Raw genomic sequence first — 114,444 nt, 5'->3', positions numbered from 1 at the left:
CATGACGAACATGGGGCGCTGATCCCGCAACGGGATTCCTGTTGCTGTATTGAGATGGTAAATGTGGCGGTTTAAGGGGGTCTTAAGCCTGGCGGGTCGGGCCGCGCCTTTTCAGATCCCTGGACTTCGTGGCTGGAATGCGCCGTCCGCCCGTGTTGCGCGGGTGTTTCCGGGCTCCGGTTGCGGGCGGGCTTCATTGCCTGGGCGCTTCCGGCGGGCGGGAGAGGGCGCTCAGGGCGGAAGTGCTTCCGCATCGCTTATTGCTGAACAGGTTCTGACCCGCGCGGATGATCCGGAATGCTTCACGTAACTGACAGGATCATCATTGACGCCGACGAACTGGGCGAGCGGTTCATCCTCGCGGGCGGCGCCGGCGGCCAGAACGTCAACAAGGTGGCGACGGCGGTGGAGCTGCGCTTCGACGCGCGCAACTCCCCGGCGTTGCGGCCCGCCGTGGTGGAGCGGCTGTTGCAGATCGCCAGTCATCTGGCCACCCGGGATGGGGTGATCGTCATCAAGGCGAACCGTTTTCGCACCCAGGAGCGCAACCGCGCCGACGCCCGCGAACGGCTGGCGACCATGATCCGCGCCGCCGCCGAGCCGCCGCCGCCGCCACGCCGGCCAACCCGTCCCACGCGCGCCTCGCAGCATCGGCGGCTCGACGCCAAAACCCGCCGCGCCGGGGTCAAAAGCGGTCGCGCCCGGCCCTCGCATGATGACTGAAGCCTCACGCGCAATGCCTGTCCCCGCGCCGTTCGCGCATGCGGATCGCTCATGACCGCGGATTTCGCCATGCAACCAGCGGTGGCCGGGGTGATTCATCATGCCGTTGATGGACTACCAGGGGCGCGTGTCTGTCCGTAGTTTTGAGGTCCGGTTTTCCTCAGGGGGCTGTTTCGCCCGGCGAAAAATTCCGGGCGGATCGGGCAGGGCGGCTGCCTTGCATGTACGGAAACCAGGGGCGAAGCCGGCCCATCCGGCCGGGCCGCTGCAGAGCAACAAGAAACGACGGGAAACTGACAGCCGATGGACCTCCAGCAGCACGAACCGCTCCTGACCTTCCCCTTTTTGCAGCCTCCGGCGCCGGGGCAGACGGTGGAGGTCGCGCCTGGCCTGCTCTGGGCGCGGTTCGAGCTGCCGTTCAGTCTGAATCACGTCAATGTCTATTTTATCGCGGATGGCGATGGCTGGGCCGCATTCGACTGCGGCATCGCCAGTGACAGCACCCGCGAGCAATGGCAGGCGTTGCTGGACGGGCCGCTGGCCGGCCAGCGGCTGACCCGGCTGATCATCTCGCATCACCATCCCGATCACATCGGCCTCGCCGGCTGGCTGTGCGAGCGCTACAACCTGAAGCTGCTGATGAGCCAGGCGGAATATCTGGAGGGGCACTACATTGCGCTCAATCCGGACCAGATGGCCGAGGGGCCGTTCCGCCAGTTCTACGTCGATCATGGCCTGAGCCCCGAGGCCGTCGAGATCGTGCTGCGTCAGGGCCATGGCTACCTGCGCATGGTCACGCCGCTGCCCCACACCTTCCGCCGGCTGGTGCATGGCGAGCGTCTGCGCATCGGCGAGCGGGAGTTCGAGATTTACACCGGCGGCGGCCATTCGTCCGAGCAGGTGATGCTGTATTGCCGCGCCGAGAACCTGTTCGTTGGCGCCGATCAGGTGCTGGCCAAGATTTCGCCGAACGTCAGCGTCTGGGCGATGGAGCCGGAAGGCGATCCGCTCGGTCTCTACCGTCGTTCGCTGCGCGAACTGCAGACCCAGATCGATGCCGACGCTCTTGTGCTGCCCGGACACAATCTGCCGTTCCGTGGTCTGCACCTGCGCCTGCAAGCGCTGGAGGAGCATCACGCCCACCGTTGCGCCCAGCTTGTCGACGCCTGCCGGGCGCGGCCTCATTCGGCGTCGGATCTGGTGCCGGTGATGTTCCCGCGTGAGCTTGATCCGCATCAGCTCAGCTTCGCCTTCAGCGAGGTGCTGGCGCACGTGAACTATCTGGTGGACCGCGACCAGTTGCGCTGGACGCCGGCCAGCGAGGGCGGCCGCCGCCTGGTCGCCGCCTGATCTGCGGGCGCGGGCGGACCTGGCGTCCGCCGGCGCCGCGGCGTTGCTCCGCGTCACAAGCGCGCCGGGCTGGCAAGCGCGCCGGCTTGGCAGGCATGTCGGGCTGGCGGGCATGTATGAAGGCAAAACCCGGTCTGGCGACCGGGTTTTGCCTTCTGGCGTTTTTGGGGGGCTGCAGGCGCCAGCCGCGCGGGGACTTCGTGGTTTGCCCCGGCGTCGGGCCGGATTCCGAGGGGCATTTTCGGGCGCGTTGAGCCGCCGCTCGCCGGGCGATCGTTCTGAACCAGGGGGAAGGGCGTTCCGGCGAGCCACGGTTTACCGGACATGCGCCGGCATGCTGGCGCGGCGACCTGCTGGCGATGGTTTCAGGTGACCGGGATCATCAGCACGCGCTCGCTCTCGCTGATGCGCTCGTAGCGGGCCCCGATGTCGCGGGCCATCTTGTGCACGATGGTTGTGGCCATGGTGCTGAGATAATGGGTCCGGTTGTCGCGAACCAGCATGCCGTCGGTGATCTGCAGCCGGATGGCGGCGTCCTCGCCGGCGTTCTGGACGACGATGCGGATGGCGCCGCCGTCGGGAATGGACAGCGCCAGCTCCCACAACAGCTCCGCCACCATGATGTAGGCGTGCACCTGGTGCTCGTGCAGCGGCCTGAAGGCCCATGGCGAAACCATGTCAAGGCTGATGCGGCCTGAGCTGGCGTCGGCGAGGGTCATCCGGCTGACGCGCTCCAGCAGGTCCGGGGCGCGCTCCTCGTCGAACGGCAGCCGGCCGATGATGGAGTGGATGCTGCGCATGGCCGTCCGGCGCTCCTCAATGCCAGGCGCCGCGAGAATATGGGCGGGGGCCGCGCCGCGCCGGTAAAGACGCAGCGAGCGGCCGGTCGCCGACACGTTCTTCTGGATCCAGGAATTGAGCGCGTGCAGGGCGATGGTGACGGTCGGCCGGGACTGGCCCGTCTGGTAGTCGCTGACCGCTGCGCCAGGCGTGGAAAAGTGCATGCCGTTCTGATCGGGCGCTGGGTCGCCGCGATCTTCATACAACAGCAGGATCGCGCCGACGCCGACGATGAACAGGCCCAGCATGAAATAGCCCTGCACCGTGTGGCCGAGGGTGAAATTCCACGGGGGCGTGAAAATCAGCGAGGCGCAGACCAGCGAGCCGACGATGGCGACGAACACGCCGGACCAGCGGCCGGCCAGATGGCGCGCCAGGGCCGTCGCCGGAAAATAGGCCATGACGGGCGCGCCGATCAGTGACGTCGCCAGGTAAAGCTGCGGGAGCGTCGGGATAATGGCCAGCGCCGCCGCGACCAGAAACTGTCCGACCGGCGAGGTTACCCGGTTACGATATCGGGCCACCGGATTCATGAATGCAGGCTCGCCGCCGGAGTTGCGACCCATCCCGGCGCCGCAACCGCTATCCGCCGGCGCGCTGATGCCCCAGCGGCGACGGTTCGCGATGTCCATGCAGGCAAGAGAAAGGGTCGCATTCGTGCTCCACCGTGGCGACGCCGCCATGGACTCAACCTGAACCGCATATTCCTGGCGTCGTCGGGCCGTCGCCGCAGGGCGGCCGCCGGCTGGTCCCGTCTTCGCTTCAACCTCAGGGCGGGCCATGCCAACTGGCCGGCCGCCTGCAAAAGATCCTCAGCCATTGCCGCACGCTGACGGCGCCGGCCTCCACGATGCGCCGCCGATCCGGCGGACGCGCCACATTCGTCTGCTCTCCCCCAATTGTGTGACCACAGCGTCAAATTGGACGCGCGGCGACCCGTTTGGGGTGAATTCCCGATTTTACTGTTACGCTTGCGACCCTATTGGGCAACTTGGCAAGCCCCTCGCGGGGCTGTGAAGGCGCCCGAAGGTCAATTCATTGTGAACAGCGCGAACTTGACCTTAAGCGTACCCGGATCGGCTGGCCAGGCTATTTTTTTTCCCGCCGGGACGCGACGGTCTGCATCCCGTCCACGTGCACCCTGGTCGCCTGCAGCATCGACATGCCCAGGGTGGTGCGCACATGGATGCGCCACGGAGCGTAGATGCCCGTATCGCCGACCGGAATCAGCGTAACGCCCATGTCGGTGTTTTCCACCATGAACTTCGTCATCGAGCGCAGGGGGCGATGTCCGGAGACCGGCGCGTAGCGGGCGGTGCAGGTGACGGCGGGGCCAGAATAGCCGCCCTGGTTCACCGTTGTGGTCCCCTTGTAACGCAACACCACGTCGAAGCGCGTCGCCCCGTCGAAAACCGGAATGGTGCGGTTGCAGGCATCGGCGAGGCTTTTGCCCGCCGCCGGCATCAGCAGGGCGCTGAGGGGATCGGTGACCGACTGGCGATGGCTTGCCGTGACGGGAATGCGGTCGGGCCGCTCCCAGTCTTCCAGCGGCGGCCTGATTTCGATGGCGTTGACGGCGCCGCCGGCAAACGACATGCGCAGGGTGCGCTTGTCGCTGGCGGTGGACGCCACTACGGCGAGCGAGGCGGGAATGGCGCGGTCGCCGCTGATCACGCCCGTGGCCCGGGCGCCGCCCTTGCCGCTGACCAGAACGCCGGCAAGGCCGGTCAGTTTGGCGTGCATGTCCAGGGCGTAGGCGCCGCTGTTGTCCACTTTCGCCGTCAGATTTGCCGCGCCAATACTGACGCCAGCCAAAGTGATGGCGTAGCTGGCGGCGAAGGCGCCGCCGCGTTGCGCCGGCTGTGCGACAGCGGGGGCGCTTTGCCACAGGCCGCCGGTGACGCTGCAGCCTGCCAGGCCGGCCACAAGAGCACCGCGCATGGCGGAGGAAAATTGTTTGCGCATCAGGGTCAAGCCATCGGTTGGGCGTCCGTGCGTCCAGACGTTGCTGACGACAGTTACGGGAAGCCGTTCCAGGATCGGCCCTTATGGTGAACAAAGCGTATCTTTTTGTGGCTCCGCCAGCAGGCGATCCATCCTGGGGTGGCCGTTTGGCGCCTGCGCCGGTTCGATCCCCCGGTCCTGCCGGGCTTGCCGGCCCTGCGCACATTCGCGTGACCGCCTGCCCTGGATGGTTTCACGGCGCCAGGAATGCAGCGCGCGCAGTTCAGCCATGCAAAATCCCGGCGCGCCGCGCAATTGATTGAAAACATGCGCGGTATCTGCGCATCCCTTTCAATCCGCTGAACCCGGACGAGATGAAGGCAGGAGCCGATCGTGAGCGTGACCACCGACAATGCCGGCCAGGCCGCCGAGCGCACCACTTTTCAGGTGCTCGGCGCCATCAGCCTGTCGCATCTGCTCAACGATCTGATCCAGTCGGTTCTTCCGGCCATCTATCCGGTGCTCAAAAAGGAATTTCATCTCGATTTCGCACAGATCGGGATGATCACCCTGTGCTTCTACGCCGTTTCATCGCTGATCCAGCCGCTGGTCGGCATTTACACGGACAAGAAGCCCAGCCCGTTTTCGCTGGCCATCGGCATGGGCTCCAGCCTGATTGGCCTGCTGCTGCTGTCGGTGGCGTGGAGCTATCTGGTGCTGCTGCTGGCGGCCATGCTGGTTGGCCTCGGCTCGGCGGTGTTTCATCCGGAAGCCTCGCGGGTTGCGCGCATGGCGTCCGGCGGCCGGCATGGCCTGGCCCAGTCGATGTTCCAGGTGGGCGGCAACGCCGGCACCGCCATGGGGCCGCTGCTGGCGGCGGCCATCGTCGTGCCGCAGGGGCAGCACAGCGTCGCCTGGTTCTCGCTGGTGGCCCTGCTGGCGATCATGGTGCTGTACATGGTGGGGCGCTGGTATCGCGATCACGTCGCCCGCACCCGCGCCAGCGGCGTGCAGCCATCCCGCCAGAGCCCGGTGTCGCGCCAGCAACTCACCACCGCGCTGGTGGTGCTCGGCGTGCTGATCTTCTCGAAGTTCTTCTACACCGCCTCGATCAGCACCTATTACACCTTCTTCCTGATCGACCGGTTCCACCTGTCGGTGCAGCAGGCGCAGCTTTACCTGTTCCTGTATCTGGCGGCGGTGGCGGCGGGCACCATTGCGGGCGGTCCGCTGGGCGACCGCTTCGGCCGCAAGCCGGTGATCTGGTTCTCGATCCTCGGCGCCGCGCCGTTCACCCTGATGCTGCCGTGGGCGAGCCTGGCCTGGACGCCGGTGTTGACCATGATCATCGGCTTCATCATCGCCTCGGCGTTCCCGGCGATCGTCGTTTATGCGCAGGAGCTGATGCCTGGCCGCGTCGGCATGATCTCGGGCATGTTCTTCGGCTTTGCCTTCGGCATGGGCGGCCTGGGCGCGGCGCTGCTCGGCGTTGTCGCCGACCACACCAGCATCGGCACGGTCTACCAGATCTGCGCCTTCCTCCCCCTGGCCGGCCTGCTGGTCTGGTTTCTGCCGAAAACCGGCGGCAAAAAGCCAGCCCTGGCCCACTGAGGCGCGCCGCCAGCTGCCGCGGCCTCATGCCCAATGCGTCATGCCCGCAACGCGTCGCGGGCCTCCACATCTTCCAGCGTGAAACCGGACAGTGTGGTTTGCAGGGAGGTGGTTTGGAGAAGGCGCCACTGCGTGGACTGCCGGCACACATCCGGCCATGACGCGTGGAAGGTGAAGGCGCCCGCGCGTCGCCCGCGAAAGCGCCTCAGCGCCCGGCGGAAAAGCTGAAGCCGGCTGGCGCGAGCGGATTGTCGATGAGGGCGGTCCGGTCCGGCGCGTCCACCGCCGGCCTGTCGGTGAAGGCGCCCCACATCCGCTGCAGGAAGTCGGCGCTCATGCCGCGCACGATGAAGACGATGCGGGTGCGATGGTCGGCGTCTGGCCATGCCGGCAGGGTCTGCGGCGGGTGGAAGACATGCTGCACGCCATGGATGACCACGGGCTGGTCAGGGTGCTCGGCCAGTTTCACCAGCCCTTTCACCCGCAGCAGGTCCGGGCCATGGGCCGAGCGCAGCAGATCGGTGAACATCTCGAACGTGGCCCGCGGAATCGCCCGCTCCTCCACCAGCGCCACGGTGCGGATGTCGGCGCCATGGCGGCTGACGTCGTGGGCATGGCGCGAATGGCCGTGATCGCCATGTTCATGCCCATGCCCATGCTCATGCCCATGATCGTGGCCGCAGCCCGCATGGCAGGGGCCGTCGTGGTCATGGCGATGCGCGTGTCCATCGTCGCTGGCGTCCAGCCACGCCCGGACGTCGGCGATCTTGCCGTCGACGCCGAAGGGGCCGAGCCCGGCAATCAGGGCGCCGTCGACGCCCTCCGTCTGTACGTCGATCACCCGCGCCGTCGGGTTGAGCGCCTCCAGCTCCCGGCGCAGGGCGGCGATGGTTGGGGCGTCGGCGATGTCGGTCTTGGTCAGCAGCAGCCGGTCGGCAACCGCCGCCTGCTTCACCGCTTCCGCATGGGCGTCCAGCGTCGCCGCGCCGTTCACGGCGTCAACCAGCGTCACCACGCCGGCGAGGGCGTAGCGCATTTGCAGATAGGGATGGCGCAGCACCGCCTGCAAAACCGGCGCCGGGTCGGCGAGGCCGGTGGTTTCGATCACCACCCGGCGGAACGGCGCGATGTGGCCGTTGTCGCGCTTGCGCAGCAGGTCTTCCAGCGTCGCCACCAGGTCGCCGCGCACCGTGCAGCACAGGCAGCCCGCAGACAGCGTTACCAGACCTTCGTCGGCGGCTTCCACGAACAGGTGATCGAGGCCCACGTCGCCGAATTCATTGATGATGACGACGGTGTCGGCCAGCGCCGGGTCCTGCAACAGCCGGTTGAGCAGGGTGGTCTTGCCGGCCCCGAGGAAGCCGGTGATGACAATGAGCGGCAGGGGCGTTGGCGGGCCTGCCGGCCTTGCGGCGTCAGCTGTCATTGTCGGACGCCTTCTTTGTTTTTCCGGCGGACGTTTTGCTGGAAGTCTTCTTGTCCTGTTGCTTCCTGTCCTGAGCTTTTTTTCCGGCTTCAGCCTTGCCCGGCTTCTGCTTCGCTCCCGCCTGCTGTTTGCCGGCGTTTTTGTGAGCGACCGGTCGTTTCACCTTCTGCAGGGCTTTCGCGCCGGGGGAGGTTTCCTCCTCGGCCGCATAGGCGCTGGCCGTTTCGCCCTTCTGCGCCGGGCCCCTGCGCGCGGCAACGGCGGTGGCGGGGGCGCCTGGATATCGGCCGACATAAACTGGAATGGCGGCCAGCGCGGCGCGCGGCGGCAGGGTGCGGCCGGCGACCGGCGTCTCCCAATCGCTCGCGCCGCCCTTGAAGAGCGCAAGCAGCGGGCTGCCGCTCTGCGGCGCGTTCTCGGCTTCTTCCTCGCCACGGGCGCCGCGACCGGCGCCGCAGATGGAATCGCGCATGTCAGGCGGTGAAGCGCTGGTGGGCAGGGGCAGGGTGTCGAGGGTGCCGGGGCCGCCCCAGCCGCTGTCGGCGAAGCCCCTGTCGAACAGCGATGCCGCGATCAGCGTGCGTTCGGCGCCCGAGTGAGCTCCCAGCACGACAACAAGGAGGCGGCGGCTGCCGCGCTGCGCCGTGGCCACGACGTTGAAGCCGGAGGCGCAAATGAAGCCGGTCTTCATGCCGGTGACGCCCGGATAGCGGCCGACCAGGCCGTTGGTGTTCTTGTAAATCCGCTTGCCCAGTTGCAGGGCCTCAATGTTGAAGTATTGGGCGTATTCGGGAAACTGGCGCAGCATCGTGCGGGCCAGCACGGCCAGATCGCGGGCGCTGGTCCGGTTGCCGGGATCAGGCAGGCCATGGGGATTGACGAAGTGGCTCTGGCCCATGCCCAGCTCTTCGGCGGCCTGGTTCATCATCCCGGCGAAATTCTCCACCGAGCCGCCGATGCCCTCGGCCAGCACCACCGCCATGTCGTTGGCGGACTTGACCAGCATCATCTTCAGGGCGTTGTCGACGGTGACCTCGACGCCGGGCCTGAAGCCCATCTTCGAGGGAACCACGGCGGCGGCGCGCGCGCTCACGGTGAGCGGCGCATCCGGCCGCAACTGGCCGGAGCGCAGGGCGTGGAGCGTCAGGTAAGCCGTCATCAGCTTGGTGACGGAAGCCGGATACCACGGGTCGGTCGCATGCTTGGCGTAAAGCACCCGGCCGCTGTCAATGTCGGTGACGATCACCGGGCCGGCGACCGCCGGCGCCAGCGCGGCGCCAGCCAGGGCAGCCAGCGCCAGGGCCAGAACCACAAAACCACGCCGCAGCCGGGACTGGATGGCCTGGCGCGCGGATGCCAGCAGGGCGGTGCGGAAAAGCTGGGCCATCTTCTGTCCGTCCCTGGGGGCGGTTGCGCGGGCCTGGCTGGCCGGTCGGGTCTGATATGGGCTCATGTCCAGGCGCCTGCTCGTTTGAATCTGTCCTGCCGGAATGGTCCCGTGGGCCCTCTGGCGGCCGCGTGAGGCTCATGATCCGGACGTCTCGCGGGACGATGCAACATCATGCGCATCATTGCAGAACATGACGTTAATGTCCCGCAGCCCTTGCTGTTTTCCGTTGCCGCGTCTCGCGAGGCCAGCCGCATCACGCCCACGGCATGCCTGTTTCGCATGGCCGCGTCGCCCGTAAAACCCTTGCAACCAAGCTTGCCAGGAATCTGGCAACAAACCTGGCAACAAACCTGGCAAGAACGCCGGCAGCAAAAACCGGCAAGACAACCGGCAAGACAACCGGCTAGCCGGAAGGACCGGCTGGTACCGGGTGAATACGGCGAGGGCAGGGCGCAGGCGGCCGCTTTTCCAGGCTGCTTTTTCTGAGGCTGGCCGCGTCGCACGGGTCGCAGGGCGGAAAAAACGCTGTGGACGTGGACGGCGCGCGATATCGGGCGTAACGCCATGCCGGCCGATCGCCCAACCCTGACAGGACAGGACCCATGCTGAGTGGAAGCGCCCTCTGGATCGCCGCGACGATCGCCGCCACCGGCGCCCAGACAGCGCGCAACGCCATGCAGGGCGCGCTGGTGGGGGCGATTGGCGCGGCCGGCGCCACGCAGGTGCGCTTTATCTACGGCTTCCCGTTTGCCTGCCTGTTCCTTGGCCTGGTGATGCTGGTCACGGGCGACGCGCCGCCGGCGCCGAACCTGACATTCCTGCTTTATGCGCTGGGCGGCGCCGTCGCGCAGATATTTGGCACGGCCATGATGCTGTGGGCGATCAGCCAGCGCTCGTTCGCCACGGGCATCGCCTACACCAAAACCGAGCCGGTGCTGGTCGCCCTGTTCAGCGTCATCGTGCTTGGCGACCATCTCGGCCTGATGTCATGGGCCGGCGTGCTCGTCGCCAGCGCCGGCGTGCTGATCATGTCATTGAAGCCGCAGCGCGGAACGGCGGCGCGTGTGCTTGCCGGAGAGGGAGCGGCGGCGGAAACGACGGCGGAGGCGACGCCTGTTTCAGGCTGGCGGGCGACTTTTGCAGGCTGGCAGGCGCCGCTGGCCGGCGTCGCCTCCGCCGCTCTGTTTGCCCTGTCGTCGGTGTGGTTTCGCGGCGCGATTCTGGCCCTTGGCGATGGCGGCTTCGTCATCCGCTCATCCACGGCCCTTGTGACCAGTCTCGGGCTGCAATGCCTGCTTCTTGGCCTCTGGCTCGGCCTGTTCGACCGGCAGGCGTTCCTGGGCAGCGTGCGGGTCTGGCGCGCCTCGCTCGCCGCCGGCCTGATGGGGGCGCTGGCCTCCCAATGCTGGTTCATCGGCTTCTCGCTGACCAGCGCCGCCAATGTCCGCACGCTGGCATTGCTGGAGGTGGTGTTCGCCCAGATCGTCTCGCGCCGGGTGTTCCACGAAACCCTGACCCTGCGGGAGATCGCCGGCGCGGCGATGATCGTCGCCGGCGTCGCCGCGCTGCTGACGACCTGGGGGTGAGGATTGGGGGAGAGAACCAAACAGCCAGGGCATCGGCTTCAGCGGCCTGCCGGCTTTTCGCGTGAATCCGGCGGTTTTTGCCGCGTCAGGCGCCGCCGCGGCGGCTGGGGCTGTTGTCCCGCGTTTCCATTGTCCCGATAACGCACTATTGTGCGGTTGAAACGCCATGCGTGCAGATACACATCAATGGTCGGGACCAGGGATTGTGGACCGGCGCGCCCGGCATGATGCAAGGAACAGACGATGACTGCTGCGATCGTGGGTTGGGCGCATACGCCCTTTGGCAAGTTCGACACCGAGACGGTTGAGAGCCTGGTGGTGCGCGTGGCCCGCGAGGCAATGGAGCACGCTGGCGTCGGCCCGAAGGACATTGACGAAATCTATCTCGGCCACTTCAACGCCGGCTTCTCCGAGCAGGACTTCACGGCCTCCCTGGTGCTCCAGGCTGACGACAGCCTGCGCTTCAAGCCGACCGTGCGCGTCGAGAACGCCTGCGGCACCGGCTCCGCCGCCGTGCACCAGGCGGTGAAGGCCATCAACGCGAAGGCCGGCAAGATCGTGCTGGTCGTTGGCGTCGAGCAGATGACCACCACGCCGGGTCCCCAGGTCGGCAAGAACCTGCTGCGCGCTTCCTACCTGAAGGAAGACGGCGAGACCCAGGCTGGCTTCGCCGGCGTGTTCGGCAAGATCGCCCACGCCTATTTCGAGCGCCATGGCGAGCAGTTCGATGCTTTGGCCCAGATCGCCGCCAAGAACCACAAGAACGGCGTCGACAATCCCTACGCCCAGATGCGCAAGGATTTCGGCTTCGACTTCTGCCGTAACGAGAGCGAGAAGAACCCCTACGTCGCCGGCCCGCTGAAGCGCACCGACTGTTCGCTGGTGTCCGATGGCGCCGCCGCCGTGGTCATCGCCGACGGCGAGACCGCGAAGGGCATGAAGCGCGCCGTTGGCTTCCGCGGCATGGCGCATGTGCAGGACTTCCTGCCGATGTCCAAGCGCGACATCCTGAAGTTCGAGGGCTGCACCGAGGCGTGGGGCCGCGCGCTGGCCCAGGCCAACATGAAGATCGACGAGCTGTCGCTGGTGGAGACGCATGACTGCTTCACCATCGCCGAGCTGATCGAATACGAAGCGATGGGCCTGACGCCGGAAGGCCAGGGCAAGCGGGCGCTTGAAGAAGGCTGGGTCTACAAGGACGGCAAGCTGCCGGTGAACCCCTCGGGCGGCCTGAAGGCCAAGGGCCATCCGGTCGGCGCCACCGGCGTCTCCATGCACGCGCTGTGCGCCATGCAGCTCACCGGCGAGGCCGGCGGCATCCAGATTCCGGGCGCCACCACGGCCGGCATCTTCAACATGGGCGGCGCCGCCGTCGCCAATTATGTGAGCGTGCTCGAGCGCCTGCGCTGAGGCTGTCCGGGTTTTGCTGGGCGCCAACGCGCCCGGCTGTTCATGCGAGTGACTGAACGACCAACGCCCCGGAACCCCACCGGGGCGTTGCCTGTTTCCAGTATGGGCGGAAACGCTCCCGGTTGGCGAAACCGCCGGCGCGTGCGAAGAGCGGTCCGCAGATCAGCCGGATTGCTCCCTGCAAAATGCTCTCTGCAAATTGCTCTCTGGCGGACCGGAACAGAATCCGTTCATGCGGATCGGGATTTTATACCAGCTATTTGATTCGGCGCATTTTGATTCGGCGCATTTTCCTGGCCCAGGGCGACGCCTGCCTGCTGGAAAATGCTCCATCTCTCCAATCTGACGCATTTTCCTCACGAAAAGTGGGCTCCACTTCTCTCGAAAATGCTCTGGCGACAGGACGGACGCATGAACGCGAATGACGGACAGACGGCAAATCAGGCGCCCGGGAAGCCGCCGATGGCGCCGTGGAAAATCTACGTCATCGCCATTGCGCCGGTGCTGCTGACCCTGGTGCTCGGCCAGGTGGCGACGTTCCCCAATCTGGACCCTTGGTACGCTGGTCTGCGCAAGCCGCATTTCAATCCGCCGAATGCGGTGTTCGGGCCGGTGTGGACCTTGCTGTACGCCCTGATGGCCTTCGCCATCTGGCGCGTGCTGAACCTGCCGAAAGAGACGGTGGGCAAAGGGCTCGGCGTGACGCTGTTTTATCTCCAGCTGGCGCTCAACGCCGCCTGGTCGTGGCTGTTCTTCGGCGCGCACAGCCCGCGGCTCGGCCTGGTGAACATCGTGCTCCAGCTGTTCTTTATCGTGCTGACGGTCTCGGTGTTCCGGCGCCTCGACAAGATCGCCGCGCTTTGCCTGGTTCCGCTGCTTGGCTGGGTGGCGTTCGCGACGCTGCTGAATTTTTCGATCTGGAAGCTCAACGGCTGAGCTGGCCGTTGGCCCGGAATGGCAAATGCCCGCGATATCGCGGGCATGGGACATGGGACATGGGGCCTGGCGCCTGGAGCTGGCGCGCTGGCGCGGAGCGGGCAGGTTGCTCCGGTCAGTTCTCGATAACGCCGACGTAGGGCAATTCGCGGCAGCTGTGCGCCACGTCCATGCCATAGCCAACGACGAATACGTCCGGGCAGTGAAACCCCACCAGATCGGGCGTGACGTTCACGGCGCGTTTTGTCGGCTTCTCCAGCAGCACGCAGCAGCGCACGCTGCGGGCGCCGCGCGCCACCAGCAGGTCCTTGGCGTAAGCGAGGGTGCGGCCCGATTCGAGGATGTCGTCGACCAGCAGCACGTCGCGCCCCTTCACGCTGCTTTCCAGATCACGCAGCATGGTCACCTGGCCGGATGAGCTGACGCCGGCGCCGTAGCTCGACAGTTGCAGGAATTCCACCTGTGGCGTCAGGCCGACCGCGTGCATCTCGCGCAGCAGGTCGGCGGCGAACATGAACGAGCCCTTGAGGATTGGGGCCACCAGCAGGTTGACCGGCTCCGACGCGGCGACCTCCACGGCGATCTCCCGGTTGCGGGCCGCGATGGCCGCGGCGTCGAACAGCACGCGGATGCGGGTTTCCGCAGGAATAACCATTCACGTCTCCTTCTGGACGACGCCAGACTGGCGCCTCGAACAGGGCGGCGCAGCCGGCGAAATCAACAATCTGGCCTGGCTCCATGCGCCGCGCGCTGGTCAGGGCGTTTGCAATGTGCGGCCGGCGCGCCGGCGGGGAAAATCCTTCAAAACCTGACGCTGGGGCGACATTTGCCCAAGGCTGGCCAAAACCGGACAAAACCGGCCTGGGCCAGCCAGGAGGCCGACTAGGACCGGCCGGGGTCGCTCCAGACGCGCAAACCGGGATCGCCATCCAGCCATCGGACCGCATTGCCTGAGGAGGCGGTGATTCGCCGTTGCGACACACGAACGCCTATCTTTGTGTGGCGCGCGCGACAGGGCAATGGCGCCAGGGGCTGCAACCGCATGTGGAATGTGGGGGTGGGTGCGTGAGCGCTGGACATTTCCCAAATCTGAACACAATCCTGCTCCCACTGCTTGCCGCATGATCGCCTGTCGCGCGCATGGCGTCTCCCCCGGCCATTTCCAGGAAGACGAAGCCTTGCGCGCATGCCGGCCAAACGTCAGAATCGCGCCGCGCCCAGGCTGGCGCTCCGCCCGCCCTGCCAGTCCCTCAAGCCGGAATCGACATGAAAAGCCAGAACGCAGGGCATGACGACGCAAGGCGCGAGGGCCGCGCAAAGACGCCGGCCGCGTCGTCCGGCGGCGCGCCTGAAGCCTCCCGTTCAGGCGCGGCCCGCCAGGCGGCGGTTGTGCACTTCGAGAACGTGGGCCTGCGTTACGGCATGGGGCCGGAGGTGCTGCGCGACCTGACTTTCTCCATCGAGCCGGGCTCCTTCCAGTTTCTCACCGGCCCATCCGGCGCCGGCAAGACCACCCTGATGCGCCTCATCCTGCTGGCGCTGAAGCCGACGCGCGGTTTCATCAGCGTGTTCGGCGAGGACGTGTCGCACATTTCTGGCGATGCGCTCACCGGGTTGCGCCGGCGCATGGGCGTGGTGTTCCAGGATTTCCGCCTGCTTGATCACCTGACCACCTATGAGAATGTCGCCCTGCCGCTGCGGGTGCAGGGGCGGGAAGAGGCGACCTATCGCTCCGAGGTGGTGGAGCTGTTGCGCTGGGTCGGCCTTGGCGAGCGCATGCATGTGCTGCCGCCGGTGCTGTCCGGCGGTGAAAAGCAGCGCGCCGCCATTGCCCGGGCGCTGATTGTCCGGCCGGAGATGCTGCTGGCCGACGAGCCGACCGGCAATGTCGATCCTGGTCTCGGCCGGCGGCTGCTGCGGCTGTTCATCGAGCTGAACCGTCTCGGCACCTCGGTGCTGATCGCCACCCACGACCTGCAACTGATGGATCAGGTAGACGCGCGCCGGCTGGTGCTCGGGGAAGGGCGGCTGCACATCTATGACTGACCTTGGACTTTTCCATTGCATGCGGGCCGTGACTGGCCGTTCTGGCGCCGGGTGCGCCAGCTATCGGGCGGAGCGGACCTGACATGGACGACAAACGTTCGACGACCCTGCGCAATCCGCCGCCCGCACCGCCGCCCGCGCCGCCGCGCGACGCCGCGCCGGTGGCGCTCAGCCGCGGTCAGGCGCTGGTTCCGGCCGGCTCGATCGCGGGCCGCGCCCTGGTGACGGTCATCGCCATCCTCACCTTCCTCGCCGCCCTCACGGCCTGCGCCGCCGTGCTGCTGGCCCGCGCCTCGTCCGACTGGCGCGCCGACGTGGCGCGCGAGATGACCATTCAGGTGCGCCCGCTGGCGCAGCGCAATATCGAGGCCGACGTGGACAGGGCGGCGGCGATCGCCCGCGCGGCGGGCGGCGTCGCCAGCGTGCGGGTGTTCTCGCGTCGCGAGGCCGAGCGGCTGCTGGAGCCGTGGCTGGGCGGCTCGCTTGGTTTCGCCGAGCTGCCGGTGCCGCGTCTCATCGTGCTGCGCCTCGCCGGTGACGCGAAGCCGGATATTCCGGCGCTGCGCAAGGCGTTGCAGGAGGTTCCGACCGCCAGCCTCGATGATCACCAGGCCTGGATCTCACGTCTGGCGGCGATGGCGGGCACCGTGGTGATTATCGGCGTGGTGCTGGTGTTGCTGGTGCTGGTGGCGGCGGCGCTCGCGGTGGCCTTCGCCACGCGCGGCGCCATGGACGGCAATCGCGAGATTGTCGAGGTGCTGCACTTCGTCGGGGCCAATGACGGCTACATCGCCCGCCAGTTTCAGTCACGCTTCCTGTGGCTTGGCCTGAAGGGCGGGCTGGTCGGCGGCGTCGCCGCCCTGGCCCTGGTGGCGGCGCTTGGCGTTGCAGCCGGCGTCTGGCGCGCCGGCGCGGGCGGCGATCAGCTCGAAGCGCTGTTCGGCGCCTTTGAAGTTGGCTGGCAAGGTTATGCAGCAGTCCTTGCGATTGCAGGCATTGTTGCAGCAGTGACAGCGATCATGTCGCGCATCACAGTCACCCGGCATCTGCGTGAACTTGAGTGACGTTGCCCGCAATATGACAAGCGCTTGATTTAAAAATACCATTATTAACAATTAATTAACCAATCTGCCTTCACCTTGCCGTATTCTCGGTCATACTGGTTCGTGTGATGATGCTCATGCGATGGACAGTTGGGCCGGCGTATGCCGGGGGGTGGCCAGTCCGCACTTCGGGATTACGGTCGGCTATGGCGACACGGCGGCTACGCCAGGTGCTTGGCGTCGCGGTGAAGGCGGCGGCCGGCCTGTTCGCTGTCGGCGTTGTTGCCGTCATCTCCGGATTTTTCCTGTTTCTCTCAGCTGTTCCGCGCTCGGGCGCGCCGCTGCTGGCGCCGGCGGACGGGATCGTGGTGCTCACCGGCGGCTCGCAGCGGGTGGATGGCGCCCTGGGGCTGCTGGCGGGTGGACACGCCCGGCGGCTGCTGGTTTCCGGCGTTTACGCGCGGACGACGCGCGCCCAGCTGGCAAACCAGAACCCTGACGCGGCGCGGCTCTTCAACTGCTGCATCGATCTCGATTACCGGGCCCGCAATACGATCGGCAACGCCATCGAAACCAGGCGCTGGGCCAGGGAGCACGATTTCCGCACGCTGATCGTCGTCACCAGCAACTACCACATGCCGCGCGCGCTCGTGGAAATGCGCAGCATCCTCGCCGATTACGACCTGAAGCCCTACGCCGTCGTCACCGGCTCGGTCGATCCCGATACGTGGTGGCGCAGCCCGTCGTCCGCCCGCCTGCTGATGGCGGAGTATGGCAAATATCTCGTGGCCCTGGTGCGCACCCGTCTCGAAAGCGATCCGGAATACGCGCCGATGTCACTGATGGCCGGCGGCCGCAAACCGCTATTCTCCGGTAACTGGTTGGCCGACCGCCGGGCAGGCGGTTGACTGCCGCCCGCCGGCATGGAAAGCCGGCGACAGCACCCCCACGCGACGCCGCGCGCTTCAGGTCCCGCCTGATCTGAACCGGCTGTCCGCGCGACCCGGAAAGCCGCCGCCCATGCAGACGTTCCGCGCCGTTCTGTTCCTTGTCCTGTTCTACATCAACACAGCCATCTGGACGGTGGCAGTGATGCCGTTCGCGCTGATGGGGCGGGACGTGTTCATGAAGGTCATTCGCGGCTGGGTGCGCTGCACGCTGCTGCTGCTGCGCCTGACGGCGGGCGTGAAGGTGGAGTTCCGCAACACGCATCTGGCCCCGCGCGGCGCGCTGCTGGTGGCCGCCAAGCACCAGTCGGCGCTGGAAACCATGGCCCTGATGCTGGTGTTCGAGCGGCCGGTGTTCATCCTGAAGAAGTCGCTGGCGCGGATCCCGATCTTCGGCTGGTACATTACCCGCATGGGCCACATCTGCGTCGACCGCGCGGCCGGCGCCTCCGCCTTGCGCGCCATGATGCACGCGGCGAAGGATGCCATCGCCGACGGCTCGCAGATCATTATCTTCCCTGAGGGAACCCGCCGCGCGCCCGGCGCTGAACCTGACTACAAGCCTGGCGTCATCCAGATGTACCGGCAGCTTGGCGCCACCTGCCTGCCGGTGGCGCTCAATACCGGCCTGTTCTGGCCGCGCCGCAGCCTGGCCTTCCAGCCAGGCGTGGCGGTGATCGAGCTGTTGCCGCCCCTGCCGGCCGATCTGGCCCGTTCGGATATCATTCCCGCCCTGATTGCCGCCATCGAGCCGGCAAGCGACCGGCTCCTGGTCGAGGGACGGACCGCCTGAGCTGCGTCTGTCTCACGCGGCGCCTGTCCCGCGCCGCCCCTGGGTGATTCGCGGCCGGGATCCGGGCGCCGGCGGCGGGCGGCGGCGTTCCGCCCTGGCGCCGTTCACGCTGGCGGAACGCCATCAGGCTGATCTGAAACAATAATTCCCTTCACGATGCGCGGCCCAACGGGATGCTTGACGCAGACAGAGATTTGTTCTCTTTTTGTTCAAGTTAACCATGTTTTGGGGAGGGCGCGTCATGGCCTCCGTCATCCGTTTTCCAACTGCGCGCAGACGTATGCCGTTGCCCCTGCCGGGGGAGCGCCGGGCGGAGTTCGGGTCCGAAGCATGGCCGGCGCTTTCGGGCTGCGGCCCGGCCCGGGCTGGCGCCGCGCGGCCGCGCGACGGGATCGCCCCGGCGCCCAGCGCGCCGCGTGAGGGCGTCCTGGCTTTTGGCTTCGATGGGCAAGGAAGCGACGGGCAGCAGGGCGAGCGGCTTGGCGACCATTTCCGGGCATGGTTTGGCCGCTCGGGCCAGCGCTACATCGTCTCGGTGCATGCGCTCGACGGCGCCGATCCGGCCTGCGAATACGACGGCGCCCTGCTGTTCGCCGTGAGACGCGACGCGGGCGGGAGCTCCGTGCTGCTGGATGGGCGCGACAGCGGCGCAGCTGGCGCCGCCGGCCGCAACGCAGGCTGGATCGCGGCCATGCGCCAGCGCGGCGCAACCGAACTGCACGTCCACCTGCTGGCGCGCGATCCCGCCGCCCGCCAGCGCGCGCTGTTCGACCTGACCGCCTGACAGGGATGCCCGCCAGCACTTGTTGGGCGTTCGCCCATGGTTTTTGGGTCAGACAAGGTCTTGAGCGGTGCGGGTGCAGCTGCCGTCGCCGGCCGCGATCCCGCCTCAGGCGTCCTGATCGAGCCGGGCGACAACGTGGGTGAGCCACGGGTCGTGCACGCCCATTTCAACCAGATGGCTCTGGGTGTTGCGCACGTAGTCCGGATTGTAACCGGAGACGCCGCGGCCGCGCCGCACGATGGCGACGACTTCGTCCACGTCGAGCCGGCCGGCGTATTGCTCGTGCCGGCGGTCAACCACATAGACCAGCGCCGGCACGGTCTGGCCGTTGTCCAGGGTCGTGGCGGCGTTGCGCTCCAGATAGACGCCGGTCACCTGCTCGCGTTCGCGCAGATAGGCGATGGTGTCGGCCCGGCTTTCAGCCGCGACGCGGAACGCCGCGCCCCGGCACGAACCGCCCCGGTCCAGTCCCATCACCAGCCCCGGCTCCTGCGGCGTGCCGCGATGGTGAAACGAATAGACGCAGAGCGAGCGGTGATAGCCGCGCACCAGCCCGGCGCGCCGCTCCAGATAGGCGAAGCCGGGACGCCACATTAGCGAGCCATAGCCGAAGACCCACAAATCGTCAGAAGCCTCTGTCATGATGTCCCGCCCCGTCGGGAAAACACAGAATAACGATGCTTCGGCGCCCAGGCGCCAGTGCAAAATCCGTTTATATGGAAACGGTGCTCTTTGCTTCATGAAAGTCCGCCCCAGCCCCGCGCGGGCGGCGCGGCTGGTCCGCCATGGCGTCGCGCCGGCGATGGGGTTAATGATGTGGCGCGCCGTGGGCCGATGCGCGGCCAGCTGGCAGCGCGGCCGCCTCGCCGGGGGAAACTGGCAGGGTGGCAAAGCGGCAAACCGGGCGAAAATCTGGCTCCGTCGGCCCGGATTTTGCCCCCGCCGCAGGCCAGGATCCGTCCCGCCAGGGGGCGTCCTGTCCTGTTGATGTCATGCGCCTTTTGCCCGCCGGCTCGCCCCGGCCCAAAGGCGTCTCAGGGAGAACCGCGTGAGCGAACAATCCGGACAACCGCCCGCCGGGCCGCGCAAGGCCGCCCGCTGGGCCCTCTATCTGCCCTATGTGCTGTTGCTGCTGGTTGTGGTCGGCGTATCAGCGTTCTGGTTCATTGCCCGCGGCCGCGTCAATGACGCGGTTGACGCCTGGCTGACGACCGAGGCCGGGCAGGGGCGCCAGTGGACCTGCCCGGAGCGCACGTTGTCGGGCTTCCCGCTGCGGTTTGAGATTTCCTGCACGCGCCCGACGTTTGACGGACAGCTTGGCGATGGCCGACGCGTTCAGGGCGAGATGGGCGGCTTCACCGCGGTGGCCCAGATTTACGATCCCAACCTTGTGGTGCTTGATTTCCGGGGGCCGGTGACCGTGCGTGAGCAGGGCCGTCCCGATGGGTTGCGGCTGGGGTGGGAGGGCTTCTCCCTCAGCGTTCGGCGCACGGCCAAGGCTTTCTCCCGCCTGTCCGTTTACATGAAGAAGCCGGTGCTGGCCGCGATCGACGGCCAGGGCGGCGAGGCGGTGATCGGCCGGGCCGGGGCCTGGGAGGCGCATGTGCGTCCCGACCCCGCAGCCCCCAACGGCGACGATATGTGGGATGTGGCCTCACAACTGGTGAAGGCGGCGATTCCGGCGACGGATGCGTGGCTGGGCAACCAGACCCCGACAACCGTCGAACTGCAGGCGGGCCTCAATCGCGCCGGGCTGTTCGCCAAGGGCGCCGGCCCCGAGCAGATCGACGCCTGGCGCGCAGCCGGCGGCCGGCTGAAGGTGGCGCTGCTGAAGCTGACCCGGGGCGACCAGATCGTTGAAGCGCGCGGCGAGCTGGGCGTCGATGACCTGCGCCGGCTCTCCGGTCAGCTGGATGTCAGGGCAGCGGGCGTTTCCGAATTGCTGGCGCGGTTCACGGGCCAGCGCGGCGCCGTGGGCGGCCTGCTGGCGGGCGGGCTCGCCATGCTTGGCGGCGGTCAGGGCGCGGGGCAGCAGGGGAATGCGGCGGATGGCCAGCCATCAGGGCCGGCGCTGACGCAGATGCCGCCGCTGGTCTTCGCCAATGGCCGGCTGATGGTCGGGCCGTTCCCGGTGATGCGCCTGCAGCCGCTGTACTGACGGCTGGCGAACAGACAAAAGGCCCGGCGCGAAATCCGCCGGGCCTTTGTTGCTGCGCGTTTTAGAGCAGTTTTCGACCAATCTGGATCGCAAACTGCTCCAATTTTCCTTGTTTTGAGCGAATTCTGGTCGATCAGCTGATTCCAGCTGACCGGAAAGCGCTCTCGCCGCCTGGCGTCGGCAGGCGACCAGAAAATGCATGTCCGGGAAGCACAACAGGTCCGGGAAGCACAGGTCCAGGAAACGCGCGCTCAGGTCGTGGCGTCATCATCATGGCGGCGGCCGAAGTCGGCCTCGGCGGTCTCCTGGCCGCTGTCGATGATGCCGCGCCGGATGGCGCGCGTGCGGGTGAACAGCTCGAACAGCGCCTCGCCATCGCCCCAGCGGATGGCGCGCGCCAGCGCGGCCAGATCCTCGTTGAAGCGCCCGATCATTTCCAGCACCGCATCCTTGTTGTTCAGGAAGATGTCGCGCCACATGGTCGGGTCGGAGGCGGCGATGCGGGTGAAGTCGCGAAAGCCGCCGGCGGAAAACTTGATGACCTCCGAACGCGTCACCTGCTCCAGATCGGCCGCGGTGCCGACGATGTTGTAGGCGATCAGGTGCGGCAGATGGCTGGTGACGGCCAGCACCAGATCATGCCGTTCGGGGCTCATGGTTTCCACATTGGCGCCCATGCCGGCCCAGAAGGCCCGCAACGTCTCCACCGCCGCCGGATCAGCGCCCTCTGGCGGCGTGATGATGCACCAGCGGTTGTGGAACAGGCTGGCGAAACCAGCGCCGGGGCCGGAGTTTTCGGTGCCGGCCACCGGATGCGCCGGGACCAGATGCACGCCCTCAGGCAGATGCGGGGCAAGCTGCGCCACGACGCTGCCCTTGACCGATCCCACGTCGGAGACGATCGCGCCGGGCTTCAGCGCTCCGGCGATGGCGGCGCCGACCTGGCCCATGGCGCCAACCGGCACGCACAGGATCACCAGATCCGCGCCGGCCGCCGCGACGGCGGCGTCGGTTCCACAGCTGTCGCCAAGGCCAAGCCGGCTGGCTTCGGCAACGGCCGTCGGGCTGGCGTCGGCAATGGCGATGGAGCCGGCGAGGCCGTGCTGGCGCGCCGCCCGGGCGATCGACGAGCCGATGAGGCCGATGCCGATGATCGCCAGCCGGCCGACCATGGGCGCCCTGGCGGCTGCTGTTGCGGTTGCGTCCACGCGGTGGCTGCCCATGTCGCTCATGTCACGGCTTCAGAAAGTCGCGCAGGGCGTCGATGACAAGACGGTTGGCTTCCTCCGAGCCGATGGTCATGCGCAGGGCGTTGGGCAGGCCATAAGACGCCACGGCGCGCAGCACCAGGCCGCGCTTCAGCAGGAATTCATCTGCGTCCCGCGCTGTCTTGCCGGGCGCGTCGGGGAAATGGATCAGCACGAAATTGCCGACGCTGGGCGTCACTTCAAGGCCAAGCGCCCGCACCTGCTCCGTCACCCAGGCCAGCCACGTCAGGTTGTGCTCGGCGGCGAGCGCCTCATGCGCCGGGTCTTCCATGGCGGCGACGCCGGCGGCAATCGCCGGGGCGCTGACATTGAAGGGGCCGCGCACCCGGTTCAGGGCGTCAATCACCTCCGGCGGGCCGAAAGCCCAGCCGATGCGCAGCCCGGCCAGGCCGTGGATCTTCGAGAACGTGCGCGTCATCAGCACGTTGGGCAGGCTGGCGGCCATCTCAAGGCCCGAGCTGTAGTCGTTGGCCCGGACATATTCGGTGTAGGCGGCGTCAATCACCAGCAGCACATGCGGCGGCAGGCCGGCGCGCAACCGGGCCATTTCGTCGTGCGGGATGTAGGTGCCGGTGGGATTGTTCGGATTGGCGACGAACACCACTTTCGTCCGCTCGGTCACGGCGGCGAGCAGGGCGTCGACGTCGGTGGTGTAATTCCGCTCCGGCGCCACGACTGGGGTTCCGCCGGCGGCGGTGATGGCGATCTTGTAGACGAGGAAGCCGTGTTCGCTGAACAGGCCTTCATCGCCCGGGCCGACATAGGTGTGGGCGATCAGGTTCAGCAGCTCGTCCGAGCCGGCGCCGCAGATGATGCGGCTGGCGTCGAGGCCGTAGCGGGCGCCGATGGCGGCGCGCAGGCGCGTCGAGGCGCCGTCAGGATAGGCCTCCAGATGGTCGGCGGCGCCCCGGTAGGCGGCGATGGCGTGCGGGCTCGGGCCCAGCGGCGTCTCGTTGGACGAGAGCTTGTAAACCCTGGCGACGCCCGGGGCTTCGCTACGGCCCGGAACATAGGGAGCGATCGACATCACGCCAGCGCGCGGAACAGGACGGGCCTCGGAATTGGCCATCAGCTTGAACTCCAGATTGTACGCGGCAGCTATAGAGGAGATCGGCGCAAAGTGGGACCCACTTTTCTGCGCCGCTACCATGGGACGCGCCATGCTGGTCGCCGTTCCCGCACTGGCGGCGTGGGCGACGCGCGCGACATGCGAACCAGGGCGTCGCCCTGGCCCCGGCTCACGCCATGCGGAACCTGTCGGCGTGGCTGCCAACCTCGGTCAGCGCGGCCCGGCCGGCTGAGGCGGGCAGGGCAGCGGCCAGATCATCCGGGGCCAGCGCCCCTGGCGCGGCGATCAGCAGCGACAGGCCGCCCGGCGCGCCAGCGCTGCCGATGACCTCCGCGCCCACGCTGGCGACAGCCGCAGCGGCGTTTTCCGGCCAGCGCTCCACCCGGGCGGCGTAGAGGATGGTTTCGCGCACCGCCGCATCGGCCAGCGGCCTGGACACCACGAACACCGGCGTGCCGGCGGGATGATCCGGGCGCTCAATGAATGGCAGGCGGGCGATGATCTTCGGCGCGGCGGCGTCGGTCAGCGCGTCCCACCACGCCAGCGAGCTGACGCCGCTGTCGGCGCGGAAAATCCCCACGTCTCCGGCCGAGCGGCCGACCGCGGCGATGACATCCGCGGCGCTGCCATGCGGCAGGTAAGGCACGGTGAAGCCGAAATGAAAGCGGGCGCTGTCGCGCATCGGGCCATCGCCGGAGCTGATGTCCGCATGCACGTTGAACGGGGCCTGCATCCAGGTGAACGTGGCGATGATCACCCGCCAGATGCCTTCTGCGGTGTCCAGCGGCAGTGAGCCGGTATGACGGCGGGCGATGGCCTGCATCATCGAGGCTTCGCGGCCAGGGCGGAAGGCTGAACCCGAGGCCTGGGTGCTTTTAACCGTGATCAGTTCGTCAATGATCTGGCTGCGGGCGATCAGCAGGCCGTGCATGTCCGCGTCGATGCGGTCGATTTCGCCGCGAAGGGCGGCAAGGCGGGCGGCGGCTTCCGCGCTGATCGGCTGTGACATGGAGGTTTTCCTGCTGGTGGTACGTCAGCAAAAGCCGATGCTGCTTTTGCCAGGCAAGTTTCGTAAAATCAGACCGTTATGGCATTCCCTGGCGAGACGGGCGGCGCTTCGCGGAGGAAAATGCGACAGAACGGGAGGCATGGCCCATTCGCGGTTGCAGGGCAATGCGAAAGCGTCATTGTGCGGCACAACTAGTTCAAATCCCGGGGCGCGGCGTCAAGCCCGCCGCCGCGCGGGCGCGGGATATTTTGCGCGGGGCCGCAATTTTTCGCGCCAGCTTTTGACCCTGCGCCGCCCCTTCCTTAATGACGGCGTGGCGGGCGTCGCCCGCTGTTCTGGATAATGGAGAGGAGACATGACGTCGTCACACACGCGTGACGCGGACGATGGCGCAGCAACCTTGCGTGAACTCGATCTGCGCGGACTGAAATGCCCGCTTCCGGTGCTTTACGCCCGGCGGACGCTGGCTGGCATGGCGCCTGGCGCGCGCCTGCGCGTGCGCTGCACCGACCCCATGGCGGCGATCGACATTCCCCATATGGTGCATGAAGCCGGGCACCGGCTCGCGGGCTCCGTTCACAGCGGGCCATTGCTGACCTTTGATATTGTCCGGGGCGATGACGCTCCGCCCCTGGGATAAGCCAGCGGTCCGGCCCCGCCATGCGCCGTCCGGAGCGGCGAAGCGACTGCCGGCGCAAGAGGGGCTGCCGGCAATCTGTTGATGCTCCGGAAATGTCAAATTCGCGCTGCCGGCGCGCGACGGGAGGCTGGCGGCGAGGGTGGCCGCGCCTGGCCCCGCATCAGCATCTGCGGCGGTCCTTCGGGCCTGTTCCTGCCGTTACGGCTGCTGGCCGCTGCGGCCCGTACGGCGCCCCCCCCCGCCATGTGTTCACTTCCGTTGACCGCGCGCGTTGCCGTCGGCGGCATGAAGTTGCATGTTATCAAATATATTTTGTTTGATCCTGCGCGTGACGAAACTGCGTTGAAAACGGATCATGGCGGTTGGCTCCGGGCCTCCGCATCCGTATGCTTTGGTCATCCGGAGCAACACCATGCGCGTTACCTTGTCGCCAGTCGTGCGGAACTTTGGCGCCAATGACCGCGACGCCTTATGGGGGGCCAGCCCGCAGCCGGGTATGGCCCCAGACGTTCGGGAGCCGGCTTTTTCCCCGCCGCCGGCCGGCGCGCCTTGCCCAACGCTCCCCGACCTCCCCGATCTGCCCGATGATCTGGCCGCCGCCGCCCTGACGTTGCAGCAGGTTGACGGCGAAACGCTGGATCCGGCTCTCCAGGCCTGGCTACAGCCGCTTGGCGGCGCGCAATCATGTGACCAGGGCGCCGGCGTCGTGGCGCCGCTGGACCCCTTTTGTGCCCTCGCGCCGGCGGCTCCTGCCAGCGCGACGGGTTTTGCCGGCGCGGCAGATCCCGCCAGCGGGTCTGGCCTGTTTGCGGACCGCGACGCGCTCGCCGACCTGGCGCGGGCCTGCCTGTCCGCGACGCCGCCAGCGTCTCCTGTCCGGTCTGGCGGGTTGCACATGGCGATTGAGGCGGTGAGCGCCAGCGTCTCGGCCCCCGGCGCCGATGGCCGGGCGCAACTGCACTTCGATCCGAAGTTCGACAATTGTGACCCGGTCGTTATCAGTCTTGGCCGCGAACAGGCCCTGGCTTTGGCCCACGCCCTGGCGGGCCGCCTCGCCGAATGGGGCGACGACAGTGCGGCGGGAGCGTTTGATGCGGCTGTCTGATCCGCGCGCCCAGGCGGCCATGGTCATCGCCTGCGCCGTGATTCCGCTGCTGTTTTCGCTCTGGCTGCGGGCGGCGATCGTCGGCTTGCCGCTGGTGCTGTTTTTCGCTGGCATCGCCATCGCCACCACATTTGCCGGCCATGTCGCCGGGTTTTTCGTCCTGGCCACGTCGGTTGTCGCCGCTGTCGTCGCCATGCGGTCGCCGCCGTGGAGCTTCACGCTCGGGCTGTCGCCGAACGGTTTCGTCTTCATCGGCGGCTATGCCGTTGCAGGGCTGGTCGTCTATCTGCTGGCGGCGCAGCAGGCGGCGCGGGCGGCCAGGGAGGCCCGGCAGACGCGGCAGGTGCTGGTGTTGTCCGGAGCCCTGAGCCGCTGGCTGGGGCGCAACGCCCGGGTTGCGGCGGGCCTGATGCGCGCCATGGATCATATGGACCCTGGCCTGCTGACCGACGTGGCGCGCGAGCGCATGCTGATGACGGCCCAGGTCGAGCGGTTGATGCGGGGCCATATGACGCCGGAGGGCGGGGACCCGTCCAGCGTCATGACCGATCTGTGCGAGGACATCATCCGCGCCGGGCGCCACGCGGATCTGCGTGGGGAAATCGCCATCGCGCCCATGGAGCTCGACCACGAGGATTTCGTCCGGTTGTGCCTGGTGCTGGCGGACCTGCTGTTTCTCGCCTTGCGGGAGAAGCCATCATCCGCGGAGCCATTGCGGGTCAGCCTCACCCTGGAGGGCGGCGAGGCGGTGCTGGCGCTGACCTGGTTGCGGGCCGAGGCGCCGTCACCGGCGGCGGCCGCGCATAACCTCATGACGGAACGGGTCGCCGGCCGCGTGGCGCGAAGCCTTGGCGGCGCCCTGCACTGGGGCGCCCGGCATCCGGGGCAGGCGTCCTCGGCGCTGCGCTTTCCCGTTCACAGCCGGCGCGCTGGCTGAACGCCAACCTGCGACGTCATCCGGCGCCTGGGGGCGGTTGCCTGATGTCAGGCCCGCCATTGCATCCTGGTCTGGGGCGTCTGCGCGCCGATGCGCGCCACACGCCTTCCACTTTCCGCTTTTTGCGCCCACGCGCGCGGCTGACACCAGGTTGGCTCCAGGTTGACGCCAGGTTGGCGCCAGGCTGATGCGGGACAGGCGCGGGGCAGGCGTGCGCGTGGGGGCGCCAGGGCTGGCGCGGTTACAGGGCCGGGCTTGAGGCCATGAGGCCAGGGTTTCCCAGGTTCCCCGTTTTTTTTGTCCAGGCCGGATTTTTTTGCGCGTCGCGCCTTGCGCGCGTCATTTTGAATTGCCCATCTCCGGCATGGCCGTGTCAAAAAATCTCACGGCGCAATGCGGCAGGTTGACCACCCGTGGCGGAATTCCCGCCGGCGAGGCCATATCTGTTCAGAAGCCGGTTCGCCGAGGCGCCGGCAGCGGGAATTGGGAGAGGCGTCATGAACAGGCTGTTGCTGGGGTCGCCGGCGCAACGGCTGCGGCTGACCTCGGGCCTTGTCCTGTTCGCTTTCGCGGGAACACATTTCCTCAACGTCGCGCTGGGGCTGGTCAGCCTTGACATCATGGAGGCGGCGCGGCTTGCGCGGACGGCCGTGACCCGCTCGCTCCCTGGCTCGATCATCCTGGGACTGGCCCTGGCCACGCATGTGGTCCTGGCGCTGGCGCGGGTGGGTGGAAAACGCACGCTCCAGTTGCGCGGGTGGGAGTGGGCGCAGTTGCTGTCCGGTTTCGCCATCCCGTTTTTGCTCATCCCGCATATCGTCAATACCCGCGTTGCCTTTTCGGCGCTCGGCGTCAATGACAACTATGCCTACGAACTGGCGCGGCTTTGGCCAGGCGCCGGGGTGTCCCAGTCGTTGTTGCTGTTGCTGGTCTGGGCCCATGGTTGCCTCGGCCTGCACATGTGGCTGCGCGAAGCGCACTGGTACGCCCGCTGGGCGCCGTGGCTGCTGTCCGGCGCGGTGCTGGTTCCGGCCCTCGCGCTCGCCGGGTTCGTTGCCGAGGGGCGGCGTCTTGATGTGGATCTGGCGGACCCCGCAGCCATGGAGGCGCTGAAGCAGACCGTCCGCTGGCCATCGGAGGCCGGCGAAGCGGCGCTGGCTGGCTGGCGCGATCTGGGGCAGCGCTGTTTCTACGGTGGGGCGGCGCTGGCCCTGGCCTTTGCCGTCGGGCGGCTGGCGGCGTCGCGCCTTGCCCGTCGCACCGTCAGCATCCAGTATCTCGACGGGCCGCGCGTGCACGGCGCGCGCGGGGCGACCATTCTCGAAATCGGCCGCGCCAATGGGGTTCCGCATCTGGCGGTTTGCGGTGGGCGGGCCCGTTGCTCCACCTGCCGGGTGCGCGTGCTGCGGGGACTGGACGAGATGTCGCCCGTGGGCGAAGCCGAGCGGATGACGCTGCGGTCCATCGGCGCCGAAGCTGACGTGCGGCTCGCCTGCCAGGCGCAGCCGCGCGGCGCGGTGGTGGTGCAGCCGCTGCTGTCGCCGGCGCGCGGCAAGGCGCGCCAGGCGCAGGCGAGCCTCAAGGCGGTCGCCAGCCTGGAGGCTGGCGGCGTTGAGCGGCGCTTCACCGTGCTGTTCGCCGACATTCGCGGCTTCACCCGGCTGAGCGAGACCAAGCTGCCTTACGACACCGTGTTCATTCTCAACCGCGTGTTCCAGCTGATGGGCGTGGCGATCGAGCAGGCCGGCGGCCGCATCGAGAAATACATGGGCGATGGCCTGCTCGCCCTGTTTCCCGAAGGCGGCGACGCGGTTGCCGGGGCAACGCGGGCGCTGCTGGCGGCGCGGGACATCGACCTGACGCTGGACCAGCTGAACCGCGAACTGGCGGCGGAGCTGGATGATCCCCTGCGGGTGGCGATGGGCGTTCACACCGGGCCGCTGGTCGTGGGCCGCATTGGCTGGGGCGACAGCGCCGCCATCACGGTGATTGGTCCAACGGTCAATGTCGCCAGCCGTATTGAATCGATCGCCAAGCAGGAGAACGTGCAACTGGCGTTTTCCGCCGCCACCGCCCAGGCCGCCGGCATCGATGCGACCGCATCGCAGCATCAGTTCCGTGGTTTCCCGGTCAAGGGCGTGGCGACTCCGGTCGCCGTGGCGCTGGCCCGCCGCGCCCGGGATGTGCGCGTTACGGCGACCCTTCCAGCGCCGGAAGCGCCGGCCGCCGCCGCCGCCGCCGGCCAGCGCAACTGGCGCGACCGGCTGCTCGGGCGCGGCGGCCACTGACAGCACGGCTGTGGACTGGACGGGCGACGGATTTGGCGCAATGAAACTGGCATGACCGAGCATCATTCTCCCGCCGGACCAGAGACCCCCCATGGATCAGGCGCGCCGTCTGGCGACGCGGTCGCGCGCCTGCTGGCCCGCGTTCGCCAGCGCCATGGACCTGTTCCTGGTTCTGGTTCTGGCCCTTCCCCAGGCGCGGATGCGGCGTGGCGGAGCGACCGGCTGCCGCTGCTGATGGGCGTGCTCAACGTCACGCCGGACTCGTTTTCCGACGGCGGCCAGTTCAACGCGCCTGACGTCGCGGCGGTCCATGCCCGCGCCATGGCGGCGGACGGGGCGGACATTATCGACGTGGGCGGCGAATCAACCCGGCCCGGCCATGCGCCAACGCCGGCGCACGAAGAAATCGCCCGGGTGACGCCGGCGATTCAGGCCGCTCGCGCCGCGCTGGCGCAGGCCGGGCTGCCGGCGGTGATCTCCATCGATACCTGGAAGGCTCCGGTCGCCAGCGCCGCGCTGGCGGCGGGAGCGGCGATCGTCAACGATATCTGGGGCTTGCAGCGCGACCCCGACATCGCCCGGGTCGCGGCGGAGCACGGCGCCGGCGTCGTCATCATGCACAACGCCGAAGCGCTGCAGCCAGACGCTGATGTGATGGACCTGTTCCGGCGCTTCTTCGACCGCTCGCTGGCCATCGCCGCCAGGGCGGGGGTGCGCGACGATGGCATGGCGCTGGATATCGGCTTCGGCTTCGGCGCGACGCGCGCCCAGCACCTGGACGCCATACGCCGGCTCCCTGAGCTGCGCGCCTGCTACGGTCTGCCCGTGCTGGTCGGCGTCTCGCGCAAATCGACCATTGGACTGCTCACCGGCCGTCCCGTCGAACAGCGGCTTGCCGGCTCGCTCGCCGGTCACGTCCTGGCTTTGGCCTTTGGCGCGGACATGATCCGCGTCCATGACGTCGCCGCGCATCGCGACGCCCTGCGCATTGTCCAGGGGGTGATGGCGCCGGAGCCGGCGCTGGCGTCCGCTGCGGAGCGTGAGGCATGAGCGGGGGGAAACGGCGGGGAGAAGGTGAGAGGGTGTCCGCGGACGCCGCCCTGACGCGGGCTGTTCCGGCCGAGGCTCTTCCGGCACAAGCTCTTCCGGCACAAGCTTTTCTGACACAAGCTTTTCTTGGGCTTGGCGGTAACCTCGGCGACGTGGCGGCGCGTTTCGACGCCGCCATCGCCTTGCTGGCCGGGACAGAAGGGGTGGAGGTGCGCCGGCGTTCGGCGCTGTGGCGCACGCCGCCCTGGGGCGACCCTGACCAGCCGCCGTTTCTCAATGCCTGCGTGGAGATTGGGGCAAGCCTGACGCCACTGGCGTTGCTGCGCCTGTGCCTCGACATTGAGCGGCGGCTGGGCCGCGACCGCCAGGCGCCGCAGGCCCGGCGCTGGGGGCCGCGCCCCATCGACATCGACCTGCTCGACATGGCTGGCGTGGCGCTTGATGAGCCGGAGCTGACCCTGCCGCACCCACGGCTCGGCGAGCGCGCCTTTGCCCTGGCGCCGCTGGTGGAGCTGGCGCCAGACCTGCCGGTGCGGGTGCGCGACGGGGACCGCATCCTCCAGATGCCGGCGCGGCAGGCGCTGGCGCGCCTGTCGATGCAGGGGCTGGAGCGACTGGGAGGCTGAGGGGCTACGGCCAGCGCACCGTCGGCGGCATCGACGACAGGATCGAGGCGATGTTGCCGCCCGTCTTCAGCCCGAACACCGTGCCGCGATCGTAGAGCAGGTTGAACTCGACGTAGCGGCCGCGCCGCACCTGCTGCTCCAGCCGCTCCTCCTCACGCCATGGCTTGCCCATGTTGGCGCGGACGATGGCCGGATAGATGTCGAGGAAAGCCTCGCCGACGCTGCGGGTAAAGGCCATGTCCGCGTCGAAATCGTCGTTCCAGACATAGTCGTAGAAAATGCCGCCGATGCCGCGCATCTCGTTGCGGTGCTTCAGGAAAAAGTACTCGTCGCACCATTCCCGGTAGCGCGGATAGTCCGCGTGCGGATGGCCGGCGCAGGCGGCGGCCATGGCGGCGTGGAACGCCTGGGCGTCGGGGTCGTCCTGGCCGCGCCGGGCGTCGAGCATGGGCGTCAGGTCGGCGCCGCCGCCGAACCACGGCTTCGAGGTGACCACGAAGCGCGTGTTCATGTGCACGGTCGGAAGCTGGGGATGCCAGGGGTGGGCAATGAGCGAAATGCCGGCGGCCCAGAAGCCAGGATGGGTGTCCGTGCCGGGGATCTGGCCGCGAAACTCCGGCGCGAACTCGCCATGCACTGTGGAAACATGCACGCCGGCTTTCTCGAACACCCGGCCGTGCAGCAGGCCCATGGTCCCCCCGCCGCCAGGGGCGCCGGTGTGATCGGTGCGGGTCCACGGCGTGCGCACGAAGCGGCCAGGCCTGTCGCGAAGCGCCTGCGGCATGTCCGCAGCCCAGGCGGCGGCGGGCATGCCGGCGGCTTCATCCTCAAGCTTCTCGAAAGCCGCGAAAATTCGCTCCTGAAGTGCGGCGAACCACGCGGCGGCGCGCTCCTTGTAACCATCGAGGGTTGCCTCGGGGGGCAACTGGGCCGGCTTGCCTGCGGGATTGGTCACGTCGCTTCTCCATCTCTGGCGTATCCGTAACGCCAGCCTGTATCTGACGCCATAGGCGCCGTTGCGCCATGGGCGAAATTGACCAGGGGGCGCCCGCAGCCCTACGCGCCCGCAACAGCGCGCGGCCAGCCCCCGGTCTGGCGCAGCGCTTCGGCGGCGAATATCGCGGCCGCCATGGCGACGTTGAGCGAGCGCATGCCATGCGCCAGCGGGATATGCACCGCCGCGTCAGCCGCCGCATGGACATAGTCCGGCGCGCCGGCGCTTTCCCGCCCCAGCAGGAGCGTGTCATCTGCCGCGAAGCTGAAGTCCGGCAAGGCGACGGAGCCCATGGTGGTGGCCAGCACCAGCCGGCCGCCGCGCGCCGCGTGCGCCTCCTGAAAGGCGCGCCAGGAGGCGTGACGGGCGATGCGCACATTGTCCAGATAGTCCATGCCCGCGCGGCGAAAATGCCGGTCCGTCACCGGAAAGCCGGCGGGCTCGATGATATCAACCGCCACGTCGAGGCAGGCGCCCAGGCGCAGGATCGCGCCCGTGTTTTGTGGAATGTCCGGTTGAAACAGCGCAAGGCGCATGGGGGCCGTCCTGAACATGGCGCGCGCATGCGGCGCGCCGCAACAGCCGCCGTCATGCAGCGTCGCGATCGGTGATACTGCCGGCTGCCGCCGCCGGGCGCCCGCGCCGGGGCGGGCGGGGCCAGCTTCGCGGCGCATCATGTATCGCCGGGCTGGCGAAAGCGATCCCCGTCTTTGCCATGGCCGGCGCTGGCCGCGCGGCGCCCACCCCGCCGTTCTGGCCGGCCGCGACCGCCATCGCCCAGGCGGGCCACGGGCATGATCTGATTCACTTTATGAAGAAAAATCACGTCGGAGAGGGGCGGCCAGGGGCGTTTTTCCGGGGGGGGGGGCGGGCGCTGGGGCGCAATTGTGTCGCCGTCAGGTGGCGCGGAATGCCGCATGTGGTTTTTTGTTGACGACAGCGCCGAGTGTGGCGGAAACACGGCGTTATCAAGGAAGTGGTTGCGTGCAATCCTTTTGCATCCGCCTGTGAGCAACGGACGGCGCGCGGCCAGCTTGCGCGCCAGCGCTTGGCAGCGACGGGCTGCCTGTGCTGGTATGGACACCACTTTTGAAGCATGCCAAAGAGCCGCATGGCGACTCCCATCGTCGCGCGCAGTTTCTGGCGTGGGTGTTTCGCGTGATATCGGCGCTGTCCGGTCCGGCGCTCCGCGCCCGGTTTGCAGCGGGACGGGCCGATGTCGCCGGGCGCCGTCCACTTTTGTAGGAGCCGATTGTGGCCGAGACCGTACCATCCGCCGAGCCGACCCGGCGTGACTTCCTCCTGATCGCCACCGGGGCCGTCGGCGCTGTCGGCGCCGCCGCTGTTGCATGGCCTTTCATCGCGCAGATGCAGCCGGACGCCGCCACCATCGCGGCTGGCGCGCCGGTCGAGGTCGACCTGACGCCGGTCGCGGAAGGCCAGATCCTCAAGCTGTTCTGGCGCGGCAGGCTGATTTTCGTCCGTCATCGCACCAAGGCCGAGATCGCGTCCGCCGCCAATGTGGACGTCGCCTCCCTTCGTGACCCGCAGCCCGACTCGGCGCGCGTCAAGGAAGGTCACGCCCAGTGGCTGGTGGTGTACGGCAACTGCACCCATCTCGGCTGCGTGCCGCTCGGACATCAGGGCCAGTACGAAGGCTGGTTCTGCCCGTGCCACGGCTCGGTGTTCGACACGTCTGGCCGCATCCGCCAGGGGCCGGCGCCGACCAATCTGCCGATTCCGCCCTACACATTCGTCTCCGATTCGAAGATCACGATCGGCTGAGGCGCAACGACCATATTCTGGAGCAGGCGACCATTATGGAAGGCCATTCTGTTTACGTCCCCAAGAGCGGCTTCACAAAGTGGCTCGAGGCCCGGCTGCCGATTATCAGCCTCACGCACTCGTCGGCGGTCGCCTATCCGGTTCCGCGCAACCTGAACTATTTCTGGACCTTCGGCGCCATCCTCACGATGATGCTGGTGGTGCAGATCGTTACAGGCGTCGTGCTGGCCATGCACTATGTGCCTAACGCCAAGCTGGCGTTCGCATCGGTCGAATCGATCATGCGCGACGTCAACTTCGGCTGGCTGCTGCGCTACATGCACGCCAACGGCGCGTCGATGTTTTTCATCGCCGTTTACATCCACATCTTCCGCGGCATGTACTACGGCTCCTACAAGGCGCCGCGCGAGGTGCTGTGGATCCTTGGCGTGATCATCTTCCTGCTGATGATGGCCACCGCCTTCATGGGCTACGTGCTGCCGTGGGGCCAGATGTCGTTCTGGGGCGCCACCGTCATCACCAACCTGTTCTCGGCCTTTGACGAGATCATCCCGGGCGTTGGCACCTGGATCGTCACCCTGCTGTGGGGTGGTTTCGCGGTCGACAATCCGACCCTGAACCGCTTCTTCGCGCTGCACTACCTGCTGCCGTTCATGCTGGCGGGCGTCGTCGGCCTGCACATCTGGGCGCTGCACCACGTGGGCCAGAACAATCCGACCGGCGTGGAAGTGAAGAACATCCGCAAGGACACGGTGCCGTTCACCCCCTACGCGACCGTCAAGGACGCGGTGGGCGTGGTCTTCTTCCTGATCCTGTTCGCCTGGTTCCTGTTCTACATCCCGAACTTCATGGGTCACGCCGACAACTACATCGAGGCCAACCCCTCGGTGACGCCGGCCCACATCGTTCCGGAATGGTACTTCCTGCCGTTCTACGCGATCCTGCGCGCCATCCCCTCCAAGCTTGGCGGCGTGCTGGCGATGTTCTCGGCAGTGCTGATCCTGGCGTTCCTGCCCTGGCTGGACACGTCGAAGGTGCGCTCGGGCAGCTACCGCCCGGTGTTCCGGGTGTTCTTCTGGCTGTTCGTCGCCACCTGCGTTGTGCTGGGCTGGCTCGGCGCCAAGCCGGCCGAAGGCGGCTACACCCTGGCGGCGCAGGTTCTGACCGTGTTCTACTTCGCCTACTTCCTCATCGTCCTGCCGCTGCTTGGCCTGTTTGAGACGCCGCGTCAGTTGCCCGGCTCGATCGCCGAGGCCGTGCTCGCCAAAAAGGCGAAGAGCGCGGCGCCGGCTGATGCGTCGGTCAATGGCTGAGCCGTGAAGGGGAATCGTCAAATGAAGCTTACGAAACTCCTGACCGCCGGCGTGTTCGCGGTGGTTCTGGGCGCCCTGTCGGCGCCGGCGCAGGCCTCCGAGGCTGGCCCGACGCCGCCGCAGGTTAACTGGTCGTTCTCCGGCCCGTTCGGCAAGTTCGATCCGCAGCAGCTGCAGCGCGGCTTCAAGGTGTATCGCGAAGTTTGCGCCGCCTGCCATTCGCTGAAGTACGTTGCGTTCCGCAATCTGTCGGAGCCGGGCGGACCGCTGTTCACGCAAGGTCAGGTCAAGGCGCTGGCCGCCGAGTACAAGGTGCAGGACGGTCCCAACGACGCCGGCGAAATGTTCGAGCGTCCAGGCCGCCCGGCTGACCACTGGCCAAGCCCGTTCCCGAACGATAACGCCGCCGCCGCCGCCAATGGCGGCAAGGCGCCGCCGGACCTGTCGCTGATGGCCAAGGCCCGCACCTATGAGCGCGGCTTCCCCACCTTCGTGTTCGACATGTTCACCCAGTTCGCCGAGCAGGGGCCGGATTACATCCACGCCCTGCTGACGGGCTATGTGGAGAAGCCGAAGGACTTCAACCTTCCGGCTGGCGGAACTTACAACAAGTATTTCCCCGGCCATGTCATCGCCATGCCGAACCCGATCAACGACGGCCAGGTGGACTACAAGGGGCCGGATGGCAAGCCGCAGGCTCCGGAAACCATCGACCAGTATGCCAAGGACGTCTCGGCTTTCCTGATGTGGACCGCCGAGCCGAAGATGGAAGCGCGCAAGGCGCTCGGCTTCCGGGCGATCATCTTCCTGGTGCTGCTGGCCGGCCTGACCTATTTCGCCAAGAAGCGCATCTGGAAGAAGCTGCCTGATCCGGCCTGATCCAGAACAGCGCAACCGGCAGGGGCGCAATGCGCCCGAACCTGCCGGAACACTGAATGACGGCGACGCCGGAAGACGGAAGTCTTCCGGCGTTTGCTTTTGGCGGCTCCGATGTCATCCGCCGCCGCCAGGTTCAGGCTCCGCGCCAGCCGCGCCGGGCGGATGATGCGCTGGCCGCGTCCGCGACATGGCCGCCTTTCCGGCGCTGGTGGTTGCGCCAGCGGGCGGGAGTGGGGATAAACAGGGGCGGAGCCAGCGGTCCGTCGACGAGACCGCGGCCTGACGCAGGGAGAGAAACGGATGGCATGGACCGAAATCCTCTATGACGTGAAGGATGGCGTCGCCACGGTGACGCTGAACCGGCCGGACAGGCTGAACGCATGGACCCGGAACATGGAAGGCGAGTTGCGCCAGGCCATGGAGCAGGCCGCCGCCGATGACGCGGTGCGCGCCATCGTCATCACCGGGGCCGGTCGCGGCTTCTGCGCCGGCGCCGACATGAATCTGCTCAGCGGCCTGAGCTCGGGCGAGGAGCAGCGCGGCGGCGCCGCCGAGGATGCAGCGCGCGCCAGCAACGGCGGCGAGGGCATCGACGCCAATTACAACCGGCGCTTTTCCTGGATGCTGCGCCTGCCCAAGCCGGTGTTCGCCGCCATCAATGGCCCCATCGCCGGCATGGGCGTGTGCTTCGCGTCGTTCTGCGATTTCCGTTATGTCGCCGAGGGCGCCAAGATGACCACGGCGTTCGCCCGCCGCGGCCTGATCGCCGAGCATGGCGTCTCATGGATGCTGCCGCGCATCGTCGGCCTGACCAACGCCCTGGATCTGCTGATGTCGGCCCGCGCCGTTGAGGCAACGGAACTGGAGCGCCTTGGTTTCGGCCGTCTGCTGCCGCAGGAGGGCTTCCTGGACGCCGTGCGCGGCATCGCCCGCGATCTCACAACCAACGCCTCGCCCCGCTCCATCGGCGTCATGAAGCGCCAGGTCTATGACGCGATGTTCCAGAACCTCGACGAAGCTTGGGATGTGGCCGACCGCGAGATGGTCGCATCGTTCAGCAGCGCCGACTTCAAGGAGGGCGTGGCCCACTTCGTCGAAAAGCGCGCGCCGGCCTTTACCGGCCGCTGAAGCAGGCGTGACGTCCCTGCGGGAGCCGGTTCACCCGGGCCGGCTTCCGTTGCGCGCGGCCTGCGCGCGGGCAATTTGCCCCTGGAAGGCCAGCGCCCGCTCCAGCATCAATTGCTGCCCCTGTCCGGTCGCCGCGCCGCGCAGGGCCAGGGCATAGCCATAGCCGACGGCTGGCTGCAGGGTTTCCAGGCCAATCTCGCCATTGATCCAGTGCAGCATGACGGAACGGAAGGTGAAGTCGAGGTTGAGCAGCAGCGTGGTGGTGTCGATTTCCGGCAGCAACCAGCCGTCGCTGGCGGCGGCGTCCAGCAGGCCGATCCAGAAAGCCTCGCGTTTGGGGTTGAAGATCATGCTGCGCTCTTCCGCGCCGGTGGTCCTGAGCATGCTGCCCCACAGCGCCCGGTAGAAATCCGGGTCCTGCTCGTAATAACTCACCGCGAGCGCCGCGGCTTTCAGCACGCGCTCGAGCGGGGAGCAGGCGTCGTAGCCAGCGAAGCGGTGGCCGAAGCCCTTGATGTCCTCAAGCACCGCCAGCAGGATGGCGCCTTTTGAGCCAAACAGGTTGTAGGGGGTCGCAAGGCTGACGCCGGCGCGCGCCGCCAGCGCCCGCATCGACAGGCCAGCGTCGCCGGTTTCCCGGATGAGTTCGCGCGCGGCGTGGATGATGCGGCGGCGACGCTCGGCCTTCGCTTCCTCGCGGCGTCCCTGTGCGGCCGGCGCTGGCTGCCCCATGCATCTGCCTTTCGTGGTTTCACATTGATGTGCGATGAAGCTGACTTGCCGGGCGCTGGTCAACCCCTCCGGTCGCCCAGGCTGGAATGGCTGGCGCGTTGCCTCTCCCGGGGCGGGCTGGCGCAGTCGCCGGACCCGAGGCTGCAATGCGCCGCGCGTCGATTGACGGCGATCAATTTTTATATCACGTTTCAAAAAAATGATCGCCGGCGCTCACGCGATACCGTGGAGGCAGCCGGCTTGCGCGACGCCCACGGGTTAACCGCGGCGCGCGGCCGGGAGGAAACGATGAACGTGAACATGCCGTGGGCGCATGAAGTACCTGGCGCGCGTGAAGAAGCCGGCGCGCATGAAGAACATGGCGCCAGCCGCCCGGCCGGCCCCTGGCGTCTGGCGTTTGGCGGCCGTCGCGTCCTGCTTGGGCTGGCGCTGGCCGCCGGGTTCGCCTGGGCGCCGCCGCTCGCCGTCCCGGCGCGGGCGCAGGACAAGCCGCCGATCCGCATTGGCAATCTCGCGCCCTACAGCGGCCCGGCTTCCGCATACAGCGCCTTCGCCAAGACCGAGGCGGCCTATTTCCGCATGGTGAACGCCAAAGGCGGGATTAATGGCCGCCAGGTCGAGTTCATTTCCTATGACGACGCCTACAGCCCGCCCAAGGCGGTGGAGCAGGCGCGCAAGCTGGTCGAGCAGGATGGGGTGCTCGCCATCGTCCAGGCCGTCGGAACGCCGCCCAATGCGGCGATCATGAAATACATGAACGCCAAAAAAGTACCGCAGCTGTTCGCGGCCACCGGCGCCACCAAATTTGGCGATTACCGCAACTACCCCTGGACCATGGGCCTGTCGACGTCGGTGTATCACGTCGAGGCGGCCATGTACGCCGGGTACATTCGCGAGAAATTCCCTAACGGGAAGGTCGCGGTGATCTATCCCAACGACGACTATGGTCGCGACATTTTCGAGGGCTTCCGCAAGGCGCTGGGCAAGGACTACGACAGATATGTCGTCGCCACCGCCACCTACGACAATTCCGAGCCGACCATTGATTCGCAGATGTCGAAGCTGAAGGCCTCCGGCGCCAACATCTTCGTCAATTTCTCCACGCCGCGCTTCGCCGCCCAGGCCATCCGCAAGGCGGCGGAGCTGGGCTGGAAGCCGGACCTGCAGATCGTCAACACCACCGGCGCGTCGATTCCCATGGTGTTCAGGCCCGCCGGCCTCGACAACGCCAAAGGCGTCATCACCTCCACCTCGCTGAAGGAGGCGAGCGATCCGCGCTACCGGGATGATCCAGGCGTGCAGGAATATCTGGCCTTCATGAAGCAGTGGTATCCCGAGGGCGACCCGACGAACAACCAGAACGCCTACGGCTACATGTGCATCAAGCTGGTGCACAAGGTGCTGGAAATGGCCGGCGACGATCTCTCCCGCGAGAACATCATGAAGCAGGCGGCCAGCCTGAAGGACGTGAAGCTCGGCCTGCTGCTGGACGGCGTGCTGGTCAACACCAGCCCCACCAATTACTTTCCCATTACCCAGATGCAGCTCATGCGCTTCAATGGCGAGGGGTTCGATCCCATCGGCGCGGTTCAGAAGCATGATGTGAAGCTGTACGATTGAATGCAATCGGGCGCGCCGGCGCCGCTGCGCCCGACGAACATGTGTAACTGAAAAAGACAGGGCGACATCCGGCCCGGCGGGCCGGATGTCGCCCTGAAAAACAACCAGAAACATAACAGTCCGGGAAGAAACGCCATGACCAGCGCGCCCATCGCGCCAGATGCGTTCGCGCATCTTCTGTACGAGGTGAAGGACCATGTCGCGGTCATCACCCTCAACCGGCCCGAACGCCACAACGCCCTGAACCGCCGCGCCTATGACGAGGTGCGCGCCGCCTTCCTGGCGGCGTCCGCCGACAATGACGTGCGCTGTGTCGTGGTCACCGGCGCCGACCCGGCGTTCTGCTCCGGCGAGGACGTCAAGGAGATGATGACCGGCGAGAAGCCGGCGGCTCCACCGTTGAACGTGCAGGCCCGCCGGCCGCCGACGCCCGCCGCCATGGCGGCGCTGGAGTGCAGCGTGCCGGTAATTGCCGCCGTCAACGGCGCCGCCGTCGGCTGGGGCATGGAGCTGGCGCTCTACGCCGACATCCGCATCGCTTCGGAGAAGGCGAAGTTCGCCGAACTGTTCATCCGCCGCGGGCTGATCTGCGACGTGGGCGGCCTGCTGCGCCTGCCGGCGATCGTCGGCCCGGAGATGGCGGCGCGCCTGCTGTACACCGGCGATGTCATCACGGCGGAGGAGGCGGCGCGCATCCGCCTCGTCAGCGAGCTGGCCCCGCACGCGGAGCTGATGCCGCGCGCCATGGCGCTGGCCGGGCGCATCGCCGCCAATCCGCCGCTGGCCCTGCGCTACATGAAGGAGGGCCTGCGCCGCGCCCATGGCGGTGATCCGGCCGATATCGGCGGCTGGGCCATCGATGTGATCTATCGTCTGTTCGCCACCGAAGATCACCGGGAAGGCGTGCGCAGTTTTCTGGAGAAACGTGAGCCGGCGTTTACCGGTCGCTGAAAACGCCTGCAAACGCCGCCGCGGCGTTTGCCAACACTCGTCGTCAAACCAGAACAACAGGACGCGTTCGCGGGTCAAATCAGGCCGGACGCGCGCCAGCGGACACTCCGGGAGCCAGAGCAATGAGCACACAGCAGGCCGCAATCACGCCCGCCACGGCCGCGAACGCAGTTCCGGATGCATGGGTGCGGATTGGCGAAGAGGTGCGCGCCTCGGCGGACATGATCCTCGCCGCGCGGCGCGCGGCGCGCGGTTACAGGGAACTGGGCGTCGGGCGCGGCGATGTCGTCGCCGTCTACATGCGCAACTGTTTCACCCTCATCGAGGCAACCGTGGGGGCGGGGCTGGTCGGCGCTTATGTGACGCCGGTGAACTGGCACAACACGCCGGAAGAGGCGCGGCATGTGCTGGTTGATTCCGGCGCCCGCGCGCTGGTGATCCACGCCGACCTGTACCGCGCGGTTCAGCATGTCGTGCCGGAGGGCGTCACGGTCATCGTTGCGGAAACGCCGGATAATCTGCGCGTCGCATACCGCATCAGCGATGAAAACGCAGCGGTTCCGCCAGGCGTCGCGAACTGGGACAGCTGGCTTTCGGATCAGGCTCCCCTGGAGGAGCCATTCGAAACCTCGCCCGGTTCGATGATTTATACGTCCGGCACCACTGGCAATCCCAAGGGCGTGCGCCGCAAGCCGCCGCAGCCGGAAGAAGCGGAAGACATCACCAGGGTGCTCAGCATCGTTGGCGGCTTTGCCGACTGGCCGAAGCCGCTGAACGAGGCGACCATGCTCATTCCCGGGCCGGCCTACCACTCCAGCCCCAATGGCTGGCTGTTCGCCGGCTTCCGCATGGGCGTCAATCTCATCGTCGCGCCGAAATTCGACGCGGAAGAGATGCTGCAACTCATCGAGCGCCATCGCATCAGCCATGTGCTCGCCGTGCCAACCATGTTCGTGCGCCTGCTGGCCCTGCCCGAGGCGACGCGCAAGCGCTACGACCTGTCTTCGGTTGTGCATGTGATGCACGTCGGCGCGCCGTGCCCGCCGCATGTCAAGCATGGCATGATCGACTGGTGGGGGCCGGTCATCACCGAGCACTACGGCTCCACCGAAACCGGCGCGGTGACGCTGTGTTCGGCCCAGGAATGGCTGGACCATCCAGGCACCGTCGGCAAGGCCGTTGCGGGGTTCACGGTGGTGATCATGGATGAGAACGGCAACATCCTGCCGCCCGGCCAGGAAGGCGAGGTGGTGTGCGGCGGCCGGACCTATCCAGATTTCACCTACCACGGCGATGACGCCAAGCGGAAGAAATCGGATCGCAACGGTTTGATCGCCACCGGCGACGTCGGCTATTTCGACGCGGACGGCTTCCTGTATCTGTCCGGTCGCGCCAGCGACATGATCATCTTCGGCGGCACTAACATCTATCCGGCCGAGATCGAAGCGGAGCTGATGCGCGTTCCCGGCGTCGCCGACTGCGCGGTGTTTGGCATTCCGGACGCCGATTTTGGCGAAAAGGTCTGCGCCATCATCCAGCCCAAACCCGGCGCTGATCTTGATGCGGACGGCGTCTGCGCCGATCTGCGCCAGCGTCTCGCCAGCTACAAGATCCCGCGTCACATCGAGTTTTCGGATACGCTGCCCCGCGAGGACACCGGCAAGATTTTCAAGCGCAAGCTGCGCGAGCCGTTCTGGGCTGGCGTCGGCCGCAATATCTGAGGCGGGTCGCGCCACCGGCTCCCGCGCGGAAGGGCGCGAAAGGGGCGCGCAAGGGCGCGAAGGGGTCTTGGGGGGGGCGCGGGCGAACCGGCCCGTGGCCCTGACTGGCAAGAAAAAGACGGCGCACAAAAACCGCGTCGGCAGGGAAGGACGTCATGGACTACACGCAGATTGCTTGCGAGCAGGACGGATCGGTGATGGTCATCACCCTCAACCGTCCGGAAAAGCTGAACGCCTTCACCGGCGTGATGGGCGCGGAAATCGCTGACGCCTTCCAGCGCGCCGACGCCGACGACAGCGTGCGCGCCGTGGTGATGACCGGCGCCGGGCGGGCTTTTTGCGCCGGCGCCGATGTCTCGGCCGGCGCCAAAAGCTTTGACACGACCGATCCGCACGGCGCTGGCAATTTCGGCCAGCGTCTCGCCAGCGGCGGCCGCTCCTCCGGCGTCAGTTTTGTCCACGCCATCTTCAACTGCCGCAAGCCGTCGATCGCGGCGATCAATGGCGGCTGCGTCGGCGTCGGCGCCACGATGACCCTGCCGATGGACGTGCGCATCTGTTCGTCCAACGCCAAAATCGGCTTCATTTTCGCCCGGCGCGGCCTGGTGCCGGAGGCGGGCAGCGCCTGGTTCCTGCCGCAGATCGTTGGCCTGCCCCAGGCCCTGCGCTGGTCGATCACCGGCAATACCTTTGGCGCGGACGAGGCGCTGCGCGGCGGCCTGGTCGAGGAAGTGACGGCGCCGGAGGATCTGCTGGCCCGGGCCAAGGCCATCGCCAACGAGATGACGGCCGAGTCCGCTCCGGTTTCCGTGGCGCTGACCCGGCAACTGTTGTGGCGCTACGCGACCCAGCCCGATCCCCGGCATCTGCTGGCCATCGACGGCCCGATGTCGATGGAGCGCGGCGCCCACGCCGACGTGCGCGAGGGCGTGCAGGCGTTCCTCGACAAGCGCAAGCCGTCGTTCCCCGGCAAGGTCTCGCAGGACATGCCGTCGCAATACCCGTGGTGGGAGCAGGGGGAGCCATGAAACCGGCAACGGACGCAATCGCCGCGCGCACAACTCTCGACGACCAGGCGTTGCTCACCCATGAGCTTTCCCGCATCGCCGGGAGGCTCGCGCCCGGGGCCACGTCGGTGGCCGGCATGACGCGGCTCTCCGGCGGCGCCAGCCAGGAAACCTGGGCGTTCCGCGCCGTTGGCGACGCGACCGCCGGCGACAGCCCCCACGTCGATGTCGGGCTGATCCTGCGCCGCGCCCCTGGCGGCTGGCGCCAGGCCGACGGCGCGGCTGGCCTCGAAACCGAGGCGGCGGTGATCCGCGCCGCCGGGACCCAGGGCGTCCCCGTGCCGGAGGTGGTCTACGTCCTGACGCCGGAGGACGGCGTCGGGCGCGGCTTTGTTACCCGCCGGGTCGATGGCGAAACCATCGCCCGCAAGATCCTGCGCGATGCGGAATTCGCCCACGCCCGGACCTTTCTGGCGGAGCAGTGCGGCGGCATTCTCGCCCGCATTGCAATGGTCGACGCCGCGGCGCTGCCGCCGCTGAAGCTTGCGCCCGCGCGCCAGCAACTGGATGATTTGCTGGGGCGCTGGCGGGGCATGGGCCTGCACAAGCCGGTGTTCGAGCTGGCGTTTCGCTGGCTGGCCGAACGCTGCCCGCCCGATCCGGCGCAGCCGGTGCTGGTGCATGGCGACTTCCGCAACGGCAATCTGATCATCGGGCCAGACGGCGTGCGCGCGGTGCTTGACTGGGAAGTCGCCCATCTGGGCGATCCGATGGAGGATCTGGCGTGGATCTGCGTCAACTCCTGGCGCTTCGGCGCCCTCGACCAGCCGGCCGGCGGCTTCGGCAGCCGCGAACAGCTGTTCGCCGGCTATGAAAAGGCCGGCGGCTGCAAGGTCGATCCGCAACAGGTGCGTTTCTGGGAGGCGCTTGGCTCCCTGCGCTGGGGCATTGCCTGCACGGGCATGATCGACACCTTCCGCTCCGGTCTCGACGCCGGCGTCGAGCGGGCCATGATCGCCCGTCGCGCCTCCGAAACCGAGATCGACCTTCTCAACCTGATCGCGCCGCGGGCGTGATGCTTCTGGAGCCGCCATGCAGGACGAACCCACCCCCCAGGAGCTGCTGGCCGCCGTCGCCAGCTGGCTGCGCAACGAGTTGATGCCGGTCGCCCCGGCCGACAAGGTTTTCCACGTGCGCGTCGCCGCCAACGCCATCGACCTGGCGTTGCGGCAGCTGGCGCTGGCCGGACCGGGCGACGCCGCCGAGCGCGGCCGGCTGGCGGCCCTGCTGGGGCGGGACGGCGATCTGGCCATGCAGAACGCCGCCCTGGCGGAAGGCATCGCCTCCGGCGCCGTGGACGCGGACAATCCGGCGGTCATTGACCATCTCTACGCCACCACCCTGGAGAAGCTGGCGGTGGACCAGCCGGCTTACGCCGCCTACCGGCGCGCGGCCGGGCTGGAGACCGGCAAGACGGGCCGCTGAGTGTTCGGGCCTGTCCACGGAGCGACGCCCGCCAGGGCGTCACTTTTGCTTGACCCGCGCGTCAAACTGGCCAGGTTAGCCCGATCAGATAACGGAGCGGGCCGCCCTGGCCCGCCGGGAGGAAACCATGAAGACGTTTTTGCGCGTCCGCGCCCTGTTGGCAGGCGCTGCGCTGGTGCTGGGCGCAACCGCCGCGCAGGCTGAGCCCAAATATGGTCCCGGAACCTCGGACAAGGAAATCAAGGTCGGCCAGACCATCGCCTACAGCGGTCCCGCGTCGGCCTACGGCAATCTCGGCAAGGTCGAGGCCGCCTATTTCAAGTGGCTGAACGACACGAAGGGCGGCATCAACGGCCGCAAGATCACCTTCATCAGCCGCGACGACGGCTACCAGCCGCCAAAGGCCGTCGAAAACGTGCGCTCCCTGGTGGAAGGCGACGAAGTGGCGCTGGTTTTCGGCGTGCTGGGAACGCCGGTGAACATGGCCATCCGGCCGTATCTCAACGCCAAGAAGGTGCCGCATCTGTTCAACGCCGCCGGCTCTTCGGCGTTCAATGATCCGAAGAAGTATCACTGGACCACAGGCTGGCAGCCGAACCTGCACGACGAGGCGAAGTTCTACGCCAAACAGCTGCTGAAACTGAACCCGAACGCCAAAATCGGCGTGCTGTACCAGAACGACGACTTCGGCAAGGACATGCTGGCGGGCCTCAAGGAAGGCCTTGGCGACAAGGCTGACAAGATGATCGTCAGCGCCCAGATGTTCCAGCCGACGGACCCCACCGTCGACAGCCAGATGGTGATCCTGAAGAACGCAGGCGCCGACGCCCTGTTCCTGTTCACTTACGCCAAGCAGGCAGCCCAGGCGATCAGCAAGGCGGCGGACCTGAACTGGAAGCCGCACACCTTCCTGCATCTGGGCTCCGCTTCCATTGGCGCCACGCTGAAGCCGGCCGGGCTCGACAAGTCGGTGGGCGTGATGACCGCCGGCTTCGCCAAGGACCCGAGCGATCCGCAGTGGAAGGACGATCCGGCGGTGAAGGAATGGCTGGCGTGGATGAAGGAGAACATGCCCGGCGCTGACACCAATGACGCGCTGTACGCCATGGGCTTCGCCACCGCGCAGACCCTGGAGCAGGTGCTGAAGCAGGCCGGCGATGACCTGACGCGTGAAAACATCATGAAGCAGGTTGGAAATCTGAAGCAGTTCCGCCCGGAATTGCTGCTGCCTGGCAGCTATATCAATACGTCGCCAGATAATTACGCCGTCGTCACCTACATGAAGTTGCAGAAATTTAATGGAAAAAGCTGGGACTTCGTGGATTGACAACTGACGGGCTGCTGCATTCTCATTGATGGCAAGGGCAGAGCGAATCCGCCAAATGGGTTCGCCGCCATCAGGGAGCAAACGCATGTCAGTTCACACAACGCGCGGGCGCGCGTGGCTTGGAGCCATCGCCGCGCTCGCCGGCGCGACGCTTGCCGCCGGCGCCGCATTCGCCGAGGCCAAATATGGCCCCGGCACGTCGGCAACCGAGATCAAGGTCGGCCAGACCATCGCCCACAGCGGCCCGGCCTCGGCCTATGGCCGGCTTGGCCAGGCCCAGGCAGCCTATTTCAAATGGCTGAACGAGAAGAAGGGCGGCATCAACGGCCGCAAGATCACCTTCATCAGCCGCGATGACGGCTACCAGACGCCGAAGGCCGTCGAAAACGCCCGCTCGCTGGTGGAGAAGGATGAGGTCGCGCTGATCTTCGGCAACCTCGGCACGCCGATCAACATGGCGATCCGGCCCTATCTCAATGCGAAGAAGGTGCCGCTGCTGTTCATCGCCGCCGGCTCGTCCGCCTTCAATGATCCCAAGAACTTCCCTTATGTCATGGGATGGCAGCCGAACCTGAACAAGGAGGCGGCCTTCTACGCCAAATACGTGCTGAAGGCCAAGCCGGACGCCAGAATTGGCGTGCTTTACCAGCATGACGACTATGGCAAGGATCTGCTGAACGGCCTGAGGCAGGGGCTTGGCGACAGGGCCGACAAGATGATTGTCAACACCCAGAGCTTCCAGGCGACAGACCCGACCATCGACAGCCAGCTGGTCATTCTCAAGAACGCCAATGTCGACGTGCTGTTCCTGTTCGCCTACGCCAAGCAGACGGCCCAGGCCATCACCAAGCTGGCGGACCTGAACTGGAAGCCGATGACTTTCCTGCACCTGGGCTCGGCCTCGGTCGGCGCCACGTTGAAGCCGGCGGGTCTGGAAAATTCCAAAGGCGTGCTGACCGCAGGTTTCAGCAAGGACGCCGCTGATCCCAAATGGGCCAATGACGCGGACGTCAAATGGTATCTCTCCTGGATGAAGGAGAACATGCCGGGCGCCGACGCCTCCGACTCCCTTTACATGGCTGGCATTTCCTACGCCATGGCGCTGGAGCACGTGCTGAAGATGGCCGGCGACGATCTGACCCGCGAAAACATCATGAAGCAGGCGGCCAATCTGAAGGACTACAAGAACCCGTTCCTGCTGCCTGAAGGAAGCATCAATACCAGCCCGGACAACTATGCCGTCGTCACCTACATGCGGCTGCAGAAGTTCAACGGAACCAGCTGGGACTATGTGGAGTGAGGCTAACCCAACGCGTCGGACAACATTTCCGGCGCGGAAATGCCTCGTAGCGGCGTGAGTTGTTCAGGTCGCGGATGCGCCAGCATTTTCGCGGCCTGGCGGCATTCTTTGGTCGCGCGGTTCCAGCGTCCCCTGGTTGCGGAGCCGTGCTGATCAGGTGGTTTGCGGCGGGTTCTTCATGCAAGGCGGCGCGCCGCTGGCGCGCGACGCCGGCTGCCTTGCCTGACATGGACCGGCTGAAGGGCTGGCGCGTCGGCGGCTGTTCGCCGGCTCCGGCCGATAGCGGGATACAGGCATGAAACGTCTTGAAGGTAAGGTCGCCCTGGTCAGCGGGGCCGGGCGCGGCGCCGGCGCGGCCCTGGCGCTGAAGCTGGCCGCCGAGGGCGCCGCGGTTGTCGTCAACGACCTCGACGCCGCCCCGGCTGATGAGACTGCCGCGGCGATCGCCGCCGCGGGTGGGCGGGTCCTGACCTGCGTCGGCGACGTCACCGCCCCCGACTTCGCCGGGGATTTCATCGCCACGGCAATCGATGGCTTCGGCGGCGCCGATATCGTCGTCAACAATGCGGGTTACATCTGGAACGCGGGCATCGGCGCCACCACCGATGAGCAATGGGACGCCATGCAGGATGTTCACCTGAAGGCGGCGTTCCGCATCGCCCGCGCCTGGAACCCGTGGCTGGTCGAACGGGCTCGCGAAGAAGCGCTCGAACAGGCGCGCGACCCGCAGGGCGGCGCGCGGCGCCAGGCTCGCAAGCTGGTCAACATTTCCTCGGTGTCCGGCACCCACGGCGCCTGGAAGCAGATCGGCTACTCATCGGCCAAGGCCGGGCTGATCGGGCTTACCAAGAGTCTCGCGCGCGAATGGGGCCCGCTGGGCGTCACGGTGAACGCCGTGGCTTTCGGCCTGATCGAAACCCGCCTGACCCAGATTATCGCTGGGGAAACCGCGATCGAGGTCGCCGGGCGCCGTCATCGCGTTGGCCTGACACAGGAAATTCGCGACAGTCTGTACGCGCAAACGCCGCTGCGGCGGGGCGGAACGCCGGAAGACGCCGCCGGCGCGGTGCTGCTGTTTTGCCTGCCGGAGTCCGACTACATCACCGGCCAGATCATCGAGGCGGATGGCGGCGTCGGCATGTAGCCGCCGGTCGCGACTTTGCGCTGGCGCCGGCCCGGAGACACAGCCGCTGCTGCGCGTCATGAATGCGCGTGAGATCAGGGGAGCGGGCGAAAGCCGGCCTCCAGGCTGTCAGGAACGTGGAAGAGGCGCAAACCGGAGCTGGCGCAGGTTCATGCACCGCTTGTCGCTGGCGACGGGGCAGGCAACAATCTGCAAGAAGTCAGATGAGGGGAAGCGCAATGAAGTTCACAATCAACATTGACTGCACGCCGATCGAAGCGCGGCAATTGATGGGGCTGCCGGACGTCGAGCCGATCCAGAAGGCGGTGCTGACAGAAATGGAGCGGCGCATGATGGTCGAGATGGAGCGCTTCTCGCCCGAAGGCATGCTGAAAACCTGGTTCGCGGCCGTTCCGGCCAGCCAGGACATGATGCGCGAGATGTTCGGCCGCTTTTTCAACCGCGCTGGCGGCGGCGGCGGCGAACCGCGGAAGTAACCAGGCGGGCCATGGCCCACGCCAGCGCCTATCCACGCCTGCGCTCATCGACGTCGGCCCCGTCTCCGTCAAGACGGGGTTTGCATGACGGGGCTTGCTGCTTGACCGGGCTTGTCCCGGCCATGCCCGAGCGGCGACGCATGCCGGTCATTGCACAAGGCGGGCGGCCCAGGGCGTGGATGCTTGCAACACGTGCGGCATGACGCTGCGGAAGCGGGGCGGACGCGTTCACACGGTGAATGCCGGCGCAGCCAAAATATGCCGCGCCGGAAGCGGTCCACCGGGTGAACAGTCCGCCGCGCTCAGCGGGTCTGGCCGCCGTCCACCGGCACGATGGCGCCCGTGACGAAGCTGGCGCGCGGGCTCAGCAGCCACGCCGCCATGGCGCCGATTTCCTCTGGATGACCGAAACGGCGCAGGGGCACCTCGCGGCGAATCCATTTGTTCCAGGCGTCGGCGCGCTCGCCATTGGCGCGGGCTTCCCAGTCGCCGCCTGGAAAAATGATATTGCCCGGGGCGATGGCGTTGATTCGCACATTGTCGCCGCCGGCAATGCGGGCCAGCTCCTTTGTCATGTGGTTCATCGCCGCCTTGGCCGTGCCATAGGTCAGCGTCGTGCCCAGCGCCCCAAGGCCGGCGATCGAGCTGATCATCAGCAGGGCGCCCTCCTTGCGCGGCGTCATCAGCCGCAGGGCGCCGCGGGCCAGGCGAAACGCCGAGTCGAGGTTCTGCATGAAGCCGGCGTCCCAGGTTTCATCATCCACCTCGAAGCCAGGCGGGCAGGGGTGCAGGCCCACATTGGCCACCGCGCCCCACACCGGGCCGAACTCTGCTTCCGTCCGCGCCAGCGCGGCGTCGATCACCGCGCTCTGGCGCATGTCGCCGGCGAAGGTCCACAGGCGGTCGGCCCCATATTGTTCCGCCAGTTCCGCCCGCGCCTGCTCCAGCGCGTCAGCGCCGCGCGCCGTCATGGCGACCTTGGCGCCTTCCGCCAGCAATGTCTCAACGATGCCGCGGCCAATGCCCCGGCTGGCGCCGGCGACAAAAATCACCTTGTCCTGAAGTTGCAGATCCACCTGTCGCGTTCCCTGTCATGCATGGATTGTGTTCGTCGTGACCAGACCAGACCAGACCTGACCTGACTGGCCAGGCTGGCCTTGCGCGCCGTCCGTCAGGCGGTCTGTGGTTCTGGTCCGATCTGCACCAGCAGCTTGCCGTCATTGCCGCCGCTGAACAGCAGGCCGAGGCTGCTGGCGGCGTTTTCCAGGCCCTGGACCACGTGGGTTTTCCATTTCAGTTTGCCGTCGCGCACCAGCGGCGTCAGCACGCCCAGCGCCTCGGCGGCGCGCGGGAAATAGTCAATGACGATGAAGCCCTTCACCAGCAGGCGACGCATCAGGATGCGGCTGAAGTCGGTGGGACCAGGCACGGGGCCGTCATTGTTGTAGGTGGAGATCATGCCGCACAGGGGCATGCGGCCGAAGTCGTTCATCCTGCTGAACACCGCGTCCATGATCGGCCCGCCGACGTTCTCGAAATTGACGTCAACGCCATTGGGGCACAGCCGGTCGAGCGCCGCGCCCACGTCCTCGCTGCGGTAGTCGATCACTCCGTCGAGCTTCAGGTCGTCGCGCAGCCAGGCGCATTTGTCGGGACCGCCAGCGATGCCAATGACGCGGCAGCCCTGCATCTTCGCCAGTTGCGCCACGATCGAGCCCACGGCGCCGGCGGCGGCGGAAACCACCACGGTCTCGCCGGGCTTCGGCTGGCCGATGTCCATGAGGCCGAAATAGGCGGTGAGGCCGGTGGAGCCGAGCACGCTCATCCAGGCGGTCAGGGGCGCGCCGCCAAGGTCCTGCAATGGCCGCACCAGGTTTTCCGGGGCAATGGTGTAGTCTTCCCAGGCGCCGATGGCCGGCTTGACGATGTCGCCGGGGCGGAAGGCGGTGGAGCGGCTGTCGGCCACGACGCTGATCACGCCGCCGCGCATGGGCTGTCCGAGGCCCACCGGCGGCAAATACTGCTCCCGGTCGCTCATCCAGATGCGGTGGGTCGGATCAAGCGACAGGTAGATATTGCGACACAGGACCTCGCCGTCGGTCAACGTCGGCAGCGGCTTTTCAACCAGGTCCAGATCGCCTTCCGAAATCGCGTCGTCGGGCCTGCGCCGCAGCACCCATTGCCGGTTAACGGTCATTGTTTCATTCCTCCCGTATTGCCGCCCCATGTGTAGCGCCGTCGCCGCTGTCAGGCGAGCCCCGCAGCCAGCTGACGCGGGGCTCGCGCCAGCCAGGCGTCATCCCGCCGCCATGCTGCGTGGTCGCGGCGGCAGCGCCTCCGTGCCGGTGATCTCGCCGGCGAACAAAGCGGTGATTTCCGCTTCGGACAGGCCAAGCGTCTCGCGCAGCACGGCGGCGCTGTGCTCGCCAAGGGTTGGGGCGGGAAAGCGCAGGGGCGGCGCTTCGGTTGCGCCGGCGTCGCGGAACGGCGTGGCGGCGTGGGGAAAGTCGCCGATCCACGCCCGGTTGGCGATGCGCCAGTAGTTGCGCGCCGCCAGATGCGGATCGTTGTAAAGGTCTAGCGCCGGCCTTGCGCGGCCGGCCGCCACGCCCGCCTGCTGCAAGGTCTCCATGGCCTGCGTCGCCGTGCGCCCGGCGCACCAGGCGTTTATGGCGGCGTCAATGTCGTCCTCCCGCGCCTTGCGGCCTGCGGCGGTTGCCAGCGCCGGATCGCTGGCGAGATCAGCCCGGCCAATGGCGTTGGCCAGCGCCGGCCACATGGCGTCGTCGGTGACGGCGATCACCACCCAGCCTTCCGGCCGCGCGCCGGGCGGCGGGTTGGTCGGCGCCGGCATCGGCGCGCCCTGCACGCGCCATTCGCCGCCGGCCGGGTCCGGCTGGCAGGCGTAGCAATTGTGCGGCGCGAACGCCGGGTGGCGGCTGCCGGTTCGCGGCGGCGCGGCGCCGAGCGAGGCGGCGATCATTGCCGGCGCCGTCATCGGCATCAGGCACTCCACCTGGGACAGGTCGATGTGCTGGCCCTCGCCCGTGCGCAACTGGTGCAGCAGGGCGATGAGGGTGGCGGCGGCGCCGTTCAGGCCGCCGGTGGCGTCGCCATAGGCGATGTGCCCCATGGTCGGCGGATCCTGCGGCCAGCCGACGATGCTGGGCAGACCGGAGGCCTGCTCCAGGGTCGAGCCGTAGGCGCGCGCCTGCTTCCATGGTCCAGCCGAACCGAAAGCGCACATGGAGGTCATCACCAGCCGCGGATTGACCTGGCGCAGGGTGGCGTAGTCGAGGCCGAGCTTGGGCAGCACGTCGGCGGCGTAGTTTTCGACAAGTGCGTCCGCCCTGGCCACCAGCTGCTTCAGGGCGGCGACGCCATCCGGGTGGGTGAGGTCGAGGGTGACGCCGCGCTTGTTGCGGTTCAGCGCGCAGAAGCGGCCGGCTTTTTCGTAAAGCCGCTCGCGGAACACCTCTTCCGTTGCGTCAACGCCGCGCCACCAGTCCGGATAGCGGCAGGCTTCGACCTTGATGACGTCGGCGCCGAGATCGGCGAGAAACCGGCCGCACAGTGGCCCGGCCCAGCCCATCGAGAGATCGACGATGGTGACGCCAGCCAGCGGCAGGCCAGTGGCGGCTGTCCCTGCGGGCCGCTCCGGCCAGTCGGGGGCGGCGGAGGCGCCTGTCGCGGCGACAGCGCCGCCGCGTCGCGGCGGCGTCGCGGTGAGCGCCAGCGGGCAGCCCGGCGCCGCCGCGGTGCGTCCGTCGACGCTGATGTCGACAATGGCGCCGCGCGCCCGGAACTGCGGGTTCCCGACAATCTCGGCCATGTCCCAGACCGGCACCATCGGCAGCCGCCGTCGCAGCGCTTCGGCGAACCATTCCGCCATTGGCCGCTGCGACAGGCGCTCGTTGAAAATCGCGTCAAGTTCGTCGGCAAAGGCCAGCCGCATCTCGCCGGTCGCCATGTCGGCCCGGGCGGCGTAGTGCTCGAGACCGAGGAGATTGCAGAATTCGCGCCACTGCGCCGGCGTCACCACGGTCAGGCCAATCCAGCCGTCGGCGGCGCTGTAGACGCCGAGCGGATAGGTCGGCGCGAAACGGTTGACGCCGCCGCGCGCAAAGCCGGCGCCGCGCAGCCAGCCATCGGCGCACTGATATTCGGAATGGGCGAGGCAGGATTCGAACACGCTCAGTTCCAGCGCCCGGCCGCCGCCATGGCGCGCGCGCCCATATAGCGCGCCCATCACGCCGATCAGGCCGGAGACGCCCGCCGTGACCAGGGCCTGGAACTCCGGCGCCGCCAGCGGCGGGCCGTCGGCTGGACCGACATTCTCCACCAGGCCGGCCAGCGCCCTGCAGACGGCGTCGGCGCCCCGCCAGTTGGCGTAGGGGCCGCTGCGGCCAAACCACGAGGCGTCGCAGATGATCAGCCCCGGGCGTCGCGCCGCGATGGCGGCGATGTCCAGATGGCCGAAGGGCGGGCCGTCAGAGGCGATCAGCACGTCGGCGCCGGCGATCAGCCGCTCCAGCGCCAGGGCCTGGGCGGCGGCGTCCCCCTCCAGCACAAGGCTGCGCTTGCCGGCCGCCAGAAAGGCGTAACCGGCTCCCGTTGCCGCCGGCCCGTCGCCGGCGAATGGCGCCAGGCCGCGCAGGGGATCCCCCTCCGGCGGTTCGATCTTCACCACCTCGGCCCCAAACCCGGCCAGCAATTGCGCCATGTATCCAGCGGCGGGCAGACAGCCGGCCTCAAGCACGCGCAAGCCGTTGAGCGGCATGTCGTTTCCTCCTGTGTTTCCTTCCGGGGCTGGCCCTGGCCGCCCCGTGTCATTGGTTTGCCTGCGTCGACTCGCCGGCTGGTTTCGGCCGCTTCTGCGGAAACTGGCGCTGGCGGCTGTGGATGAACGCCAGCGCCGGAATTCTTTTGGCGCGGATGGATGCAGCGCCAGCAAGCAGTTAGCTCATTTGCATCAATGGGTTGTCGCTTGTCTGGCGGTTGGGGGCCTTCCCGCCCGCCCGCGTCGGGCGCTTCGGGGGAACGATGGCGCGCCTCCGCATGGCTGGCAAGCAAAATGAAATTTTGTATAACGATTTTGCATAACAGGACGGGCTGCATCGGCCCGTAAAGTCCGGAGCGGCGCGCCCGCCCGGTGGGGAGGGACCAGGGACGCGGAGGCCGTGACGCCACGGGCCGGGGCCTGGTTTTGCCTGCCGGTAGAGCCCCAGCCGTTACCGGCGCGGAGGAGCGTTCGATGGTTTGGCAGGCGGAAATCGATGAGTTGCGGCGGCGCGAGGCCCTGGCGCATGAGATGGGCGGCGCCGACAAGGTCAAGCGCCAGCATGACGGCGGTCGCCTCACCGTGCGTGAGCGCGTGGAGCGTCTGGTCGACACGGGCACGTTCCATGAAACCGGCGCCGTCGCCGGCATGGCTGAATATGACGAACAGAACAATCTGAAGGCGTTCACGCCCTCCAACTGCGTTTTCGGCCGGGCGCGGGTCGATGGCCGCCCGGTGGTGGTGGTTGGCGACGATTTTACCGTGCGCGGCGGTTCCGCTGACGCCTCCATCGCCGCCAAGCCGCAGATGGCCGAGCAGATGGCCGCCGCCTATCGCATGCCGATCATCCGCATCATCGAGGGCTCCGGCGGCGGCGGCTCGGTGAAGACCATCGAGACCAAGGGCCGGGCCAATTTGCCGGGCGGCATTGGCGGCGGCGAGAGCTTCGACCTGATGACCAGCAATCTGGCCGAGGTGCCGGTGATTGGTCTTGGGCTCGGCTCGGTCGCCGGCCTCGGCGCGGCGCGCCTTGCCTCCACCCATTTCTCGGTGATGTCGAAGACCTCGGCCATGTTCGTCGCCGGCCCGCCGCTGGTGGCGCGCCTCGGCCAGACCGTGGAGACGCTGGGCAAGCAGGACCTCGGCGGCTGGGAAATCCAGACCCGCTCCGGCGCCATCGACATGGCGGTGGACACGGAGGAGGAGGCTTTCGAGGCGGCCCGGCGCTTCCTGTCCTATCTGCCCAATTCGGTGCACGAACTGCCGCCGGTGATCGCCCCGACCGATGATCCGCAGCGGCGCGAGGAAAGCCTGCTGAAGGCGGTGCCGCGCGATATCCGCAAGGTCTACAAGATGCGCCCGATCGTCGAGGCGGTGGTGGACAAGGGCAGCTTCTTCGAACTCGGCAAGATGTTCGGCCGCTCGCTGATCACCGGCCTCGCCCGCGTCGACGGCAAGCCGGTGGCCGTGATGGCCTCGGACCCGTATTTCTACGGCGGCGCCTGGACGGCGGATGCCTGCGAAAAGGCCATCCGCTTCATGGACCTGGCCCAGACCTTCCACCTGCCGGTGGTCTATATGCTGGATTGCCCCGGCTTCCTCATCGGGCTTGAGGCAGAGAAGGCGGCCACCATCCGCTGGGGCGTCAGGGCGCTCGCCGCCATGAACCAGACCACGGTGCCGTGGTGCACCATGATCGTCCGCAACGCCTTCGGCGTCGCCGGCGCCGTGCACAAGCCGGCGGGCCGCTTCGGCTTCCGCTACGCCTGGGTGTCGGGCCGCTGGGGCTCGCTGCCGCTGGAAGGCGGCATCGAGGCGGCCTACCGCGCCGACATCGACGCGGCCGACGATCCTGTCGCCAAGATGGCCGAGATCGAGGACCGGCTGAACAAGCTGCGCTCGCCGTTCCGCAGCGCCGAAACCTTCTGGGTGGAAGAGATCATCGATCCGCGCGAAACCCGCCCGCTGCTGGTCGACTTCGTCAATCTGGCGTGGCCGACCCTGGAAGCCGGGCGCAGCAATTTCGCCATGCGGCCATAAAATATTGTCGCGGAAGGCGAAAAACGGCTTTCGCGATGAAAGTGCTTGATATCAATAAAGTATAGCATTTCCGGTGGGCCGGGTCCCGCCGGAAATGCCCCAGCGCCGACATCGGCCGCAGGGCGCTCGCCCTGCGGTTTTTCTGCGCCCGGCCCCAGTCGCGTTGCATGATGCCGCTTTCCTTACGGGAGCGCGGACATGTTTCCCTCGTCATCTGGCAGCGCCAGGCGGCCGGATATTTCCAGACCGCTTGATCTGTCTTTCCGCAGCAGCGTCCCGCAATACGACCGGGTGAGCGTGCATGCGTTTGATCTGGGAACTGGCGCCACCTGCTTTGATCTCGTCAACGCCAACGGTTTACGCTGTCCGCCCGGCGGATACGCGATTATGCCGGAGCAGACCGACGCAGTGCTTCGCCGGATCGAGGTCCGTAATCTGGGGCATCTGCATTTCACCTGGGACAGCGTGCTGCCGGAAATCGTCGCGGTCGGCTCGCCGCGCGGCCATGCCCTCGGCAATGCCAATCCTTATGTCCAGCATTGGGGGGAACATCGGGTGAAACAGGGCTTTGTCGCCGATGAATCGCCCATATTTGTCAGCGCGGAAGACTACCGGCAGGCCGCGCCGTTCTTCGGGCCGATGAACAGGACCTGGGAGACTGGCGACTATCCCGTCGTCCTGGGCCTTGGCGATTATCCGGTGACCGGCGTGACCGGGCTGACGCAAGTGTCGTCGTATGCCATCGAAAGCGACCATATCCGCGTGGTGTTCGCGCCGGAGCCGCGCTGGACCGACGCCCAGACGGCGTTGATGGGCAAGCCACACATCGCGGTCGAGGCCTGGCCCGAAATCCGGCCCAAAACCTGGCCAAAGGGCGCGCCGGAAGCCGCCGCCCGCGTCGGGCGCGCGCGCCGTTACGAGAATCTGGATGCGCTGGTCTGAAGCGCCGCGCCGGATCGCCCCACCGGTCTCACGGGGACGGTGAGTCCGTCCCCGCTTCCCCGTTGAGGAGGCTGACCCTGCCCATTGCGGCTGGAAATGCCCATGGAGCCTCCATTTTGAGCGAAGCGGCCGATCAGACGATTCCATCTGACCGGAGAGCGCTCTATTGCGCCGAGGATGTTGTTTCCGGCGCCGTCATCTTCCTGGCTGCATCCACCGCCGCGCCCGCATCAACCAGGCCGGCGCCGGTGTCGGCGTCGCGCCCGGCGGGACCCAGGTCCTTCGCGGTTTCCGTCAGGATTTTGCGCGCCTCCGACGGCGTCAGCGCCGGATTTGTCTCCAGCAGCAGCGCCACGGCGCCCGTGACATGGGCGGCGGCCATCGATGAGCCGGTGCTGAACTGGTAAGCGTTGCCAGGCGTCGGGCCGATGATGTCGGCGCCAGGCGCGGCGACGGCGACATGCGGGCCGCGGTTGGCCACGGCGACGCGCTGGTCGCTGGCGTCGGTGGCGGTGACGGCAATGACGTTGGGATCGGCCGCCGGCCAGGCCGGAGGCGCCTCCGGCCCGTCATTGCCAACGGCGGCGACCAGGATCATCCCCTTGCCGGCGGCGGCGGCCAGCGCCTTCGACAGCAGCGGATCGCGCGGGCCGGCAAAACTCATGTTCACCACGCGCGCCTTGGCCTGGGCGGCCGCCTCCAGCGCCAGGATGACCGTCAGCGACGAGCCATGGGCGCCATTGTGGCTGGCGGCGGCTTTTTCTCCCGGGGTTTTGCCCGCCGCCGGCGCGAAGGCCCGAATGGCGACGAGTTGCGCGCCGGGCGCGACGCCGCTCATCTGGTCCCGCGCCGCGATAATGCCGGCGATGGCCGTGCCATGGGCGTCTGCCGGCGCGCCGCCAGCGCCGGCCTGCGTCACGTCGATGGCCTGGGCCACCGCGCCGGCCAGCTCCCGGTGCTTGCCGTCGACGCCGGAATCAATCACCGCCGTCAGCACGCCGGCCCCTTTGGCGCTGACCTGCGCCACGCCTGCCCGCAATCGCTCCAGCCCGTACTGGGAGGCGGCGAGGCCGCCCCGCGAGGGCGTCGGGGGCGTCGCGCCTTGCGTGGTCGCGGGTTGCGCCGCCCCGGCCCCGGCTGTCCCCGTCCTGGAGGTTTCTGCCTGGGGCGCTTCGTTCCGGGACGCTGCTGGCTGGGACGTTTCTGCCTGGGTCAATGTGTAGAGATAATTGGGCTGGGCCGAGAGCACGCGGCTGTCGCGCTCCAGCAGGGTGATGACGGCGCTGACGGTGCGCTGGTCCGGGATCTGGTAGCGGACCAGCAGCACGCCGGTCAGCGCCAGCGGTCGTATGGTCAACAGGCGCAGACGCTGGCTCCGCGCCAGATCACGCGCCAGCGGCTCCGCCGCAGGCGCGCCGGCGCTGGTCGCCAGGGTCACCAGCACCTCGCGCGGCGCGAACCGGGTTTCGCCCGCGGCGGGAACGCCGCTGTCAGCGCGGGCCGGCGCCGGCGGCGCTGGGGGCGCAACGACGGGCGGCGGGCGGCGCGGCGGTTTTGGCGGCGCGACGGCTTTTTCCGGGGCTGCGCGCGCCGGGGCGCGGCGACGCGGCTGCGGCGCCGGCGGCATGTCCACGGCGTCGTCATCCTCATCCAGATAGACAGGCGCCGGGTAGCCGGGCTGCCGCCAGGGGGCTGGGCCCCAGGCTGGCGGCGGATAATAGGCCCCATCGGGTCCGGGACGCGGGCGTGGTCGCGGCGGATGGTGCGGCTGATGGTAGGGGAGAGGCCCTGGCGGACGCGGGCGCGCCTCGCCGGGAAAGCGGCGCGGTTCGTGGTGGTCCCGCCAGCCGTCTTGCGCGCGCGACGGGCGTGCGGCGCGCGGCGCGTCTCCAGACTGTCCCCGCCAGCGCCCGGCCCGTCCGTCGTCGTCGCGTTGCGCCCGGCCGGCATCAGAACCGCCCGAATAGTCCGGGCGCTGGCGCCACTCCGACTGCGCCTGCGCGCCGGCGAACGGCAGCGTGAGCAGCAGCGCCACGACTGACATTGCGATGCGGTTGCGTGCGCCTGCCTGGCGGATGTCTCGCCACATGTCCGTTACCTGTCATCATCTGGGGCATGGCGCGCCCATGGCGGGCGCGACCGCGCGTCAAGCAAATATAGAGCGTTTTCCCGCGCGACGGGTATCAATTCGCGTGAGGAAATCGCGCCAGATCAAGAAGATAAAGGGTGTCCCCGGTCCTGTCTGGGGCTGCCCTGACCTTGCCGGCGCTGACGCCGGCGCCTGTATGTCGCGCCGCGGGCCGCTTTGGTTCAACCCAGTCCTGGGTTCAACCCGGTCTTTGCTTCAAGCCGGTCTTGCGCGGCTTCTGGCCCTTTGCCGCAGGTCCCTTGCGCGCGATCTGGCGATGGGGCCTGCCGCCGTCGATGCTGTTTCGCCAAAAAAAAATCATCCAGGCCGTGAACCGATGCGCCCGTTGCTGCGACCCATGGGCATGAAGGGGAGCAAAACCGCTTCCTGGCAGACCATCCGGCAAGGGAGAGCCGTCATGTTGAAGAACCTGTTCAGCGCTATTGCATCCGGCAAAACCATCCGCGCGGCGCTGCTGGCGGCCGGTCTGGCGGTTGCCGCGGCGGGCGGCTCCGTCGTCATGTCCGACGCGGCGACGGCCCGTCCAGGAGGTCATGGCCATGGTCATGGCCACGGCCACGGACATGGTCACGGGCATGGTCACGGACACGGCCATCATGGCATTGGCCACGGCCATGGGCATGGCCCGCACTGGGGGCATCGCCGGCCCGGCTGGCGCCACGGCCACCATTTCGGCCCGCGTTACGGCTACTGGCGCGGCCCGCGCTGCGTCATGCGCCAGCATGTGACGCCCTGGGGCGAAATCATCTGGCGCCGGCGTTGCTACTGACGGGCGTCGCCCTCTAACCTGTGTGTGGGGACGGATTTGCCGTCCACGCCGGATCAATGAAGCGAACCGGCGTGGACGCGCCGGCTCCAGGGCGACATCGGCTGGGGGGCGTCGTGGACACGAACGCGGACGGGGAGGTCATCCGGCGCATCGCCGGGGGCGACAAAGCGGCGATGATGACGCTTTACCAGCGGCATCACCTGCGGGTGTTCCGCTTTCTCATCCGCATGGTGCGCAATGAGGCGACGGCGGAGGAACTGGTCAGCGACGTGTTTCTCGATGTGTGGCGCCAGGCGGGCGCCTTCGAGGAGCGCTCCAGCGCCACCACCTGGATGCTTGGCATCGCCCGCTTCAAGGCGTTGTCGCACCTGCGGCGGCGCACGAGCGCCCCGCTGGACGACGCCTTCGCGGAAACGCTGGAAGACGATGCCGACGACCCGGAGGTCGTGGCGCAGAAAACCGACAAGGCGGCGATCATGCGCGCCTGTCTTGGCCGGCTCAGCCCGGAGCATCGCGAGGTCATCGACCTTGTCTATTACCACGAGCAGGGCGTCGATGAGGTCGCCCGCATTCTGGGCATTCCGGCCAACACCGTGAAAACCCGCCTGTTCCATGCGCGCAAGCGCCTGGCGGGCCTGCTCGCCGAAGCGGGCGTCGACAGGGGATGGCCATGATGACCGACAGGGAGCCAACCATGACATCCGCGCCAGCGGCGGCGCAGCCCCCGCATGATGACCTGGAGCTGTTGCTGCCCTTCTACGCAGCCGGCAAACTGTCGGCGCAGGAAACGCGGCTGGTCGAGGCCCGCCTCACCCACGACGCCGAATTCCGGCGCCGGCTCGACCTTGTCGAAGAAGAGCGCAGCCAGACCGTACTGCTCAACGATGGCATCGCCGCGCCGTCGCCGGCGGCGCGCGAGCGGCTGTTCGCCCTGATCGACGCCGAAACCGCCGCCAGCCCCACGCGTCAGGCGGCGTCCCAGAACCACGCCGCGCCGCGTCCCGGGCAAGGTCCCAGGCAAGATTCCAGGCAGGGTTCCAGACAAGAGCCTGGCGGCCTGCGGGCCTGGCTGGCGGGTCTGGCGGATGCATTCACCCCGCGCGCCATGGGCTACGCAGTCGCTGGCCTCGCGGCGCTGGCCGTGCTGCAGACCGGGCTGCTGGCGCATCTGGCGTCCGGGAGCCGGCAACAGCCTGGCGGCTATGTCACCGCATCCGCGCCGGGGCTGGAGAGCGGCGTGCATGCGCTGGCGCGCTTCGCCCCTGGCGTCACTATCGCCGACGCTGGCGCCTGGCTACAGGACAATGGCATGCGCATTGTCGACGGGCCGAAGCCTGGCGGCCTGTGGCGGCTGCGCATTGCCGGCGATGCGGCGGGGAAAGATGCGGCGATGCGAAAGCTTCAGGCCAGGCCAGAGCTTTTCGCCGCGGTGCTGCCGGAGTAGACAGCAGCAGCGTCGATCCATCGGGCAGCCGTTGCCTGAAGCGGTTTCGTCGCGGAAGACGTTGCGACGTTTCGCGGCAAAGCGCTTCGCGGCAAAGCGGTTCGCGGAAAGACGGCTGGCCGAAACGCGTTTGGCCGAAAACGCCTGGCCGGGAAAGCCTGGGGCGGAGCGGCTGACGCATGGTTGTCATGAAACCGTCGTAACGGGCGGGCTCCCCCGGCGCGCGTACAGGAGTTGGCCCGGCATGCGTTTCATCCAGACCTTTGAGTTGCTGCCGTTTCTGGATTCGATCATCAGCCTGCTGGCCGCGTTTATCTGCGGCGCCATCATCGGCGTCGAGCGGCAGTTCCGGCTGCGGTCGGCTGGCCTGCGCACCAATGTGCTGGTCGCCGTGGGCGCCGCCGCTTTCGTTGATGTGGCCGCCCGCATCGCTGGTGACAAGGAGTCCCTGCGGGTCATCGCCTATGTGGTTTCCGGCGTCGGCTTTCTGGGCGCCGGCGTGATCATGAAGGAAGGCATGAACGTGCGCGGCCTCAACACGGCCGCCACGTTGTGGTGCTCGGCGGCGGTGGGCGCGGCGGCCGGCGTCGATCTGCTGGCGGAGGCGTTGCTCATCACCATTTTCGTTGTTGCCGGCAACACCCTTCTGCGGCCGCTGGTCAACGCCATCAACCGCATCCCGGTGGACGAGCAGAGCGCCGAACTGACCATCGAGGTTACGGTCACGACGACGCGCGCCGACGTCGGGCCGATCCGCGAATTGCTGGTGCAGCGGCTGAAGGACGCCTATTACCCCATCTCCGACGTGCGTGAGGCGACCCACGGCAATGGCGCCGTGGATCTCATCGCCGTGCTGGCCAGCAACTCGGTCGACCCGGACGAAATCGAAGCCGTGGTCAATGCGCTGGGGGCGGAGCCTGGCGTGCTGCACGCCGCTTGGGAAAGCAGCGCCAGCGACTGAGCGCCCGGTCCAAGGCAGACAACCGGAAAACGCTTCCCGCTGGCTTCGCGAAACTGGGCTGACCGGTTGCGCCCGGGTCCGGCTGCAAGGCTTGTGTTCCGGCCATCCACGCATTGGGGGCGGGGGGCAACAGGGCCGGATGTCCGCGTCTGTTGGCTTCTAGCCGGCTTCGCGCAATTTCCACATGCCCTGGCTTTTCGCCACGACGCGCTCGCCCACCGTGACCGTCGCCGCGACAAAGGCCACCGCTTTGGTGGCCCGCACCAGCTCGCAGCGCGCTTCCACGAACTCGCCGACCTTGGCGCCGCTGACGAAATGGGTGTCGAGCTGGATGGTGGCGTGTGGACGCACGTTGCTGTTCTCGGTGATGGCGACGCCGAGAATGCGGTCGATGAAGGTCATGATCATGCCGCCATGGATGACGCCATTGCGGTTGCGGTGCTTGGGCAGGGCGCGGAAGCCGAACACCAGCCCGTTCCCGTCATGGCGATGCCAGATCGGGCCGGCGTGGCGGGTGAAGCCGCGACTGCGGATCATCTCCCAGCCGTCGCCCGGCGGCGGCATCGCCGCTTCCATCTCCGCCGACTCCAGCGCGTCGGCGCAGGCCATCGCCAGCGCTTCCGTGGCGAAGCGGGCGATGGTGACGCCGCCGGCGACGACGCGCCACGGCGTCTCGCCCGCCTGATCCGCGACGATCTCAAATTCTGGCGCCAGTGCGCTCTGCGTGCCCACGATCCCTGCCTCCCTGCGGCTGTTTCCTGCCGGGCGCCGGCCGCGCCCGTTGCTGTCGTTGCGTTTGCATAAAGCATGATGCGGACAGGTGGATACCGCCTGTCCGCGAAAAATCATCTGACGCGAAAGAATGGGAGCGGCGCTGCGGTGCTGTTTCAACGCAGCCTGCACCAGGCATGCGGCGGTTGCGCCGAACCGGCGTTCTGGCTCCCGGACACCGGTGCGCCCGCCTGGCGCGGCAATTCGCTTCGTCTATCCTGTTGGCGTGTCCGCTTTTTGCGCATGCGAGGCGGTAACCATCCCGTGCGCGCACCATCCCGCGCGGGAAACGCGCCGCGCAGAAGACATACCGCGCAGGAAAGCGCTGCATGGCCGGCGCATACTGGGGGGTAGATTTTGTTGTGCTGAGCCGCGATAGAGAAAGCCAAGCGCGGCTTCCCCCCGCGTGACCAGGAGCAGCGTCCGGTCATGGCGACGCCCCGCCTTCGCGCCGGAAGCTGCGCCAGAATGAAAAAAGATGAAGCGTTTCCGCTTCAAAGGGTTGGAAACGTCTCAGGTAGAGAGGATTCTCGATGAGCGACATGCGCGACATGTTCGTCGAGACAGCCAGCCGGCTGTTCAGGGACTACTGCACGCCAGACCTGCTCCGCGCCGCCGCGACGGGGTCGTTCCAGACGCAATTGTGGGACGCCATGGTTGAGGCCGGCCTCACCAAGGCCGCCGCCGCCGAGGACGCTGGCGGCAGCGGCGCCGAACTGGCCGACGCCCTGGCCCTGCTGGTTCCCGCAGGCGCCAGTTCGGTTCCCGCGCCGCTGGCTGAAACGCTCATCGCCGGCTTCCTGCTCGGCGAGGCTGGCGAGGTGGTTCCGGATGCGCCGCTGACCATCGCCATTGCACGCCCCGGCGAAACCCTGCGCGCCGTCCGCAAGGGCGACGGCTGGCTCATCACCGGCGCGGTTGCCCGCGTTCCCTATGCGCGGTTCGCTTCCGGCGGCGTGACCGTCATCGCCGAAACCACTGAAGGCCCGCTGCTCGCCCTTGTCGCCCTGGCCGATTGCAAGATCGCAGAGGCGGCCAATCTGGCGCACGAGCCGCGTGACGACGTGGCGTTCGAGGCGGCGCCCGCCCAGGCCGCGAAACTGACCGCCCGCCAGGCCGCCGACGTCTACGCCATGGCCGCCGCCGCCCGCAGCGCCCAGATGGCCGGCGCCCTGCAGACCGTGTTGCAACTGTCGGTGCAATACGCCCTGGAGCGCAGCCAGTTCGGCAAGCAACTCGGCAAGTTCCAGGCCATCCAGCACAATCTGGCCACCCTGGCCGGGCAGGCCGCCGCCACTGCCGCCGCCGCTGACGCCGCCATCGCCCAGGCGGAGCATGGCGCCGGCTCCATCGCCATCGCCTCGGCCAAGGCGCGCGCCGGCGAGGCTGCCTCCATCGCCTGCAACATCGCCCACCAGGTGCATGGCGCCATCGGCTTCACCGCCGAGCACGCGCTGCACTTCAGCACCCAGCGGCTGTGGTCGTGGCGCGATGAGTTTGGCAATGACGCCTTCTGGGAGCTGAAACTGGGCGACCAGGCCGTCGCCGCTGGCGCTGATGGCCTGTGGGCCATGCTGACCGCCGCCGCCTGAGAGCCCGCTGCGAAACGCAGCTGCGGCGGCTGGCTGCCGACGCCTTCCCCGCTTCCGGCGCGCGGACCTCAGGTCCACTCCGCTCCGGTTCGCGCAGGCGCCGCCACCTCGCGCCCCGCAGCGCATTTCAAAACGGGCTCCCGCCCAACTGAACTGATTTCAAGGGAGTTGAGCCATGGAAGCGCTCAGTTTCGCCCCGCCGCCAGTCTCTGAAGAAGCCGAACGCGTCCGCGCCGAAGTGCGCGCGTTCCTGAAGACCGAACTGGCCACCCGCCCGCCTTTCAAGAAGGCGGATTCCTGGAATGGCGCCGACCCGGCCTTCAGCCGCAAGATGGGGGCCAAAGGCTGGATCTCCATGACCTGGCCGAAGCAGTATGGCGGCCATGAACGCAGCGCCCTTGAGCGCTATGTGGTGCTGGAGGAGATGCTCGCCGCCGGCGCGCCAGTCGCCGCCCACTGGATCGCTGACCGCCAGAGCGGCCCGCTCATCCTCAAGGCCGGCACGGAAGAGCAGAAGCAGTCGATCCTGCCGCGCATCGCCGCCGGCGACTGCTATTTCTGCATCGGCATGAGCGAGCCCGACACCGGCTCGGACCTCGCCTCGGTGCGCACCAAAGCCGTGAAGGCCGACGGCGGCTGGGTGGTGAACGGCACGAAAGTCTGGACCACCGGCGCGCACATCGCCGATTACATGATCCTGCTCTGCCGCACGGCCGAGCCGACCGCCAACCGGCACGAGGGCCTGACCCAGATGCTGGTGGACCTGAAGGCCACCGACGGCGTCCAGATCAACCCCATCTACGACCTGGCCGGCCAGCATCACTTCAACGAAGTGGTGTTCCGCGACGCCTTCATTCCGGACAGCGCCGTGCTCGGCAAGCCGGGCGACGGCTGGAAGCAGGTGACCAGCGAACTGGCGCTGGAGCGCAGCGGGCCGGAGCGCTTCCTCTCCTCCTTCACCCTGCTGGTGGAGCTGGTGCGCGCTTTGGGGCCGGATCCGTCGCCGGCGGCGAAGATCGCCATCGGCCGGCTGGTCGCCCACATCTACACCCTGCGCCGCCTGTCGCGCTCGGTGGCCGGCATGCTGCAGCGCGGCGATGATCCGGCCATCCAGGCCGCCCTGGTCAAGGACCTTGGCGCGCTGGTGGAGCAGGAGATCCCCGAGATCGCCCGCCAGCTGATCGCCGCCGAGCCGGACACGAAATCCACCAGCGATTTCGTCGCCGTGCTGGCCCACACCGTGCTGAACGCCCCGTCGTTCTCGCTGCGCGGCGGCACCCGCGAGATCCTGCGCGGCATGATCGCCCGCGGTCTCGGCCTGCGCTGACCGGCGCTGTTGGCGCGCAGGACCAAGGCGGGGCGGATCATCCGTCCCGCCGTTCAGAGGGCGCCTGGCGCCGCCATTTTCGAACTATCTTTCCGTTTCCAGCTTTCCGTTTCCAGGAGACCCGCGATGCAGTCGCCGCTCGATTACGCCCAGGAAGGGCCGCTCGTCATCCTCACCATGAACCTTCCCGACGTGCGCAACGCCATTTCGTCGGAAGAGATGATTACGGCGCTTGAAGACGCCTGCGAGCGCATGAACGCCGACATGAGCGTGCGCGCCGCCGTGCTCACCGGCGCCGGCAGCGCCTTCTCCTCCGGCGGCAACGTCAAGAAGATGAGCGGCGAGGGCGGCCTGTCCGACAAGCTGCCGGCCCAGACCCGCCGCAATTACAAGCTGGGCATCCAGCGCATTCCGCTGGCCTTCGACAAGCTGGAAGTGCCGGTGATCGCCGCCGTCAACGGGCACGCCATCGGCGCGGGCTGCGACCTTGCCTGCATGTGCGACATCCGCATTGCCGGCGAGAGCGCCAAATTCGCCGAGAGCTTCGTCAAGCTGGGCATCATCCCTGGTGATGGCGGCGCCTGGCTGCTGCCGCGCGTCGTCGGCTATTCCAAGGCCTGCGAAATGGCGCTGACCGGCGACATGGTCGACGCCGCCGAGGCGCTGGAGATCGGCCTCGTCTCGAAGGTGGTGGCCGACGCCGACCTGCTGGACGCGGCGAAGAAGCTGGCCATGCGCATCGCCGCCAACCCGCCGCACGCCGTGCGCATGACCAAGGCGCTGATCCGCAAGGGCCAGGAAACCTCGCTGCCGGCGCTGCTCGACCTGTCGGCCGCCTATCAGGCGCTGTCGCACGCCACCGCCGACCACGGCGAGGCGATTTCCGCCTTCCTGGAAAAGCGCAAGCCGACCTTTAACGGCCAGTGAATCACACCGGTCAGACCGGCGGATCCAGGGCGAAACCTGGGTGAGGCTGATCAGGATTTCGCCCCATGCGGCGCATCAGGCCCCGGCGCAAGCCGGGGTTTTTGCGTTGTGTGGCTATTCTGCCAGCGGCCCCGGCGTAAGCCATGGAATCCTTGTCAGTAAAGCCTTTTACGGTCCATGGCCCTGTGATCGGAGGCTCAGGCGCGGCTGTTGCGTTTCGGCCACTGTCCTTATCTGGAGACCGCTGTTCGGGAATATTCAACGCAATCTCGCCTTATTGGCTTGGGACGCAGGGGTTCACAGCGACGTTGTCGCGCCGGTCGTCGCCCCGCATTTCGCGGTGCGACGGCTCAATCACAAAGCCGGAAACGCACGGAATGGATGAGTGTGGCCTGTCGCCACAACGGCTCCGCTCCGCCGCATTCTCCGCTGCCCTGACTTTCAATATCGGCTGTCCGCCCTTTGCCGGCGCATGGCCTGCGGGACCTGAATGATATGATGGATCGTCGACGTTTTTTGCTGGCCGCGCCGGTATTTCTGGCTGCCTGTACGGACCGTAGCCGCCCCGAGCTGGCCGCGCCGCCTGTCGATCCCTATTACGCCGGCATCTACAGCGAGATCGATGACGGCCGCTTCACGGTTGCCGCCGTTGACCTGACCCAGATTGACCAGCGCTTCCTGCGCCGCGAGGTCGACTACGACGGCGGTGAACAGCCGGGCACGATCGTTGTCGATCCAGGCGCGCATTATCTCTATCTGGTCCGCCCCGGTGGCCGCGCCATCCGCTACGGCGTCGGCGTTGGTCGCGCCGGCTTCCGCTGGAACGGCCGGGCGACGGTTGCCCGCAAGGCCTCCTGGCCGACGTGGACGCCGCCGGCCGCCATGGTCAAGCGCGACCCCAAGGCCAGGCCGTGGGCGAAGGGCATGCCGGGCGGTCCCGACAATCCGCTGGGCGCCCGGGCGCTGTACCTGTTCCAGGGCAATCGCGACACGCTGTATCGCATCCACGGCACCAACGATCCGGGCAGCATCGGCCTGTCTCTGTCGAGCGGCTGCATCCGCCTGCTGAACCAGGACATCATCCATTTGCACAGCCAGGTTCCGGTCGGAACCAGGGTGCTGGTGAAGAAGTATGACGGCCCGGTTCCCGCTGGCGATCCGGAAGACGAGGCGGTGCCGGACGCCGTGGCCCAGGCGGAAGGCTGACCGGCTGTCAGGACCTTTCCGGTTGATCTGGACCGGAAAAGTCTCCTGCCTCATCTGATTTGAGCGGCTTCTGGTCGATCAGCGCCCGAACCTGGCGCCCCTGACGTTTCGAAACGCCCGGAATGCCGCCATGGCCTTCCGGGCGTTGTCGCATGCGCCTGCCGGAAGACCGGCCGCAGGACCCGGAAGGCGAGGGATGCAACGCCATTCATGGGCGGCATGGCGCCGGATTTTGCCTGCCTGGGCTGCCATTTGCGCATGTTGACCGGGGCGGCGCGGGCGGGTAGGGCGACGTCATGAACGCTTCGACGAACGCTTTGACGAGCGCCGCATTGGCGCCTGCTTCCGCCGCTCCCGCCGCCCTTGTGGGCGAGCGGCCGCTGCCGCCTGGCTTCCGGCCGCTTCGCGTCGGTACGGAGACGGACTTCCTGGCGCTCACCGGCCCCTTTGCGATGAAAATCGCTGATGGCCAGCTGAAACTGGGATTTTATGTCCAGCCGAAGCACTGCAACGTCGCCGGCATCTGCCACGGCGGCATGCTGCTGACCTTTGCCGACATCCAGATGGCTATCGCCGGCAAGCATCAGGAGGACCTGCAGGGCTTCCACATGACTGTCTCGCTGACCTGCGACTTCCTCGGCGCCGGCAAGCTGGGCGGCTGGATGGAGGGGCGCACCGAGGTGGTGCGCAATGTCGATCGCACCCTGTTCGCCCAATGCATTCTCACCTGCGACGGCGAGACCGTGCTGCGCGCCAGCGCCGTGTTTCGTGAAGGCGCGGCGACGCCCGAGATGATGGAGCGCATGCGTCTCAAATCCTGAGGCGGCAAGCCCTGAGGGGGAGCCCAGACGCGGGAAGTCCTGACGCGGGAAGTTCAGACGCGGAAAGTCCTGGGCCAGCGGGCTCAGGCCGGCTTCGCCGCGACCCGCTTCGGCCGCCCCAGTTTCTCCGAGAGGAAAATGCCGCCCAGCACCAGCGCCAGGGCTGCGGCCTCGTAGACGCCGAAGCGCTCACCAAGGATGGCGACGCCCAGGACCGCGCCGAACACCGGCGTGAGATTGAGAAACACCGCCGTCCGGTCGGCGCCGATCAGTTCCACTGCCCGCATGTAGAACATCTGCGAGATCAGCGACGGGAAAATGGCGATAAACATCAGGATGCCCCAGCCGAGCCCATCGCTGGGCCAGACGACGCGGCCGCTGGCGATTTCCCAGCCGAGCAGGGGCAGCGAGGTGAGAAACGCCGCCGCCGCCATGCCGGCGAACAGGGTCTGGCCGCTTACCGGCGGGCGTTTGCCGAGGCCGATGGTGTAGATGGCGTAGAGCACGCAGGCGATCATGGTGAGAATGTCGCCGAAATTCAGCCGCAACTGCATCAGGCTGGCGAGGTCGCCATGGCTGGCGGCGACAGCCACGCCCGCCATGGTCAGCAGCAGGCCCAGCAGCTGGATCCATGTTGCCCGCACGCCAAAAACCAGAAAGCTGCCGACGAGAATCAGCGCCGGCAGGCAGCTCTGGAACAGGGTGAGGTTGATGGCGCTGGTGTACGCGCCCGCCGCGTAAAACAGCGCGTTGAAGATGGTGTAGCCGATCGCCCCCAGAAACAGCACGGTTGGCCAGCTGCGCTTCAGCACCGGCCATTCGCGGGCAATGCTGCGCCGGAACAGTACGAGCACAATCGCCAGCACCACCATCCAGCGCACGCAGGTCATCAGCATCGGCGACAGGTGTCCCGGCGCCAGCCGGCTGGCCACGGCGTTGCCCGCCCACATCAATGTTGTGAGCGCGAGCAGCAGGGGGCCGTTGCTGTACAGGCTGGAGCCCAGGCGACGGAGCGACGATGATGAACCGGGAGCGTTTGTGGGCGCTGACATGCGCCGAACGTGGCACAGTCGCCGCGCCGGCGCCATGGGCCATTTACCGGGCGCGCCTGCGCTGGAGGAAGATCATGGGCAGGTTGTCGCCCTTGACCTTCCGGCGCGAATGGAGCAAAGGGAGGTGCAAGACCCTGGCCTTGCGCCGGGGTTTTTTGCTGTCGGGCCTGCCGGATGGCGGCCCGTTTGACTATTGGGGATATCAGAGAGTTCGCGATGACCAATGTCGTGGTGGTGGGCGCCCAGTGGGGCGACGAGGGAAAAGGCAAGATCGTCGACTGGCTCTCGGAGCAGGCCGATGTTGTCGTGCGTTTTCAGGGCGGCCATAACGCCGGCCACACGCTGGTGATCGATGGCGTCACCTACAAGCTGGCGTTGTTGCCGTCCGGCATCGTGCGCAAGGGCAAGCTGTCGGTGATCGGCAATGGCGTCGTTGTCGATCCGTGGCACCTGGTGGAAGAAATCGCCAAGCTGACGGGCCAGGGCGTCGTCATCACGCCGGACAACCTGAAGATCGCGGACAATGCGACGCTGATTCTGCCGTTGCACCGCCAGCTGGACGAGTTGCGTGAAAACGCCTCCGAAGGCCTGAAGATCGGCACCACGAAGCGTGGCATTGGCCCGGCTTATGAGGACAAGGTGGGCCGTCGCGCCATTCGCGTGGTTGATCTGGCCGACATTGACGCGTTGCCTGGCAAGGTGGAGCGCCTGCTGGCCCACCACAACGCCCTGCGCCGCGGCCTCGGCATCGCCGAAATCGACGGCAGTGAGCTGATCGCCGCGCTGGCCGAGATCGCTCCGAAGATCCTGCCGTTCGTTGATACGGTCTGGGCCAGGCTCGACGCCATGCGCCGCGACGGCCGCCGCATCCTGTTCGAGGGCGCCCAGGGCGCGCTGCTCGACATCGACCACGGCACCTATCCGTTCGTTACCTCGTCCAACATCGTCGCCGCCCAGGCCGCCACCGGCTCGGGCCTTGGCCCTTCGGCCATCGGCTATGTGCTGGGCATCGCCAAGGCCTACACCACCCGCGTCGGCGGCGGCCCGTTCCCGACGGAACTGCACGACGAGATCGGCGAACTGCTTGGCGTGCGCGGCAAGGAATTCGGCGTCAACACCGGCCGCAAGCGCCGCTGCGGCTGGTTCGACGCCGCGCTGGTGCGTCAGACCGTCCGCACCTCCGGCATCCACGGCCTGGCGCTGACCAAGCTCGACATTCTCGATGGCTTCGAGACGATCCGCGTCTGCGTGGGTTATGATCTGGATGGCCGGCGAATCGATCACCTGCCTGCCGGGCAGGCCGAGCAGGCGCGGGTGATTCCGGTGTATGAAGAGATCGAAGGCTGGTCCGAATCAACCGCCGGCGCCCGCAGCTGGGCCGAGCTTCCAGCTCAGGCGGTGAAGTATGTGCGACGCATCGAAGAGCTTGTCGGCGCGCCGGTTTCGGTGCTGTCGACCAGCCCCGAGCGGGATGATACGATCCTGGTGCATAATCCATTTGAAGGTTGACAACCTGACAGGCGGGAGCGATTCCAGCGGCCATGGCGGACTTTTATCCTCTGTTGGATCGGGCCATCCGCGGCCTGTCGGACAATACTCCTGACGCGCGCAACGCCCTGTTCGCGCGCGCCAGGGACGTGCTTCTCGCCCAGCTGCGGGGCATGGATCCGCCGCTGCCTGAGGCGGACGTCGCCCATGAAATGGCTGCGCTGGACGATGTGATCGCCCGCATTGAGCGCGAGCAGGTCGCGGAAGGCAAAGGCGGGCAACCCGCCGCGCCCGTAGCGCCGCCCACCGCTCCACCCGTGGCGGCTCCGGCGTCGTCACCGCAACCGCCCGCACCGGCGGCGGGGCAGAATCCGCCTCCGTCGCAAGGCTCTGCTCCACAGGTGGCTGCGCCTCCGGCCGGCGGCGCGACCTTAAGCGCCGCCCCTGCGAATCTCGCCCCTGCGAATCCGCCCCCTTCGAGTGCGACGCCTTCAAGCGCCTCCCCTTCAAGCGCCCCCCTTGGCGCCGCTGCGACGCCGACCGCGCGCGATTCGTCCGCGCCGGCCGCTGGAGCAGCCGTTTCCGGGGCTGGCGCGGCTCCTGGCGCCGCGCCCAAGCCGGCGACGCAGCTCGGCCACACCGGCATTCGTCCCGCCAATGGCGCGCCGCAGGGCGGCGCCCAGGGCATGGCGCCCGCAGCCGCGCCAAAGGCGACGCCTTCTCGCGAGACCCCCGTCTTGGAGCCGGTGGCGGACGACGCGCGACTGCGCCCGCCGCCGCAGAAGCCGGCTGGCAAGGGGCGCCGCAACGCCCTGATCGGCGGCCTGCTGGCCATCGCGCTGGTGGGCGTTGGCGGCGTTGCTTATTGGGCCAACAAGGTGAAGCAGCCGGCGCCGCCACCGGCTGAGACGCCGGTGGCGGCCGCGCCGGACGCCGGAAATGACCAGAAATTCGGCCAGCGCGTCGATGCGGGGCGGGCCCAGACGGGACAACAGGGCGGCGCGGCGCAGCCGGGCCAGGCCGTGGAAGGGGTGCAGCGCGCCATCCTTTATGAGGAAACGCCTGACAACCCGCAGACCCCCAAGGTCTTCCAGGGCAAGGTCACCTGGCGGCTTGATTCCGAGAACCCGGGGCAGAACCAGCCGCTTGAGAATGTGGTGCGCGCCGACGTCACCATTCCGGAAGCAGGCCTTGATCTGAAGATCACCCTGCGCCGCAATACGGATGCGGCCCTGCCGGCGTCGCACCTGATGGAGCTGACGTTCAGGAAGGGCGCAACGGGCGACGGGCGGGTGATCCGCGACATCGGCGTGCCCCAGTTCAAGACCGAGGAGAACGCCCGCGGCGTGCCGCTCGCCGGCCTGCCGGTGGCGGTGTCGGAATCGGTGTTCCTCGTCGGTCTGTCGAATTTGCCGAATGACATCGAGCGCAACGTTGACCTGATCCGGAACAGGCCCTGGATTGACTTGCCGGTTCGCTACGACAATGGCCGCCGCGCCGTCATCGCGCTGGAAAAGGGCGCGACGGGAGAGCGGGTCATCGCTGAGGCCTTCAAGGGCTGGAGCGCCGGCAACTGACCGGCGTTGTGCGCCGGGTCTGCTTCTGAGAAGCAGGCCGGCATTCCGGTTTCCGGGGGAGAGCGGCGGGGTTGCCGACGCCCGACGGAGATGCAGCCATACAAAAAAGCCCGCCTGGTTCAGGCGGGCTTTTTGTTGCCTCATGCGCCGGTGGCGATGGGCGGATGTCAGCGCGCCGCGGCGGCCAGCGCCGGCGCGGCTTTGCGGGAGCCGGGAGCCTCGATGCGCGCCAGGGCGCGCTTCACAGCCTCCTGCACCTTCTCGAACGCCCGCACCTCAATCTGGCGCACGCGCTCGCGGGAGACGCCGAATTCGCCTGAAAGCTCTTCCAGCGTGATCGGATCGTCGGTCAGGCGGCGGGCCTCGAAAATCCGCCGTTCGCGGGCATTGAGCACGCCCAGCGCATCCATCAGCGCGGCGTGCCGGTTGTCCCGCTCTTCGGCCGCCACCAGGATGCTTTCCTGGCTGGCGCTGTCATCGACCAGCCAGTCCTGCCATTCGCCGTCGCCTTCGCCGCCAGCGCGCAGGGGCGCGTTCAGCGACGCGTCGCCGCCGAGGCGGCGGTTCATTTCGATCACGTCCTGCTCCGGCACGCCGAGCTGGGTCGAGATGTGCGCCACGTGTTCCGGCTTCAGGTCGCCGTCTTCCAGCGCCGAGATACGGCTCTTCGCCTTGCGCAGGTTGAAGAACAGCTTCTTCTGGTTGGCCGTGGTGCCCATTTTCACCAGCGACCACGAGCGCAGGATATACTCTTGAATCGCCGCTTTGATCCACCACATGGCATATGTGGCGAGGCGGAAGCCCTTGTCTGGCTCAAACCGCTTCACCGCCTGCATCAGGCCGACGTTACCTTCCGAAACAACTTCGGAAACCGGCAGGCCATAGCCGCGGTAGCCCATGGCGATCTTGGCCACGAGGCGCAGATGCGAGGTGACGAGTTTGTGGGCTGCTTCGCGGTCGCCGGCGTCGCGCCAGCTTTTGGCCAGGTCGAACTCTTCCTGGGGCTGCAGCATCGGGAATTTGCGGATTTCGTCCAGATAGCGCGAAAGTCCGCCTTCGTTCGCGAGAACAGGCATCGATGTTGAGGCCATAGGACACTCCTTTCGCGCCCCCCTTTTCGGGCAGGCGCATGAACGGCCGCCACCTGGGCCAGCCGCAGAACGTATGGTCGCCGGCAACCATGGCTGAAACTTGACGTGCGCGCCATTGCCAGATGGCGACAAGTCCATGGTTCCGGAGATCATCCGTCCCGTCCGGGCAATACAATGCCCGTTCAGCTGCCGTTCGTCCTTGTTTAGACTGGCGCCCGGCGTATGCAGGCGCGGTGCGCTGCCGCACCTCGTCGACGCTTTTCGCGTCGACAACTTTATTTCGCCGCGCGGCGCTGCCGAAAGACTTTCCCCAAGGGCAGGCTGAGGACAGCTTCAGCCCGGCTGGCTGCGGATTTGCAAGACTTTCTCCCGTGCAAGTCCTTCCCCCGTGCAAGTCCTTCCCCCGTGCAAGTCCTTCGCCCTGTTCAAGACCTCGCCCCGTTCAAGAGCTCGCCCCGTTCAAGACCCCGGCCGGGGGCCTGGCCGGGCCTGGGCCATCCGCCGCGCCGCCTGAAAAGCTGGCCTGAAGAACCAGCCTGGAGCGCCAGACGCGGCAGGGACGCGTTCAGGCTCCGGTATCGTCGAGCGCGCGCAGCAGTCGCTGCAGGTCTTCCGGCGGCGGCGCCTCGAAACTCATTGGCGTCGCCGTCAGGGGGTGCGCGAAGCCCAGCATTTCCGCATGAAGCGCCTGCCGGCCCAACAGCTCCAGCGCGTCGCGCGCCGCCGGCGCCAGTTTCGCCGCGCGCGACATGAACCCGGCGCCATAAAGCGCATCCCCGAGCAGGGGGATGCCCTGGGCGGCCAGGTGAACGCGAATCTGGTGCGTTCGCCCCGTCTCAAGTTCACAACGCAGCAGGGAGGCCACAGGTTCCGTGAGCTTGCGCGTCTGCGTGGTCCAGGACTTTAGCGCCGAGACATGGGTGATGGCTTCACGCCCCTGGCCTTCCCCGACCACGACAATCTTCTCACGGTTGTGGGCGCTGCGCGCCAGCGGCTTGCGGATGGTGAAACGGGGCAGGGAGGGCGCGCCCCAGGCAATAGCCAGATAGGCGCGCCGCAACGGCCCGGTGCGGCCATGATCGGCGAATTGCGCCGACAGCGCCTGATGCGCCTGATCGGTCTTGGCCACGACCATGACGCCGGAGGTGTCCTTGTCGAGCCGGTGGACGATCCCCGGCCGCCGCACGCCGCCGATGCCAGACAGGCTGTCGCCGCAATGGGCGAGCAGGGCGTTGACCAGGGTGTCGTCATGATGCCCCGCCGCCGGATGCACCACCATGCCCGCCGCCTTGTTGATGACGATGAGGGCGTCGTCTTCATAGAGAATGTCGAGCGGCATGGCGCGGGCCGCCGGTCGCGCCGGCTCCGCCTCCGGGATCTGCAGGGTGATATGGGCGCCGGCCTTCAGCTTTGTCGACGGCGCGGTCACGACAAGTCCGTCGACGTTGACGCCGCCGGCGCGAACCACCTGCTGCAGGCGGCTGCGCGACAGCTCCGGAAAGGCGTCGGCCAGCAGTTTGTCGAGCCGGCCGGAGGCGCCTGTGGTGAAAACGGCGGTTTCCAGAGGGGCGGCCTTCATCGGCGTGGTTGCCATGGTGGTTTCCGTTTCCATGGTGATTTCCCCGGGAGCGGGCGCCGCGTCAGGCGCGCCCTTGCCCGCATCCGCCGCCATATCGTCCCGTGCTGTCACCTTGTCACCTTTGCTCACTCTTGCACCCTTGCCCAGGCGCGCTGCTTTCCGGAAGCGCCGCTGCTCGCGCACAAAAACGGTCGCCACAAGACCGCGCGTGGTTGTACGCGATACGGCGCGGCTTTGCCTGAAAATATTTGGCGGACAAGGCAGAATCGTCCCCTGCCGCTGCGGCTGCAACCGGCCTGCGGCAAAACTTTACACAGATAAACGCGCAATGCCCTTGAAAGTCTCCCGGATGCTGGATATACGGCAGTCCTCCGCAGCGAGCTCCCATCGTCTAGCGGTCCAGGACGTCGCCCTCTCACGGCGAAAACAGGGGTTCGAGTCCCCTTGGGAGCGCCAAAGCCGCCTGTATGTGCGGCTTCTGGAATGCCTGGCCAGATGGCCATCGCAAGCGGACCTTTCCCAGATCTCTTTCCCGGATTGTCCTGATCGTTGCGGTTGGCTGCGGCGGTAGCCGCCGTGCATTGACGCCAGGCCCACTGGTGGCGGTGCTCCGGTGGTTTGCTCCTTGCCGGCGCTTCATGGGCATGGGCGCGTTGCCGGCGCCGCGTTTTCCGATTGTCCTGCTGGTCCGCCTGTCTGGGCGCCGTCTCGCCGCATGCTCTTTCGCGACGCGGTGAACAGAATGCCATCAGGGCGTCTGGCGTAGAATAATATTCTACGAAAACCTGTTCCGGCAGACGTCATGTTCTCAAAGCGCAGCGCGGTGTTGACCTGATTTTGACGGCGCTTCTAGAAGGGAGGCGCTTTCCTCCCAGTGACCAGGTCAATATGTCTGTTCGTTCCTTCGCCGTCGGGCTCGCGGCCGTTCTTGCCCCCTTGCTGCTTTCGCCCGTCGCCGCTGAAACCAAAAAGCCCCTGCGCATCGGCGTGCTCAATGACATGTCGGGCATTTATGCCGACATGGCCGGGCCAGGTTCGGTGATCGCCGCGAAAATGGCGGTCGAGGATTTCGGCGGTTCAGTGCTTGGCCGCAAGATCGAGATTCTTGCCGGCGACCACCAGAACAAGCCGGACGTTGGTTCGGCCGTGGCCAATCGCTGGATCGATGAGGAGGGCGTCGATGTCATCGCTGACCTGCCAACCTCTTCGGTGCTGCTCGCGGTGCAGGAGATCGGCCGCCAGAAGAACCGGCTGGTGCTGGCCTCCACTGGCGGATCGTCGGATTTCACCGGCAAGTTCTGCGCCCCCACCGGCATCCACTGGACCTATGACACCTACGCGCTGGCCGTTGGAACCGGCGCGCCGCTGGCCAAGGAGGGCCCCTGGTTCTTCATCACGGCCGATTACGCCTTTGGCCACGCCCTGGAGCGCGACACCACAGACGCGGTGCGCAAGGCCGGCGGCGAAATCCTTGGCGGCGTCCGCCATCCCCAGGGCGCCAACGATTTCTCGTCCTATCTGCTGCAGGCGCAGAACTCCGGCGCCAAAATGATCGGCATCGCCAGCTCGGGCGCCGACCAGATCGCCACCATCAAGCAGGCCACCGAGTTTGGCCTGCCGCAGCGCGGCGTCAAACTCGCCGGCCTCTACCTGCACATCACCGATATTCACGGCATTGGCCTTCAGGACGCCCAGGGGCTGATCCTGACCCAGGCGTTCTACTGGGACCTGAATGATGAAACGCGGGCCTGGTCGAAGCGGTTCTATGAGCGCCACAAGGCCATGCCGACCATGGGGCAGGCCGGCGTCTATTCCTCGATCATGCACTATCTGAACGCCGTCAAGGCGGCCGGTACGGCTGATGCCCAGGCGGTGGCGGCGAAGATGAAGGCCACCCCGGTCAATGATTTCTTCGCCAAAAACGGCGTCATCCGCGCGGACGGCCGCATGGTGCACGATCTCTACGTCTTCCAGGTCAAGAAGCCGGAAGAGTCGAAGTATCCGTGGGATTATTTCAAGCTGATCCGCACCATTCCCGGCGATCAGGCCTTCCGGCCCCTGAACGAAGGCGGCTGCCCGCTGGTCCAGAACTGATTCCGCCTGCCGGCGGGCCGGCGAAGTCGCCAGGGCGCATGCACGAAAAAGCTCCGGGGCGCAGGCTCCGGAGCTTTTTTATTGGGGCCCAGGCATGTTCGTGGCCGTCATGGCGCGGTCTGAAGCCAGGCGTTCAGATGGCGCGGTCGCGTCCGGCCCAGTATGGCTCGCGCAACTTGCGCTTGAAGATCTTGCCGGAATCTTCGCGCGGCAGGCTGTCGGCAAAGGTGATCTGGCGGGGAACCTTGTAGCCGGTCAGCGTCTTGCGCAGCGCGGCGCGCAGGCTTTCCACCGTCAGGTCGGCGCCCGGCGCCGGCTGCACCACCGCCATGACGCTCTCGCCGAATTCATCGTCCGGCACGCCAAACACGGCGCAATCGGCCACGCCAGGGAGCTTCAGCAACTCGCCCTCGATCTCCGCCGGGTAGATGTTGGCGCCGCCGGAGATGATCATGTCGTTCTTGCGGTCGCACAGATAAAGAAAGCCGTCGGCGTCGAAAAAGCCGATGTCGCCAGGCGTCACGAGGCCATAGCGCTCCATGGAAGCCCGCTTTTCCGGAGCGTTCTGATAGGTGAAGTTCAGGCCGGTCAGGGGCCCGCCAAGCACCTCGCCCACCACGCCGGGCGCGGCGTCCTCGCCGGTTTCGGTAATGACCCGCACGCTGACGCCGGGCATCACCCGGCCGACGGAGCCAGGGTGCTTCAGCCACTCCTCCGACGACAGGTTGGTGACGTTCCCCATCTCGGTCGAGCCGTAGTATTCGTTGATGACCGGCCCCCACCAGGCGATCATCGCCCGCTTCACCTCCAGCGGGCAGGGCGCCGCCGCGTGGGTGACATATTGCAGCGACGACAGGTCGTAGCGCTGCTTCACCGCGTCTGGCAGTTGCAGCAGCCGTTTGAACATGATCGGCACCATGTTCAGGTGGGTGATGCGCTCCTGCGCGATCAGCCGCAGCAGCCCTTCAGGGTCGAAGCGCGGCGTCACCACCACATTGGCGCCGATGCGGATGGAGAACGCCGAATGGGCGTTGGGCGCCGCATGGTACACCGGGCCGATGACCGCCGTGGTGATTTCCTCCGGGCTGCGCCGCCCCTGCAAATGGTCGGTGTAGCCGTAGGACCAGCCCAGCATGGCGTTGGCCGCCTCGATCTGGGCTGGCGTCGGCGTCGGGCGCTTCACGCCCTTGGGGCGGCCAGTGGTGCCTGAAGTGTAGATGATGGAGCTTGGCGCGGGCTCCGGCTCGCGGGCCAGCGGCGCGGCGTTGTCCAGCAGGTCGCGCCACAGCGCGACCCCCGCTGGCGGCGCCACATCGGCGAGGCCATAAGCGGCGACGATTTCCGGAGGCGTTTCCACCAGTACGACCGTGACGCCTTCAGGGATGGCGTGGGCGATGGGCGGCAGCAGGTCGGCGTGGATCAGCAGCACCTTCACGCCGCTGTCGCGCAGGAGATATTCCGCCTCATCCGCCGTGTAGTGCCAGTTGACCGGTATGGAATAGGCGCCGAGCATGCCGATGCCGAACGAAGCCTCGAAACAGGCCAGTTCGTTGCGCAGATACAGGGCGACGCCATCGCCCTTGCGGACGCCCAGGCTTTCCAGCGCCCCTGCGGCGCGCAGGGCGCGCGCGTTGAATTCGGGACCGCGGAGCGTGCGGTCGCCGCTTTTGATCCACCCCACGTTTCGTCTCCCTTGCCGCTGTTTTTTGAGTCGGCGCGCGGCGGCGACGCCTCCCGTCATTCCGGTTCAGGCTGCGCGCTGACCGCCGTTTTATCCAATTGGAGAAGGCGTCGTGTCAAGGCTGGGACGCCATCGGCCGGGCTCTGGCCGGAACATGCAGGCCAGCCGCCGCGTTTCCATCCGACAGACCGGGCTGTCCCTTGCGGGCGGTCAAAATGACAGGGGAGACCTGACATGACGTTCTGGAAACATCACGGCAAGGTCATCATGAGCGATGAGCAGGCGCGCGAGGGGCCGCTGGGCCGCAAGGTCCTGTATGTGCTCGTCGCGAGCATGCTGCTCGTCGGCCTCGCCTGGGTCATCCTGGAGGCATGGGCTTACAGGGGCATGTGACTTTCGGCATCTGAGTTTCGGCATGTGATTTTCGGGCATGCGACGCCGGATGCGGAGCGTTGCGAAACGGGCGCGTCCGGTGATCTCGCTGAAAACGCACAGGTAACTTGCGGCCCGGGCCGCGCGCGCGGTTGCGGCGCCGGACAACTGGCGACATGGTGTCAGAAAGTGACCCTGTTGCCGGGAATCGCTCCGTGCGCGTTGCGCCGGGAGCCCGGCCATCCCATGGCGGAGCACCGATGTCCGACGTCGTCACGCCGACCCGCGCGCCATCGCCCGCAGCCCGGCCGGAGTTTCGCCACCTCTGCGAGCGCGCCGGCCTGACCATGGCGGAAGCGGCGGCGCTGCTGGCGGTTTCGGAGCGGACCATCGCCCGTTACGCCGCCGGCGATGTCCAGCCTCCGGCCCTGGCGATGCGGGTGCTGCGTGAGGCGGCCAGCCGGGCGAGCCCGCAAGCGGAGCCCGTCGCCTTCCGCTTCATCGACCTGTTCGCCGGCATTGGCGGTTTGCGCCTCGGCTTCCAGAGCATCGGCGGCCATTGCGCCTTCACTTCCGAATGGGACGTCAACGCCCGCAAGACCTATGTGCTGAACTTCCGCGACAACCACGAACCTGGCGGCGACATTCGCGAATACGCCGCCGACCCGGGCCGGATTCCGGAGCACGACGTGCTGCTTGCCGGCTTCCCCTGCCAGCCGTTTTCCATCGCCGGCGTCTCCAAAAAGAACGCCCTTGGCCGTCCGCACGGCTTCTTGTGCGACACCCAGGGCACGCTGTTCTTCGATACGGCCCGCATCATCGCCCACCACCGCCCGGCGGCGTTTCTGCTGGAGAACGTCAAGAATCTCGAAAGCCATGACCGGGGGCGCACCTTCGCCACCATCATGCACGTGTTGACCAGTGAGCTGGGCTATCACGTGCAGAGCCGGGTCATCAGCGCTGCCCATTGGGTGCCGCAGAAACGCGAGCGGATCTTCATCGCCGGTTTCCGCGAGCCGACCGCCTTCGACCTGAAGGCGCTCGAACTGCCCGCCGGCGGCCCGAAGCTGGGCGACATTCTGCTGCCGCACGATGAGGTCGATGAAAAATACACCCTGACGCCGCGCCTGTGGGACTATTTGCGCGCCTATCGCGACAAGCACGCGGCGAAGGGCAATGGCTTCGGCTACAGCCTGTTCGGGCCGGGCGACGTCGCCCGCACCCTGTCGGCGCGCTATTACAAGGATGGCTCGGAAATTCTCATCGACCAGCCGGGCCGGCGCCCGCGCCGGCTGACGCCGCTGGAATGCGCCCGGCTGATGGGCTTCGACCGGGGCGACCGGCGCTGGAAGATCGCCGTCTCCGACACCCAGGCCTACCGGCAGTTCGGCAACGCCGTGTCGCCGCCGGTGGCTGAGTTTCTGGCGGAGGCAATGCGGCCGCACATCGCGGCCGCCCTCGGTCAGGGTTGATCCGCCATCGCCTGGTTCATCTTCGCCAGACCGGAGCGCGCCTTACGCTGCGCCATGCTGGCGGCGGATGAAGGCGGCGGCGGCGGCAATGGCCTGCGCGCCTTCATCGAGCTGGCGCCAGTAGAAATGCCAGACGTGGAACATGTCCTTCCATAACGACAGTTCCGTATCGACGCCGGCCGCGATCAGCCGCTGGTGGATGCGCACGGAATCGCCGAACAGCACCTCATGGTCGCCGACCTGGATCAGTGTCGGCGGCAGGCCCTTCAGATTGGCGAACAGCGGGGAGGCGAGGCCGGTGAGCAGATCGGCGCCGGCCAGATAACGGCCGGAATGCCAGATGATGTCCTGCCGTGACAGGATCGGATCGACGCCGCTGAGGAATTCGTAGCTGCTGCTGCTCGCCGTCATGTCCACCCAGGGGCTGATGGCGACGAGGGCGCGCGGCGCCGGCAGGCCCTGGTCGCGGGCCGCGACGGTCGTGGCGAAGCTGAGGCCGCCGCCAGCGGAATCACCCATCACCGATGTGGCGCGCCCCGGTTCGGCTTCGTGCAGCTCCCGCCAGGCGGCGACGGCGTCGTCCACGGCGGCGGGAAACGGCGCCTCCGGCGCCAGGCGATAGTCGATGGCGTAAACCACGCCCTGCAAATCCGCCGCCAGTTTCGAGATCAGGTGGCGGTGCGAGCGGATCGACCCGAGCGTGTAGCCGCCGCCATGCAGATACAGCACGGTGGGGCCATCGCCGGCCACATGGCGCTCGGCGGCGACGCCGCCGAGGGTCAGCGGCGTGATCGTCACCCCGTCCGCCGGGAGAAACAGGTCGGCGAAGCGGTCATATTTGGCGCGATTGACCGTCTCGCCATCCGCAAGGTTCAGCGGACGCTTGCGGAATTGCGCCACAAGCGCTGTCAGTGTCTCGCTGGCCATGCGGTTTCCTCCGGCGTTATTGGGATCAGGGCGCAGACTGCGCATCAAGGCGGGCGGCCCTGTCCGGATCTGGGGCCCGTTGCTGTCGCTTCCCGGGCGAGGCGCGGGTGGCGGTTTCTGGGCAATCCCGCCATTTGGCCCGATGCGCCGGCCGCTGGCAATTGTCCGTATGCCGTTAATCCAGCCAGTCGAGCCCGATATCGAGCACCGGCGCGCTGTGGGTGAGCCAGCCGATGGAGATCAGATCGACGCCGGCGGCGGCGATGCCCGGCGCGGTGGCGGCGGTGACGCGGCCGGAGGCCTCGGTGATGGCGCGCCCGGCGGTGATGGCCACGGCCTCGCGCAGTTGCTCCGGCGTCATGTTGTCGAGCAGCACCGCATCGACGCCGCCGGCCAGCGCCTCGCGCAGTTGCGCCAGCGTGTCCACTTCGACCTCCACCTTCACCAGGTGCCCGACGCTGGCCCGCACCCGGCAGATGGCTTCGGTGACGCCGCCGGCGATGGCGATGTGATTGTCCTTCACCAGCACCGCGTCATCGAGGCCGAAGCGGTGATTGGAGCCGCCGCCGGCCCGCACCGCATATTTCTCGACAGCGCGCAGGCCCGGCGTCGTCTTGCGGGTGCAGACGATGCGCGCCTTGTGGCCGCTGATCGTGCTGACGATCCCGCGCGTGACGCTGGCGACGCCGCTGAGGTGGCCAAGAAAGTTCAGCGCCGTGCGCTCGGCGGTGAGCATGCCGCGCGCCGGGCCGCTGATGGTGGCGATGACCTGGCCAGGCGAGAGCGCCGCGCCGTCAGCGATCGCCGCGTCGATGCGGATCGCCGGATCAATGAGCTGGAAGGCGAGCGCGGCCAGATCGAGCCCGGCAAGCACGCCATGGTCGCGCGCGGTCAGGGTCATCGTCGCCTGGGCGCTGGCGGGGGCGATGGCGTCACTGGTGATGTCGCCGGCCCGGCCCAGATCTTCCAGCAGCGCGGCGCGCACCAGCGGCTCCAGCATGACGCGCGGCAGGGGCGCGATGGCGGCGGTTTCAGACGCGGAGGGCGCGGGCCTGGGCGAGGAAGCCGCCCCTGGACGGTGGGGGGCGGATGAAGCGGTGGCTGCGGTCATGATGCAATCTTTGTGGCGTAAGGGGTTGCGTTGGGCGGCGCGGCGTCCGGCAGGATATCCGCCAGAAGTACGGGCGCGCGGCGCGGCGCGGCCTGCGCCGGCGCGGGGAAATCGGAGCGGAAATGGGCGCCGCGACTTTCCTGCCGCGCCAATGCCGCATGGGCGATGAGCAGGCCGACCAGCGCCGCGTCGGCGGCCGGATGCGACCGGCCGGCGGCGAGGGGCTGCAGCCGGGCGAGCGCCTGGCGCAGCCCGTCGGCGTTGCGCTCAAGACCGGCGCAGCGGCTCATCAGGCTGCGGATCGGCGCGAGATCGCCCGGGCCCGGAAGGCCTGGCGACGGCGAGACGGCGAATCCGCAGCCCGTGCTGGCGCTGGCGCTGCTGCCTTTCAGGTCGTTGGCGACGAATCCGGCGCAGACCAGCGCCTCCACCAGGGAGTTGCTGGCCAGCCGGTTGGCGCCGTGCAGGCCGGTGCAGGCGACCTCGCCGCAGGCCCACAGGCCGGCCAGGCTGGCGCGGCCGCGCAGATCCACGGCGACGCCGCCCATGTGGTAGTGCGCCGCCGGCGTGATCGGCAGCAGGTCGGCGGCCGGATCAAGTCCGGCGGCGGCGCAGGCGGCGGTGATCGCTGGGAAGCGGCTGGCGAAGCCGCGGCCCGGATTGGCGCGGGCGTCGAGGAATACCCGGCGGCCCGCCTGTTGCTGGCGCCAGATGGCGCGGGCGACCACATCGCGCGGCGCCAGCTCCGCCCCCGGGACGTCGGCCATGAAACGCGCGCCCAGGTCGTTGACCAGGGCGGCGCCTTCGCCCCGCACCGCTTCGCTGACCAGCGGCGCGGGGCTGGCGAACGCACCGGCGCGGTGGTCCAGATCGAGGGCGGTGGGGTGAAATTGCACGAACTCCATGTCGGCGACCGCCGCCCCGGCCCGCGCCGCCAGGGCGACGCCGGCGCCCAGACTCGACAGGGGATTGGTGGTGCGGGTGAACAACCCGCCCAGCCCGCCTGTGGCCAGCACAACCCTGCCGGTGGCCAACACGCCATGGCCGGTCGCGCCGGCAGCGGCGCCCTGTAACGCCACGCCCGTCACGGCGCCGTCGCGGACGAGGATGTCGCGCGCGACGAGGCCTTCGAGCACGGTGACATGCGCAGCCGCCCGGACGACGGCGGCGAGGGCGCGCACCACCTCGGCGCCGCTGGAATCGCCATTGGCGTGCAGGATGCGCCGCCGGCTGTGCGCGGCCTCGAGCCCCAAAGCAATTCCAGCAAAAGTGGCCCCCACTTTTGCGTCCGGAATTGCGTCCAGCGTGGAAAGTTCCCCAATTCCAGCAAAAGTGGCCCCCACTTTTGCGTCCGGAATTGCGTCCAGCGTGGAAAGTTCCCCAGTTCCAGCAAAAGTGGTCCCCACTTTTGCGCCCGGCATTGCGTCCGTGGCGGTTCCCGGATGGCGGCCGTCGTTCCGGTCGAAGCGGGCGCCAAGGCGCAGCAGATCGGCGATGGCCTCTGGCGCGCCGCCGATGATCGCCGCCGCCGCCGCTGCGTCGCAGTAGCCATCGCCGGCGACCAGGGTGTCAGCCAGATGCAGGGCGACGTCGTCATCGGGGCCAATGGCGGCGGCGAGACCGCCCTGGGCGAGGATGCTGGAGCTGGTTGCGCCAAGCGGACCGGCGCTGACCAGCACGCAGGGCATGGGGGCCAGCCGCAGGGCGGTCATCAGGCCGGCCGCGCCGGCGCCAATGATCACCGGCCGGCCAGCCAGGCTGGCAAGGGAGGGGCGGGCGCGCATCGGCCGGCCTCAGATCGCCAGCATGCGTTCGACGGGAAGCCGCGCCCGCTCCAGGATGTCGGCGGGGATGGTCACCTCATGCGCGCCATCCTCCAGGCAGCGGCGGATGTTGGCGAGGGTGATGCGCTTCATGTGCGGGCACAGGTTGCACGGGCGCACGAACTCCACGTCCGGGTGATTGACGGCGACGTTGTCGCTCATGGAGCACTCGGTCAGCAGCACGACGCGGGACGGCTTCATGTCGCCGACATAGTCCGACATGCGGGCGGTTGAGCCGGAGAAATCGGCTTCGGCGACCACTTCCGGCGGGCATTCCGGGTGGGCCAGCACCACCACGCCTGGCCAGTTGCGGCGCATCTCCTGGACGTCGGCCGGGGTGAAGCGCTCGTGCACCTCGCAATGGCCCTTCCAGGCGATGATCTTCACGGCGGTTTCGGCGGCGATGTTGCGGGCCAGATATTCGTCCGGAATCATGATGACTTCGGGCAGTCCGAAGGATTCAACGATCTTCAGGGCGTTGCCGGAGGTACAGCAGATGTCCGACTCCGCCTTCACCGCCGCCGAGGTGTTGACGTAGGTGATGATCGGCAGGCCGGGATGGCGCTGGCGGATCAGGCGCACGTCCTCCGGGGTGATGGAATCGGCCAGCGAGCAGCCGGCGTCCATGTCGGGGATCAGCACCGTCTTGTCCGGGTTCAGCATCTTGGCGGTCTCGGCCATGAAGTGCACGCCGGCCAGCACGATGACGTCGGCGTCGACGCGGGTCGCCTCACGGGCCAGGGCCAGCGAATCACCGACGATATCGGCGACGCAGTGGAAGATCTCCGGCGTCTGGTAATTGTGCGCCAGGATCACCGCGTTCTTGCGGCGCTTCAGCTCGAGAATGGCGTCCACATCATCGGCGAAACTGGCCCATTCCATGGGCGGGATCACCCGGCGGACCCGCTCGTAGAGCGCTGCGGACGGGGCGGCTGCGCCGGCGGAGGCAAGGGCGATTGAGGGCATTTTATATGCTCCGAATGAGTATAATTCGGACATATGCTTAAACTGAGTATAAGCGTTGTCAAGTCGCAATGAAGCAGCGCGCCAGTCCGGCGGATGGCGGTGGCGCGGATAAAAATATTGTTAAATCAGTATGATGGATGGCGATTTCATTGCCGTAACAAAAAACGGCGCCAAGACCTGCGTCAAAGCCGGCCCATGCGCGCGCATGGCGGGCATGTCGAAAAACCGGCGTTCCGACTGCAAGCCGTCCGGGGGGCGCGCCCTCTGCGAGCCGCTGTCCGCGCGTCCCTGGGGTCAGCCCGCCGGCTTGGTGCCGGCGATGGCGCGCTCCAGCAGCACTTCCTCGCGAAACCGGAACAACCGGGCCGGTCGCCCCACCCGCGTCGTCGACATTTCGCTGGTCTCCTCAACCAGTTCCTGCTGTTCGACGAGGCGGCGGAAATTCTGCTTGTGGGTGCGACGTCCGGCCAGCGCTTCCACGGCCTTTTGCAGGTCGAGCAGGGTGAAGGTTTCCGGCATCAGCTCGAACACCACGGGACGATATCTGATCTTGCCGCGCAGCCGGGCCACGCCGGTGGCCAGGATGCGCCGGTGGTCGCCGGTCATGGCGTGGCCAGGGGCGATCACCGCCGGGCGCTCCGCTTCCGGAACATTGCGCAGGGATTCCGGCGTCAGGCGGGCTTCATGCAGCAGCTCATAGCGCTGCAACACCATTTCGTCGTGCCATGGCGCGCCGTCGAGGCCGAATGCGGCGCTGGCCCGGCGGCGGCGCTGCTCGCGCGCCGGGGGCGTGGGAGCCGCGGCGGCCCATTGCGCCAGGGCCGGGGCGAGAATCTCGCGCACCACGGCCGGCTGGCCATCGCGCCAGTCCTCCCAGGGAAAGCAGGCGTACCAGCTCAACCATGTCCCTTCCGCCCGGGCGCGCGGCTCCGCCTGCTCGCGGGTGAGGGCCAGATAGCTGATCGACATGACGCGCTGGCCGTCGGCGCCGGCGCGGTCGCGGTCGGCGAAGGTGTAAAGCTGCTCCACATAGCCGAGCGGATGATGGGTCTGGCGCTCCACCCAGTCGCGCAGGCCGGTCTGCAACGAGCGCGCGTCGGAACCAAACGGGCCCGCCGGCAGGCTGGCGCCGCTGTCCAGGGTCAGCACGCGCGGCTCGTCATGGCTGACGGCGACCACCACCGCCACCAGATCGACGAGCACATTGCGTTCGGGCAGATCGCCGGAGCGGGGGGGGGACGGCAAAGGTGCTTCAGGCAAAGGCGCTTCAGGCAAGAGCGCGCGCGGCGCGGGAGCGTCAGATTTGGGAGCATCGCGCAGGGGAGCATCGGGCGTGCTGGCGTTGTCAGCGCTGGTCCGTTGGGCCTTGCGGTTGGTCATGGGCGCGACGATGGCCTCGCGGATCGGTCCGGTCCAGGGTGAGCGTACCGGTTGGCGTGAAAGCGCCCGGGCGTCAATCCCAAAGCGGCAGGCGGGGCTGTTCTCGCCTCGCCTTGCCTCACCCTCGCCTGAAGGCCGGCGCGTCCAGGCGCCGGTGCGTCCCGTGATAACGGGACGGCGATGCTCAGTCAGCCACGGCGGCGATCGTCGCCGCGCTTCTTCCGCCGCCCTTCATCATCTGGCCAGCCATGGAGAGCTGGAATGAAATGGAAGCGACCACCAGGACCATGACGCCGGCCGCCAGCATGAGGTCGCGTAAACGCATGCCGGTCATGTTGTGTCTCCTTCTCACCGTCCCCTGTTTTTTCAAGTTTGCGTCAGTTCAACCTAACCAAATGTGAACCGCCAGACATCCGGGGCCAAATTGTTTTACCTGTAACCATAGGTCGTAGGCCCTCCCAATCCGGTTCACGCGCACGGGCAAAAAAAGACAGGCCCCCGTCAAAACGGAGGCCTGCCGGAGGCTGCATCGGCTGACTTGCGGTCTCAGAACGCGTCGATATAGGCCCGCTTGCCGCCGGCCGGGGTCTTGCGCGGCGGGGCCGAGGCGAGGCCGCGCAGGATCCATGTGCGCGTCTCGGCCGGATCGATGACATTGTCGATTTCGAGCACCGAAGCGATGGAGGTCGCCTTGCCCTCCTCATACTTCTTCGCGACCATTTTCTCGTAATAGGCCTGACGCTCGGCCGGGTCCTCGATCGCTTCCATCTCCTTGCGGAAGCCAAGGCGCACATAACCCTCAAGGCCCATGCCGCCGAACTCGCCGGTCGGCCACGCGATGGTGAAGAACGGCGCCTGGAAGCCGCCCGCCGCCATGCCCTGGGCGCCGAGGCCATAGCCCTTGCGCAGCACCACGGTGAACACCGGCACGCTGGCGTTGGCGCCGGCGAGGAACATGCGCGAGACGTGACGCACAACGCCCGTCTTCTCCGCCTCCGGTCCCACCATGAAGCCGGGGGTGTCGCACAGCGAGATCACCGGCAGGTCGAAAGCGTCGCAGAGCTGGATGAACCGCGCCGCCTTGTCGCCGGCCGGCGCGTCGATGGCGCCGCCAAGGTGCTTGGGGTTATTGGCGATGAGACCGAACGGCTTGCCCTCGATGCGCACGAAGGCGGTGATGATGCCGACGCCGAACTCCGGCCGCAGCTCCAGCACGGAATCCTTGTCGGCCATCAGGCGGATGACGTCGCGCACCTCATAAACGCGCAGGCGGTTTTCCGGGATGACGCGGCGCAGCAGGCGCTGGTCCTCAGCTTCCCACTCGCTGATCTCACCCTGGAAATAGGAGAGATATTTTTTGGCGACGTCGGTCGCCTCGATCTCGTCCTCCACCAGCACGTCGATGACGCCGTTGGGCACCTGCACCGACACCGGGCCGACCTCGGCCGGGTGGTAGACGCCAAGACCGCCGCCCTCGATCATCGCCGGGCCGCCCATGCCGATGGACGAATTCTTCGTGGCGATGATGACGTCGCAGCAGCCAAGCAGCGCGGCGTTGCCGGCGAAGCAGTAGCCGGAGACCACGCCAACCACCGGCACCTGGCCGGAGAGACGGGCGAACTCCACGAAGCTGGTGGTGTCGAGCCCGGTCAGGCCGCCGGAGTCGGTGTCGCCAGGGCGACCGCCGCCGCCTTCCGCATACAGCACCAGCGGCAGCGACCATTGCTGGGCCAGGTGCATGGCGCGGTCGAGTTTCTTGTGGTTGCGCTTGCCCTGGGTGCCGGCCAGCACGGTGTAGTCGTAGGACACCACCATGGCGCGGGAGACGTCGGCGCCGAAGTGCCGGCCATTGATCGACGCGGTGCCGACGATCAGACCGTCCGCCGGGGTGTTGATGATGAGATCATCGAGTGAGCGGCGGCGCGACTGGGCGGCGATGGCGAGGCCGCCATATTCCATGAAGGTGCCGGCGTCGACCAGTTGCTCGATGTTCTCGCGCGCCGTGCGCTGGTTGGTCTTGCGGCGGCGCTCCACCGACTGCGGCCGGTTTTCGTCCAGCAGATTGCCCTGGCGCTCCAGCACATGGGCGAGGTCGGCGCGGATGTGGTCGAGGTCAATGGCCTCATCCGCCTGGGCGTCGGCGCCCGCGACCTCCTGCGGCTCGATATGCAGCACCGGCTCGCCGGCCATCAGCGTGTCGCCGGCGCCGGCGGCGATGGCCCGCACCACGCCGCCATGGCTGGCTGCGATCAGGTGCTCCATCTTCATGGCTTCCAGAACGGCGACCTGCTGGCCAGGCCGCACCAGATCGCCGACAGCCACATCAATCGAGACGATGGTGCCCTGCATGGGCACAGCCGTCGGCTGCGTGCCTTCCGGCGCTTTGGGCTCTGTCTTGGCGGCAGCGCCGGCCGCTTCGGTCTTCGCCGCGAAGAACAGGTCGCGGTGCTGGTCGGCCCCGGCGCCGGCGACCAGTTCGGCGACGTTCTCCTCGAGGAATTTCGTCGTCACCTCATTGCGCCGCACGGCGTCGTTGCACAGCAGCGCCTTCAGGAAGGGCAGGTTGGTTCCGACGCCTTCGATGCGGAACTCGCGCGCCGCCCGGTAGGCCTTGGCGACCGCCCCTGCATAATCCGGGGCGTTGCTGTGCACGATCAGCTTGGCGAGCAGCGAGTCGAAGGCCGAGCTGGTGCGATAGCCGGCGTAGCCAAAGGTATCGACGCGAACGCCGGGGCCGGAGGGCGGCTCGAACACCGCCAGGGTTCCGCCCTGGGGCTTGACGTTGCCCTTTGCGTCAATGGCCTCCATGTTGACGCGCAACTGGATGGCGTAGCCGCGCGGCGCCGGGATCTGCGTCTGCAGCAGGCCAAGTTCGGCCAGCGTGGCGCCGCCGGCGACGCGCAATTGCGCCTGCACCAGGTCGACGCCCAGCACTTCTTCCGTAACCGTATGCTCCACCTGCAAGCGCGGGTTGGCCTCGATGAAGGCGAAGAACGGCTCCTCCTGCCCAGACGCGGCGCCCCCCGGGGTGGCGTCGAGCAGGAATTCGAAGGTGCCAAGGTTGTCGTATTTCGCCGCCGCCGCCAGCTCGCGGGCGGCCAGGGTGATGCGTTCGCGCAAGGCCGGCGTCAGCGCCGGGCTGGGGGCGATCTCGATCACCTTCTGGTTGCGGCGCTGGATGGTGCACTCGCGCTCATACAGGTGCGAGATATTGCCGGCGCGGTCGCCGATGATCTGCACCTCGATGTGGCGGGCGTTGCGCATCAGCCGTTCGACATAGACCGCGCCATCGCCGAACGCCGCCCTGGCTTCTGACTGGCAGCGCGCATAGGCTTCCGCCAGATCCTCGCGCGCCGTGACCGGCCGCATGCCGCGTCCGCCGCCGCCGGCCACGGCCTTGATCATCACCGCCGCGCCATCGCCGAGGCTGTCGAAAAACGCTGTGGTTTCCTCAAGCGTCGTTGCGCCGGAGGTGCCTGGAATCACCGGCACGCCGACTTTCTGCGCCAGCTCGCGCGCGGCGGTCTTGTCGCCGAACAGGCCGAGCCCGCCCACCGAGGGGCCGACGAAGACGATGCCATTGTCGGCGCAGGCCCTGGCCAGATCGACATTCTCGGAAAGGAAGCCGTAGCCTGGGTGCAGGCCATCGCACCTGGCCGCTTTCGCCGCCGCGATCACCGCATTGATGTCGAGGTAGGCGCGGGCGCCGCGCCCCTCCAGCGCCACGGCCTCATCGGCCTTGCGCACGTGCAGGGCGGTTTCCTCGTCGGTGGAATAGATGGCGACCGTATGGACGCCCAGTTCGCTGGCGGCGCGGGCGATGCGGATGGCGATTTCGCCACGATTGGCGATCAGCAGGCGGGAGATCATGACATTTCCGTTGGTTGGCAATGACGCGGCGGCTGGGCCCGGCTTGCGGCCCGGCCGGCGCGTCGCAAATGGCTTTGCAGGGGAAGGCAGGGGCGAAGGACAGGCGAGCTCAGTCGCTCCTGGCGCTTCTGGCGCGGTTGCCGCATCCGGCGCGGCGCGCATTGCCCGCAGGCGGATATCCGCCGGTCGCCGGCGTCATGATCCTGGACGCAATTCCTCCGGCTGGAGGCGCGTTGGCTGCCCTCTCACGCATCACTGTCGTCTGCTCCCTGATCGGCCTGTTCTGGCGCCCGGCGGCGCGCGGCCTTCTTCATTTTCTTCGGCCCGCCGGTCCGCGATGGCCGCGATCCGGCGGGTTCTGACGCCATCATGCCTGTGGCGCAGGTCTCATCAAGTCAAAATCGCGGCAGCCATGCCCTTAGGTTATGCATGACGGCTCCCGTCTCACTTGTGCGCATGCCCGTGATGGTGGCCATGCCCATGGTCGTGATGATGATCGTGATCATGGTGGTCATGGCCGCAGCCGCAACCATGGCCGTGCTCATGCTTGTGGCCGTGGTGGTCGTGATCATGCCCATGCCCATGCCCATGGTCATGGTCATGATGGTGGCCATGATCGTGGCCGCAGTCATGGGCGACGGCGCGGTCAGGGCTGAAGGGGCGCTCCACCGGCGTCACCGCGCAGCCGAGGCCGCGAATTGTTTCGGCCAGCGCGCCGTCGGGCAGGATGTAGAGCGCGTCCGCCTCCACCTGGGCCAAAGCATGGGCGGCGCCGGCCAGCAGGGCGGCGCGCAGCAGCCGGGCCGGGTTTTCCGCCCGCACTTCCAGCACGCGCTCGCCGGCGGCCCGCACCTGCACCAGGCCGCCATCCTCCAGCTTCAGGGCGTCGCCGTCATTGAGCAGCGTCGCGCCGGACAACGCCAGCTCGATGGCCAGGCCGCCGTCGCCGCGCAGCGGGCCCTGGTCGCCCGCCTGCAGGTCGCGGGCGCGATGGTCAAGCGTGATGGTGTCGACGACGCGGTCGGCTTTGACGGCGGCGCGGCGGGTGATGGCGGTGGCGCGTGACATGACTGTTCCTGACCCGTGAGAGTTGCTCTTTCATAAAGCATTTTCACACGGAATGGATACCGCCTGGCGGACAGGCCGGCCCGTGGTCGCGCGGTCTGCGGCAACGAAGGCACAGGCCGCGAATGGCCGTCCGCGCCATCCAGGACGCCGCCTTTGCCGGCCATGATCTTGCCCTGTCCCGGCGCGCTCCTGGCGCCGTCCGGAAGCATATGCGGCGGAAGCGGTTGCGCCAGAGGGAAGCCGGGCCCAGGGCAACGGCCATGATCGGGGCCACAAGACCTGCGTTACAAGCCCTGCGCTACAAGGCCCGCGCCACATGACCTGCGGCATGATCCATGGCGCCATATCAGACCGATTGCCGACTTGATTCCCGGCGCTGGCCCTGCTCATCTTCCAGTTTGAAATGCCAGATAACAAATATCTCTGGAGGGCTCCATGGTCTTGCGTAACCTTGCCGAGGTCGAGGAACTGGAGCGCGCGCCGCTCAGTTCGTATGTGCCGGAGCGCAGCGTTTATGAGCGTTTGCAGAACGCCTGCGCCCGCAATCCCGACCGGCTGGCCTTCCGCCTGTTGCGCGAGGGCCGTCCCGACGAGGAGACCCGGGACATCTCCTACGCGCAGTTCGGCCGCCAGATTACCCAGGCCGCCAACATGTTCCGCGCGCTGGGCGTCGGGCCGCAGGATGCGGTTTCCATGCTGATGCCGATCTGGCCCGAGACCTTCACAGCCATGTTCGGCGCCCAGGCGGCCGGCATCGCCAATCCCATCAACTTCATGCTGGAGAAGGAGCACCTCGTCGCCCTGCTGCGCAACGCCGGCTGCAAGGTGCTGATTGGGCCGGACCCGGACGTGCTGCCCGGCGTCTGGGATCGCATTGAGCAGATCCGCCACGAGATTCCGGGGTTGCAGGCGGTGATGCGCATTGGCGGCCCGGCGGAGCGGCCCGGCGTCGATGCGCTGCATTTCGATACGGAGCTGGCGCGCTACAATGGCGAGCGGCTGGATTTCACCCGCGACGTATCGCCGGACGACACCGCCTCGCTGTTCCACACCGGCGGCACCACCAGCGCGCCGAAGCTGGCCCGCCACACCCAGCGCGGCCTGCTGACGCAAAGCTGGAGCAACGCGCTCGCCATTCTGGTGGGCCCGGGCAATGAGCAGGTGCTGCTGAACGGCCTGCCGCCTTTCCATGTGGGCGGAGCCACCTGCGCGGGCCTGGCGCCGCTCAGCCAGGGCGCGACCCTCGTCATCATGACCTCGGCCGGCTACCGCAATCCGCTGGTGGTGCAGAATTTGTGGGCCCATGTCGCCCGCTTTGGCGCCACCTGCGTCGGCATGGTTCCCACCAGTTGGGGCGCGGCCCTGAACGTGCCGGTGGATGGCCATGACGTCAGCACGTTGCGGATTACCCAGAGCGGCGGTTCGGGCATCGCGCCGGAAGTGGCGCGGGCGGTGAGCGCGAAACTTGGCGTGCCGATGATGGAAGGCTGGGGCATGACCGAGACCCACGGCTTCGCCACCATGAACCCGGGCGGCGGCGAATGCCGTCTCGGCTCCATCGGCGTGCGCCTGCCCTTCAGTGAGGTGATCGTCGCGGAAATCGCCGGCGGCAAGGTCGCCCGCGTTTGCGCGCCCAACGAGATCGGCAGCGTGCTGGTGCGCGGCCCGCAGGTGTTCGGCGGCTACACCGACCCGGAGCAGGATGCGAAGGCCTGGGTGCGGCCGGCGGACGATGAGCAGCGTCCGGCGTGGAGCGAGGGCGGTCGCTGGCTGGACACCGGCGACCTCGGCCGGGTCGACGAGGATGGCTACGTCTGGCTCACCGGCCGCGCCAAGGACATCATCATCCGCAGCGGCCACAATATTGATCCGGTGGTGATCGAGGAGGCGCTGCACGCCCACCCGGCGGTTGAGGCCGGCGCGGCGGTGGGCCGGCCGGACGCCTATGCGGGCGAGATGCCGGTGGGCTTTGTCCAGCTCAAGGCTGGCGCCGACGCCGATCCGGAAGAGATCCGCGAGTTCATCCGGGCGCTGATCCCGGAACGGGCTGCGGTGCCGGCGGAAATCTTCATCCTGCCGCAGATGCCGGTGACGGCGGTGGGCAAGATCTTCAAGCCCCAGCTGCGCCTGATGGCGGCCGAAACCACGCTGGGCCGCATGGCCCGGGCCGTGCTGGGCGAAGGCGCACATATCGAGGTGGAAGTGGCGCCCCATCCCAAACACGGCGTGCTGGCCACCCTGCGCATCGCCGGCGCGGAGCAGGCGAAGCTGGACGAGCTGGGGCAGCAGCTCGACAAATTGCAGCTGCGCCATGTGATCGAGGCGCCCGCCGCCGCGATGTCCTGAGCGGGCGCTGACATCCGGGACTCATCGGGGATAGGGAGCCGGAGCGCATTGGCGCCCCGGCTCCACCCGCGACCGGCGTCATGTCCTGCAGGATGTCTTGCCGTATCTTGCAAGGCGGATGGCGGCCGGCGCCTCGCGCCAGGGCGCGGCGCGGACACCAGGCAGGATCAGGAGCGGATGGGAGCGCCGCGTCCTGTCAGGGCGCGCTTTTGCGCGTCGCGCCCTGACGAACCGCGGCGTCGGCCTGTCCGGCGGGCCGGCCGCCGCGCCGCCTGGGGGGAGGAGGGGAAGGGGTGGCAGCCGGGCTGTCAGCCTCTGGCCGCGCCATGATGGCCTCCGCGACGTCGACGATACGTTTGCGCAAGGCCGCCGCAGCGTCTGCCGGAACCTGTCCCCCAGGGATTTGCCCCCCAGGAGCCTGCCCGCCTGATGTGGCGCGCGCCAGATCCGCCTGCAGCCTGGCGATGTCGGCGATGACAGCGTCCTGCCCTTCCTGATTGGCGGCTGCTTTCGGCGCTGCGGGCGTTGTGGCGGTCTGGGTGGCGTTTTCCGCTGCCATTTTGTGACGCAATATCTGGTTCTCGCCCTGGGCCTGGGCGAGGCGTTCGCGCAGGGAGCGGATTTCGGCTTCGAGCTTGCCGACAGCGCCGCTGGCGGCGCGGGCTTCGTCCCGTGTTTTCTCAAGGGCGGCGACCCGGTCAGCGAGACGGGCGGCGTTGGCCCGGTGACTGGCCAGGGTTTCCTGAAGCGTCCGCACGGCGTTCTGCTCAACCAGCAGTTCATCGCCGCGTCGTTCTGCCTGCCGTTTCTGTTCGCTGGCCGCCGCCGAAATGGCGCTGATCCGCTGCTCCAGTTCGGCAATGGCCATGCGCTGGCCTTCAACGCGCTTCGCAGCCTCCTTTTGCTCGCGCGCCAGGCGCTCCTTCTCGGCGCTCGCCGCGGCAAGCTCCGCCCCAACCGCTTCCCGGTCGGAGGTTGCCGTCCCGATCTGCTTGCGGGCCTCGGCAAGATCCGTCCTGAGATCGGCGTGCGTTGCCTCAAGCGTCGCCAGTTTGGCCCGTGTTTCATCCAGTTCGCGTTTCAGCGCGCTGGCGAAGGAGATTTGCTTGCCGGCGTCGCCCAGCGCCACGGCCTTTTCTTCACGCAACCGGGCCTGCTTGCGCTCCATGGTGCGCGTGGCCACGGCAAATTCCGCCCGCAGATGATCCCGTTCCGCCGCCACTTCCTCAAGTGAAACGGGAAACATCGCCCGCATGCGGCGATTGGCCAGCCGCTCCGCCCGCTGGTTCAGCGCCGAGGTCAGCAGCACGGCGATAAACCCGGCGACCAGAAAGCCAAGCGCGAAGAACATCGATTGCTCGACCACCAACGTCTCCCTGTCAGAACGACCTTCGCGATCACGATCTTCAGAAAACCAGATTCGTCGCGCGCAAACAAACGTGATCCACGCCTCAATGCGGGATCCGGCCTGCTGCAATACGCTTCAGCTTCTGCTTTTATTGCCGGATGCTGCCCAGATTGCTGGCGCAAGCCTTGCTATACAAGCCTGACCATACAGACGTGAGACCGGGCGTCTTTCACGCCCGTGACGGTGTCCGCGCTCCGGCCGAAAAGTCAGAACGGGTTCCAGGTCGCCGTGGGCGTGAACTTCAGGTAGCCGATGTTGACGCCGAGGCGGGCGCCGACGCCGGAGCGGATGGGCACCACCACCATATTGTCCGCCACCGCCGCCGTCAGGCCAAAGCCGCCGATAAAGTACGCGGAGCCGTCAAGGCCGAGGAAACGCCGGAAAACGCCATCGGTTGAGGGAAGGTTGTAGACCAGCATCATGGTGCGGGCGCCTTCGCCGCCAACGTCGAAGCCAACGGTCGGCCCCTGCCAGAACACTTTCATCTGGCCGGCGTTGCGGGTGTAGAGCACGCCCTCGCCATAGCGCAGTCCGCCGATGATGGCGCCGGATCCTTCCTGGCCAAGGATGTAGCCATTGGGGGCTCCCCAGCGCCGGAAGGCTTCCTGAACGGTCAGCGCGATGCCGCGCGACACGCTGCCAAAGAAGCTGTGGCCAGCCTGAACGAGTTCCTCGGGCTTGAATGTTTCGTGTTGCTGGATCCGTGGGCCCTGCGCGAACGCGGGCGCCGTCAGCAGCGCCGCCATCAAGACCAGCAGGGCTCTCAGGGTTGCTTTCATGGAAATCAGCCTCGGTTTTGGACATGGCGAAGCGGGGGCTCCGCCATGCCAGGGTCGGGGGTGCAACGACGTTTCCGGCTCCGCCGTCTGGCGGGGGCCGATAGGGACGCCCCGGAAATGGAGATCTCTCCACGACTGGAGACATGGCCAAACCCCGCAGACGTCACCGCGCCGCAGGCGTGAAAGACAGGGCGAAGCCTGCCTTCCATCCTTGGCCGAAACGTGTCCGTTCCGCCCCAGCATGCCTGGCGATTTGCGTAGAAATCGTTGCCAAGGGAAGAAAAAGTCGCTCAAGCCCGGACAATTCTGGCACATCAGGGCTGAAACAACCCCAGGGCGCTGAAAACATCATCGCGGGTTTGCCCGGTGACGGCGCGGGCGCGCTGTATGCCGCGGCGAATCACTTCGCGGACATGGCCGGGATCGCGGGCCAGCGCCGTCCTGCGGGCGCGGATGGGCGCCAGCAACGCTTGCAGCAGTTCGTCCAGCCGGCGCTTCAGCAGCGCGTCGCCGAGGCCGCCGCGCTGGTAGTGTTCCTTCAGCCGCGCCACTTCCGCCGCGTCCGGGTCGAAGGCGTCAAGAAAAGCGAACACCACATTGCCGTCGACGCGACCTGGATCGGCGGCGCGCAGATGCTGCGGATCGGTGAACATGGCCCGCACCGCCGCCGCGATCTGCTCCGGCGTGGCGGAGATGGCAATGGCGTTGCCGGCGGATTTGCTCATCTTGTTGCGGCCGTCGACGCCCGGCAGTCGTCCCGCCGCCGGGATCAGGGCTTGGGCTTCCGGCAACACGGTTTTCCCCGCCGTGGCATTGATGCGGCGGACGATTTCGTTCGACTGTTCGACCAGCGGCGCCTGATCGGCGCCGACCGGGACCAACGTGGCGCGGAAGGCGGTGATGTCCGCCGCCTGGGCGGCCGGATAGCAAAGAAAGCCGGCGGGGATGTCGCGGCCGAAGCCGCGCGCGCGGATCTCGTCCTTGATGGTGGGGTTGCGCTCCAGCCGCGCCACCGTGACGAAGTTCAGATACAGCATCGACAGTTCGGCCAGCGCCGGCAATTGCGACTGCAGGCAGATAACGCTCTTTTCCGGATCGATGCCGACGGCGAGGTAATCGAGGGCGATTTCCAGCACCGCGTCGCGCACTTTCGGAATGTTGCCGGCGTTGTCAGTAAGCGCCTGGGCGTCAGCCAGCAGCAGATACTGGTCGTGCGCATCCTGCAACGCGAGCCGGTTGCGCAGCGAGCCGGCATAGTGGCCCAGATGCAGCGGGCCGGTGGCGCGGTCGCCGGTGAGGACGATCTGGCGGGCAGTCGGGCGGGCAGTTGGCGTCGTCATTGGCTGTTCTCCGTTGGAAACGGCGCGCCGCGACAGACGGAGAAACAGAAAAGGCCGCCTGATGCGGCGGCCTGGCGCTCATGCTGCAAACGTCATGTTGCAAGCATCATGAATGTCCGGCCGCTCCGTGTGTGGAGCGGCGCCAGTTGCGAAGCATCATGGCGAAGGGGCTGTTCATGGCCGCTTGATGGGCCGCGGGCGCCTGGGAGTCAAGTTGGCGATGTTCATGCCTTTGGTCCGGCGTGGGTCAGTGCCGCCAGTGGATCGCCCCAGGCGATGAACGGACCATTGGCGAAGCCGCCGCGCCAGTCGCCATAGCGGAACACAAGGCCATCGGGGCCCGTGACCACGCCGCCCGCCGCCGTCAGCACCGCCTGGCCGGCGGCGGTGTCCCATTCCATGGTGCGGCCGAAGCGCGGGTAAACGTCCGCCTCGCCCGCGGCGATGACGCAGAACTTCAGCGACGAGGAGGCATTGCGCCGGGCGCTCACCGGCATCCGGGCCAGCCATGCCTCGGTGTCGGCGTCGCCGTGGCGGGCGCTGGCCAGGGCGACAAGGCCGTCCTCCGGGGCGGGGCGCGTATGCAGGGGGCGCCAGACCAGCGCGTCAGCGGGCGTGGTCAGGCCGGCGTCGGCGGTGCATGCGACGGCGCCGCCGGCCCACACCCGATCCTGCGCCGGGGCGAAAATGACCCCGGCGATGGGCGCGCCGTCGTGGATCAGCGCGATATTGACGGTGTAGCCATCGCCCCCCGCGACGAACTCGCTGGTGCCGTCGATGGGATCGACGAGAAAGAACAGCGGCGGCAGGGGGCCTGTGGCCGCCGCGGCCGTTTCCTCGCCCACCAGGGCGATGCCAGGGAAGCGCCGCGCCAGTTCAGAGACGATCAGTTGCTCGGCCGCCACGTCGGCGTCGGTGCAGGCGCTACCGTCGGGCTTTTCGCTGGTGACGACGCCGCGCGCGGTGATGGCGCGAATCAGCTTGCCGGCGGCGATGGCGACGCCGGCAAGCTCCCGGGCAATGGCGTCGCGTCCGGCCTCGTCGAGACGAAGCCTGCCAGCTGTGTCGGTGAACGCCATCTCCGGTTCCATCGCTGCCATCGTGTTTCCCCGCACCAAAACATTCTTATGTAAAACGTGCGCCTGACGTGAACGCGCAAAGCCGGAAGGTCCTGATCCGGCCTTGCGCCAGATTGCCAGCGCTGCGCCGCCATGTAACACATCCGGTTCGCTGCGGGCGTGATTTCCCTTCGCGCCTGCAGGGGCGCCTGCGCCCGGATGGCGGGTCGGCCGCGCTTTCGCGCCGATCCGGCCGGCCAGCTTCCCGCGCCCCTTCTTCTTGTACTGCGGAGCCGCGCCCGGCGCCGCCCGCGCCGGAGATCAAGATGAATCCTGTGAGCCTCGACGCGCTCGACCTCGCCGCCCTGCTGTGCAGCCGGGTGTGCCACGACGTGATCAGCCCCGTCGGCGCCATCGTCAATGGCCTTGAGGTTCTGGAGGACGAAAAAGATCCGTCCATGCGCGAGTTCGCCCAGGAGCTGATCGCAAAGAGCGCGCGCCAGGCCTCGGCCCGCCTGCAACTGTGCCGCATCGCCTTCGGCGCCGCCGGTTCGGCGGGCGCGGAGATCGACACTGGCGACGCCGAGCAGGTGGCGCGCAATTTCTTTTCTGATGACAAGACCCGGCTCGACTGGGCGGGCCCCCGGCTGCTGCTGCCCAAGAACCGGGTGAAGCTGCTGCTGAACGTGCTGCTGATCGCCGCCACCGCCATTCCGCGCGGCGGTCAGCTGAATGTTGAGGTTGGCCCGGAAGGTCGCGCCTTTACCGTGCGCGCCCAGGGCGTTAACGCCCGCATTCCGCCGCATGCGGAAGAGCTGATCGCCGGCGCGCCCGCCAGTGGCTCCGTCGACGCCCATGCCATCCAGCCCTATTACGCCGGACTGATCGCCCGCGCGGCGGGCATGGCCGTGGCCTTCGCCATCAATGCCGATGTCGTCATCATCAATGTGACGCAGGCCGGCTGAAGCCTGGCGAAGGGCGGGCGCCTGGTCGTGCGCCAGCGCCTTCCAGTCTCACCAGGCATCCTTGCCAGACAATGGGGCCGCTTCCGGTCAGCCTGGACCGGCGATGGCGCCCGCAGGCCTGCTCCGTTCTGACCGGCCGGACGCTTCCGTCTGGCCGGGAAGGCGTCCCGGACGCATTCAGGAAAACAAAATCCGGGACAGCAAAAAACGCGGTGAGGCCGGGCCTCCCGCGTTTCGCGCTTGCTGTGATGGGGCAGCTGGTGCGCCGCGCGGCCTCAGGCGGAGATCCGCTCCTCGCCGGCCGGCTCGCGCAGCACGTAGCCGCGGCCCCAGACCGTCTCGATGTAATTCTTGCCGTAGGAGGCGTTGGCCAGCTTCTTGCGCAGCTTGCAGATGAAGACGTCGATGATCTTCAGCTCGGGCTCGTCCATGCCGCCATAGAGATGGTTCAGGAACATCTCCTTGGTGAGCGTCGTGCCCTTGCGCAGGCTGAGCAACTCCAGCATCTGATATTCCTTGCCGGTCAGATGCACGCGCTGGCTGCTGACTTCCACCGTCTTGGCGTCAAGGTTGACCACCAGGTCGCCGGTGATGATGACCGACTGGGCGTGGCCCTTCGAGCGCCGGACGATGGCGTGAATGCGGGCGATCAGCTCGTCCTTGTGGAACGGCTTGGTCAGATAGTCGTCGGCGCCGAAGCCGAGACCGCGCACCTTGTCCTCGGTGCCGGCGAGGCCGGACAGGATCAGGATCGGCGTTTTGACCTTGGCGACGCGCAGCGAGCGCAGCACCTCGTAGCCCGACATGTCCGGCAGGTTCAGGTCCAGCAGGATAATGTCGTAGTCATACAGCTTGCCGAGGTCGACGCCTTCCTCACCGAGATCGGTGACATAGACATTGAAGCTCTCGGACTTGAGCATCAGCTCGATGCTTTGCGCAGTCGCGCTATCGTCTTCAATGAGCAGAACGCGCATCTCGGCTCCCCAACGTCGTATCGGTTACGGGCACGCGCCCTCCATGGCCGCCGTTGCCGCCATCGGCGCTGGCCGCCCTGTCGATCCGATTCGAAACGCTAACCACTAACGGTTAACAAAATCTGATTCAGGCTAGCAAGGTCGTCTGTCAGATGGTGACAAGAAAGTGTCCATGCTGTTGAAAAATCAGATTTTTAGGTTCCGAAAAATAGTTAATGAACTGGATTAACGAATCGACGCAAGTGATTCTGGCGACTCCGGGCTGCGCATCTGCCGCCGCCCGGCGCCGGTCATGCCAATCTGGTCGTCAATGGTAAACAAAATGTTGCCAACAGGCGCCAAAATCAGGGCGCCATGTGGACAGCGGCCGCCAGGCGGTAAGGAAGGCTCAACCTTCCCAAGGCATTGTTGCCCAAGGTTTGGCGCCAGCGGCGCAAGCCTCCGCCTTGCGTGGCGCCGGTGTGACAGCCGGTGGCGCGTCGCACGCCTTCCCCAGGGCTGCGACTTGCGGGGGACGTCGCCGGCCTTGGACGGGGAGCCAGGGACGCTCATGAAATCGCGTGATACATTGTTGCGGCTCAAGCGCTTTCAGGCCGATGGCAAACGCCGTCGCGTCATGCAGATTGAAACCATGGCCGCAGAATTCGAGCGCATGGCCGCCGAACTTGAGCGGGAGATTGGTCAGGAGGAGGCGCGGACCGGCATCGCCGATCCGGAGCATTTCGCCTATTCCACCTACGCCGCCGCCTCCCGCACGCGACGGGACAATCTGTTGCGCTCCGCTGGCGAACTGAAGGCGCAGCTGCACGAGGCCCGCGCCGAGCTGGACGAGGCGCAGGAAGACCTGAAGGCCGCCGAGGCGATGGATGACCGCGAGCGCGCCGCTGACGACTGGCGTCCCGGTCCGGCCCGCGCCGCCCGTCTCGGGGCCTGATCCGGCCGCCCGTTCCGGTCCTGATTCTGGCAGGGGCTTCTGGCATTGGCGTCACCGAGGCTATCCGCGTCGCCGCGCCAATGCCGGATGACGCGCGTGCGTTTTGTCATTGCCGCCAGGGCCATGCGCAACCCGATGCAAAGCTCAAATCCGTTCAGACGCGGGCCCGGCGGCGCGGCAAGGCCACGGCGCCGCCGCATGACGTGCGTCGTGGCGTCGCGACCCCGCGCCGGGCCTTGTAACCGGCTCATTTCCTCCCACCTGAAGTTCTGGCTTGCGGCGTCTCCGGCGCTGGGGCACACCTGCAATGGCGCGCACTTTCCTTCCGGCGCGCATGACCCCGGGCCGGCTGGCAAATGAGAAAGTACGCTGATTATATCTGGCCCGTCGTCGGCCTGTGCGCGGTCGTGTTCGCGGGCTGGCTGCTGTATCGCGAGCTGTCGGGGATCTCGCTTGCCGAGATTTCCGGCGCCATCGGCGCCATTCCGCTGAAAAACTGGATAGGGGCGGTTTTCGCCACCGTCGTCGCTTACGGCGCCCTGGCCTGGTACGATCGCATCGCCCTGTTGCATCTGGGCAAGAGCCTGCCCTGGCCGGTGATTTCGCTGGTGTCCTTCACGACTTACGCCCTGTCCCACAATATCGGCGCCTCGGTGTTTTCTGGCGCCATGGTCCGGCTGCGCGCCTATGGCGCCATGGGGCTGAGCCTTGCCGAAGTGGGCGTGCTGGTGGCCCTGTGCTCCTTCACCTTCGGTTTTGGCGCGGTGTTGCTGGGCGGCCTCGTGCTGGTGGGCGAGCCGCACATCATCCAGCGGCTTTTCGATATCCCCCAGGGTTGGGCTTTCGGCGCCGGCGTCGCGCTGCTGTTGCTGGTGGCGCTGTATGTCTATGGCTCGTGGAAGGAATTCCGGCCCTGGCGCATTGGCAATTTCTCGATCGTCTATCCACGCATGCCGATCGTCATCCGCCAGCTTTTCGCGGCGCCGCTTGAGCTGATCGGCGCCGCCGGCATCATCTATTTCGCCCTGCCTGACGCCTACAATCCGGGCTTCTTCATCGTGCTGGGCGTGTTCGTGGCGTCGTTCTGCGTCGCCCTGGCCTCCAATGCCCCTGGCGGCATCGGCGTGCTGGAGGCGGTGTTCATCATGGCCATGCCCGGCGTGCCCAAGGCCGACGTGCTGGCGGCGCTGCTGGTGTTCCGCCTGCTTTACCTGCTGATCCCCCTGGCGTTCTCGCTGGTGGTCGTTGTGCTGTTCGAGCGCTCCCGCCTGTCGAAGGTCATGCAGGAACGCCTGGCCGAAGCCGCCAAGGACAAGCAGGGCAGTTCCCATGACGGCGCCGCCGGGTGAGCAACGGCCCCGATTCCGCGCCGAAGTCAGGTGGCGATCCGGCTCCAGCTTTCGATCCGGTTGAAGGCGCGGCGGCCAGCGCCCTCATCCTGCGCGCCTGGCGCGCCCGGGTCGCTGACCAGCTGTTGCGCCCGTTCGGCGCCGGCGCCCGCAAGCGGTTGCGCCGCCTGCGGCTGGGGTTGCGGGCCCTGTCCGGGCAGGCCGGCGGCGGCTGGTTCATTCCCTACCGTCATGCCCGCCCGCATCTGCGGCCGGCCTACCCGGCGCTGGAGCCGTTATTCCGCGAGGCCGCGCCGCGCATGGCGGCGCTGCTTGAGGACATCGCCCGGCTGCGCGCGGCCCTGCGCGCAATTCCGCCCTCGGGCCCTGGGCTGCGCTGGGGCCAGAGCTGGTTTCCCCGCCTTGACGCGGCGGCGGCCTACGCCATGGTGCGGCGCCTGCATCCGGCGCGCGTCATCGAGATCGGCTCGGGCCATTCCACCCGTTTCCTGACGCGGGCGCTCGCCGACATGGACGCTGACCCGGCGACATTGCTGGCCATTGATCCGGCGCCGCGCGCCACCCTCGCCCAAACCGGCGCCCGGCATGTCGCGGCCCTGGCGGAGGATGTTGACCGGGAGCTGTTTGCGGGCCTCGGCGCCAACGACATCCTGTTCATCGACTCCAGCCACATTGCCATGCCCGGCTCTGACGTGGACGTGTTGCTGCTTGACGTGTTGCCGCGCCTGCCTGCGGGCGTTTACGTCCACATCCACGATATCTTCCTGCCAGAGCCCTATCCCGAAAGCTGGACCTGGCGCGGCTACAATGAGCAGACGGTCGTCGGCGCCCTGTTGCAGGGCGGGGCGTATGAACTGGTGTTCGCCAGCCACTGGGCTGGCCGCAACCTGCCAGACCAGACCCAGGCCGCCGTTGGCTGGCTGCCGCTGGCGGAGGGCGCGATGGAAACCAGCCTGTGGTTGCGCAAAACGGCGGCGCCGCTCGCGGGGCAAGCGTTTCCGGCCTGACGTGACCCCGTTCACCTGATTCCAGCTCACATGGCTCCAGGTCGCTTGACTCCAGGTCACTTGCCATGACGCAGGGGCATCAGATGGGCCGCGCCGACGACCTTGTCGCCATTCTGCGGGCTGTCCCGCTGTGCTGGCGGCTGCTGGCGTGTGTGCGCGACCTCGAACTGCCGGATTGCTGGATTGGCGCGGGTTTCATTCGCAACACGGTGTGGGATTGGGCGCACGGTCGCAGGCCGTCGCCGTCTGATGGCGACGTGGACGTTGTCTGGTTCGATGCGTCCCGGCAAGACAAGGGGCTGGACCTGGCATATGAAAGCCAGCTCCTGGCCATGGCTCCCGGCATCGGCTGGTCAGTCAAAAACCAGGCGCGGATGCACCTGCGCAATGGCGATCAACCCTATGCCTCGACCATGGACGCCATGCGCCACTGGCCCGAAACGGCGACGGCTGTCGCCGTCCGGCGCACCGGACGCGACGGCTGCGAAATCGCCGCGCCCTTTGGCCTGGATGATCTGATGGACGGCGTGCTGCGGCCGACCCCGCATTTCGCCAGCGGAAAGCGCGACATCTGTCGGGAGCGCGTCCGTCTCGGGCAATGGCAGGCGCGATGGCCACGGCTCCGGGAGGCTTGAGCGCAATCTCCTGCGCCAGCGCCACGGGTGCGGGCGCAAAAAAAGCCGCCCTGCGGCGGCCTGAGCGTCAGAAACGGCGCTGTCCCCGCCAGGTCTGAACCTGCGGGGACCGCCGTTTCACTGCCTGTAAAGCTGGATGCGCGTGGTGCGCAGTCCGGCAAGGCCATGCTGGTCGATCGACATCTGCCAGCTGAGGAATTCCTCAACCGTCAGCGTGTAGCGGCTGCAGGCCTCTTCCAGGCTCAGGAGGCCGCCGCGAACGGCGGCGACCACTTCCGCCTTGCGGCGGATAACCCAGCGTCGTGTGTCCGGAGGCGGCAGGTCCGCGATGGTGAGCGGACTGCCGTCAGGCCCGATCACGTATTTGACCCTCGGGCGGTGGGTTTCGCTCATGGTACGCTCATACACTCAATGATCCATGTCGATGAGGGCAATCTGGCACGCGCTGTTTTAAGAATTGCCTAAAGCAAAACCTTGGGTATTCCCGTGATGGAACGTGGTGAACAGTGTGTTTCCACCCCGCGCCGGAACGATGTCTCCAGATGACCTTGCAGCCGCCGCCTGTGCCGGGGCGGGACGCCGGGGGCTTCTGGCGGGAGGCGGTGGGAACGCTTCGGTCATACTTTTTCCGCAGCCGTCGGCCATGCACGGGGGCAGGCGACCGGGAAAGGCGCGGGATGCGGGCCGCATGAGCATCCGCGCCGCGCCGGGACCCGCATCCGCGCTGCGCCGGGCCCCTGGCGCGGGCAGGTGGCGTCCGGCCGGCTTTGCGGTTATCACACGGGCGCGGCCGCCACCCGCCGGCATGATGCGGCGCAATGGCGGATGGGCGCCGTTTGCCGCCGGCGCCTGCGTCCGCCATCATGGGCGCGGCCACCGTCGCGACGTTTGAAGAGCCAGGAACCGATGTCCGCCACGCCGTTGAACAGCCTCGATCTTCCCATGGCGCCGCGCGATACCCGCGTGGTCGTCGCCATGTCCGGCGGCGTTGACTCGTCCGTGGTCGCGGCCCTGCTGAAGGACCAGGGCTATGACGTCACCGGCGTCACCCTGCAGCTGTACGATCATGGCGCCGCAGTGCATCGCAAGGGCGCCTGCTGCGCCGGCCAGGATATTCACGACGCCCGCCGCGTCGCCGACCGGCTGGGCATTCCCCATTACGTCCTCGATTACGAGGACCGCTTCCGTGAGGCGGTGATCGACCGTTTCGCTGACAGCTATCTGGCCGGCGAGACGCCGATCCCCTGCGTTGAGTGCAACCGCACGGTGAAATTCGCCGATCTCTTGCGCACCGCCGTGGACATTGGCGCCCATGTGCTGGCGACGGGCCATTATGTCTCCAGCCGGTTGCTGCCGGATGGCCGCAGGGGCCTGTTCCGCGCCGCCGATCCGGACAAGGACCAGACCTATTTTCTTTACGCCACCACCCAGCCGCAGCTCGACATGCTGCGCTTTCCGCTGGGCGGCATGACCAAGAGTCAGACGCGCGAACTGGCCCGCCACTACGGCCTGGCCGTCGCCGAGAAAAGCGAGAGCCAGGATATCTGTTTTGTGCCAAATGGCGGTTACGCCGACCTGATCCGCAAGTTGCGGCCGGAGGCGGCGACGCCCGGTGACATTGTCCATGTCGATGGCCGCGTGCTCGGCCGCCACGACGGCATCATCCGCTTCACCGTTGGCCAGCGTCGTGGTCTCGGCCTCTCCGGCGGCGAGCCGCTGTATGTGGTGGCGCTGGATGCTCCCCGCGCCCAGGTCATCGTTGGCCCGCGCGAGGCGCTGCTGACGCGCCGGGTGAAGCTGCGCGACATGTCGTGGATTGGCGACGGCCCCTGGGGCGATCTGCCGGCCGGCGGCCTGGAGGTGGCGGTGCGCGTCCGCTCCACCCGCGCGCCCGCGCCCGCGGCGCTGCATTGCCGCGATGGCGAGGCCGAGGTCGAACTGGCGGTGGGCGAGGAGGGCGTGGCCCCCGGCCAGGCCTGTGTGATTTACGACAGCGCCGGGCCGGAGGCGCGGGTGCTCGGCGGCGGCGTCATCAACCGCGCCCCGCGCGCGGCGCCGGGCGATGCGCTCAATGGCGCGCGCCAGGCCGGCGCGCGGACGGGAATGGGCGCCTGACGCAAGGGCGCTTGCGGTGAAAGCCGGCCCGACGCATTTTCTTAACGTGGGCCGGCTATCAGTCGCGCCAGAACATATTTCAGAACAGCGGCTCCACGGATGGGGAAATCGCTCTCCAGACGCGGTGCACGGAGACGGATCGGGCCTGGACCGGTTCCGGAGCGGGCAGCGCGAAGCTGCGCCGCGGCGCCGGGCCAGTGTTCCGGGCATTCCTGAAAGAGGGATTTGAATGGGCGCCACTTCGGGCAACGGCGACGATGCGTCCCGGCATGGTTTTGACCAGCCGGACATTTCGTCCATCAAGAAAGCGTATGCTCGCTGGGCTCCCGTTTATGATCTGACCTACCGGCGGCTCACCGCGCCGGGCCGGCGGGCGGCGGTGCAGGCCGGGCTTGCCTGCGGCCGCACCATCCTGGAGGTGGGCGCTGGCACCGGCATGTCGCTGGAGGAATATCCCGGCGACTGCACGGTCGTCGCCACGGACCTGTCCGAGGACATGCTGAAACTCGCCATGCGCAAGGTGCGCGAGAAGGCGCTCAGCCATGTGAAGGGCGTCGTGGTGATGGACGGCTGCCATCTCGGCTTCCCTGATGGCTCCTTTGACGCCGTCAGCGCCCAGATGATGATTACCCTGGTGCCGGACCCGGAAGGCGCCATGGATGAGTTCGCGCGCGTGCTGAGGCCTGGCGGCGAGATTATCCTCGTCAACCATTTCGGCGCCGACGGGGGGGCGCAGGCGCGCCTGGAAGAGGCCATCGCGCCGCTGGTCAGCAAAGTGGGCTGGAGCTCCGCGTTCAAGGTGTCGCGCCTTGATGACTGGGCCCGCCGGCGCGGTGACTTCACGCTGGTCGCGGTGCAGTCGCTCAAGCCGTTCGGTTTCTTCAAGCTGGTGCGGTTGCGCAAGGCCGGTTGAGCCCCGCCGCCAGGCGCTGGCGTTCTTCGCGTCTGGCGCCGCCCGCCGCCGCCTTCGCGTCACGATGAGGATAACTTGACCGGTGTCCTTGACAGGGCGCGCGATGCCCCCCTATATCCGCCCTGTCTTCGGTCTGGCCGCGTCCTCTGGACAGGTCGTCAGGTCGCTGCGGCGGGGTAGCTCAGCTGGTTAGAGCAGCGGAATCATAATCCGCGTGTCGGGGGTTCGAGTCCCTCCCTCGCTACCAAAATTTCCATGACGGAATTGGTATCTGAGCCGCAAACCCGCCCGATGTTGGCGGGTTTTTGCGTTTCTGTGCGCTGAAAAAAATGCCGTACAGTTCCAGTGGCTGTAAATCGGCGCAAACCAGTCCATGCAATGCGGATACAACACGGCGACGCGGAGAGCCCATGAGCAAAATCGTTGTTGCGATTCTCCTGGCTGTCAGCCTCACGGCTTGTGCGGGCCGGTCATGCCGCGACTGGCCTGGCGCGTGCATCATCCAGTGAACGCGGGCAGCGGATGAGGTGGCAGGTCAACGTCCTGCTGTATCCGGCTGCTGGATGCGCGACGATGTTCGTTGATTGCTGGCCGTCAGGGCGTTCCGGTCGGCGGCCAGCGCGACAGTGGCCGGGTTGTCGCCGTCGTTAAAGGTGGCGACGCCACAACTCAGGGTGACGCCGGGAAATCCGTGGCGTTGCACAATGGCGGCCATGCGATCGGCGAGATCGCGCAAGCTCTGCGCATGTGCCTGTCCGCCCTGGGCGGTTCGCCAGATCACCCTGTCTGGCCCGGAGGGCAGCACTTCGGCAATTGGTGGGCAGGACATGACGATGGCCTGCTGCAGATCGCCGATGTCGGCTTTCTGGAAGTTGGCCGGCGCATTGCCCGAGAGCAGGCGGTCGATCCTGAACGACCAGAGCAGCGCGCCGTCGCGGGGCGCGGCGGACCGGCGATCGGCAAGTCCGCGTTTCAGCGCCGCCGTTATCGCCGTGGTGCGCGGCAGCCCGTCCGAAAGCATCAGATTGACATAGCCAATGGCCATGATGGCGATCGCCGTCATGGCCAGAAACGCCACAGGCCAGGCCGTGCCCGCGTAGCGGTCACTGAGGCTGGGGAGCATGGCAACCGCGCCGACCACCCTGACCCCCATGGTGGCGAGAATAAAGACCCACAGAACAGCCAGGAGCCGCCGTCCGGGAAGCTGCAAGCCGCCGCGCGTGAGCTGCCGGACGGCAATGGCCGCCCAGGCGAACCCGATGATCGCGAACAGCCACACCGCAAACAGGGGCGTGGCGCGGAAGGTCGCGAAACAGCTGGCGACGAGCCAGATGAAGGCTGGTGAAACCAGCAAAAATATATTGGACCTGAGGCCGTCCGCGCTCCGGACGCCCTGGACCAGGAACGCCAGCCCCGTGACGATGACAGGGTTGGCGGTTGTCGCGTACAGCCAGTGAGGCCATCCGAAGTAGCGCGAGCCATAGAGGGCCGACCCCACTCCGATGGTGAGCACGCCGAGGCCCGACCAGAAAAGGTCCGGGCTCTCGGGAAAGCGCCGCCATCTCAAAAGGAGCGCTATGCCCTGCACCAGGCTCCAGAGCGTGATGGCGCCAGAGAAAATCGCCAGATCCAAGGGGTCCTCCGCCGGCCATGTGACGCGCGCGTTCGCCTGGACACCGGTCCGCCACCCGGCCGGTTTTCTGGAGCCATGAACCGCTGTCGCCTCCAGTGAAACGAAAACACGGGATCATGTCTATCGTTGACGTGTTGGCGGCCCGGAGACGATGCGGAGGACGCCGCCGCAGGCAGACGGATAATTTACTTTCTGGCGCATCGTATCTTGCGCTGACGCGCCACAGGCTCTGGTATCATCAATCAGGCATGGTCGCGTCCGGAGGCGCTGCATGATGACGGGCACGAGGGATATTGTCGGCAGGTTCCGGGTCACTGATGGCGACGCCTTTCGCCTGAAACAGTTCGACCCTGGCGAAACCTGCGGCCTCGACATCGAGAAGGATGAGGCGAAGCTGCTGTTGCAGGCCGGCGTCAAACGGCTGCGCGCATTGCAGGAGCGGCTCTATGCCCGCAAGCAGTGGTCGGTGCTGATTGTCCTGCAGGCCATGGATACGGCGGGCAAGGATGGCGTGATCGAGCACGTCATGTCCGGCGTGAATCCGCAGGGCTGCATGGTGCATTCGTTCAAGCAGCCCAGCGCTGCGGAACTGGCGCATGATTTTCTGTGGCGGGGCGGCTGCCGCTTGCCGGAGCGCGGCGCCATCGGCATTTTCAACCGCTCCTATTATGAGGAGACGCTTGTTGTCCGCGTTCACGAGGCCATGTTGCGGGCAGAGGGCCTGCCGCCAGACCTGGTGGGCAAGGACATCTGGAAACAGCGCTTCAAAAGCATCCGCGAATTCGAGAAACACCTGACCCGCAACGGCACGGTGATCCTGAAGTTTTTCCTGAACGTCTCGAAGGATGAACAACGCCGGCGCCTGCTGGCGCGCATCGATGAGCCGGACAAGAACTGGAAATTCTCGGCGGCAGATCTGGCCGAACGCCAGTATTGGGACGACTACCAGGACGCCTACCAGCAGATGATCGCCCATACGGCGACCAGCAGGGCGCCGTGGCACGTGACGCCGGCTGACAACAAATGGTTCACCCGGATCGTCGTGGCGGCGACCATTATCGGCGCCCTCGAAAAGCTAGATCTGGATTTTCCGGTTGTCGACGACGCCGCGCGCCGCGCCATGGCGAAGGCCCGCGCCCAATTGCTGGCCGAGAATGACGGCGATCGTGACCGGGCGCGGGCAGGGGAGCCGCGGCCCTCATGACCCGCGCCCATGACCCGATCCCAAAACATCGGCCATAAAACGCCGGCCATAAACGTCGACCTTGGGAACGACCTGGCTGGCGACGGCGTTTTCTCCCTGATTCGGCCGGGCGCGGCGCGTCCGGCGCAGGGGCGGGGGCTTTCGGGAGGCGCAGATGTCGGTCACCGAACCGCCGCCCATGTCCCGCACGGTCGCGCTGGGCTATGCGGTGGGTCTGCCGCTGGCGCTGGTCGCATTGGTGTTTGGGCCAGTCGGGCGTCTCGACTGGTCCCCCGGTTGGCGCTTCATCGCTTTTCTCGTCATTGTTTACGGCGTGGCCGCGCTGGCGCTGGCGCGGGTCAACCCGGTTATCTTCCGCGCCCGCAGCCGCTTCCAGCCTGGCACGGAGCGCTGGGATCTGGCGCTGCTGGCGTTCATGCTGCCGGCAATGCTGCTGGAAATCCCCCTCGCCACGCTGGACGCCGGGCGGATGATGTGGTCGCCGGCTCCGCCGGCGGTTATTGCCTCGGGTTATGCGCTGCTTGGGGCGGGCATTGCCCTTGCGGCATGGGCGCAGGCCGTTAACCGTTTCTTCGAACCTGGCGTCCGGCTGCAGCGCGAGCGGGGCCAGCATGTCATTTCCACCGGGCCTTATGCGATTGTCCGCCACCCAGGTTACGTCGGCGCTTTCATGGTGTTCGCCGGTCTGGCGCTGGCCCTTGGCTCATACTGGGCGCTGGTCCCGGCGGGGATCGCCAGCGCCATTCTTGTCGTGCGCACCGCCTGGGAGGATGCGCTGTTGCGCGGCGGGCTGGATGGATACGCGGCCTATGCGCTGCGGGTGCGCTACCGGCTGCTGCCTGGCGTCTGGTGAGGCCGTGGGCGTGGTTCCCGCTGGCGTCAGGCGGGCTTTTTGCCCTACCTTCTCCCGGCCGGCATCAGGCATGGCGGCCACGCGCTTTCCCCGAAGGCGCGACGTGGACAGGGGGCGCGGGCATGACGCATGGGGTCTGGCTTGAAGTTGCCCTGAATGGTCCGTGGGGCCGGGCATTGCAGCCGCTGTCGCCGCTCTCGGTGGCGGAGATTGTCGCCGATGGCGTCGCCTGCGTGCACGAGGGCGCCGCCATCGTCCATGTGCACGCCTGGGACCCCGATGCGGGCGTGCAGATTGATTGCGCTGATACATACGCCCGCATTATCGAGGGCATTCGCGAAAAGGTGGACGCCATCGTCTATCCGACCATCGCGGCTGAGCCGGATCGTTATGCGGTGATCGAGCAACTGGCCCGGCGCGGCCTGCTGGAATGGGCGGTGCTCGATCCTGGCAGCGTCAATATCGACCCGCTGGCGGAGCGTCCCGGCGCGCCGGGATTTGTCTACGCCAACGCGCCGGCGACCATCGGGCGCGGTTTCGAGCTGGCGGTGCGCTGGGGTTTTCATCCCGCCTTCGCCATCTACGAGCCGGGCTTCGTCCGGGCGGCGCGCGCCTGGCTCGACCGTTTTCCGGCCTGCCCGCCGCCGGTGTTCCGGCTGATGTTCTCGACGCAATACGCCTTTGGCTTCCCGCCCGCGCCATACGCCTTCGAGGCCTGGCGACGCCTGCTGGAGGATCTGGCCCCGGGATTGCCGGTGATGCTCAGCGGCATCGGCGTGGATACACTCACCTTGCTGCCCGAAGCGCTGGCCATGGGCGCGCATGTGCGGGTGGGGCTGGAGGACATGCCGACCGGCTGTGACCTCTCCAATCCGGCGTTGGCGCGGCGCATGGCCGAGGCCATCGCCATGCGCGGCCTCGCCCTGGCCCCGGCGGCCGGGGTGCGCGCCGCCATGGCCGGGCTGTCAACGGCCCGTCCGGCGGGACGCGGCGATTGCGCCGCCCCATAGCCACAGGCCCATTGCAGAAAACGGGCGGACCCGGAAGCCCGCCGTCCGGGGCGCGCCTACTCGCCAACCAGCGCGCCAAACGGCGCAAAGCGCTCGCCGTCGAACCGGGTCAGGCTCATTTTCTTGATCGGATAATAGTCCTGCGGGCCGGTCTGGACGCGGATGCCCGGCAGCAGCATGTCCGGCTGGTAATCAAGGCTGGTCGCCTGCTTCATGATATTCTCCGCCGAGAAGTCGCCGTTGCACTTCTCTAGCGTCCTGTGCAGCGTTTCTGCCTGCAGATAGGCGATCACGTTATAAATCTCGCGACGGTCGCCCTCGGGGAAGTACTTCTCCATGAACGCGACCCAGCGCTTCAGGCCTGGATCGTCCTTCCACTTTGGATCGTTGGGATCCTTGTAGGTGGTGGCGGACATGACGCCGACGGCTTTTTCCGCGCCCACGGGGATAATCACCGCGCCAATCGAGGCGGAGGCCGAATAGATGAAATGGGGCGGCTGCCAGTTCAGCGCGTGAATTTTGCGGATGGCCTGCGCCGTGTATTTGGGCGTGCTGACATCGACAATCACCTCCGCGCCGGCGGACTTCAGCGTGATGATCTGGGAATCGATGGTCGGATCGCCGCTTTCATAGGTCAGCTCCCGGACGATATGGGCCGCTGCCGGCCCCAGCGCCTCCTTCAGCCCCTTGACATAGTCGCGGCCAAACTCCGCGTTCTCATACAGCACGCCGATTTTCTTGCCGGCCAGGTTCTGGGCGATGTAAGCGCCGATGGCCTTGCCCTCGGTCACCAGGGTTGGCTGCCAGCCAATCGTCCAGGGAAATTCCCTGTAGTTGCCAAACGCCGCCGCGCCGCTTGAGACGAACAGTTGCGGCAGCTTGCGCGCGTTCATGTATTTGCGGGCGGCCAGGCCCTGGGATGAGCCGAAGTGGGCGAACATCAACGCCACATTCTCGCCTTCCACCAGCTTGCGCGTGTTCTCGATGGCCTTGGCCGGGGTGAAGGCGTCATCCAGTGACAGAAATACAATCTTCCTGCCGCCGACGCCGCCCGTGTCATTGATCATCTTCATATAAGCGGCGTGCAGCCGGGGAATGGTCGAGAAGGATGAGGCCGGGCCGCTGTAGACGGACGACTGGCCAATTTTCAGTTCGCCATCGGCCAAGGCCGGCAAGGCGGCGCCGGCAATGGCCAGCGCCAGCGCCAGCCGGCCAATGCTCCGGCGGCTGGGGCCGCGCGTCGGGCGGCCGGTTTTCTGACGCGTAATGTGAAGCGTTTCGCCCTTCATGCGACGTTCCCCCTGAAGCGTTCTTCCTGCGGCGCGACTGACCGGAGCTTTTGGCCCGATCGCGCGCCCAAATCCAATTGTTATATGAGATACCAAAACATACTGTCGGGCGCCGGACAATGCGGCGCGCTTCGTCGTGGCGCAGACGGCGGGCATGGTCGGCCGTGTGATTTTCTGTAATCACGAATAATAATTTGATGATTTAAGTTGTAATTTGAAGATAACGAATATTTAATGATAACCGTTACCTTGCGTGATGACATTCATGTTTTGAAGGATGACGTTTGGGGGGCTGCAGGATGGGGTGCTACAGGTGTCGTCTCAGGTTGGGTTGGGCGCAATCCCTGTCAGGATCCGCTGTATTTCTGGCGGCGGGGTCGCTCGCGAACGCTGCGGATCTTCCGATGATGAAGTCCGCTCCGGTTGAATATGTGAAGGTTTGCGCGACGCACGGCGTCGGCTTCTTCTACATTCCGGGTACGGACACCTGTATCCGCATCGGCGGCCGCGT

General features: G+C 67.3%; 98 protein-coding genes and 2 tRNA genes. 62 read left to right on the top strand and 38 right to left on the bottom strand.

Annotation, left to right across the window (positions count from 1 at the left end; translation table 11 throughout):
- Positions 1-297: 297 nt before the first annotated feature.
- Both arfB and ACERNI_RS03555 read left to right on the top strand, forming a co-directional pair.
- Positions 298-723 carry an alternative ribosome rescue aminoacyl-tRNA hydrolase ArfB gene (gene arfB, locus ACERNI_RS03560; RefSeq protein ID WP_448831897.1) on the top strand — a complete coding sequence of 142 codons (426 nt, stop codon included), beginning with the start codon at positions 298-300 and terminating at the stop codon, positions 721-723.
- A 303-nt stretch (positions 724-1,026) separates the two neighbouring features.
- Positions 1,027-2,073, top strand: coding sequence for an MBL fold metallo-hydrolase (locus ACERNI_RS03555; RefSeq protein ID WP_448831896.1), 1,047 nt, complete (start codon positions 1,027-1,029; stop codon positions 2,071-2,073).
- Positions 2,074-2,438: 365 nt separating this feature from the next.
- On the opposite strand, the gene ACERNI_RS03550 is transcribed toward ACERNI_RS03555, so the two are convergent.
- Complete coding sequence (locus ACERNI_RS03550) at positions 2,439-3,479, bottom strand: hypothetical protein (protein WP_448831895.1); 1,041 nt, start codon at positions 3,477-3,479, stop codon at positions 2,439-2,441.
- 523 nt (positions 3,480-4,002) lie between these two features.
- Entirely contained in the window at positions 4,003-4,878 is an 876-nt protein-coding gene (locus tag ACERNI_RS03545; RefSeq protein WP_448831894.1) for a DUF3108 domain-containing protein, read from the bottom strand.
- Positions 4,879-5,247: 369 nt separating this feature from the next.
- Here ACERNI_RS03545 and ACERNI_RS03540 point away from each other — a divergent pair, with 369 nt between their 5' ends.
- Positions 5,248-6,468, top strand: a complete 1,221-nt coding sequence (locus ACERNI_RS03540) for an MFS transporter (RefSeq protein ID WP_448832148.1) — start codon at positions 5,248-5,250, stop codon at positions 6,466-6,468.
- Between the two features lie 205 nt (positions 6,469-6,673).
- Here the strand turns inward: ACERNI_RS03540 and ACERNI_RS03535 are convergent, their stop codons facing one another.
- Together ACERNI_RS03535 and ACERNI_RS03530 are read right to left on the bottom strand one after the other, a co-directional pair.
- A complete protein-coding gene (locus tag ACERNI_RS03535; RefSeq protein ID WP_448831893.1) occupies positions 6,674-7,894 on the bottom strand; it encodes a CobW family GTP-binding protein in 1,221 nt (406 codons plus the stop codon).
- The gene (locus ACERNI_RS03530; RefSeq protein ID WP_448831892.1) at positions 7,884-9,281 is read right to left on the bottom strand and encodes a serine hydrolase; all 1,398 of its coding nucleotides are present in this window, start codon (positions 9,279-9,281) and stop codon (positions 7,884-7,886) included. Before ACERNI_RS03530 ends, ACERNI_RS03535 begins: the two co-directional genes overlap by 11 nt.
- Before the next feature lie 174 nt (positions 9,282-9,455).
- On the opposite strand from ACERNI_RS03530, the gene ACERNI_RS03525 reads away from it, so the two are divergent.
- The 4 genes from ACERNI_RS03525 (at position 9,456) to ACERNI_RS03510 (ending at position 13,216) form a co-directional block, all read left to right on the top strand.
- Positions 9,456-9,770 carry a hypothetical protein gene (locus tag ACERNI_RS03525; RefSeq protein WP_448831891.1) on the top strand — a complete coding sequence of 105 codons (315 nt, stop codon included), beginning with the start codon at positions 9,456-9,458 and terminating at the stop codon, positions 9,768-9,770.
- 116 nt (positions 9,771-9,886) lie between these two features.
- Complete coding sequence (locus ACERNI_RS03520) at positions 9,887-10,870, top strand: EamA family transporter (RefSeq protein ID WP_448831890.1); 984 nt, start codon at positions 9,887-9,889, stop codon at positions 10,868-10,870.
- A gap of 243 nt (positions 10,871-11,113) precedes the next feature.
- Entirely contained in the window at positions 11,114-12,280 is a 1,167-nt protein-coding gene (locus tag ACERNI_RS03515) for an acetyl-CoA acetyltransferase (protein ID WP_448831889.1), read from the top strand.
- A gap of 462 nt (positions 12,281-12,742) precedes the next feature.
- A complete protein-coding gene (locus ACERNI_RS03510; protein ID WP_448831888.1) occupies positions 12,743-13,216 on the top strand; it encodes a TspO/MBR family protein in 474 nt (157 codons plus the stop codon).
- Positions 13,217-13,331: 115 nt separating this feature from the next.
- On the opposite strand, the gene hpt is transcribed toward ACERNI_RS03510, so the two are convergent.
- Complete coding sequence (hpt, locus tag ACERNI_RS03505; protein ID WP_448831887.1) at positions 13,332-13,871, bottom strand: hypoxanthine phosphoribosyltransferase; 540 nt, start codon at positions 13,869-13,871, stop codon at positions 13,332-13,334.
- Positions 13,872-14,482: 611 nt separating this feature from the next.
- On the opposite strand from hpt, the gene ftsE reads away from it, so the two are divergent.
- The 5 genes from ftsE to ACERNI_RS03480 all read left to right on the top strand — a co-directional run bounded on the left by ftsE (position 14,483) and on the right by ACERNI_RS03480 (position 18,829).
- Complete coding sequence (ftsE, locus tag ACERNI_RS03500; RefSeq protein ID WP_448831886.1) at positions 14,483-15,262, top strand: cell division ATP-binding protein FtsE; 780 nt, start codon at positions 14,483-14,485, stop codon at positions 15,260-15,262.
- An 83-nt stretch (positions 15,263-15,345) separates the two neighbouring features.
- Positions 15,346-16,326 carry a cell division protein FtsX gene (locus tag ACERNI_RS03495; RefSeq protein ID WP_448831885.1) on the top strand — a complete coding sequence of 327 codons (981 nt, stop codon included), beginning with the start codon at positions 15,346-15,348 and terminating at the stop codon, positions 16,324-16,326.
- A gap of 185 nt (positions 16,327-16,511) precedes the next feature.
- Positions 16,512-17,213, top strand: coding sequence for a YdcF family protein (locus ACERNI_RS03490; RefSeq protein WP_448831884.1), 702 nt, complete (start codon positions 16,512-16,514; stop codon positions 17,211-17,213).
- 112 nt (positions 17,214-17,325) lie between these two features.
- Complete coding sequence (locus tag ACERNI_RS03485) at positions 17,326-18,045, top strand: lysophospholipid acyltransferase family protein (protein WP_448831883.1); 720 nt, start codon at positions 17,326-17,328, stop codon at positions 18,043-18,045.
- Between the two features lie 280 nt (positions 18,046-18,325).
- On the top strand, positions 18,326-18,829 hold the full coding sequence (locus tag ACERNI_RS03480; protein ID WP_448831882.1) for a hypothetical protein: 504 nt from the start codon (positions 18,326-18,328) through the stop codon (positions 18,827-18,829).
- 105 nt (positions 18,830-18,934) lie between these two features.
- Here ACERNI_RS03480 and ACERNI_RS03475 read toward each other — a convergent pair whose 3' ends face one another.
- On the bottom strand, positions 18,935-19,471 hold the full coding sequence (locus ACERNI_RS03475; protein WP_448831881.1) for a gamma-glutamylcyclotransferase: 537 nt from the start codon (positions 19,469-19,471) through the stop codon (positions 18,935-18,937).
- Between the two features lie 406 nt (positions 19,472-19,877).
- Here ACERNI_RS03475 and ACERNI_RS03470 point away from each other — a divergent pair, with 406 nt between their 5' ends.
- Complete coding sequence (locus tag ACERNI_RS03470) at positions 19,878-20,987, top strand: DUF2125 domain-containing protein (protein ID WP_448831880.1); 1,110 nt, start codon at positions 19,878-19,880, stop codon at positions 20,985-20,987.
- Between the two features lie 251 nt (positions 20,988-21,238).
- Here ACERNI_RS03470 and ACERNI_RS03465 read toward each other — a convergent pair whose 3' ends face one another.
- From ACERNI_RS03465 to ACERNI_RS03455, 3 genes are all read right to left on the bottom strand, one after another.
- On the bottom strand, positions 21,239-22,210 hold the full coding sequence (locus ACERNI_RS03465) for a prephenate/arogenate dehydrogenase family protein (protein WP_448832147.1): 972 nt from the start codon (positions 22,208-22,210) through the stop codon (positions 21,239-21,241).
- A gap of 10 nt (positions 22,211-22,220) precedes the next feature.
- The gene (gene hisC, locus ACERNI_RS03460; RefSeq protein WP_448832146.1) at positions 22,221-23,324 is read right to left on the bottom strand and encodes a histidinol-phosphate transaminase; all 1,104 of its coding nucleotides are present in this window, start codon (positions 23,322-23,324) and stop codon (positions 22,221-22,223) included.
- A gap of 169 nt (positions 23,325-23,493) precedes the next feature.
- The gene (locus ACERNI_RS03455) at positions 23,494-24,333 is read right to left on the bottom strand and encodes a chorismate mutase (protein WP_448831879.1); all 840 of its coding nucleotides are present in this window, start codon (positions 24,331-24,333) and stop codon (positions 23,494-23,496) included.
- 355 nt (positions 24,334-24,688) lie between these two features.
- Here ACERNI_RS03455 and ACERNI_RS03450 point away from each other — a divergent pair, with 355 nt between their 5' ends.
- The 6 genes from ACERNI_RS03450 to folK all read left to right on the top strand — a co-directional run bounded on the left by ACERNI_RS03450 (position 24,689) and on the right by folK (position 30,979).
- The gene (locus ACERNI_RS03450; protein WP_448831878.1) at positions 24,689-24,973 is read left to right on the top strand and encodes a sulfurtransferase TusA family protein; all 285 of its coding nucleotides are present in this window, start codon (positions 24,689-24,691) and stop codon (positions 24,971-24,973) included.
- A 412-nt stretch (positions 24,974-25,385) separates the two neighbouring features.
- Complete coding sequence (locus ACERNI_RS03445; RefSeq protein WP_448831877.1) at positions 25,386-26,078, top strand: hypothetical protein; 693 nt, start codon at positions 25,386-25,388, stop codon at positions 26,076-26,078.
- On the top strand, positions 26,065-27,015 hold the full coding sequence (locus tag ACERNI_RS03440) for a hypothetical protein (RefSeq protein WP_448831876.1): 951 nt from the start codon (positions 26,065-26,067) through the stop codon (positions 27,013-27,015). The genes ACERNI_RS03445 and ACERNI_RS03440 overlap by 14 nt, the downstream gene beginning before the upstream one ends.
- Before the next feature lie 497 nt (positions 27,016-27,512).
- Positions 27,513-29,303 carry an adenylate/guanylate cyclase domain-containing protein gene (locus ACERNI_RS03435; RefSeq protein ID WP_448831875.1) on the top strand — a complete coding sequence of 597 codons (1,791 nt, stop codon included), beginning with the start codon at positions 27,513-27,515 and terminating at the stop codon, positions 29,301-29,303.
- Between the two features lie 234 nt (positions 29,304-29,537).
- Complete coding sequence (folP, locus tag ACERNI_RS03430) at positions 29,538-30,353, top strand: dihydropteroate synthase (protein WP_448832145.1); 816 nt, start codon at positions 29,538-29,540, stop codon at positions 30,351-30,353.
- 32 nt (positions 30,354-30,385) lie between these two features.
- Positions 30,386-30,979, top strand: a complete 594-nt coding sequence (gene folK, locus ACERNI_RS03425; protein ID WP_448831874.1) for a 2-amino-4-hydroxy-6-hydroxymethyldihydropteridine diphosphokinase — start codon at positions 30,386-30,388, stop codon at positions 30,977-30,979.
- A gap of 4 nt (positions 30,980-30,983) precedes the next feature.
- Here folK and hemF read toward each other — a convergent pair whose 3' ends face one another.
- Together hemF and ACERNI_RS03415 are read right to left on the bottom strand one after the other, a co-directional pair.
- Positions 30,984-31,934 carry an oxygen-dependent coproporphyrinogen oxidase gene (gene hemF, locus ACERNI_RS03420; RefSeq protein ID WP_448831873.1) on the bottom strand — a complete coding sequence of 317 codons (951 nt, stop codon included), beginning with the start codon at positions 31,932-31,934 and terminating at the stop codon, positions 30,984-30,986.
- 101 nt (positions 31,935-32,035) lie between these two features.
- On the bottom strand, positions 32,036-32,509 hold the full coding sequence (locus ACERNI_RS03415; RefSeq protein ID WP_448831872.1) for a tRNA (cytidine(34)-2'-O)-methyltransferase: 474 nt from the start codon (positions 32,507-32,509) through the stop codon (positions 32,036-32,038).
- Positions 32,510-33,227: 718 nt separating this feature from the next.
- On the opposite strand from ACERNI_RS03415, the gene petA reads away from it, so the two are divergent.
- From petA to ACERNI_RS03395, 4 genes are all read left to right on the top strand, one after another.
- Complete coding sequence (petA, locus tag ACERNI_RS03410; RefSeq protein WP_448831871.1) at positions 33,228-33,758, top strand: ubiquinol-cytochrome c reductase iron-sulfur subunit; 531 nt, start codon at positions 33,228-33,230, stop codon at positions 33,756-33,758.
- 35 nt (positions 33,759-33,793) lie between these two features.
- The gene (locus ACERNI_RS03405) at positions 33,794-35,071 is read left to right on the top strand and encodes a cytochrome b (protein ID WP_448831870.1); all 1,278 of its coding nucleotides are present in this window, start codon (positions 33,794-33,796) and stop codon (positions 35,069-35,071) included.
- 21 nt (positions 35,072-35,092) lie between these two features.
- A complete protein-coding gene (locus ACERNI_RS03400) occupies positions 35,093-35,950 on the top strand; it encodes a cytochrome c1 (protein ID WP_448831869.1) in 858 nt (285 codons plus the stop codon).
- Positions 35,951-36,250: 300 nt separating this feature from the next.
- Positions 36,251-37,078 carry an enoyl-CoA hydratase gene (locus ACERNI_RS03395; RefSeq protein ID WP_448831868.1) on the top strand — a complete coding sequence of 276 codons (828 nt, stop codon included), beginning with the start codon at positions 36,251-36,253 and terminating at the stop codon, positions 37,076-37,078.
- A 30-nt stretch (positions 37,079-37,108) separates the two neighbouring features.
- On the opposite strand, the gene ACERNI_RS03390 is transcribed toward ACERNI_RS03395, so the two are convergent.
- On the bottom strand, positions 37,109-37,810 hold the full coding sequence (locus tag ACERNI_RS03390; protein ID WP_448831867.1) for a TetR/AcrR family transcriptional regulator: 702 nt from the start codon (positions 37,808-37,810) through the stop codon (positions 37,109-37,111).
- Positions 37,811-38,098: 288 nt separating this feature from the next.
- Between ACERNI_RS03390 and ACERNI_RS03385 the strand changes: the two genes are divergently transcribed.
- The 10 genes from ACERNI_RS03385 to ACERNI_RS03340 all read left to right on the top strand — a co-directional run bounded on the left by ACERNI_RS03385 (position 38,099) and on the right by ACERNI_RS03340 (position 48,841).
- Positions 38,099-39,430, top strand: a complete 1,332-nt coding sequence (locus ACERNI_RS03385; RefSeq protein ID WP_448831866.1) for an ABC transporter substrate-binding protein — start codon at positions 38,099-38,101, stop codon at positions 39,428-39,430.
- Between the two features lie 135 nt (positions 39,431-39,565).
- Positions 39,566-40,381: an enoyl-CoA hydratase/isomerase family protein gene (locus ACERNI_RS03380; protein ID WP_448831865.1), complete on the top strand. Its 816-nt coding sequence runs from the start codon at positions 39,566-39,568 to the stop codon at positions 40,379-40,381.
- Positions 40,382-40,503: 122 nt separating this feature from the next.
- Positions 40,504-42,102 carry an acyl-CoA synthetase gene (locus ACERNI_RS03375; protein ID WP_448831864.1) on the top strand — a complete coding sequence of 533 codons (1,599 nt, stop codon included), beginning with the start codon at positions 40,504-40,506 and terminating at the stop codon, positions 42,100-42,102.
- Between the two features lie 155 nt (positions 42,103-42,257).
- Positions 42,258-43,130 carry an enoyl-CoA hydratase-related protein gene (locus tag ACERNI_RS03370; protein ID WP_448831863.1) on the top strand — a complete coding sequence of 291 codons (873 nt, stop codon included), beginning with the start codon at positions 42,258-42,260 and terminating at the stop codon, positions 43,128-43,130.
- A gap of 50 nt (positions 43,131-43,180) precedes the next feature.
- Entirely contained in the window at positions 43,181-44,185 is a 1,005-nt protein-coding gene (locus tag ACERNI_RS03365; protein WP_448832144.1) for a phosphotransferase family protein, read from the top strand.
- 16 nt (positions 44,186-44,201) lie between these two features.
- The gene (locus ACERNI_RS03360; protein WP_448831862.1) at positions 44,202-44,594 is read left to right on the top strand and encodes a DUF6285 domain-containing protein; all 393 of its coding nucleotides are present in this window, start codon (positions 44,202-44,204) and stop codon (positions 44,592-44,594) included.
- Positions 44,595-44,721: 127 nt separating this feature from the next.
- Positions 44,722-45,921 (top strand): ABC transporter substrate-binding protein, encoded by a 1,200-nt coding sequence (locus tag ACERNI_RS03355; protein WP_448831861.1) that lies wholly within the window; start codon positions 44,722-44,724, stop codon positions 45,919-45,921.
- 85 nt (positions 45,922-46,006) lie between these two features.
- On the top strand, positions 46,007-47,221 hold the full coding sequence (locus ACERNI_RS03350; protein WP_448831860.1) for an ABC transporter substrate-binding protein: 1,215 nt from the start codon (positions 46,007-46,009) through the stop codon (positions 47,219-47,221).
- A gap of 295 nt (positions 47,222-47,516) precedes the next feature.
- Positions 47,517-48,365 carry an SDR family NAD(P)-dependent oxidoreductase gene (locus ACERNI_RS03345; RefSeq protein ID WP_448831859.1) on the top strand — a complete coding sequence of 283 codons (849 nt, stop codon included), beginning with the start codon at positions 47,517-47,519 and terminating at the stop codon, positions 48,363-48,365.
- Positions 48,366-48,583: 218 nt separating this feature from the next.
- Positions 48,584-48,841: a DUF6489 family protein gene (locus ACERNI_RS03340; protein WP_448831858.1), complete on the top strand. Its 258-nt coding sequence runs from the start codon at positions 48,584-48,586 to the stop codon at positions 48,839-48,841.
- A 302-nt stretch (positions 48,842-49,143) separates the two neighbouring features.
- On the opposite strand, the gene ACERNI_RS03335 is transcribed toward ACERNI_RS03340, so the two are convergent.
- The 3 genes from ACERNI_RS03335 to ACERNI_RS03325 all read right to left on the bottom strand — a co-directional run bounded on the left by ACERNI_RS03335 (position 49,144) and on the right by ACERNI_RS03325 (position 53,621).
- Complete coding sequence (locus tag ACERNI_RS03335) at positions 49,144-49,917, bottom strand: SDR family NAD(P)-dependent oxidoreductase (protein ID WP_448831857.1); 774 nt, start codon at positions 49,915-49,917, stop codon at positions 49,144-49,146.
- Between the two features lie 95 nt (positions 49,918-50,012).
- Positions 50,013-51,038 carry an NADP-dependent oxidoreductase gene (locus ACERNI_RS03330; protein ID WP_448831856.1) on the bottom strand — a complete coding sequence of 342 codons (1,026 nt, stop codon included), beginning with the start codon at positions 51,036-51,038 and terminating at the stop codon, positions 50,013-50,015.
- Between the two features lie 99 nt (positions 51,039-51,137).
- Positions 51,138-53,621 carry a CaiB/BaiF CoA transferase family protein gene (locus ACERNI_RS03325; protein ID WP_448831855.1) on the bottom strand — a complete coding sequence of 828 codons (2,484 nt, stop codon included), beginning with the start codon at positions 53,619-53,621 and terminating at the stop codon, positions 51,138-51,140.
- A 474-nt stretch (positions 53,622-54,095) separates the two neighbouring features.
- On the opposite strand from ACERNI_RS03325, the gene ACERNI_RS03320 reads away from it, so the two are divergent.
- Positions 54,096-55,661: an acyl-CoA carboxylase subunit beta gene (locus tag ACERNI_RS03320; protein WP_448831854.1), complete on the top strand. Its 1,566-nt coding sequence runs from the start codon at positions 54,096-54,098 to the stop codon at positions 55,659-55,661.
- Between the two features lie 387 nt (positions 55,662-56,048).
- Positions 56,049-56,603 (top strand): hypothetical protein, encoded by a 555-nt coding sequence (locus tag ACERNI_RS03315; RefSeq protein ID WP_448831853.1) that lies wholly within the window; start codon positions 56,049-56,051, stop codon positions 56,601-56,603.
- A gap of 163 nt (positions 56,604-56,766) precedes the next feature.
- Here the strand turns inward: ACERNI_RS03315 and ACERNI_RS03310 are convergent, their stop codons facing one another.
- Positions 56,767-58,692 carry a S8 family peptidase gene (locus tag ACERNI_RS03310; protein ID WP_448831852.1) on the bottom strand — a complete coding sequence of 642 codons (1,926 nt, stop codon included), beginning with the start codon at positions 58,690-58,692 and terminating at the stop codon, positions 56,767-56,769.
- A 238-nt stretch (positions 58,693-58,930) separates the two neighbouring features.
- Entirely contained in the window at positions 58,931-59,368 is a 438-nt protein-coding gene (locus tag ACERNI_RS03305) for a hypothetical protein (RefSeq protein ID WP_448831851.1), read from the bottom strand.
- A 266-nt stretch (positions 59,369-59,634) separates the two neighbouring features.
- On the opposite strand from ACERNI_RS03305, the gene ACERNI_RS03300 reads away from it, so the two are divergent.
- The 3 genes from ACERNI_RS03300 to ACERNI_RS03290 all read left to right on the top strand — a co-directional run bounded on the left by ACERNI_RS03300 (position 59,635) and on the right by ACERNI_RS03290 (position 61,926).
- Entirely contained in the window at positions 59,635-60,195 is a 561-nt protein-coding gene (locus ACERNI_RS03300) for a sigma-70 family RNA polymerase sigma factor (protein WP_448831850.1), read from the top strand.
- Positions 60,196-60,215: 20 nt separating this feature from the next.
- A complete protein-coding gene (locus tag ACERNI_RS03295) occupies positions 60,216-60,965 on the top strand; it encodes a hypothetical protein (protein WP_448831849.1) in 750 nt (249 codons plus the stop codon).
- Between the two features lie 244 nt (positions 60,966-61,209).
- A complete protein-coding gene (locus ACERNI_RS03290) occupies positions 61,210-61,926 on the top strand; it encodes an MgtC/SapB family protein (protein ID WP_448831848.1) in 717 nt (238 codons plus the stop codon).
- 159 nt (positions 61,927-62,085) lie between these two features.
- Here the strand turns inward: ACERNI_RS03290 and ACERNI_RS03285 are convergent, their stop codons facing one another.
- Positions 62,086-62,658: a PaaI family thioesterase gene (locus ACERNI_RS03285; protein WP_448831847.1), complete on the bottom strand. Its 573-nt coding sequence runs from the start codon at positions 62,656-62,658 to the stop codon at positions 62,086-62,088.
- Between the two features lie 572 nt (positions 62,659-63,230).
- Here ACERNI_RS03285 and ACERNI_RS03280 point away from each other — a divergent pair.
- From ACERNI_RS03280 to ACERNI_RS03260, 5 genes are all read left to right on the top strand, one after another.
- A complete protein-coding gene (locus ACERNI_RS03280) occupies positions 63,231-64,289 on the top strand; it encodes an acyl-CoA dehydrogenase family protein (protein WP_448831846.1) in 1,059 nt (352 codons plus the stop codon).
- A gap of 175 nt (positions 64,290-64,464) precedes the next feature.
- Complete coding sequence (locus ACERNI_RS03275; protein WP_448831845.1) at positions 64,465-65,616, top strand: acyl-CoA dehydrogenase family protein; 1,152 nt, start codon at positions 64,465-64,467, stop codon at positions 65,614-65,616.
- 126 nt (positions 65,617-65,742) lie between these two features.
- On the top strand, positions 65,743-66,543 hold the full coding sequence (locus ACERNI_RS03270; RefSeq protein WP_448831844.1) for a crotonase/enoyl-CoA hydratase family protein: 801 nt from the start codon (positions 65,743-65,745) through the stop codon (positions 66,541-66,543).
- A gap of 495 nt (positions 66,544-67,038) precedes the next feature.
- Positions 67,039-67,749 (top strand): L,D-transpeptidase, encoded by a 711-nt coding sequence (locus ACERNI_RS03265; protein WP_448831843.1) that lies wholly within the window; start codon positions 67,039-67,041, stop codon positions 67,747-67,749.
- Positions 67,750-68,045: 296 nt separating this feature from the next.
- Positions 68,046-68,570: a PaaI family thioesterase gene (locus ACERNI_RS03260; RefSeq protein ID WP_448831842.1), complete on the top strand. Its 525-nt coding sequence runs from the start codon at positions 68,046-68,048 to the stop codon at positions 68,568-68,570.
- Positions 68,571-68,653: 83 nt separating this feature from the next.
- On the opposite strand, the gene ACERNI_RS03255 is transcribed toward ACERNI_RS03260, so the two are convergent.
- A complete protein-coding gene (locus ACERNI_RS03255; RefSeq protein WP_448831841.1) occupies positions 68,654-69,622 on the bottom strand; it encodes a DMT family transporter in 969 nt (322 codons plus the stop codon).
- A gap of 216 nt (positions 69,623-69,838) precedes the next feature.
- Between ACERNI_RS03255 and ACERNI_RS03250 the strand changes: the two genes are divergently transcribed.
- Positions 69,839-71,131: an adenylosuccinate synthase gene (locus tag ACERNI_RS03250; protein WP_448831840.1), complete on the top strand. Its 1,293-nt coding sequence runs from the start codon at positions 69,839-69,841 to the stop codon at positions 71,129-71,131.
- A 53-nt stretch (positions 71,132-71,184) separates the two neighbouring features.
- Entirely contained in the window at positions 71,185-72,687 is a 1,503-nt protein-coding gene (locus tag ACERNI_RS03245) for a hypothetical protein (RefSeq protein ID WP_448831839.1), read from the top strand.
- Between the two features lie 167 nt (positions 72,688-72,854).
- On the opposite strand, the gene rpoH is transcribed toward ACERNI_RS03245, so the two are convergent.
- Entirely contained in the window at positions 72,855-73,778 is a 924-nt protein-coding gene (gene rpoH, locus ACERNI_RS03240) for an RNA polymerase sigma factor RpoH (RefSeq protein WP_448831838.1), read from the bottom strand.
- Positions 73,779-74,343: 565 nt separating this feature from the next.
- Entirely contained in the window at positions 74,344-75,357 is a 1,014-nt protein-coding gene (locus ACERNI_RS03235; protein WP_448832143.1) for an RluA family pseudouridine synthase, read from the bottom strand.
- 380 nt (positions 75,358-75,737) lie between these two features.
- Between ACERNI_RS03235 and ACERNI_RS03230 the strand changes: the two genes are divergently transcribed.
- Positions 75,738-75,813, top strand: a tRNA-Glu gene (locus ACERNI_RS03230).
- Positions 75,814-76,245: 432 nt separating this feature from the next.
- Positions 76,246-77,451 (top strand): ABC transporter substrate-binding protein, encoded by a 1,206-nt coding sequence (locus ACERNI_RS03225; protein WP_448831837.1) that lies wholly within the window; start codon positions 76,246-76,248, stop codon positions 77,449-77,451.
- A gap of 133 nt (positions 77,452-77,584) precedes the next feature.
- Here the strand turns inward: ACERNI_RS03225 and ACERNI_RS03220 are convergent, their stop codons facing one another.
- Positions 77,585-79,132: an acyl-CoA synthetase gene (locus ACERNI_RS03220; protein ID WP_448831836.1), complete on the bottom strand. Its 1,548-nt coding sequence runs from the start codon at positions 79,130-79,132 to the stop codon at positions 77,585-77,587.
- Positions 79,133-79,366: 234 nt separating this feature from the next.
- Here ACERNI_RS03220 and ACERNI_RS03215 point away from each other — a divergent pair, with 234 nt between their 5' ends.
- Positions 79,367-79,525, top strand: coding sequence for a hypothetical protein (locus ACERNI_RS03215; RefSeq protein ID WP_448831835.1), 159 nt, complete (start codon positions 79,367-79,369; stop codon positions 79,523-79,525).
- Positions 79,526-79,764: 239 nt separating this feature from the next.
- On the top strand, positions 79,765-80,976 hold the full coding sequence (gene dcm / locus ACERNI_RS03210) for a DNA (cytosine-5-)-methyltransferase (protein WP_448831834.1): 1,212 nt from the start codon (positions 79,765-79,767) through the stop codon (positions 80,974-80,976).
- Positions 80,977-81,018: 42 nt separating this feature from the next.
- Here dcm and ACERNI_RS03205 read toward each other — a convergent pair whose 3' ends face one another.
- From ACERNI_RS03205 to ACERNI_RS03170, 8 genes are all read right to left on the bottom strand, one after another.
- Positions 81,019-81,903 (bottom strand): alpha/beta hydrolase, encoded by an 885-nt coding sequence (locus ACERNI_RS03205; protein WP_448831833.1) that lies wholly within the window; start codon positions 81,901-81,903, stop codon positions 81,019-81,021.
- A gap of 175 nt (positions 81,904-82,078) precedes the next feature.
- Positions 82,079-82,903, bottom strand: coding sequence for a carboxylating nicotinate-nucleotide diphosphorylase (gene nadC / locus ACERNI_RS03200; protein WP_448832142.1), 825 nt, complete (start codon positions 82,901-82,903; stop codon positions 82,079-82,081).
- 107 nt (positions 82,904-83,010) lie between these two features.
- A complete protein-coding gene (locus ACERNI_RS03195) occupies positions 83,011-84,798 on the bottom strand; it encodes an FAD-binding protein (protein WP_448831832.1) in 1,788 nt (595 codons plus the stop codon).
- Positions 84,799-84,807: 9 nt separating this feature from the next.
- Complete coding sequence (gene nadA / locus ACERNI_RS03190; protein WP_448831831.1) at positions 84,808-85,803, bottom strand: quinolinate synthase NadA; 996 nt, start codon at positions 85,801-85,803, stop codon at positions 84,808-84,810.
- 294 nt (positions 85,804-86,097) lie between these two features.
- Positions 86,098-87,048, bottom strand: coding sequence for an NUDIX hydrolase (locus ACERNI_RS03185; RefSeq protein WP_448831830.1), 951 nt, complete (start codon positions 87,046-87,048; stop codon positions 86,098-86,100).
- Between the two features lie 319 nt (positions 87,049-87,367).
- On the bottom strand, positions 87,368-87,517 hold the full coding sequence (locus ACERNI_RS03180) for a hypothetical protein (RefSeq protein WP_448831829.1): 150 nt from the start codon (positions 87,515-87,517) through the stop codon (positions 87,368-87,370).
- Between the two features lie 212 nt (positions 87,518-87,729).
- Positions 87,730-91,053, bottom strand: a complete 3,324-nt coding sequence (locus ACERNI_RS03175; protein ID WP_448831828.1) for a carboxyl transferase domain-containing protein — start codon at positions 91,051-91,053, stop codon at positions 87,730-87,732.
- A 444-nt stretch (positions 91,054-91,497) separates the two neighbouring features.
- Entirely contained in the window at positions 91,498-92,121 is a 624-nt protein-coding gene (locus tag ACERNI_RS03170) for an urease accessory protein UreE (RefSeq protein ID WP_448831827.1), read from the bottom strand.
- A 435-nt stretch (positions 92,122-92,556) separates the two neighbouring features.
- On the opposite strand from ACERNI_RS03170, the gene ACERNI_RS03165 reads away from it, so the two are divergent.
- The gene (locus tag ACERNI_RS03165; protein WP_448831826.1) at positions 92,557-94,467 is read left to right on the top strand and encodes an acyl-CoA synthetase; all 1,911 of its coding nucleotides are present in this window, start codon (positions 92,557-92,559) and stop codon (positions 94,465-94,467) included.
- Between the two features lie 196 nt (positions 94,468-94,663).
- Here ACERNI_RS03165 and ACERNI_RS03160 read toward each other — a convergent pair whose 3' ends face one another.
- The 4 genes from ACERNI_RS03160 to ACERNI_RS03145 form a co-directional block, all read right to left on the bottom strand.
- Positions 94,664-95,833, bottom strand: coding sequence for a hypothetical protein (locus ACERNI_RS03160; RefSeq protein ID WP_448831825.1), 1,170 nt, complete (start codon positions 95,831-95,833; stop codon positions 94,664-94,666).
- A 248-nt stretch (positions 95,834-96,081) separates the two neighbouring features.
- Entirely contained in the window at positions 96,082-96,654 is a 573-nt protein-coding gene (locus ACERNI_RS03155) for a DUF1134 domain-containing protein (protein ID WP_448831824.1), read from the bottom strand.
- Between the two features lie 314 nt (positions 96,655-96,968).
- Positions 96,969-97,994, bottom strand: a complete 1,026-nt coding sequence (gene trpS / locus ACERNI_RS03150; RefSeq protein ID WP_448831823.1) for a tryptophan--tRNA ligase — start codon at positions 97,992-97,994, stop codon at positions 96,969-96,971.
- 224 nt (positions 97,995-98,218) lie between these two features.
- On the bottom strand, positions 98,219-99,094 hold the full coding sequence (locus ACERNI_RS03145; protein WP_448831822.1) for a 3'(2'),5'-bisphosphate nucleotidase CysQ family protein: 876 nt from the start codon (positions 99,092-99,094) through the stop codon (positions 98,219-98,221).
- A gap of 284 nt (positions 99,095-99,378) precedes the next feature.
- On the opposite strand from ACERNI_RS03145, the gene chpT reads away from it, so the two are divergent.
- The gene (gene chpT / locus ACERNI_RS03140) at positions 99,379-100,017 is read left to right on the top strand and encodes a histidine phosphotransferase ChpT (RefSeq protein WP_448831821.1); all 639 of its coding nucleotides are present in this window, start codon (positions 99,379-99,381) and stop codon (positions 100,015-100,017) included.
- A 275-nt stretch (positions 100,018-100,292) separates the two neighbouring features.
- Here chpT and ctrA read toward each other — a convergent pair whose 3' ends face one another.
- Positions 100,293-100,991 carry a response regulator transcription factor CtrA gene (ctrA, locus tag ACERNI_RS03135; RefSeq protein WP_132008351.1) on the bottom strand — a complete coding sequence of 233 codons (699 nt, stop codon included), beginning with the start codon at positions 100,989-100,991 and terminating at the stop codon, positions 100,293-100,295.
- Between the two features lie 550 nt (positions 100,992-101,541).
- Here ctrA and ACERNI_RS03130 point away from each other — a divergent pair.
- The 4 genes from ACERNI_RS03130 (at position 101,542) to ACERNI_RS03115 (ending at position 104,916) form a co-directional block, all read left to right on the top strand.
- The gene (locus ACERNI_RS03130) at positions 101,542-101,925 is read left to right on the top strand and encodes a flagellar export protein FliJ (RefSeq protein WP_448831820.1); all 384 of its coding nucleotides are present in this window, start codon (positions 101,542-101,544) and stop codon (positions 101,923-101,925) included.
- A 356-nt stretch (positions 101,926-102,281) separates the two neighbouring features.
- Positions 102,282-103,274, top strand: coding sequence for a lysylphosphatidylglycerol synthase transmembrane domain-containing protein (locus tag ACERNI_RS03125; protein ID WP_448831819.1), 993 nt, complete (start codon positions 102,282-102,284; stop codon positions 103,272-103,274).
- Entirely contained in the window at positions 103,271-104,281 is a 1,011-nt protein-coding gene (locus ACERNI_RS03120) for a class I SAM-dependent methyltransferase (protein ID WP_448831818.1), read from the top strand. Before ACERNI_RS03125 ends, ACERNI_RS03120 begins: the two co-directional genes overlap by 4 nt.
- Positions 104,282-104,346: 65 nt before the next feature.
- Entirely contained in the window at positions 104,347-104,916 is a 570-nt protein-coding gene (locus tag ACERNI_RS03115) for a nucleotidyltransferase family protein (RefSeq protein ID WP_448831817.1), read from the top strand.
- A 117-nt stretch (positions 104,917-105,033) separates the two neighbouring features.
- Here ACERNI_RS03115 and sciP read toward each other — a convergent pair whose 3' ends face one another.
- Complete coding sequence (sciP, locus tag ACERNI_RS03110; RefSeq protein ID WP_132008342.1) at positions 105,034-105,309, bottom strand: CtrA inhibitor SciP; 276 nt, start codon at positions 105,307-105,309, stop codon at positions 105,034-105,036.
- A 528-nt stretch (positions 105,310-105,837) separates the two neighbouring features.
- Here sciP and mnmA point away from each other — a divergent pair.
- The 3 genes from mnmA (at position 105,838) to ACERNI_RS03095 (ending at position 108,191) form a co-directional block, all read left to right on the top strand.
- Positions 105,838-107,031 (top strand): tRNA 2-thiouridine(34) synthase MnmA, encoded by a 1,194-nt coding sequence (gene mnmA, locus ACERNI_RS03105; protein WP_448832141.1) that lies wholly within the window; start codon positions 105,838-105,840, stop codon positions 107,029-107,031.
- 229 nt (positions 107,032-107,260) lie between these two features.
- Positions 107,261-107,944 (top strand): class I SAM-dependent methyltransferase, encoded by a 684-nt coding sequence (locus tag ACERNI_RS03100; RefSeq protein WP_448831816.1) that lies wholly within the window; start codon positions 107,261-107,263, stop codon positions 107,942-107,944.
- Between the two features lie 170 nt (positions 107,945-108,114).
- A tRNA-Met gene (locus ACERNI_RS03095) sits at positions 108,115-108,191 on the top strand.
- A 288-nt stretch (positions 108,192-108,479) separates the two neighbouring features.
- Here the strand turns inward: ACERNI_RS03095 and ACERNI_RS03090 are convergent.
- On the bottom strand, positions 108,480-109,577 hold the full coding sequence (locus ACERNI_RS03090) for a hypothetical protein (RefSeq protein ID WP_448831815.1): 1,098 nt from the start codon (positions 109,575-109,577) through the stop codon (positions 108,480-108,482).
- A 271-nt stretch (positions 109,578-109,848) separates the two neighbouring features.
- Here ACERNI_RS03090 and ACERNI_RS03085 point away from each other — a divergent pair, with 271 nt between their 5' ends.
- From ACERNI_RS03085 to ACERNI_RS03075, 3 genes are all read left to right on the top strand, one after another.
- Positions 109,849-110,781 (top strand): polyphosphate kinase 2 family protein, encoded by a 933-nt coding sequence (locus ACERNI_RS03085; RefSeq protein ID WP_448831814.1) that lies wholly within the window; start codon positions 109,849-109,851, stop codon positions 110,779-110,781.
- Between the two features lie 154 nt (positions 110,782-110,935).
- The gene (locus ACERNI_RS03080) at positions 110,936-111,634 is read left to right on the top strand and encodes a methyltransferase family protein (protein WP_448831813.1); all 699 of its coding nucleotides are present in this window, start codon (positions 110,936-110,938) and stop codon (positions 111,632-111,634) included.
- A 122-nt stretch (positions 111,635-111,756) separates the two neighbouring features.
- On the top strand, positions 111,757-112,644 hold the full coding sequence (locus ACERNI_RS03075) for a 3-keto-5-aminohexanoate cleavage protein (protein ID WP_448831812.1): 888 nt from the start codon (positions 111,757-111,759) through the stop codon (positions 112,642-112,644).
- A gap of 56 nt (positions 112,645-112,700) precedes the next feature.
- Here the strand turns inward: ACERNI_RS03075 and ACERNI_RS03070 are convergent, their stop codons facing one another.
- Positions 112,701-113,933 (bottom strand): ABC transporter substrate-binding protein, encoded by a 1,233-nt coding sequence (locus ACERNI_RS03070; RefSeq protein WP_448831811.1) that lies wholly within the window; start codon positions 113,931-113,933, stop codon positions 112,701-112,703.
- 299 nt (positions 113,934-114,232) lie between these two features.
- On the opposite strand from ACERNI_RS03070, the gene ACERNI_RS03065 reads away from it, so the two are divergent.
- The coding region (locus ACERNI_RS03065) for a porin (protein WP_448831810.1) at positions 114,233-114,444 on the top strand (212 nt) is incomplete at its 3' end.

Source organism: Camelimonas sp. ID_303_24 (assembly GCF_053543495.1).
This window is presented reverse-complemented; position numbering and strand designations above follow the sequence as displayed.

Coding starts and splice junctions, on each gene's coding strand:
- ACERNI_RS03390 (WP_448831867.1), bottom strand. CDS start 37,810: ATGGGGCAGCCAGCGCCGGCCGCACAGGGACGCCGCGAGGAAGCGAAG.
- ACERNI_RS03525 (WP_448831891.1), top strand. CDS start 9,456: ATGCGCATCATTGCAGAACATGACGTTAATGTCCCGCAGCCCTTGCTG.
- ACERNI_RS03100 (WP_448831816.1), top strand. CDS start 107,261: ATGGGCGCCACTTCGGGCAACGGCGACGATGCGTCCCGGCATGGTTTT.
- ACERNI_RS03260 (WP_448831842.1), top strand. CDS start 68,046: ATGAACGCTTCGACGAACGCTTTGACGAGCGCCGCATTGGCGCCTGCT.
- ACERNI_RS03405 (WP_448831870.1), top strand. CDS start 33,794: ATGGAAGGCCATTCTGTTTACGTCCCCAAGAGCGGCTTCACAAAGTGG.
- arfB (WP_448831897.1), top strand. CDS start 298: ATGCTTCACGTAACTGACAGGATCATCATTGACGCCGACGAACTGGGC.
- ACERNI_RS03280 (WP_448831846.1), top strand. CDS start 63,231: ATGAGCGACATGCGCGACATGTTCGTCGAGACAGCCAGCCGGCTGTTC.
- ACERNI_RS03275 (WP_448831845.1), top strand. CDS start 64,465: ATGGAAGCGCTCAGTTTCGCCCCGCCGCCAGTCTCTGAAGAAGCCGAA.
- ACERNI_RS03510 (WP_448831888.1), top strand. CDS start 12,743: ATGGCGCCGTGGAAAATCTACGTCATCGCCATTGCGCCGGTGCTGCTG.
- ACERNI_RS03255 (WP_448831841.1), bottom strand. CDS start 69,622: ATGTCAGCGCCCACAAACGCTCCCGGTTCATCATCGTCGCTCCGTCGC.
- ACERNI_RS03155 (WP_448831824.1), bottom strand. CDS start 96,654: ATGAAAGCAACCCTGAGAGCCCTGCTGGTCTTGATGGCGGCGCTGCTG.
- hpt (WP_448831887.1), bottom strand. CDS start 13,871: ATGGTTATTCCTGCGGAAACCCGCATCCGCGTGCTGTTCGACGCCGCG.
- ftsE (WP_448831886.1), top strand. CDS start 14,483: ATGAAAAGCCAGAACGCAGGGCATGACGACGCAAGGCGCGAGGGCCGC.
- folP (WP_448832145.1), top strand. CDS start 29,538: ATGGGCGTGCTCAACGTCACGCCGGACTCGTTTTCCGACGGCGGCCAG.
- ACERNI_RS03290 (WP_448831848.1), top strand. CDS start 61,210: ATGCGTTTCATCCAGACCTTTGAGTTGCTGCCGTTTCTGGATTCGATC.
- ACERNI_RS03400 (WP_448831869.1), top strand. CDS start 35,093: ATGAAGCTTACGAAACTCCTGACCGCCGGCGTGTTCGCGGTGGTTCTG.
- nadC (WP_448832142.1), bottom strand. CDS start 82,903: ATGCTGGAGCCGCTGGTGCGCGCCGCGCTGCTGGAAGATCTGGGCCGG.
- ACERNI_RS03270 (WP_448831844.1), top strand. CDS start 65,743: ATGCAGTCGCCGCTCGATTACGCCCAGGAAGGGCCGCTCGTCATCCTC.
- ACERNI_RS03080 (WP_448831813.1), top strand. CDS start 110,936: ATGTCGGTCACCGAACCGCCGCCCATGTCCCGCACGGTCGCGCTGGGC.
- chpT (WP_448831821.1), top strand. CDS start 99,379: ATGAATCCTGTGAGCCTCGACGCGCTCGACCTCGCCGCCCTGCTGTGC.
- ACERNI_RS03495 (WP_448831885.1), top strand. CDS start 15,346: ATGGACGACAAACGTTCGACGACCCTGCGCAATCCGCCGCCCGCACCG.
- ACERNI_RS03550 (WP_448831895.1), bottom strand. CDS start 3,479: ATGGGTCGCAACTCCGGCGGCGAGCCTGCATTCATGAATCCGGTGGCC.
- dcm (WP_448831834.1), top strand. CDS start 79,765: ATGTCCGACGTCGTCACGCCGACCCGCGCGCCATCGCCCGCAGCCCGG.
- ACERNI_RS03445 (WP_448831877.1), top strand. CDS start 25,386: ATGCGCGTTACCTTGTCGCCAGTCGTGCGGAACTTTGGCGCCAATGAC.
- ACERNI_RS03480 (WP_448831882.1), top strand. CDS start 18,326: ATGCCGTTGCCCCTGCCGGGGGAGCGCCGGGCGGAGTTCGGGTCCGAA.
- ACERNI_RS03180 (WP_448831829.1), bottom strand. CDS start 87,517: ATGACCGGCATGCGTTTACGCGACCTCATGCTGGCGGCCGGCGTCATG.
- ACERNI_RS03310 (WP_448831852.1), bottom strand. CDS start 58,692: ATGTGGCGAGACATCCGCCAGGCAGGCGCACGCAACCGCATCGCAATG.
- ACERNI_RS03265 (WP_448831843.1), top strand. CDS start 67,039: ATGATGGATCGTCGACGTTTTTTGCTGGCCGCGCCGGTATTTCTGGCT.
- ACERNI_RS03115 (WP_448831817.1), top strand. CDS start 104,347: ATGACGCAGGGGCATCAGATGGGCCGCGCCGACGACCTTGTCGCCATT.
- ACERNI_RS03375 (WP_448831864.1), top strand. CDS start 40,504: ATGAGCACACAGCAGGCCGCAATCACGCCCGCCACGGCCGCGAACGCA.
- rpoH (WP_448831838.1), bottom strand. CDS start 73,778: ATGGCCTCAACATCGATGCCTGTTCTCGCGAACGAAGGCGGACTTTCG.
- ACERNI_RS03125 (WP_448831819.1), top strand. CDS start 102,282: ATGAGAAAGTACGCTGATTATATCTGGCCCGTCGTCGGCCTGTGCGCG.
- ACERNI_RS03545 (WP_448831894.1), bottom strand. CDS start 4,878: ATGCGCAAACAATTTTCCTCCGCCATGCGCGGTGCTCTTGTGGCCGGC.
- ACERNI_RS03395 (WP_448831868.1), top strand. CDS start 36,251: ATGGCATGGACCGAAATCCTCTATGACGTGAAGGATGGCGTCGCCACG.
- ACERNI_RS03355 (WP_448831861.1), top strand. CDS start 44,722: ATGAAGACGTTTTTGCGCGTCCGCGCCCTGTTGGCAGGCGCTGCGCTG.
- ACERNI_RS03130 (WP_448831820.1), top strand. CDS start 101,542: ATGAAATCGCGTGATACATTGTTGCGGCTCAAGCGCTTTCAGGCCGAT.
- ACERNI_RS03225 (WP_448831837.1), top strand. CDS start 76,246: ATGTCTGTTCGTTCCTTCGCCGTCGGGCTCGCGGCCGTTCTTGCCCCC.
- ACERNI_RS03475 (WP_448831881.1), bottom strand. CDS start 19,471: ATGACAGAGGCTTCTGACGATTTGTGGGTCTTCGGCTATGGCTCGCTA.
- ACERNI_RS03235 (WP_448832143.1), bottom strand. CDS start 75,357: ATGAAGGCCGCCCCTCTGGAAACCGCCGTTTTCACCACAGGCGCCTCC.
- nadA (WP_448831831.1), bottom strand. CDS start 85,803: ATGCCCTCAATCGCCCTTGCCTCCGCCGGCGCAGCCGCCCCGTCCGCA.
- sciP (WP_132008342.1), bottom strand. CDS start 105,309: ATGAGCGAAACCCACCGCCCGAGGGTCAAATACGTGATCGGGCCTGAC.
- ACERNI_RS03490 (WP_448831884.1), top strand. CDS start 16,512: ATGGCGACACGGCGGCTACGCCAGGTGCTTGGCGTCGCGGTGAAGGCG.
- ACERNI_RS03145 (WP_448831822.1), bottom strand. CDS start 99,094: ATGGCAGCGATGGAACCGGAGATGGCGTTCACCGACACAGCTGGCAGG.
- ACERNI_RS03415 (WP_448831872.1), bottom strand. CDS start 32,509: ATGCGCCTTGCGCTGTTTCAACCGGACATTCCACAAAACACGGGCGCG.
- ACERNI_RS03325 (WP_448831855.1), bottom strand. CDS start 53,621: ATGCCGCTCAACGGCTTGCGCGTGCTTGAGGCCGGCTGTCTGCCCGCC.
- ACERNI_RS03305 (WP_448831851.1), bottom strand. CDS start 59,368: ATGGCCGTGGCCAATGCCATGATGGCCGTGTCCGTGACCATGCCCGTG.
- ACERNI_RS03070 (WP_448831811.1), bottom strand. CDS start 113,933: ATGAAGGGCGAAACGCTTCACATTACGCGTCAGAAAACCGGCCGCCCG.
- ACERNI_RS03205 (WP_448831833.1), bottom strand. CDS start 81,903: ATGGCCAGCGAGACACTGACAGCGCTTGTGGCGCAATTCCGCAAGCGT.
- ACERNI_RS03440 (WP_448831876.1), top strand. CDS start 26,065: ATGCGGCTGTCTGATCCGCGCGCCCAGGCGGCCATGGTCATCGCCTGC.
- ACERNI_RS03535 (WP_448831893.1), bottom strand. CDS start 7,894: ATGACAGCTGACGCCGCAAGGCCGGCAGGCCCGCCAACGCCCCTGCCG.
- ACERNI_RS03385 (WP_448831866.1), top strand. CDS start 38,099: ATGAACGTGAACATGCCGTGGGCGCATGAAGTACCTGGCGCGCGTGAA.
- ACERNI_RS03370 (WP_448831863.1), top strand. CDS start 42,258: ATGGACTACACGCAGATTGCTTGCGAGCAGGACGGATCGGTGATGGTC.
- ACERNI_RS03520 (WP_448831890.1), top strand. CDS start 9,887: ATGCTGAGTGGAAGCGCCCTCTGGATCGCCGCGACGATCGCCGCCACC.
- ACERNI_RS03350 (WP_448831860.1), top strand. CDS start 46,007: ATGTCAGTTCACACAACGCGCGGGCGCGCGTGGCTTGGAGCCATCGCC.
- ctrA (WP_132008351.1), bottom strand. CDS start 100,991: ATGCGCGTTCTGCTCATTGAAGACGATAGCGCGACTGCGCAAAGCATC.
- ACERNI_RS03515 (WP_448831889.1), top strand. CDS start 11,114: ATGACTGCTGCGATCGTGGGTTGGGCGCATACGCCCTTTGGCAAGTTC.
- ACERNI_RS03075 (WP_448831812.1), top strand. CDS start 111,757: ATGACGCATGGGGTCTGGCTTGAAGTTGCCCTGAATGGTCCGTGGGGC.
- ACERNI_RS03320 (WP_448831854.1), top strand. CDS start 54,096: ATGGTTTGGCAGGCGGAAATCGATGAGTTGCGGCGGCGCGAGGCCCTG.
- ACERNI_RS03450 (WP_448831878.1), top strand. CDS start 24,689: ATGACGTCGTCACACACGCGTGACGCGGACGATGGCGCAGCAACCTTG.
- ACERNI_RS03485 (WP_448831883.1), top strand. CDS start 17,326: ATGCAGACGTTCCGCGCCGTTCTGTTCCTTGTCCTGTTCTACATCAAC.
- ACERNI_RS03340 (WP_448831858.1), top strand. CDS start 48,584: ATGAAGTTCACAATCAACATTGACTGCACGCCGATCGAAGCGCGGCAA.
- ACERNI_RS03195 (WP_448831832.1), bottom strand. CDS start 84,798: ATGCGCGCCCGCCCCTCCCTTGCCAGCCTGGCTGGCCGGCCGGTGATC.
- ACERNI_RS03165 (WP_448831826.1), top strand. CDS start 92,557: ATGGTCTTGCGTAACCTTGCCGAGGTCGAGGAACTGGAGCGCGCGCCG.
- hisC (WP_448832146.1), bottom strand. CDS start 23,324: ATGGCCAATTCCGAGGCCCGTCCTGTTCCGCGCGCTGGCGTGATGTCG.
- ACERNI_RS03465 (WP_448832147.1), bottom strand. CDS start 22,210: ATGGGCAGCCACCGCGTGGACGCAACCGCAACAGCAGCCGCCAGGGCG.
- ACERNI_RS03360 (WP_448831862.1), top strand. CDS start 44,202: ATGCAGGACGAACCCACCCCCCAGGAGCTGCTGGCCGCCGTCGCCAGC.
- ACERNI_RS03315 (WP_448831853.1), top strand. CDS start 56,049: ATGCCGGAGCAGACCGACGCAGTGCTTCGCCGGATCGAGGTCCGTAAT.
- ACERNI_RS03170 (WP_448831827.1), bottom strand. CDS start 92,121: ATGTCACGCGCCACCGCCATCACCCGCCGCGCCGCCGTCAAAGCCGAC.
- ACERNI_RS03530 (WP_448831892.1), bottom strand. CDS start 9,281: ATGGCCCAGCTTTTCCGCACCGCCCTGCTGGCATCCGCGCGCCAGGCC.
- ACERNI_RS03085 (WP_448831814.1), top strand. CDS start 109,849: ATGATGACGGGCACGAGGGATATTGTCGGCAGGTTCCGGGTCACTGAT.
- ACERNI_RS03345 (WP_448831859.1), top strand. CDS start 47,517: ATGAAACGTCTTGAAGGTAAGGTCGCCCTGGTCAGCGGGGCCGGGCGC.
- ACERNI_RS03330 (WP_448831856.1), bottom strand. CDS start 51,038: ATGACCGTTAACCGGCAATGGGTGCTGCGGCGCAGGCCCGACGACGCG.
- ACERNI_RS03215 (WP_448831835.1), top strand. CDS start 79,367: ATGACGTTCTGGAAACATCACGGCAAGGTCATCATGAGCGATGAGCAG.
- ACERNI_RS03175 (WP_448831828.1), bottom strand. CDS start 91,053: ATGATCTCCCGCCTGCTGATCGCCAATCGTGGCGAAATCGCCATCCGC.
- ACERNI_RS03555 (WP_448831896.1), top strand. CDS start 1,027: ATGGACCTCCAGCAGCACGAACCGCTCCTGACCTTCCCCTTTTTGCAG.
- trpS (WP_448831823.1), bottom strand. CDS start 97,994: ATGACGACGCCAACTGCCCGCCCGACTGCCCGCCAGATCGTCCTCACC.
- ACERNI_RS03455 (WP_448831879.1), bottom strand. CDS start 24,333: ATGTCACAGCCGATCAGCGCGGAAGCCGCCGCCCGCCTTGCCGCCCTT.
- ACERNI_RS03435 (WP_448831875.1), top strand. CDS start 27,513: ATGAACAGGCTGTTGCTGGGGTCGCCGGCGCAACGGCTGCGGCTGACC.
- ACERNI_RS03295 (WP_448831849.1), top strand. CDS start 60,216: ATGACATCCGCGCCAGCGGCGGCGCAGCCCCCGCATGATGACCTGGAG.
- ACERNI_RS03250 (WP_448831840.1), top strand. CDS start 69,839: ATGACCAATGTCGTGGTGGTGGGCGCCCAGTGGGGCGACGAGGGAAAA.
- ACERNI_RS03380 (WP_448831865.1), top strand. CDS start 39,566: ATGACCAGCGCGCCCATCGCGCCAGATGCGTTCGCGCATCTTCTGTAC.